The sequence below is a fragment of the Amycolatopsis sp. cmx-4-61 genome (genome assembly GCF_046548775.1).
Lineage (GTDB): Bacteria > Actinomycetota > Actinomycetes > Mycobacteriales > Pseudonocardiaceae > Amycolatopsis.
The window spans coordinates 392,482-505,064 of sequence record NZ_JAEBEI010000001.1; the positions used below are offsets into that span (position 1 = coordinate 392,482).

The 112,583-nt window shown below is 71.6% G+C and carries 106 protein-coding genes, 1 tRNA gene and 1 pseudogene (1 of these 108 running past the window's edge); 41 read left to right on the forward strand and 67 right to left on the reverse strand.

The window, feature by feature from the left end; all coding sequences use genetic code 11:
* The 4 genes in view from ACLJOU_RS01970 to ACLJOU_RS01985 are tightly spaced (at most 11 nt apart) and all read right to left on the reverse strand, a layout consistent with a single transcriptional unit that may run on beyond the window.
* Positions 1–163: the beginning of an AMP-binding protein gene (locus ACLJOU_RS01970; RefSeq protein ID WP_410562432.1), read on the reverse strand. Its footprint begins 1,232 nt before the window's first position; only the first 163 of its 1,395 coding nucleotides appear in the window; it begins with the start codon at positions 161–163; the stop codon falls past the left edge of the window.
* Positions 160–894: a glucose 1-dehydrogenase gene (locus ACLJOU_RS01975; protein ID WP_410562434.1), complete on the reverse strand. Its 735-nt coding sequence runs from the start codon at positions 892–894 to the stop codon at positions 160–162. The genes ACLJOU_RS01970 and ACLJOU_RS01975 overlap by 4 nt, the downstream gene beginning before the upstream one ends.
* The gene (locus ACLJOU_RS01980) at positions 887–1,132 is read right to left on the reverse strand and encodes an acyl carrier protein (protein ID WP_410562436.1); all 246 of its coding nucleotides are present in this window, start codon (positions 1,130–1,132) and stop codon (positions 887–889) included. The genes ACLJOU_RS01975 and ACLJOU_RS01980 overlap by 8 nt, the downstream gene beginning before the upstream one ends.
* 11 nt (positions 1,133–1,143) lie before the next feature.
* A complete protein-coding gene (locus ACLJOU_RS01985; protein WP_410562439.1) occupies positions 1,144–1,863 on the reverse strand; it encodes a UDP-N-acetylglucosamine acyltransferase in 720 nt (239 codons plus the stop codon).
* A gap of 149 nt (positions 1,864–2,012) precedes the next feature.
* Between ACLJOU_RS01985 and ACLJOU_RS01990 the strand changes: the two genes are divergently transcribed.
* Together ACLJOU_RS01990 and ACLJOU_RS01995 are read left to right on the forward strand one after the other, a co-directional pair.
* On the forward strand, positions 2,013–3,119 hold the full coding sequence (locus ACLJOU_RS01990) for a DegT/DnrJ/EryC1/StrS family aminotransferase (protein WP_410562441.1): 1,107 nt from the start codon (positions 2,013–2,015) through the stop codon (positions 3,117–3,119).
* Entirely contained in the window at positions 3,116–4,072 is a 957-nt protein-coding gene (locus ACLJOU_RS01995) for a Gfo/Idh/MocA family protein (RefSeq protein ID WP_410562443.1), read from the forward strand. Before ACLJOU_RS01990 ends, ACLJOU_RS01995 begins: the two co-directional genes overlap by 4 nt.
* Positions 4,073–4,082: 10 nt before the next feature.
* Here the strand turns inward: ACLJOU_RS01995 and ACLJOU_RS02000 are convergent, their stop codons facing one another.
* The 7 genes from ACLJOU_RS02000 to ACLJOU_RS02030 form a co-directional block, all read right to left on the reverse strand.
* On the reverse strand, positions 4,083–5,423 hold the full coding sequence (locus ACLJOU_RS02000) for a M20/M25/M40 family metallo-hydrolase (protein ID WP_410564665.1): 1,341 nt from the start codon (positions 5,421–5,423) through the stop codon (positions 4,083–4,085).
* A gap of 85 nt (positions 5,424–5,508) precedes the next feature.
* Positions 5,509–6,228, reverse strand: coding sequence for a hypothetical protein (locus tag ACLJOU_RS02005; protein ID WP_410562444.1), 720 nt, complete (start codon positions 6,226–6,228; stop codon positions 5,509–5,511).
* The gene (locus ACLJOU_RS02010) at positions 6,225–6,725 is read right to left on the reverse strand and encodes a SigE family RNA polymerase sigma factor (protein WP_410562447.1); all 501 of its coding nucleotides are present in this window, start codon (positions 6,723–6,725) and stop codon (positions 6,225–6,227) included. The genes ACLJOU_RS02005 and ACLJOU_RS02010 overlap by 4 nt, the downstream gene beginning before the upstream one ends.
* A 259-nt stretch (positions 6,726–6,984) precedes the next feature.
* Positions 6,985–7,611: an acyltransferase gene (locus tag ACLJOU_RS02015; protein WP_410562450.1), complete on the reverse strand. Its 627-nt coding sequence runs from the start codon at positions 7,609–7,611 to the stop codon at positions 6,985–6,987.
* Positions 7,598–8,794 (reverse strand): glycosyltransferase family 4 protein, encoded by a 1,197-nt coding sequence (locus ACLJOU_RS02020; protein ID WP_410562451.1) that lies wholly within the window; start codon positions 8,792–8,794, stop codon positions 7,598–7,600. Before ACLJOU_RS02020 ends, ACLJOU_RS02015 begins: the two co-directional genes overlap by 14 nt.
* Before the next feature lie 70 nt (positions 8,795–8,864).
* Positions 8,865–9,794: an NAD-dependent epimerase/dehydratase family protein gene (locus tag ACLJOU_RS02025; RefSeq protein WP_410562454.1), complete on the reverse strand. Its 930-nt coding sequence runs from the start codon at positions 9,792–9,794 to the stop codon at positions 8,865–8,867.
* A 23-nt stretch (positions 9,795–9,817) separates the two neighbouring features.
* Complete coding sequence (locus ACLJOU_RS02030) at positions 9,818–10,990, reverse strand: DegT/DnrJ/EryC1/StrS family aminotransferase (protein WP_410562456.1); 1,173 nt, start codon at positions 10,988–10,990, stop codon at positions 9,818–9,820.
* A 128-nt stretch (positions 10,991–11,118) separates the two neighbouring features.
* On the opposite strand from ACLJOU_RS02030, the gene ACLJOU_RS02035 reads away from it, so the two are divergent.
* Complete coding sequence (locus ACLJOU_RS02035; RefSeq protein ID WP_410562459.1) at positions 11,119–14,226, forward strand: BTAD domain-containing putative transcriptional regulator; 3,108 nt, start codon at positions 11,119–11,121, stop codon at positions 14,224–14,226.
* A 117-nt stretch (positions 14,227–14,343) separates the two neighbouring features.
* A complete protein-coding gene (gene lhgO / locus ACLJOU_RS02040) occupies positions 14,344–15,531 on the forward strand; it encodes an L-2-hydroxyglutarate oxidase (RefSeq protein ID WP_410562461.1) in 1,188 nt (395 codons plus the stop codon).
* Here the strand turns inward: lhgO and ACLJOU_RS02045 are convergent.
* Positions 15,528–16,529: a DUF3558 family protein gene (locus tag ACLJOU_RS02045; RefSeq protein ID WP_410562464.1), complete on the reverse strand. Its 1,002-nt coding sequence runs from the start codon at positions 16,527–16,529 to the stop codon at positions 15,528–15,530. The two genes, lhgO and ACLJOU_RS02045, sit on opposite strands and share 4 nt — an antisense overlap.
* 67 nt (positions 16,530–16,596) lie before the next feature.
* Positions 16,597–17,856 (reverse strand): serine--tRNA ligase, encoded by a 1,260-nt coding sequence (gene serS, locus ACLJOU_RS02050; RefSeq protein ID WP_410562467.1) that lies wholly within the window; start codon positions 17,854–17,856, stop codon positions 16,597–16,599.
* Between the two features lie 119 nt (positions 17,857–17,975).
* On the opposite strand from serS, the gene ACLJOU_RS02055 reads away from it, so the two are divergent.
* Positions 17,976–19,268 carry an aspartate aminotransferase family protein gene (locus ACLJOU_RS02055; protein ID WP_410562469.1) on the forward strand — a complete coding sequence of 431 codons (1,293 nt, stop codon included), beginning with the start codon at positions 17,976–17,978 and terminating at the stop codon, positions 19,266–19,268.
* Positions 19,269–19,290: 22 nt separating this feature from the next.
* Here ACLJOU_RS02055 and ACLJOU_RS02060 read toward each other — a convergent pair whose 3' ends face one another.
* Complete coding sequence (locus ACLJOU_RS02060) at positions 19,291–20,214, reverse strand: NADP-dependent oxidoreductase (RefSeq protein WP_410562472.1); 924 nt, start codon at positions 20,212–20,214, stop codon at positions 19,291–19,293.
* An 89-nt stretch (positions 20,215–20,303) separates the two neighbouring features.
* Here ACLJOU_RS02060 and ACLJOU_RS02065 point away from each other — a divergent pair, with 89 nt between their 5' ends.
* On the forward strand, positions 20,304–20,873 hold the full coding sequence (locus tag ACLJOU_RS02065; RefSeq protein WP_410562474.1) for a TetR/AcrR family transcriptional regulator: 570 nt from the start codon (positions 20,304–20,306) through the stop codon (positions 20,871–20,873).
* A 9-nt stretch (positions 20,874–20,882) separates the two neighbouring features.
* On the opposite strand, the gene ACLJOU_RS02070 is transcribed toward ACLJOU_RS02065, so the two are convergent.
* From ACLJOU_RS02070 to ACLJOU_RS02085, 4 genes are read right to left on the reverse strand one after another with little or no spacing between them, the layout of a single operon-like run.
* Entirely contained in the window at positions 20,883–21,788 is a 906-nt protein-coding gene (locus ACLJOU_RS02070; RefSeq protein ID WP_410562477.1) for a haloalkane dehalogenase, read from the reverse strand.
* A 9-nt stretch (positions 21,789–21,797) separates the two neighbouring features.
* Positions 21,798–22,250 (reverse strand): DUF350 domain-containing protein, encoded by a 453-nt coding sequence (locus ACLJOU_RS02075; RefSeq protein WP_410562480.1) that lies wholly within the window; start codon positions 22,248–22,250, stop codon positions 21,798–21,800.
* A gap of 44 nt (positions 22,251–22,294) precedes the next feature.
* The gene (locus tag ACLJOU_RS02080) at positions 22,295–23,461 is read right to left on the reverse strand and encodes a glutathionylspermidine synthase family protein (protein WP_410562481.1); all 1,167 of its coding nucleotides are present in this window, start codon (positions 23,459–23,461) and stop codon (positions 22,295–22,297) included.
* Positions 23,462–24,064 (reverse strand): hypothetical protein, encoded by a 603-nt coding sequence (locus tag ACLJOU_RS02085; protein ID WP_410562484.1) that lies wholly within the window; start codon positions 24,062–24,064, stop codon positions 23,462–23,464.
* Between the two features lie 95 nt (positions 24,065–24,159).
* Between ACLJOU_RS02085 and ACLJOU_RS02090 the strand changes: the two genes are divergently transcribed.
* The 4 genes from ACLJOU_RS02090 (at position 24,160) to ACLJOU_RS02105 (ending at position 27,567) form a co-directional block, all read left to right on the forward strand.
* Entirely contained in the window at positions 24,160–25,260 is a 1,101-nt protein-coding gene (locus ACLJOU_RS02090; protein WP_410562486.1) for a septum formation family protein, read from the forward strand.
* A complete protein-coding gene (locus ACLJOU_RS02095) occupies positions 25,260–25,610 on the forward strand; it encodes a metallopeptidase family protein (protein ID WP_410562489.1) in 351 nt (116 codons plus the stop codon). The genes ACLJOU_RS02090 and ACLJOU_RS02095 overlap by 1 nt, the downstream gene beginning before the upstream one ends.
* A gap of 172 nt (positions 25,611–25,782) precedes the next feature.
* Positions 25,783–27,048 carry an MFS transporter gene (locus ACLJOU_RS02100; RefSeq protein WP_410562490.1) on the forward strand — a complete coding sequence of 422 codons (1,266 nt, stop codon included), beginning with the start codon at positions 25,783–25,785 and terminating at the stop codon, positions 27,046–27,048.
* A 39-nt stretch (positions 27,049–27,087) separates the two neighbouring features.
* On the forward strand, positions 27,088–27,567 hold the full coding sequence (locus ACLJOU_RS02105; RefSeq protein ID WP_410562493.1) for a hypothetical protein: 480 nt from the start codon (positions 27,088–27,090) through the stop codon (positions 27,565–27,567).
* Positions 27,568–27,615: 48 nt separating this feature from the next.
* Here ACLJOU_RS02105 and ACLJOU_RS02110 read toward each other — a convergent pair whose 3' ends face one another.
* The 3 genes from ACLJOU_RS02110 to pheA form a co-directional block, all read right to left on the reverse strand.
* Positions 27,616–28,254 carry a DUF4232 domain-containing protein gene (locus tag ACLJOU_RS02110; RefSeq protein ID WP_410564667.1) on the reverse strand — a complete coding sequence of 213 codons (639 nt, stop codon included), beginning with the start codon at positions 28,252–28,254 and terminating at the stop codon, positions 27,616–27,618.
* A 117-nt stretch (positions 28,255–28,371) separates the two neighbouring features.
* Complete coding sequence (locus ACLJOU_RS02115) at positions 28,372–28,989, reverse strand: histidine phosphatase family protein (RefSeq protein WP_410562495.1); 618 nt, start codon at positions 28,987–28,989, stop codon at positions 28,372–28,374.
* Entirely contained in the window at positions 28,986–29,894 is a 909-nt protein-coding gene (pheA, locus tag ACLJOU_RS02120; RefSeq protein ID WP_410562497.1) for a prephenate dehydratase, read from the reverse strand. Before pheA ends, ACLJOU_RS02115 begins: the two co-directional genes overlap by 4 nt.
* Positions 29,895–29,992: 98 nt before the next feature.
* Here pheA and ACLJOU_RS02125 point away from each other — a divergent pair, with 98 nt between their 5' ends.
* The 3 genes from ACLJOU_RS02125 to ACLJOU_RS02135 all read left to right on the forward strand — a co-directional run bounded on the left by ACLJOU_RS02125 (position 29,993) and on the right by ACLJOU_RS02135 (position 32,148).
* Positions 29,993–30,613 (forward strand): macro domain-containing protein, encoded by a 621-nt coding sequence (locus ACLJOU_RS02125; protein ID WP_410562500.1) that lies wholly within the window; start codon positions 29,993–29,995, stop codon positions 30,611–30,613.
* A gap of 177 nt (positions 30,614–30,790) precedes the next feature.
* Positions 30,791–31,723: a type I pantothenate kinase gene (gene coaA / locus ACLJOU_RS02130; protein WP_364276133.1), complete on the forward strand. Its 933-nt coding sequence runs from the start codon at positions 30,791–30,793 to the stop codon at positions 31,721–31,723.
* A gap of 269 nt (positions 31,724–31,992) precedes the next feature.
* Positions 31,993–32,148: a hypothetical protein gene (locus ACLJOU_RS02135; RefSeq protein ID WP_206784075.1), complete on the forward strand. Its 156-nt coding sequence runs from the start codon at positions 31,993–31,995 to the stop codon at positions 32,146–32,148.
* A 3-nt stretch (positions 32,149–32,151) separates the two neighbouring features.
* Here the strand turns inward: ACLJOU_RS02135 and ACLJOU_RS02140 are convergent, their stop codons facing one another.
* The 3 genes from ACLJOU_RS02140 to ACLJOU_RS02150 form a co-directional block, all read right to left on the reverse strand.
* A complete protein-coding gene (locus ACLJOU_RS02140) occupies positions 32,152–33,660 on the reverse strand; it encodes a hypothetical protein (RefSeq protein WP_410562503.1) in 1,509 nt (502 codons plus the stop codon).
* Positions 33,661–33,824: 164 nt separating this feature from the next.
* Positions 33,825–35,150, reverse strand: a complete 1,326-nt coding sequence (locus ACLJOU_RS02145) for a DUF6880 family protein (protein ID WP_410562504.1) — start codon at positions 35,148–35,150, stop codon at positions 33,825–33,827.
* 88 nt (positions 35,151–35,238) lie between these two features.
* A complete protein-coding gene (locus tag ACLJOU_RS02150) occupies positions 35,239–36,159 on the reverse strand; it encodes a histidine kinase (protein ID WP_410562506.1) in 921 nt (306 codons plus the stop codon).
* Between the two features lie 134 nt (positions 36,160–36,293).
* Between ACLJOU_RS02150 and ACLJOU_RS02155 the strand changes: the two genes are divergently transcribed.
* Positions 36,294–36,611: a nucleotide pyrophosphohydrolase gene (locus ACLJOU_RS02155; RefSeq protein ID WP_410562508.1), complete on the forward strand. Its 318-nt coding sequence runs from the start codon at positions 36,294–36,296 to the stop codon at positions 36,609–36,611.
* On the opposite strand, the gene ACLJOU_RS02160 is transcribed toward ACLJOU_RS02155, so the two are convergent.
* Positions 36,608–36,943: a DUF3024 domain-containing protein gene (locus ACLJOU_RS02160; protein ID WP_410562509.1), complete on the reverse strand. Its 336-nt coding sequence runs from the start codon at positions 36,941–36,943 to the stop codon at positions 36,608–36,610. The two genes, ACLJOU_RS02155 and ACLJOU_RS02160, sit on opposite strands and share 4 nt — an antisense overlap.
* Positions 36,944–36,965: 22 nt before the next feature.
* A complete protein-coding gene (locus tag ACLJOU_RS02165; protein WP_410562511.1) occupies positions 36,966–37,517 on the reverse strand; it encodes an AAA family ATPase in 552 nt (183 codons plus the stop codon).
* On the opposite strand from ACLJOU_RS02165, the gene ACLJOU_RS02170 reads away from it, so the two are divergent.
* From ACLJOU_RS02170 to ACLJOU_RS02185, 4 genes are read left to right on the forward strand one after another with little or no spacing between them, the layout of a single operon-like run.
* The gene (locus ACLJOU_RS02170) at positions 37,495–39,549 is read left to right on the forward strand and encodes a DNA/RNA helicase domain-containing protein (protein WP_410562513.1); all 2,055 of its coding nucleotides are present in this window, start codon (positions 37,495–37,497) and stop codon (positions 39,547–39,549) included. The two genes, ACLJOU_RS02165 and ACLJOU_RS02170, sit on opposite strands and share 23 nt — an antisense overlap.
* 40 nt (positions 39,550–39,589) lie before the next feature.
* A complete protein-coding gene (locus tag ACLJOU_RS02175) occupies positions 39,590–41,698 on the forward strand; it encodes an McrB family protein (RefSeq protein ID WP_410562514.1) in 2,109 nt (702 codons plus the stop codon).
* Positions 41,676–42,887 carry an McrC family protein gene (locus ACLJOU_RS02180; RefSeq protein WP_410562516.1) on the forward strand — a complete coding sequence of 404 codons (1,212 nt, stop codon included), beginning with the start codon at positions 41,676–41,678 and terminating at the stop codon, positions 42,885–42,887. The genes ACLJOU_RS02175 and ACLJOU_RS02180 overlap by 23 nt, the downstream gene beginning before the upstream one ends.
* Positions 42,888–42,925: 38 nt before the next feature.
* A complete protein-coding gene (locus ACLJOU_RS02185; protein WP_410562517.1) occupies positions 42,926–45,205 on the forward strand; it encodes a helicase-associated domain-containing protein in 2,280 nt (759 codons plus the stop codon).
* Here ACLJOU_RS02185 and ACLJOU_RS02190 read toward each other — a convergent pair.
* A complete protein-coding gene (locus tag ACLJOU_RS02190) occupies positions 45,175–45,825 on the reverse strand; it encodes a class F sortase (RefSeq protein WP_410562520.1) in 651 nt (216 codons plus the stop codon). The genes ACLJOU_RS02185 and ACLJOU_RS02190 overlap by 31 nt on opposite strands.
* Complete coding sequence (locus ACLJOU_RS02195; RefSeq protein WP_410562521.1) at positions 45,822–46,307, reverse strand: excalibur calcium-binding domain-containing protein; 486 nt, start codon at positions 46,305–46,307, stop codon at positions 45,822–45,824. The genes ACLJOU_RS02190 and ACLJOU_RS02195 overlap by 4 nt, the downstream gene beginning before the upstream one ends.
* Positions 46,308–46,591: 284 nt before the next feature.
* Here ACLJOU_RS02195 and ACLJOU_RS02200 point away from each other — a divergent pair, with 284 nt between their 5' ends.
* A complete protein-coding gene (locus ACLJOU_RS02200) occupies positions 46,592–47,218 on the forward strand; it encodes a response regulator (RefSeq protein ID WP_410562524.1) in 627 nt (208 codons plus the stop codon).
* Positions 47,219–47,426: 208 nt separating this feature from the next.
* Here the strand turns inward: ACLJOU_RS02200 and ACLJOU_RS02205 are convergent, their stop codons facing one another.
* From ACLJOU_RS02205 to ACLJOU_RS02230, 6 genes and pseudogenes are all read right to left on the reverse strand, one after another.
* Positions 47,427–48,533 (reverse strand): histidine kinase, encoded by a 1,107-nt coding sequence (locus ACLJOU_RS02205; protein ID WP_410564668.1) that lies wholly within the window; start codon positions 48,531–48,533, stop codon positions 47,427–47,429.
* A gap of 573 nt (positions 48,534–49,106) precedes the next feature.
* Positions 49,107–49,304 (reverse strand): annotated as a pseudogene (locus tag ACLJOU_RS02210) (sensor histidine kinase); the annotation flags it as partial.
* Positions 49,305–49,363: 59 nt separating this feature from the next.
* Positions 49,364–52,582 (reverse strand): thiol reductant ABC exporter subunit CydD, encoded by a 3,219-nt coding sequence (gene cydD / locus ACLJOU_RS02215; RefSeq protein ID WP_410562526.1) that lies wholly within the window; start codon positions 52,580–52,582, stop codon positions 49,364–49,366.
* Positions 52,579–53,586, reverse strand: coding sequence for a cytochrome d ubiquinol oxidase subunit II (cydB, locus tag ACLJOU_RS02220; RefSeq protein ID WP_410562527.1), 1,008 nt, complete (start codon positions 53,584–53,586; stop codon positions 52,579–52,581). Before cydB ends, cydD begins: the two co-directional genes overlap by 4 nt.
* A gap of 228 nt (positions 53,587–53,814) precedes the next feature.
* A complete protein-coding gene (locus ACLJOU_RS02225; RefSeq protein WP_410562530.1) occupies positions 53,815–55,284 on the reverse strand; it encodes a cytochrome ubiquinol oxidase subunit I in 1,470 nt (489 codons plus the stop codon).
* Positions 55,285–55,356: 72 nt separating this feature from the next.
* The gene (locus ACLJOU_RS02230; protein WP_410562533.1) at positions 55,357–56,316 is read right to left on the reverse strand and encodes a S41 family peptidase; all 960 of its coding nucleotides are present in this window, start codon (positions 56,314–56,316) and stop codon (positions 55,357–55,359) included.
* Positions 56,317–56,502: 186 nt separating this feature from the next.
* On the opposite strand from ACLJOU_RS02230, the gene ACLJOU_RS02235 reads away from it, so the two are divergent.
* Together ACLJOU_RS02235 and ACLJOU_RS02240 are read left to right on the forward strand one after the other, a co-directional pair.
* Positions 56,503–57,090, forward strand: a complete 588-nt coding sequence (locus ACLJOU_RS02235; protein WP_410564669.1) for a TMEM165/GDT1 family protein — start codon at positions 56,503–56,505, stop codon at positions 57,088–57,090.
* A 56-nt stretch (positions 57,091–57,146) separates the two neighbouring features.
* Entirely contained in the window at positions 57,147–57,809 is a 663-nt protein-coding gene (locus ACLJOU_RS02240; RefSeq protein WP_410562535.1) for a DUF998 domain-containing protein, read from the forward strand.
* Here ACLJOU_RS02240 and ACLJOU_RS02245 read toward each other — a convergent pair.
* Together ACLJOU_RS02245 and ACLJOU_RS02250 are read right to left on the reverse strand one after the other, a co-directional pair.
* Positions 57,793–58,434: an IclR family transcriptional regulator gene (locus ACLJOU_RS02245; protein ID WP_410562537.1), complete on the reverse strand. Its 642-nt coding sequence runs from the start codon at positions 58,432–58,434 to the stop codon at positions 57,793–57,795. The two genes, ACLJOU_RS02240 and ACLJOU_RS02245, sit on opposite strands and share 17 nt — an antisense overlap.
* Entirely contained in the window at positions 58,431–59,285 is an 855-nt protein-coding gene (locus ACLJOU_RS02250) for a hypothetical protein (RefSeq protein WP_410564671.1), read from the reverse strand. Before ACLJOU_RS02250 ends, ACLJOU_RS02245 begins: the two co-directional genes overlap by 4 nt.
* A gap of 85 nt (positions 59,286–59,370) precedes the next feature.
* On the opposite strand from ACLJOU_RS02250, the gene ACLJOU_RS02255 reads away from it, so the two are divergent.
* The 3 genes from ACLJOU_RS02255 (at position 59,371) to ACLJOU_RS02265 (ending at position 63,168) form a co-directional block, all read left to right on the forward strand.
* A complete protein-coding gene (locus tag ACLJOU_RS02255; RefSeq protein WP_410562539.1) occupies positions 59,371–60,543 on the forward strand; it encodes a homogentisate 1,2-dioxygenase in 1,173 nt (390 codons plus the stop codon).
* 79 nt (positions 60,544–60,622) lie between these two features.
* Positions 60,623–62,431, forward strand: a complete 1,809-nt coding sequence (locus tag ACLJOU_RS02260) for a substrate-binding and VWA domain-containing protein (protein ID WP_410562542.1) — start codon at positions 60,623–60,625, stop codon at positions 62,429–62,431.
* Positions 62,431–63,168, forward strand: coding sequence for a hypothetical protein (locus ACLJOU_RS02265; protein WP_410562544.1), 738 nt, complete (start codon positions 62,431–62,433; stop codon positions 63,166–63,168). Before ACLJOU_RS02260 ends, ACLJOU_RS02265 begins: the two co-directional genes overlap by 1 nt.
* Here ACLJOU_RS02265 and ACLJOU_RS02270 read toward each other — a convergent pair.
* Positions 63,165–64,061 (reverse strand): LysR family transcriptional regulator, encoded by an 897-nt coding sequence (locus ACLJOU_RS02270; RefSeq protein ID WP_410562546.1) that lies wholly within the window; start codon positions 64,059–64,061, stop codon positions 63,165–63,167. The genes ACLJOU_RS02265 and ACLJOU_RS02270 overlap by 4 nt on opposite strands.
* Positions 64,062–64,154: 93 nt before the next feature.
* Between ACLJOU_RS02270 and ACLJOU_RS02275 the strand changes: the two genes are divergently transcribed.
* Positions 64,155–65,393: an MFS transporter gene (locus ACLJOU_RS02275; protein ID WP_410562547.1), complete on the forward strand. Its 1,239-nt coding sequence runs from the start codon at positions 64,155–64,157 to the stop codon at positions 65,391–65,393.
* Here ACLJOU_RS02275 and ACLJOU_RS02280 read toward each other — a convergent pair.
* Positions 65,360–66,385, reverse strand: a complete 1,026-nt coding sequence (locus ACLJOU_RS02280; RefSeq protein ID WP_410562550.1) for a hypothetical protein — start codon at positions 66,383–66,385, stop codon at positions 65,360–65,362. The genes ACLJOU_RS02275 and ACLJOU_RS02280 overlap by 34 nt on opposite strands.
* A 151-nt stretch (positions 66,386–66,536) precedes the next feature.
* On the opposite strand from ACLJOU_RS02280, the gene ACLJOU_RS02285 reads away from it, so the two are divergent.
* A complete protein-coding gene (locus ACLJOU_RS02285) occupies positions 66,537–67,331 on the forward strand; it encodes a DUF2470 domain-containing protein (protein ID WP_410562552.1) in 795 nt (264 codons plus the stop codon).
* On the opposite strand, the gene ACLJOU_RS02290 is transcribed toward ACLJOU_RS02285, so the two are convergent.
* On the reverse strand, positions 67,323–67,784 hold the full coding sequence (locus ACLJOU_RS02290) for a PPOX class F420-dependent oxidoreductase (RefSeq protein ID WP_410562554.1): 462 nt from the start codon (positions 67,782–67,784) through the stop codon (positions 67,323–67,325). The genes ACLJOU_RS02285 and ACLJOU_RS02290 overlap by 9 nt on opposite strands.
* A gap of 22 nt (positions 67,785–67,806) precedes the next feature.
* Here ACLJOU_RS02290 and ACLJOU_RS02295 point away from each other — a divergent pair, with 22 nt between their 5' ends.
* The 3 genes from ACLJOU_RS02295 (at position 67,807) to ACLJOU_RS02305 (ending at position 70,607) form a co-directional block, all read left to right on the forward strand.
* Entirely contained in the window at positions 67,807–68,619 is an 813-nt protein-coding gene (locus ACLJOU_RS02295; protein ID WP_410562555.1) for a CPBP family intramembrane glutamic endopeptidase, read from the forward strand.
* 96 nt (positions 68,620–68,715) lie between these two features.
* The gene (locus ACLJOU_RS02300) at positions 68,716–69,906 is read left to right on the forward strand and encodes an arginine deiminase (RefSeq protein ID WP_410564673.1); all 1,191 of its coding nucleotides are present in this window, start codon (positions 68,716–68,718) and stop codon (positions 69,904–69,906) included.
* A 146-nt stretch (positions 69,907–70,052) separates the two neighbouring features.
* Entirely contained in the window at positions 70,053–70,607 is a 555-nt protein-coding gene (locus ACLJOU_RS02305; RefSeq protein WP_410562557.1) for a ferritin, read from the forward strand.
* Between the two features lie 72 nt (positions 70,608–70,679).
* Here ACLJOU_RS02305 and ACLJOU_RS02310 read toward each other — a convergent pair whose 3' ends face one another.
* From ACLJOU_RS02310 to ACLJOU_RS02325, 4 genes are all read right to left on the reverse strand, one after another.
* A complete protein-coding gene (locus ACLJOU_RS02310) occupies positions 70,680–71,507 on the reverse strand; it encodes a hypothetical protein (RefSeq protein WP_410562560.1) in 828 nt (275 codons plus the stop codon).
* Positions 71,504–72,016, reverse strand: a complete 513-nt coding sequence (locus ACLJOU_RS02315) for a SigE family RNA polymerase sigma factor (protein WP_410562562.1) — start codon at positions 72,014–72,016, stop codon at positions 71,504–71,506. The genes ACLJOU_RS02310 and ACLJOU_RS02315 overlap by 4 nt, the downstream gene beginning before the upstream one ends.
* 210 nt (positions 72,017–72,226) lie before the next feature.
* On the reverse strand, positions 72,227–72,580 hold the full coding sequence (locus ACLJOU_RS02320) for a DUF952 domain-containing protein (RefSeq protein ID WP_410562565.1): 354 nt from the start codon (positions 72,578–72,580) through the stop codon (positions 72,227–72,229).
* A gap of 130 nt (positions 72,581–72,710) precedes the next feature.
* The gene (locus tag ACLJOU_RS02325) at positions 72,711–73,592 is read right to left on the reverse strand and encodes a DUF5926 family protein (protein WP_410562567.1); all 882 of its coding nucleotides are present in this window, start codon (positions 73,590–73,592) and stop codon (positions 72,711–72,713) included.
* A gap of 53 nt (positions 73,593–73,645) precedes the next feature.
* Between ACLJOU_RS02325 and ACLJOU_RS02330 the strand changes: the two genes are divergently transcribed.
* Positions 73,646–74,812 (forward strand): cytochrome P450, encoded by a 1,167-nt coding sequence (locus ACLJOU_RS02330; protein ID WP_410562569.1) that lies wholly within the window; start codon positions 73,646–73,648, stop codon positions 74,810–74,812.
* A gap of 257 nt (positions 74,813–75,069) precedes the next feature.
* Here the strand turns inward: ACLJOU_RS02330 and mca are convergent, their stop codons facing one another.
* Positions 75,070–75,912, reverse strand: a complete 843-nt coding sequence (gene mca, locus ACLJOU_RS02335) for a mycothiol conjugate amidase Mca (RefSeq protein WP_410562570.1) — start codon at positions 75,910–75,912, stop codon at positions 75,070–75,072.
* A complete protein-coding gene (locus ACLJOU_RS02340) occupies positions 75,909–77,255 on the reverse strand; it encodes a DHA2 family efflux MFS transporter permease subunit (protein ID WP_410562573.1) in 1,347 nt (448 codons plus the stop codon). Before ACLJOU_RS02340 ends, mca begins: the two co-directional genes overlap by 4 nt.
* Before the next feature lie 99 nt (positions 77,256–77,354).
* Between ACLJOU_RS02340 and ACLJOU_RS02345 the strand changes: the two genes are divergently transcribed.
* Positions 77,355–77,951 (forward strand): TetR/AcrR family transcriptional regulator, encoded by a 597-nt coding sequence (locus tag ACLJOU_RS02345; RefSeq protein WP_410562576.1) that lies wholly within the window; start codon positions 77,355–77,357, stop codon positions 77,949–77,951.
* Here ACLJOU_RS02345 and ACLJOU_RS02350 read toward each other — a convergent pair.
* From ACLJOU_RS02350 to ACLJOU_RS02400, 11 genes are all read right to left on the reverse strand, one after another.
* Positions 77,948–78,985, reverse strand: a complete 1,038-nt coding sequence (locus ACLJOU_RS02350; RefSeq protein WP_410562577.1) for a DUF4328 domain-containing protein — start codon at positions 78,983–78,985, stop codon at positions 77,948–77,950. The genes ACLJOU_RS02345 and ACLJOU_RS02350 overlap by 4 nt on opposite strands.
* 2 nt (positions 78,986–78,987) lie before the next feature.
* Complete coding sequence (locus ACLJOU_RS02355; RefSeq protein ID WP_410562579.1) at positions 78,988–79,347, reverse strand: rhodanese-like domain-containing protein; 360 nt, start codon at positions 79,345–79,347, stop codon at positions 78,988–78,990.
* Positions 79,348–79,388: 41 nt separating this feature from the next.
* Positions 79,389–81,179, reverse strand: a complete 1,791-nt coding sequence (locus tag ACLJOU_RS02360) for a cation acetate symporter (RefSeq protein WP_410562582.1) — start codon at positions 81,177–81,179, stop codon at positions 79,389–79,391.
* Positions 81,180–81,301: 122 nt separating this feature from the next.
* On the reverse strand, positions 81,302–81,829 hold the full coding sequence (locus ACLJOU_RS02365; protein ID WP_410562583.1) for a hypothetical protein: 528 nt from the start codon (positions 81,827–81,829) through the stop codon (positions 81,302–81,304).
* 13 nt (positions 81,830–81,842) lie between these two features.
* On the reverse strand, positions 81,843–82,676 hold the full coding sequence (locus ACLJOU_RS02370; protein WP_410562585.1) for a LytR/AlgR family response regulator transcription factor: 834 nt from the start codon (positions 82,674–82,676) through the stop codon (positions 81,843–81,845).
* An 83-nt stretch (positions 82,677–82,759) separates the two neighbouring features.
* The gene (locus ACLJOU_RS02375) at positions 82,760–84,157 is read right to left on the reverse strand and encodes a glycoside hydrolase family 16 protein (RefSeq protein WP_410562588.1); all 1,398 of its coding nucleotides are present in this window, start codon (positions 84,155–84,157) and stop codon (positions 82,760–82,762) included.
* Positions 84,158–84,314: 157 nt separating this feature from the next.
* Positions 84,315–85,160, reverse strand: coding sequence for a S49 family peptidase (locus ACLJOU_RS02380; protein ID WP_410562589.1), 846 nt, complete (start codon positions 85,158–85,160; stop codon positions 84,315–84,317).
* Positions 85,161–85,179: 19 nt separating this feature from the next.
* Positions 85,180–86,496: a histidine kinase gene (locus tag ACLJOU_RS02385; protein WP_410562591.1), complete on the reverse strand. Its 1,317-nt coding sequence runs from the start codon at positions 86,494–86,496 to the stop codon at positions 85,180–85,182.
* A 99-nt stretch (positions 86,497–86,595) separates the two neighbouring features.
* Entirely contained in the window at positions 86,596–87,456 is an 861-nt protein-coding gene (locus ACLJOU_RS02390) for an Fpg/Nei family DNA glycosylase (RefSeq protein ID WP_410562593.1), read from the reverse strand.
* Between the two features lie 12 nt (positions 87,457–87,468).
* A complete protein-coding gene (locus ACLJOU_RS02395) occupies positions 87,469–87,909 on the reverse strand; it encodes a DUF983 domain-containing protein (protein WP_308671751.1) in 441 nt (146 codons plus the stop codon).
* Positions 87,910–88,022: 113 nt separating this feature from the next.
* Complete coding sequence (locus tag ACLJOU_RS02400; RefSeq protein WP_410562594.1) at positions 88,023–89,696, reverse strand: zf-HC2 domain-containing protein; 1,674 nt, start codon at positions 89,694–89,696, stop codon at positions 88,023–88,025.
* 186 nt (positions 89,697–89,882) lie between these two features.
* Between ACLJOU_RS02400 and ACLJOU_RS02405 the strand changes: the two genes are divergently transcribed.
* Positions 89,883–89,955, forward strand: a tRNA-Gly gene (locus tag ACLJOU_RS02405).
* Between the two features lie 165 nt (positions 89,956–90,120).
* Here the strand turns inward: ACLJOU_RS02405 and ACLJOU_RS02410 are convergent.
* Positions 90,121–90,522: an immunity 7 family protein gene (locus ACLJOU_RS02410; RefSeq protein WP_410562597.1), complete on the reverse strand. Its 402-nt coding sequence runs from the start codon at positions 90,520–90,522 to the stop codon at positions 90,121–90,123.
* 33 nt (positions 90,523–90,555) lie between these two features.
* A complete protein-coding gene (locus tag ACLJOU_RS02415; RefSeq protein WP_410562599.1) occupies positions 90,556–91,095 on the reverse strand; it encodes a DUF2716 domain-containing protein in 540 nt (179 codons plus the stop codon).
* A 133-nt stretch (positions 91,096–91,228) separates the two neighbouring features.
* On the opposite strand from ACLJOU_RS02415, the gene ACLJOU_RS02420 reads away from it, so the two are divergent.
* The gene (locus tag ACLJOU_RS02420; RefSeq protein WP_410562600.1) at positions 91,229–91,912 is read left to right on the forward strand and encodes an alpha/beta hydrolase; all 684 of its coding nucleotides are present in this window, start codon (positions 91,229–91,231) and stop codon (positions 91,910–91,912) included.
* Here ACLJOU_RS02420 and ACLJOU_RS02425 read toward each other — a convergent pair.
* Positions 91,890–92,495, reverse strand: a complete 606-nt coding sequence (locus ACLJOU_RS02425) for a hypothetical protein (protein WP_354909183.1) — start codon at positions 92,493–92,495, stop codon at positions 91,890–91,892. The genes ACLJOU_RS02420 and ACLJOU_RS02425 overlap by 23 nt on opposite strands.
* A gap of 234 nt (positions 92,496–92,729) precedes the next feature.
* On the opposite strand from ACLJOU_RS02425, the gene ACLJOU_RS02430 reads away from it, so the two are divergent.
* On the forward strand, positions 92,730–93,890 hold the full coding sequence (locus ACLJOU_RS02430) for a hypothetical protein (RefSeq protein WP_410562602.1): 1,161 nt from the start codon (positions 92,730–92,732) through the stop codon (positions 93,888–93,890).
* Here ACLJOU_RS02430 and ACLJOU_RS02435 read toward each other — a convergent pair whose 3' ends face one another.
* Positions 93,891–97,067, reverse strand: a complete 3,177-nt coding sequence (locus ACLJOU_RS02435) for a glycosyltransferase (RefSeq protein WP_410562604.1) — start codon at positions 97,065–97,067, stop codon at positions 93,891–93,893. It lies immediately after the preceding gene.
* Positions 97,068–97,110: 43 nt separating this feature from the next.
* Positions 97,111–98,523, reverse strand: coding sequence for an SAM-dependent methyltransferase (locus tag ACLJOU_RS02440; protein WP_410562607.1), 1,413 nt, complete (start codon positions 98,521–98,523; stop codon positions 97,111–97,113).
* Between the two features lie 61 nt (positions 98,524–98,584).
* Here ACLJOU_RS02440 and ACLJOU_RS02445 point away from each other — a divergent pair, with 61 nt between their 5' ends.
* From ACLJOU_RS02445 to ACLJOU_RS02455, 3 genes are all read left to right on the forward strand, one after another.
* Positions 98,585–99,895, forward strand: coding sequence for an alginate O-acetyltransferase AlgX-related protein (locus ACLJOU_RS02445; RefSeq protein ID WP_410562609.1), 1,311 nt, complete (start codon positions 98,585–98,587; stop codon positions 99,893–99,895).
* A gap of 159 nt (positions 99,896–100,054) precedes the next feature.
* Complete coding sequence (locus ACLJOU_RS02450) at positions 100,055–101,272, forward strand: DUF1707 domain-containing protein (protein ID WP_410562611.1); 1,218 nt, start codon at positions 100,055–100,057, stop codon at positions 101,270–101,272.
* 1 nt (position 101,273) lies between these two features.
* Entirely contained in the window at positions 101,274–102,311 is a 1,038-nt protein-coding gene (locus ACLJOU_RS02455) for a class I SAM-dependent methyltransferase (protein ID WP_410562614.1), read from the forward strand.
* Positions 102,312–102,473: 162 nt separating this feature from the next.
* On the opposite strand, the gene ACLJOU_RS02460 is transcribed toward ACLJOU_RS02455, so the two are convergent.
* From ACLJOU_RS02460 to ACLJOU_RS02470, 3 genes are all read right to left on the reverse strand, one after another.
* Positions 102,474–103,142 carry a response regulator gene (locus ACLJOU_RS02460; protein WP_410562617.1) on the reverse strand — a complete coding sequence of 223 codons (669 nt, stop codon included), beginning with the start codon at positions 103,140–103,142 and terminating at the stop codon, positions 102,474–102,476.
* The gene (locus ACLJOU_RS02465; RefSeq protein WP_410562619.1) at positions 103,139–104,245 is read right to left on the reverse strand and encodes a sensor histidine kinase; all 1,107 of its coding nucleotides are present in this window, start codon (positions 104,243–104,245) and stop codon (positions 103,139–103,141) included. Before ACLJOU_RS02465 ends, ACLJOU_RS02460 begins: the two co-directional genes overlap by 4 nt.
* Positions 104,246–104,312: 67 nt before the next feature.
* Complete coding sequence (locus ACLJOU_RS02470) at positions 104,313–105,146, reverse strand: helix-turn-helix transcriptional regulator (protein ID WP_410562621.1); 834 nt, start codon at positions 105,144–105,146, stop codon at positions 104,313–104,315.
* 102 nt (positions 105,147–105,248) lie between these two features.
* Here ACLJOU_RS02470 and ACLJOU_RS02475 point away from each other — a divergent pair, with 102 nt between their 5' ends.
* The 4 genes from ACLJOU_RS02475 to ACLJOU_RS02490 all read left to right on the forward strand — a co-directional run bounded on the left by ACLJOU_RS02475 (position 105,249) and on the right by ACLJOU_RS02490 (position 108,958).
* Positions 105,249–106,673: an MFS transporter gene (locus ACLJOU_RS02475; protein WP_410562624.1), complete on the forward strand. Its 1,425-nt coding sequence runs from the start codon at positions 105,249–105,251 to the stop codon at positions 106,671–106,673.
* Between the two features lie 52 nt (positions 106,674–106,725).
* Positions 106,726–107,250, forward strand: coding sequence for an RNA polymerase sigma factor (locus ACLJOU_RS02480; protein ID WP_410562625.1), 525 nt, complete (start codon positions 106,726–106,728; stop codon positions 107,248–107,250).
* The gene (locus ACLJOU_RS02485; protein WP_410562627.1) at positions 107,243–108,133 is read left to right on the forward strand and encodes a VOC family protein; all 891 of its coding nucleotides are present in this window, start codon (positions 107,243–107,245) and stop codon (positions 108,131–108,133) included. The genes ACLJOU_RS02480 and ACLJOU_RS02485 overlap by 8 nt, the downstream gene beginning before the upstream one ends.
* A gap of 429 nt (positions 108,134–108,562) precedes the next feature.
* Positions 108,563–108,958 (forward strand): hypothetical protein, encoded by a 396-nt coding sequence (locus ACLJOU_RS02490; RefSeq protein ID WP_410562629.1) that lies wholly within the window; start codon positions 108,563–108,565, stop codon positions 108,956–108,958.
* Here ACLJOU_RS02490 and ACLJOU_RS02495 read toward each other — a convergent pair.
* The 3 genes from ACLJOU_RS02495 to ACLJOU_RS02505 form a co-directional block, all read right to left on the reverse strand.
* Entirely contained in the window at positions 108,955–110,721 is a 1,767-nt protein-coding gene (locus ACLJOU_RS02495) for a gamma-glutamyltransferase family protein (protein WP_410562631.1), read from the reverse strand. The genes ACLJOU_RS02490 and ACLJOU_RS02495 overlap by 4 nt on opposite strands.
* 27 nt (positions 110,722–110,748) lie before the next feature.
* A complete protein-coding gene (locus tag ACLJOU_RS02500) occupies positions 110,749–111,141 on the reverse strand; it encodes a VOC family protein (protein WP_410562633.1) in 393 nt (130 codons plus the stop codon).
* Positions 111,142–111,260: 119 nt separating this feature from the next.
* Positions 111,261–112,565 carry a UDP-glucose dehydrogenase family protein gene (locus ACLJOU_RS02505; RefSeq protein WP_410562635.1) on the reverse strand — a complete coding sequence of 435 codons (1,305 nt, stop codon included), beginning with the start codon at positions 112,563–112,565 and terminating at the stop codon, positions 111,261–111,263.
* Between the last annotated feature and the right edge of the window lie 18 nt (positions 112,566–112,583).

Sequence of the window (112,583 nt, forward strand, 5' to 3'; positions counted from 1 at the left end):
GCACGCTCGGCAGGTCGACCGCCATCCGCGCGAACACGACGCCGACCGGCAGCGCGGCCAGCTCGTCCATCCGCTTGCCGACCCCGGCCGACAGTTCCGCGCCCGCCAGCGTGCGGCCCCCGGCCACATCGACCAGCCGGGCTCCCGCACCCAACAGCGTCACAGCACCAAGCCTCCGTCGATCCCCAGCACCTGGCCGGTGATGAACGACGCTTCGTCGCTCACCAGGAACCGGATCGCGTTCGCCACTTCTTCGGGCCGGCCGAGCCGCCCGAGCGGCGTCTTGCCGGCGTTTTCGGCCTTCGCGTCCTCGCTCAGGCCCGCGGTGAGGTCGGTCTCGATCACGCCGGGCGCGACCGCGTTGACGCGGATGCCGGACCGGCCGAGCTCCTTCGCCGCCGACTTCGCGATGTTCGCCACCGCGGCCTTCGACGCCGCGTATACGGTCTGACCAGCGCTTCCGTACTCGCCGACGATCGAGGCGAGCACCACGATCGCCCCGGTTTTCTTCCGCATCATCGCCCGGGCCGCGGCCTGGACGGTGTGCAGCGTGCCGGCGACGTTCGTGCTCAGCGTCGTGTCGACGAGGTCTTCCCTGATCATCCCGAGGAGCGCGTCCTCCATGATCCCGGCGTTCGCGACCACGATGTCCAGCCTGCCGTGCTCCTTGGCGACCCCCCTGACCAGCGAGGACACCGCTTTGGCGTCGGTGACGTCGAGGGCGAGCCCGGAGGCGCCCACGGAGGCGGCGGCCTCCTTGGCGCGGGCCTCGTCGCGGCCGGTGAGCACCACCGTCGCGCCCGCCTCGGCGAGCGCGCGGGCGGTGGCCAGGCCGATCCCCCGCGTCCCGCCGGTGACGAGCGCGATGCGACCGGACAGGGCCTGATCAGTCATTCTTCGACTGGAGCTCGGTGACCATGTCCACGGCGACCTTGAAGCTCGACATGTCGATGACCTGGTCGGTGTCGAACTCGACGTCGAACTCGTCCTCGATGGCCGCGACCAGCGCCATGTGACCGACCGAGTCCCACGCCTCGATGTCGCGGTACTTCAGGTTCTCGACGTCCACGGAAGCGTCCAGGTCGAGCGCCTCGACGAAGACCTCGCGCAGCTTGGGGGCGACATCCGCCATGATCATGACTCCTAGTGCTCTTCGCGCGGGCGGGCGTCCCACGCCTTTACCAAGGTAGAGAGGTCACCCGGCAGCGTGACGTCCGGGAGACCTTCCTTGCCCTTCAGCCACGGCCCGAGGGCCTCGATCGTCTCCTCGTCGAGACCGCGGCGGGACAGCCCCACCACGTTGACGCCGGTCACGCGGGCCGGGTTGCCGACGGCGATGGTGAACGCGCCGATCTCGCGCCGCACCGCCGAGCCCATCCCGATCATCGCGCCGGGGCCGATCACGACCTTCTGGTGCAGGATCGCGCCCATGCCGAGGTTCGCGCCGTCCCAGATGTGGCAGTGGCCACCCGTGACGGCGTTGGAGGCGATGGTCACGCCGTCGCCGACCAGGCAGTCGTGCGCGATGTGGGAGTTGCGGAGGTAGTAGCCGTCGCTGCCGACGGTCGTTGTCCGCCAGGTCCCTTGGTGGACACTCACGTACTCGCGGATCCGGTTGCGGCTGCCGATGACGACCCCGTGGCCATCGTGATCGGGGTCACCGGTCGGCGACTCCGCCCAGGCCGCGGGGTGCGGACGGCCGCGGTCCTCGCCGGGCGTGCCGATCGTCACGTGCGGGCCGATCCAGTTGCCGTCGCCGATGCGGGTGGGCCCGGCGATCACCGCGAACGGCCCGATGACGTTGTCCTCGCCGAGCTCGACGCCTTCGCCGATGACGGCGGTCGGGTGGATGCGGTTGGCCACGGGTGGTCGTCCGTTCGTCGGCGGCTGGGTACTGGGCGTGCTGCCGCGCCCGGTAACGTGTGGCCCGCGTTGCTGCAGGGCGGCCGGGCGCAGAACCGGCGGCTCACTGTACCGGACGCGCCGAAATCGCCTGCCGAGAGAGACTGCCCATGATCCCCATCACTGTGGTCGACGTCCGCGACGCGGAGGACCTCGTCGTCGAGGTGCTGCGCTCCGGCGCCATCGCACAGGGACCGATGGTCAAGCGCTTCGAAGACGCCTTCGCGGCGGTCTCCGGGACGAAGCACGCGATCGCGGTCAACAACGGGACCACCGCGCTGGTCGCCGCCCTCCAGGTGCTCGACCTGCAGCCGGGTGACGAGGTCATCACCTCGCCGTTCACCTTCGTGGCGACGCTGAACGCGATCCTCGAGGCCGGCGCGACCGTCCGCTTCGCCGACATCCGGCGCGACGACTTCGCGATCGACCCCGACGCCGTGGCCAAGGCCGTGACGGACCGCACGAAGGTGCTCATGCCGGTGCACCTCTACGGCCAGACCGCGGACATGGGCAAGCTCGCCCCGCTGGCCGCCGAGCGCGGCCTGCAGGTGATCGAGGACTCGGCGCAGGCCGTCGGGGCCTCGTTCGAAGGCAAGCCGGCCGGTTCCTTCGGCATCGGCTGCTTCTCGCTGTACGCGACGAAGAACATCACCACCGCCGAGGGCGGGGTCATCACCACGGACGACGACGCGCTGGCCGACAAGCTGCGCGTGCTGCGCAACCAGGGCATGCGCGCCCGGTACCAGTACGAGGTCGCCGGCCACAACTACCGGATGACCGACCTGCACGCCGCCGTCGGCATCCCGCAGCTGGCGAAGCTCGACCAGCTGACCGCCGCGCGCCAGGCGAACGCGAAGCGCCTGTCCGAGGGCCTCGCCGGCACGCCGGGCCTCGAGGTGCCGAAGGTGCTGCCGGGCCGCGAGCACGTGTGGCACCAGTACACGGTCCTGGTCGGCCCGCACGCGTTCCTTTCGCGTGACGAACTCGCCGCGGCGCTCACCGAGCGCGGCATCGGCAACGGCATCTACTACCCCAAGATCGTCTTCGACTACGACTGCTACGCCGGGCACGACCTGATCCCGGGCGCGCGCGTCGAGGACTTCCCGGTCGCGAAGTCGGTCGCCGAGCAGGCGCTGTCGCTGCCGGTGCACCCGCACCTGACCGAGTCCGACCTGGACACCATCATCGAAACCGTTCGCGAGGTACTGGGCGCATGACGCATCGGATCGCTCTTGTCGGTACCGGGAACATGGGTTCCCTCCACGCCCGCGTGCTCGCCGGCAACGAGCGCGTCGACCTGGTCCGCGTGATCGATCCGCGCGAGGAAGCGGGCAAGACCGTCGCCGACCGGTACGAAACGCAGTGGACGCCGGAGATCGGCGAGCTGTCCGATGTGGACGCCGTGGTGCTCGCGTCGGCCACCGAGGTGCACTACGACCTGGCGCAGGAGATCTTCCGCCAGGGCAAGCCGATGCTGGTCGAGAAGCCGGTCTGCAACAGCTTCGAGAAGTCCCAGGAAATCGTCGCGCTGTCGGCGAAGAACGACATCCCGCTGATGTGCGGGCTGCTGGAGCGCTACAACCCGGCGGTCATGACCGCGCGGGCGCTGGTGCAGGAGCCGATCCACCTGATGGCCCGCCGCCACGGCCCGTACGCGCCGCGGATCAAGACCGGCGTCGCGTGGGACCTGCTGGTGCACGACGTCGACCTGGCGATCCAGTTCTTCGGCGGGGCGACGCCCTCGCGCGTGACGTCCGGCGCGGGCTACTTCCACCCGCAGTCGGTCGAGGGCGCCGAGGACACCATCGAGACGGTGCTGTCGTTCCCGACCGGCCTGGCCACGGTCTCGGCGTCCCGGCTGGGGCAGCGGAAGGTCCGGTCGCTGATGGTGTCGGAGCTCGACCGGCTGATCGAGATCGACCTGCTGCGCCGCGACGTCACGATCTACCGGCACGTCTCGCACGACTCGGTCACCCCGGACGGCCTCGGCTACCGGCAGCAGACGGTCATCGAGATCCCGGAGCTCGTCACGGCCCGCGAGCCGCTCGCCACCCAGCTGGACCGCTTCTGCGACCTGCTCGAGGGCAAGATCGACGCCGCCACCGAGCGCGACCTCATCCTGCCCTCGCACCACGTCGTCGAGCAGGTCCTGACGCAGGCCACTGCTTAGCTCACACCGCTTAGCTCACCGGCACCGGGAACGCGGCCGGGCTCCGGCGACCGCCGGGGCCCACCGCGCGGACGCCGAAGAAGACGTTGTCCTTGGACAGGTCGATCTTCGCCGTCAGCGCGGGGCCGACGTCGATGGCGTGCGTCCAGTCCGGGGCCGTCGTCTCGCGCCAGACGACCTCGTAGCTCGTCGCGCCCGGGGTGGCGGTCCAGAGCAGCTCGGAGTCGTTGGTCAGCGCCGCCGTGCGGATTTTGACGCCCTTCGGGGTGCCCGGTGCGGTGGCGAGCGACCACAGCGCGGCGCCGTTCACCCGGGCGACCCGCGCGATGAACGGGAAGTCGCAGAACTCCGGCAGGTCGCCGTACCGGACGCCGTTTTCGACGCGGACGTCCTGGTGCTGGTGCGCGAAGTCCTCGTTCGGCTCGGTGAACCGCGCCGCCGGGTAACCCTGCTCCAGGAAGCCGATGTGGTCGCCGCCGCGCAGGTAGCGGTCGCGGCGGTAGATCACGCGGACCGTCATGCCGGTGGCGTCGTTCTCCGCCACGGACTTGACGAACCGCGCCAGCTGCCGGGGCGGTGAGTCGTTCTCGCCGCCGATGCTGCGGCGCAGGTTCGCCTCGGCCGGCGTTTCCGCGGTCGGGACGCCCTCGGCGAAGAGGCGGATCGTGCGCGGATCGCGCGTGCCGTCGTCCGCGCGGCTCGAGCCGACGATGTCGTCGGTGAACATCGCCTGGACGTCGGTGCCGGCCGCCTTGAACTGCTGCGCCATGAACCGCGAGCCGTACAGGCCCTGCTCTTCGCCCGCGACGGCCGCGAAGACGATCGTGGCGGCCGGCTGCCGCGTCGACAGCACCCGGGCCAGCTCCAGGGCCACCGCGACGCCCGAAGCGTCGTCGTCGGCCCCCGGCGCGTCCCCGGTGAAGTCCATGACGTCGCTGCGGCGCGAGTCGTAGTGCCCCGAAACGACGTACACCCGGCCGGGATCGGTGGACCCGTGCAGCGTCGCGACGACGTTGGTGATCGTCGTCGGCACCGGGATCCGGTCGGCGGGCGGCTGGACGTACGACTGCAGCGCGACGCTCAGCCGTCCCCCGGAAGCCGCGGCGACCTGCTGAAACTGGGCGAAGAGCCAGTCACGGGCCGCGCCGATGCCGCGGGCCGGGTCGTCTTGGGCGGACAGCGTGTGCCGGGTGCCGAACGCGGCCAGCCGCCGCACGGTCGCTTCGATCCGCCGTTCGTCGACCTGGCGGAGCAGGGCGCGCAGCTCCGCGTCGGGATGCTGCGGGCGGACGGGGAACCCGGGCCCGCGGTCGCCGAGTTCGGTGGCACCGGCCGGAACGGCGGCCACCATGCCGAGCGCGGCCGATGCGGTGAGGAACGCTCGTCGAGAGGTCACGTTTCCCGTCTTACGCCCGGGCCGGGTGGGCGGGTACCGCCTACTTGGTGAGCCGCCTGCCGTCGGCGTCGTAGGCGATCAGCGGCGTCAGGACGGCGGAGTCCGGGACGGCGGCGGGGTCGAACCAGAAGAACACGACGTTCGGGTCCGCGGTCCACTTCGCCAGCCTGGCTTCGACGGTGACGCCGTGGACGGTCGTGGTGATCCTGGCCGCCGGGCCGGCGAAGTAGCCGAAGACCGGGATGAGCTGGTCGCGGATGACCTCGCCGCCGTCGGTGGCGTGGAAGCCGAACGACCGGTCCGAGCCGCGGAACTCGTTCGCCATCAGCAGGGACTGGAGCGAAGTCGCGGACCGCAAGCCGGCCACCAGGCCGAAGCGGACGCCCGGCAGCTCCGGCGCGTCGACGGCCCGCGCGTAGAAGACCAGCTCACCGGCCGCGGTGCGGATGCCGGTGCCGACGACGTCCCCGACCGGCTGGTCCTGGTCCACGGCGGGCGCCGGAGACGGCGTCGTGGCCACGGCAGGCGCCGGGGACGGCGGCTGCGCGACCGGCGCGGGCGCGGGTTGCCGCAGCTGGATGGCGAACACGACGACGAACACGACGGCGGCCGCGGCGGCGACCCCGGCCGAGCCGGTCAGCAGGCGGCGCCGGCGCCGCAGGCGCGCGCCGTCGGCCATGATCTTGGCCAGGTCGGGCTCGGCGAAGGGCTCCTCGGGCGGCTGCCGGAGGGCGGCGCGGAGGTCGTCGAGCTCGTTCACCGCCCGCTCCTCCCGATCACCGTGTCCGCCTCGACCCGCAGTTTGGCCAGCGCCCGTGAGTTCGTGCTCTTCACGGTACCCACGGAAACGCCGAGCTCACGGGCCACGTCGGCCTCCGGCAGGTCGAAGAAGTGCCGGAGCACGACGACCGCGCGTTCCCGGTCGGTGAGCGTCTTCAGCACCGCGGTGAGCCACGCCCGCTGGGTGACGGCCGTGCCGACGTCGAGGCGGTCGTGCTGCTCGGGGATGGTCTCGGTGGCGTGTTCGCGGATCGGCCGCCGCCAGCCGTCGATGACGTGGTTCACCAGGACGGTCCGGGCGTAGCCGTAGGCGTCCTTGTGCCGCACCCGCGACCAGGCGGCGTAGGTGCGGGTGAAGGCGGTCTGGGCGGCGTCCTCGGCCTGGTGGCGGTCCCCGGTGAGCAGGAACGCGGCGTGGGTGAGCCGGGCCGAGGACGCGCGCACGAACTCCGCGAACTCCTCGTCGCCCCGCGCCATGGGTCACCTCGTTCCGTCGTTCCCTGCGACGGCCGAAGCGGCGGAAGGTTGCTTCGCGCGGCACGGTGGTCCAGCTATCGAAACGTTGCGTAACCGATATCTCGCGCTGGGTCACTGAGTACTAGATTGGCCTGCGTACGGAACGTGCGGCTCCGTGCGGAGGACTTCACCGCCGGGAGGCCCGGGCGGTTTTCACGACGGCGGCACCGGCGTCCGGCGCCGGTGCCGCCGTCATCCAAAGCAGCTGCCGTCGAGCGGCTCACTCCGGGAAATCACCCGAGGGCGCGCCCCAGCCGGCCGCGTCTCCGCCGCGTTCCTCCGCGATCGCCCGCCGCCGGGCGTTTTCCGCCCGCACCCGCTCCACTTCGGACTGGATGTACTCCTCGTCGTACCGCTGGAACACCCGGGCCGGGTTGCCCGCCACCAGGGTCCGCGGCGGGACGTCCTTCGCCACCACCGAGTTGGGCTGGACCGTCGCGAAGTCGCCGATCGTCACGCCCGCCATGATCACCACCAGGCCGCCGATGAAACAGCCCTTGCCGATCTTCACCGGCTTGCGCTCGATCAGGTCGCTGCCCGAGTGGTTCTGCAGCGTCATGTTCGCCAGCCAGCTCGAGTGCGTGAAGATCAGCGTGTTCAGGCCGATGCTGGTGTGCTCGCCGATCTCCAGGCCACCGCTCGCGTCCAGGGCCGCGCCCTCGCCGATCCAGCAGTGGTCGCCCATCCTGAGGTTTTCCGGGCTGATGATCTTCACGCGCTCGCGCACGCGGCACGTCGAGGGCAGCCCGTAGAACGCCGCACGCTCGGCGTCGTTCATGTACTGCGAGACGAGCTCGGTCAGGATCTGCGGGCGCAGCCGGTGGCTGCGCTCGTCATCGAAGAACATCGGCTTCCGACACCAGCTTCTCGAACGTGCGAAGGTGCTCTTCCGCCACGACGTCCAGGCCGAAGTTCGACCGCACCAGCTCGCTCTCCCGCTGCGCGATCAGCGCCCGCTTCCGCGGGTCGTCGAGCAGCTCGATCACCGTGCGCGCCACGGCATCGGCGTCGTCCGGCCGCACGAGCAGCACGTTCTCGCCGTTGCGCAGCTCGATGCCCGGGTAGTTGTCCTCGGTGACCGACGCGATCGTCGCCGTGCCGGACAGCATCGCCTCCAGGGACGCCGTCCCGCAGCCGCCGTTGAGGTCGTGCGTGACGATGTCCGCCGCCGCGAAGTACGCCGGGACGTCTTCCTTCGGCACCGCGCCCGTGACGACCAGCGCGTCCGACACCCCGAGCTCGGCGGCCCGCTTGAGGAACGCGTCGTGGTACACGCGGCCGACGACGACCACGCGCACGCCGGGGTGCTTGTCCAAAATGGACGGCAGGGCCTCGATCAGCGGCAGCCGGTTCCGCAGCGGGATGACGTGGCCGAGTGACACGATCAGCGGCGTGTCCCCGATCCCGTGCTCCGCGCGGACGTCCTTCGTCACCGGCTTCGCGAAGTGACCGGTGTCGACGGCGATCGGGAAGTACTCCGAGTTCGCGTCGCTCGTGCCGTAGCGGTCGACGCAGTAGTCGACGCCGAGCTTGTCGAGGATGACGTACCGCGGCTTCAGGTAGGCCAGGATCGGCCGCACGAGCACCGCGTCGAGCAGGCGGAACACCCCGCCGTACAGCTTGTTGTCGCTGATCAGCAGCGTGTGGATGGTCAGCAGGGCCGGGACGCCGTGGCGCCGCGCCCAGATCCCGGCCAGCCACGACAGGTCGAAGAACTGGCCGTGCAGGTGGATCGCGTCCGGCCGGAACTCGTCCAGCAGCTTCCACAGCCGCCGCCAGTTGCCCGGACGCAGCGACGCGAAGCTCATGTCGAAGTCGATCGACAGGCCGATCTGCGGCATCTTCACCGCGGGGAGGCGCACGACGCGGTAGCCGTCGCGCTCCTCCTCGGCCGGGGCCTCCCCGTACGCGGCCGTGACCGCCAGGACTTCGTGCCCGGCCGCGGCGAACTGCCCCGCCAGCGACGCCGCCATGTGCGCGCTCCCGCCCACCCGCGGCGGGAAGAAGTTGTTCACCACCGCGATGCGCATCGCACGTCCTTGGGCAGGACCCGCGACGGAGTTCATGCCGACTCCGCTGAGAAGAGCACGTCGGCGGTACTCACTCGGTTTCCTTGACCAGATCCCGCATGCCGTCCTCGACGGTGATCCGCGGCTCCCAGCCCAGCACGTCCCGCGCGCGGCTGATGTCGGCCGCCCGGCGCGAAACCAGCACGTCACGCTCGTTGAACAGCGGCTCGACGTCGACGCCGACCGCCTCGATGAGGATCTTGGCCAGTGCGGCGATCGAGGTGTCGATGCCGGTGCCGATGTTGATCGGCAGGTTCGCCTTCTCCGATTCCAGCGCCGCGACGACGGCGTGGGCGAGGTCGGTGACGTGCACGAAGTCCATCGACTGGTCGCCGCGGCCGTCGATGATCGGCGGCTGGCCGGCGCGCAGGCGCTGGATGAAGTGGTTGATCACCGACGTGTAGTAGGCCTCGATCTTCTGGCCAGGGCCGTACACGTTGAAGAACCGCAGCGCGTTCCAGGAGAGGCCCTTCTGCCGCTCGTAGAACCCGAGCAGGTCCTCGCCGGCGCGCTTGGAGATGCAGTACGGCGTGAGCGGGCGCAGCTCGTCGTCCTCGTGCATCGGCAGCCGCTTCGGGTCGCCGTAGACCGACGCCGTCGAGGCGAACACCAGCCGCTCGACCCCCTCGTCGGCGGCCGCGGCGAAGACGTTGTGGTTGCCGATCATGTTGATGTCGATCGACTCGTGCGGGTCGGCGATCGACTTGTTGATCGACACCGTCGCGAAGTGGATGACGTGCGTGCAGCCGCGCATCGCCTCGCGCACCGCGCCGCCGTACCGGACGTCCTTCTCGACCAGCTCGACCTTGCCGGTCGCGACGAACTCGTTGACGCGGGCCCGGTCGCCGCGGGTCATGTTGTCGAAGATCCGGACCGTGTAGCCACCCTCGAGCAGCAGCGGGATCACGTGCGCGGCGATGAAGCCACCGCCCCCGGTGAAGAGCACCTTCTTGTCGGACACCAATTTCTCCTCGGTCGGCGGCTTCAGGACAGGGACTGCACGGCTTCGCGCACGACCTCGGCGACGCGGGTGACTTCGGCGTCGGTGAGGTTGGCGTGCATCGGGATGGCGAGCTGACGCGCGAACGCGTCGGCGGAGACGGGCAGCGGGGCCTGAGGCCCGTAGATCGGCTGCAGGTGCGAGGCGTAGGTGCCGAAGTTGCACTGGACGCCCTGCGAGCGGATCCGCAGGGCCAGGATGTCGCGGCTGACCTCGGGCGCGACCGTGAGCAGGTAGGCCTGCCACGGGTGCTCGCGGTCGGGCAGCTCCACCGGCACGGTCAGCGCATTGACGTCGGCGAAAGCCTCGTGGTAGCGCTTCGCGACCGAGCGGCGGGCGGCGAGGAGGTCCGGGAGCCGGTCGAGCTGGACGTTCATGATCGCGGCCTGGACGTCCGAGAGCCGGAAGTTGTAGCCGAGCTCGTGGAACTCCGGGATGGGCAGCGTGTCCGAGCCTTCGCGGCTGATCGCCGGCTCGATGCCGTAGGTGTGGAGCTTGCGGGCGTGCGCGATGAGGTCTTCGCGGTCGGAGACGAGCGCGCCGCCCTCGCCCGCGGTGATGCCCTTGCGGCCGTGGAAGGAAAAGGCGGCCAGGTCGGCGAGGCTGCCGGCCGGACGCGTCTTGTACGTCGCGCCCGCGGCGCAGGCGGCGTCCTCGAAGAGCCAGAGGCCGTGCCGGTCGGCGATCGCGCGGTATTCGTCGAAGTCACCGGGCTGGCCGGCGACGTCGACGGCGAGGATGCCGACGGTCTTCGGCGTGATCAGGGCTTCGACGTGCGCCGGGTCGGCGCTGAAGACGTCCGGGCGGATGTCGGCGAACACGGGCTTCGCGCCCGCCTGCACGACGGCGTGGCCGGTCGCGGGGAACGTGTAGTCGCCGACGATCACCTCGTCGCCCGGCCGCACGCCGAGGACCTTGAGCCCCAGGAAGAGCGCCGAGCCGCAGTTCGCGGTCGTCAGCGCGTGCGCCGTGCCGGTGACCTGGGCGAACCGCTCCTCGAAGCGGCGGCACGCCGGCCCGGCGCCGGCCAGCCAGCCGGAGCGGAACACCTCGGCGACGGCAGCGAGCTCTTCGGCACCGACGGTCGGCTGACCGAGGGCGATTCCGCCGACGGACTCCTTCCCGCGGAGGCGGCGTTCAGCACTGTCTGACGACATACCTCTCCCGTTGCGTGGGGACCCGGCGAAGTGTATAGACGCGCGCTCAGGTGATTCACAGGCCCACGCCGAACTCCCGTGTGGAGTGACGTCCGCCGCAGGTCGGGGGACGTCCTACGCTGGGTTCCATGCGATTCGGGGTGCTGGGGGCCGTCGCCGCGTGGCGCCCGGACGGCAGGCAGGTGGCGGTGGGCGGCCCGCGGTCGCGGACGCTGCTGGCGCTGCTCGCGCTCGAGGCCGGCCGGTTCGTCCCGGCCGAGCGGCTGATCGACGGCATGTACGGCGAGCACCCGCCCGACGGCGCCGCGAACGCCCTCCAGTCGCAGGTGTCGCGGCTGCGGACGGCGCTGAAGGACCTCGCGCCGGTCGAGTTCACCGCGGCCGGGTACCGGCTGGCCGTCGCTCCGGACGAAGTGGACGTCCACCGCTTCGAACGTCTCACCCGCGAAGGCCGCGCGCTGCTGAAGAACGGCGAGCACGGCCGGGCCGCGGACGTGCTGGGCGAGGCACTCGCGTTGTGGCGCGGGCCCGCGTTCACCGACCTGGTGGACGCGCCCTTCGCCGCCGCGCAGGCGACGCGGCTCGAGGAACGGCGCGCGGACGCGGTGGACGACCACGTCGAGGCGCGGCTGGCGCTCGGGCAGGCCGAAGACGTCCTCGCCGGCCTGCGGGAGACCGTCGCCGGGCAGCCGCTGCGGGAACGGCCGCGGGCGCAGCTGGTCCGGGCGCTGGCCGCCGCCGGCCGCCCGGCCGACGCGCTCGCCGTCTTCGAGGACGCCCGCCGCACGCTGGCCGACGAACTGGGCGCCGACCCCGGCCCCGTACTCGCCGAAGCCCACCTCGCGGTGCTTCGCGGCGAAACCGAGAAGCCGGTCCTCCCGGCGTTGCCCGCGCAGCTGACCAGCTTCGTCGGCCGCGACGACGAATTGCGGCAGCTGACGGAGCTGCTGGCGCGCGCCCGGCTCGTGACGCTGACCGGCCCCGGCGGCACCGGCAAGACCCGGCTGGCCGTCGAGGTCGCCGCGGCCCAGCCCGGGCCGGTGGCGTTCGTGGAGCTCGCCCCGCACGGCGGCGCCGACGTCGCCGGTGCGGTGCTGGCCGCGCTCGGCCTGCGCGAGAGCTCGCGCGGCGGCCCGCAGGACCCCGTGGAGCGGCTGGTTCCGGCGCTGCGCGACCGCCCGGTGCTGCTCGTGCTCGACAACTGCGAGCACGTCGTCGACGTGGCGGCCCGGCTGGCCGCGCGCCTGCTCGCCGCGTGCCCGGGGCTGCGGGTGCTGGCCACCAGCCGCGAGCCGCTCGGCATCACCGGCGAGCAGCTGGCCCCGGTGCCGCGGCTGGCCGTCCCGCCGCCCGGGACGTCCGCTGCGCAGGCCCGGGAGTTCGCGGCCGTCCGGCTGTTCGCCGACCGCGCGGCCGCGAGCGATCCCGCGTTCGCGCTCGGAGAAGCGACGATCGGCGACGTCCAGCACATCTGCGCCGCCCTCGACGGCCTGCCGCTGGCCCTGGAGCTGGCCGCGGCCCGCGTCCGGACCCTCGACCTCGGCGAAATCGCGGCCCGGCTCGACGACCGGTTCCGGCTGCTGGCCCGCGGCAGCCGGACGGCCGAGGCCCGGCACCGCTCGCTGCGCGGCGTCGTCGAGTGGAGCTGGGACCTGCTGACCGGCGAGGAGAAAGAACTCGCGCGGCGCCTGACGGTGTTTTCCGGCGGTGCCACCGCCGCGGCCGCCGCCGAGGTCTGCGGCGCGGACCCCGACCTGCTGCCGGAACTGGCCGACAAGTCACTGGCCGAAGCCGTCGGCGGCCGGTTCCGGATGCTGGAGACGATCCGCGCGTTCGGCGCCGAGAAGCTCGCCGAAGCGGGCGAGGCGGAGACCTGTCACCGGGCGCACGCCGAGTACTTCCTGCGGTTCGCCGCCGAAGCGGACCCGATGCTGCGGACCGCGGACCAGCTGGCGTGGCTGGCGCGGATCGACGCCGACTACGACAACATCCTGGCCGCGCTGCGCTGGTCCACCGAGCACGACGTCGTGCTGGCCCTGCGGCTGGTGCCGCTGCTGGCGATGTACTGGTGGATGCGCGGGCGGCGGTTCGAGGGCGCCGGGTTGTCGCTGGCCGTCGTTTCGCGGTGCCCGCCCGAGGTGCGCGAGGAGTACGTCGAGGAGTTCCTGGTGTGCCTGCTCGGCGCGCTGGCCGGGCCGCCGCACGAGTCGCTGGAGCAGTACCGGCCGCTGGTCCGGCGGTACGCGACGGCGGACTGGACGCCCCGCAACCCGATGCTGGTGATGCTGCTGGGGGTAGTGGTCGGTCCGCCGGGTGACGACGCCGAGCTGCTCGGCCGCGGCAAGAGCCTGCTGGCGGCCGGCGACGCGTGGGGCTGGGCGCTGCTGCCGCTGGGCCTGGGCCTGCGCGCGATGTTGTCGGGCGACCTGGCCGGTGCCGAGGAAGGGCTCCGCGAAGGTGCGGCGCAGTTCCGCGCCCTGGGCGAGCGGTGGGGTCTGTCGATGGCGCTCGACCACCTGTCCCAGCTGCTGACCTGGCGGGGCGAGTACGCGGCCGCGTTGCCGCTGATGGACGAGGCGCTCGGCCTGATGCACGAGATCGGCGCGACCGACGACGTGGCCGACCTGATCGGCCGCCGCGCGTGGGCCCACCTGCTCTCGGGCGACCACGCCCGGGCCCGCGCGGACTACGACCTGGCCGCGGCCACCGCCCGCCGCTCCGGCATGCCGGAATCCCGCGCGGCGGCGTACGTCGGCTCGGCGAACCTGGCCCGCCTGTCCGGTGACCTGGCCACGGCCCGGGAGCTGTGCGAGCGCGCGCTGGCGGAGTGCGCGGGTGGTTCGTTCGCGGCGGAGTCGGTGCGCGCGGCGACGTTGATCTCGCTCGGCTGGCTGGCGTCGGCGGAAAACCGGACCGCGGAGGCGGCCGGGCTGCACCGGTCCGCGCTGCTGCTCGGACGGCAGTGGCACGCGGGCGACGTGGTGGCGTCCGCCCTGGAGGGCTTGGCCGGCGTGGCCCGGCCGGCGCAGGCGGCGGTGCTGCTGGGCGCGGCCGCGGCGGTCCGGGGCACGGCGATCAGCGGCGATCCGGACGTCACGGCCGTCCGGGGGCGGCTGGTGGAGTCGCTCGGGGTCGACGGGTTCGAGCGGGGCTACCGGACGGGACTCGGGATGAGTGCGCAGAAGGCCCTGGAACACTCGATCGAGGGAGAGGTGTCGCCGAGTTCGGACACGTAGGCCGGGACCGAGCGCCGGAACGGGCGCCGTTGGCCGAGCTCACGGGCCTGTTCGCGGCGATTCCCGCAGTTCAGCCCCCGCACCGCCGGCTTGCCCGCTCGCGTAGCCTGATCGACCGTGCGCAACGTCGTAGTCGTCGGGGGCGGGATCGTCGGTCTGGCCGTGGCCTGGGAGCTGACCAGGCGCGGGCTGGACGTCACCGTCCTGGAGAAAGAGTCCCGGTGGGCGGCACACCAGACGGGGCACAACTCGAACGTCGTCCACGCCGGCCTCTACTACAAGCCCGGCTCCTTCAAGGCGCGGATGTCCGTCGCCGGCAATCGGTCGATCGTGGACTTCGCGCGGCAGTACGGCGTGCCCGTCGAGGTGTGCGGGAAGCTCGTCGTCGCCACCCACGAGAGTGAACTCCCCGCGCTGAACGCCCTCGCCGAACGCGCCGAGGCCAACGGCGTCCCGGCCAAGCAGATCTCGCCCGCCGAAGCGCGCGAGTTCGAGCCCGAGGTCGCCTGCGTCGCCGCCCTGCGCGTCGAATCCACCGGGATCATCGACTTCCCGGCCGTCTGCCACACGCTCGTCCGGCTGCTCGACGAAGCCGGCGTCGACCTCCGGCTCGGCTCCCCGGTGCGAGCCATCCGGACCGGGAACGACGGCGGGGTCGAGGTCGCCACCGGCGACGACGTCGTCCAGGCCGACGCGCTCGTGAACTGCGCCGGCCTCCACTCCGACCGCGTCGCCCGGCTGGCCGGCCTGACGCCGTCGGCGAAGATCGTGCCGTTCCGCGGTGAGTACTACGAGCTCAAGCCGGAGCGGCGGCACCTGGTCAAGGGCCTGATCTACCCCGTGCCGGACCCGACGCTGCCGTTCCTCGGCGTGCACCTCACGCGCATGCTCGACGGCAGCGTGCACGCCGGCCCGAACGCCGTGCTCGCGCTGCGCCGCGAGGGCTACCGCTGGCGCGACTTCTCGGCGAAGGACGTCGCCGAGGTCGCCACCTTCCCCGGCGCCTGGCGGCTCGCGAAGAAGTACGCCTTCCCGACCGGCCTCGACGAGGTCCGCCGCTCGTTCTCGAAGAAGCGGTTCGCCGCAAGCCTCGCGCGGCTCGTCCCGGCCGTCACCGAGGACGACATCGTCCGCCACGGTTCGGGGGTGCGCGCCCAGGCGATGCGCCGCGACGGCTCACTCGTCGACGACTTCCTCATCGAGACCGCGCGCGACCAGGTGCACGTCCTGAACGCGCCGTCACCGGCCGCGACGAGCGCGCTGGAGATCGCGCGCCACATCGCCGACCAGGTCGCGAAGGACTAGCCCGGCAGGTTCGCCGTCACCAGCGGCAGGCCCTGCTTGACGACGTCGCAGGTCTTCGTGTCGTCGCCGATGAACCCGCTGACCACCTGCACCGACGACGTGTCGGTGATCGCCAGCGTTGCGCCGCAGGTCACCCGCAGCCCGCCCATGTTCGGGAACAGCCCCCACTTCCGGCCGCCGACGTCGATCGTTTCGGTCGGGTTGACGCCCTTCGCGCCCGGCCATTCGCCGACCGGCGTGCTGGGGCCGAACCAGACCTCGAAGGCCTTCTGGCCACCGTCGCCGTCGGTGTCGTCCCAGAGGCAGTACGACGCGTTCGGCACCGTCGACGAGGTGTCCTTCTCGCCGGTCGGCGAGATGTTCTTCAGCTGCGCCACCTGCTCCGGCTTCAGCATCGCGCACGGGTCCGCCGACAGCAGCGGGCCGCCCGGCTCGGGCTTGGCCGACGTCGTCGGCGTGACCGGCGGGGCGTCCTGGCCGCCCGGCAGGTGCGCCGCGACCTGCGGGATCACGACCTTCGCCAGTTCACACGACTTCTCGAGCTTGCCCGCCGAGACGCTGACGTAGGCGAACGACTTGGCGCCGAGCAGGGCGTAGAACGTGCAGTCGTCGGGCAGGATCGAGGCGTACTGCGTCCAGGTGAGGCCGCCGACCTCCTGCGGCCCGGACTTCTTGAGGGCTCCGGAGATGTACTCGTTGAAGTCCATGTCCGACGCGATGCCGACGTTCAGGACGGCCGAGGGCTCGATGTCGTCCTTGGTGTTCCAGAGGCACATCGGCGGCTGGAGCCGCTCCTTGTTCTCCTTCACCGAACGGCCCGGCGCCCGGTAGCCGAGGGCGTCGACCTGGGCCTGGTCGAGCAGCGTGCAGGCGTCGACGGCCGTGGCGACCGGGCCCTGGCCGGGCACCGGCGACGCCGAGCCGCCGACGGTCGCCGTGCAGCCGGTCACCACGGTCACGGCCGCCAAAGCCGCCGCTGCCTGCCACTTCATGCGCATCGAGTGCCTCCCGTTCGGCCCGGACACTACTGGGACGAACGGAGCAGCACCGCGGATCCGCCCGATTTCAGCGGGGTGTCAGGACTTCCTTGCCGCCGACGAACGGCCGCAGCGCCTCGGGCACGCGGACCGAGCCGTCCTCCTGCTGGTGGTTCTCGACGATCGCGACGATCCAGCGGGTGGTGGCCAGGGTGCCGTTCAGCGTCGCGGCGATCTGCGGCTTGCCGTTCTCGTCGCGGTAGCGGACCGACAGGCGGCGGGCCTGGAACGTCGTGCAGTTGGACGTCGAGGTCAGCTCGCGGTAGGTCTCCTGGGTCGGGATCCAGGCCTCGCAGTCGAACTTGCGGTGCGCGGACGTGCCGAGGTCGCCGGTCGCGGTGTCGATCACCCGGTAGGGCACCTCGATCTTCGCGAGCATCTGCTCTTCCCAGCCGAGCAGCCGCTCGTGCTCCGCCTCGGCGTCGGCCGGCTTGGCGTAGACGAACATCTCGACCTTGTCGAACTGGTGGACGCGGATGATGCCGCGCGTGTCCTTGCCGTAGGAGCCGGCCTCGCGGCGGTAGCAGGACGACCAGCCCGCGTAGCGCTTGGCGTCGGTCAGGTCGAGGATCTCGTCGGAGTGGAAGCCGGCCAGCGGCACCTCCGACGTGCCGACGAGGTACAGGTCGTCGTCCTCGAGGTGGTAGATCTCGCTCGAGTGCTGGCCGAGGAAGCCGGTGCCGGCCATGATCTCCGGGCGGACCAGCGACGGCGTGATCATCGGCGTGAAGCCGTTCTCGAGGGCCTGGGCGATGGCCATGTTGAGCAGGCCGAGCTGCAGCTGCGCGCCGACGCCGGTGAGGAAGTAGAAGCGCGAGCCCGACACCTTGGCGCCGCGTTCCATGTCGACGCCGCCGAGCCCTTCGAGCAGCTCGAGGTGGTCCTTCGGGGTGAAGCCGAACTTCGTCGGCTCGCCGACGTGCTTGAGCACGGCGAAGTCGTCTTCGCCGCCGACCGGCGCGCTCGGGTGGACCAGGTTCGGCACGGTCCGGAAGAGCTGGTCGAACTCCTCCGACGCCGTGTTCTGCTCCACCTCGGCCGCCTTGACCTGCGCGGCGAGGTCCTTGGCCGTGGCCAGCAGCCGCTGCTTCTCCTCCGGCGGCGCCTTCGGGATCTGCTTGCCCAGTACCTTCTGCTCGTTGCGCAGCTTGTCGGCGGCCGCGATCGAAGACCGGCGCCGGGAGTCGAGGGAGAGCAGCTTGTCGACCACTCCCTCGTCTTCGCCACGGGCGCGCTGCGACGCGCGCACGGCTTCCGGGTCATCGCGCAGAGTCCTGGGGTCAATCACGGGTCAGAGGGTAGTCCGTACAGACTGTGCGGCCCTACTGGGTTATCCCGACAGTCTGATCGTTGAAGCGCTGTTCACGGCGTCCTCATACTCCAGGGAAACCCTGAGGAGGCGCCCCGATGACCGACGAGCTGCTCGCCCGGCACCGCGCTGTCATGCCGTCCTGGATGTCGCTGCTCTACGAGGAGCCGATCGAGATCGTGCACGCGCACGACCGGCGGATGACCGATGCCCAAGGGCGGACGTACCTCGACTTCTTCGCGGGGGTGCTGACCAACTCGATGGGCTACGACGTCGCCGAGATCGGCGACGCGGTCCGCAAGCAGCTCGACACGGGCATCCTGCACACCTCGACGCTGTACCTGATCCGGTCCCAGGTCGAGCTGGCCGAGCGGATCGCGAAGCTGTCGAACATCCCGGACGCCAAGGTGTTCTTCACCAACTCCGGCAGCGAAGCCAACGACACGGCGCTGATGCTGGCGACGCAGTACCGCCGCAGCAACCAGGTGCTGGCCATGCGCAACAGCTACCACGGGCGGTCGTTCGGGACCGTGGCGATCACCGGCAACCGCGGCTGGTCGGCGTCGGCGCTGAGCCCGGTCAAGGTCAGCTACGTCCACGGCGGCTACCGGTACCGCAGCCCGTTCCGCGACCTGTCCGACGCCGCGTACATCGACGCGTGCGTCGCGGACCTGGTGGACGTGCTGGACACGGCGACGGCCGGTGACGTGGCGTGCCTGATCGCGGAGCCGATCCAGGGGGTGGGCGGGTTCAGCCTGCCGCCCGACGGGCTGTTCCGGGCGATGAAGGAGGTGCTGGACGCCTACGGGGTCCTGTTCGTCTCGGACGAGGTCCAGACCGGCTGGGGCCGCACGGGCGAGCACTTCTGGGGCATCGAGGCGCACGGCGTGACGCCGGACATGATGACGTTCGCGAAGGGGCTGGGTAACGGCCTGGCGGTCGGGGGCGTGGTGGCCCGCGGGGACGTCCTGGACTGCTTCCAGGCGCAGTCGTTCTCGACGTTCGGCGGCAACCCGGTCTCGATGGCCGGGGCGACGGCGGTGCTGGACTACATCGCCGACCACGACCTGCAGGCCAACTGCGCGGCCCGAGGCGCGCAGCTGCTGTCCGGTCTGCGGGCGGCCGCGTCACCGCTGGTGGCGGAGGTACGCGGCAAGGGCCTGATGATCGGGGTGGAGCTGGTCAAGCCGGGCACGACGGAACCGAACGTCCCGGCGGCGGCGCGGATGCTCGAGGAGACGAAGAAGCGCGGGCTCCTGATCGGCAAGGGCGGGCTGCACGGGAACGTGCTGCGGCTCGGGCCGCCGATGACGCTGACGGCGGACGAAGCCCAGGAAGGCCTGGACATCCTCGTGGACTCGCTCGCGGCCACGCACGCGGCGCTGACCTGAGCGAGCCCACGACTGCGTCGGTCTAGAGGTCGATGACGATCTTGCCGTGCACGTGCCGGCCGGCCTGGCGCTCGGCCGCGCTCCGGATCTGCTCGACCGGGTAGCTCGCCGCGATCGGCACCCGGAGCCGGCCCGCCGCGACCAGGCGCGCGAGCTCGTCCAGTGCCCCGGCCGGTGCGTTCGCGCCGTTGGCCGCCGCCACGCCGTCGACCTGTGCGGCGATGGTGCAGATGCGGCCGTCCGGGACACCGAGTTCCCGGGCGGTCTGCACCGTCTCCGTCCCGTGCAGGTCGAGAGCGGCGGTGACACCGCCGGGCGCCAGAGCCCGGACCCGGTCGGTCAGGCCGTCGCCGTAGCCGACCGGCTCGGCGCCGAGTTCGCGCAGGAACCCGGCCGAGTCCGCCGACCCCGTCCCGATCACCCGCGCTCCCGCGATCCGGGCCAGCTGGACGGCGAACACCCCGACCCCGCCCGCCGCGCCGCCGACCAGCACGGTGTCGCCCGGGCCGGGGTCGAGCACGGCGAGGGCGGCGGTCGCCGTGCGGCCGGCGATCGCGAGGGTGGCGGCGGTGCGGTCGTCGACGCCGTCGGGGGTGCGGTGGACCTCGTTCGCCGCGATCTCCCCGGCCGCGTCGACCACCACGAACCCGGCGACCGCGCGGGACAGGGCGCCGCCGAACACCCGGTCGCCCGGAGCGAACCCGGTCACCCCCGCTCCGACCTCGTCGACCACTCCGGCGTAGTCGGTCCCGAACCCGGACGGGAGGCTCAGGCCGAACCGGGCGGCGGTGTCCGCGTCGGCGGTCATGATCCAGTCCATCGGATTCAGGCCGGCCGCGGTGACCCGCACCCGCACCTGTCCCGGCCCTGCCTCCGGCACGGGGATCTCCCGGACGGTCAGGACCTCCGGGCCGCCGAACGAATCGAGCTGGACCGCCCTGCTCATGCCTGTCTCCTCGCCTTGGGGGAACGCAGAGAAACGGACTATGCTCCGTTTCCAACGACGACCGTAGCACAACCGGAGCGTGATCCGTTTTGACTGACGTGGAGGGCCGCACGCCGCGGGCGGACGCGGCCCGCAACCGCGAGCAGCTGCTCGCGGTGGCGACTCGCGTGTTCGTGGCGGCGGACGGCGAGCCCTCGATGCGGGCGATCGCCCGCGAGGCCGGGGTCGGCATCGCCACGCTCTACCGGCACTTCCCGACCCGCGAGGCGCTCGTGGACGCGGTCTACCGGGACCAGGTCGGGCGGCTGACGACCGGTGCCCGCGAGCTGCTCGACCGGCTGCCCCCGGCGGCGGCGATGCGGCACTGGACGGACTTGTTCGGGGACTGGATCGCGACCAAGAACGGCATGCTCGACACCCTGCTCGCGATGATCGAGTCGGGCGAGATCGCCCACGCGGAGACGCGGACCGAGCTGCTGGCGGCCATCACCGCGATCCTCGACGCCGGGGCCGCGGCGGGCGACCTCCGCTCCGACGTCACCGCCGAAGACATCGCCGCCTCCCTCATCGGGATCTTCACCGTGGCTCCCCCGCCCGAGCAGGCGGCCAAGGCCGGCCGTCTGCTGAACCTCCTGATGGACGGGCTCCGGCCGACCTGAGCCGGCTGCTCAGCCCCGGACGAACCGCACCACGTGCCCGGCCAGTTCCTCGCCCGCGTCCTCCTGCAGGAAGTGCCCTGCTCCCGTGATGACCGGGTGGTCCAGCCCCTGCGCGCCGCGCATCGCGCGGCGCAGGACCGGGGCCATCCCGCCCGTGATCGGGTCGCCGTCGGAGAACGCCACCAGGAACGGGAGGTCCAGCTCGGTCAGCGTCTTCCACGCCGCCCGGTTGGCCGCGGACGCCGGGTCGTCCGGCCGGTAGGGCACCAGCGACGGCATCGCCCGCGGCCCGGCCTTGTACGTCTCGTCCGGGAACGGCGCGTCGTACGCCGCCCGGACCGCGTCCGGCAGGGGAGAACGGCAGCCCGACTGCACGAACCGGCCGACGTCGAGCACCGGGGCCTTCTCCACGGCCGAGCGGAAGGCGTGCCACTGCGGCGGCATGTCGACGTCGCCGGTGGGCAGGCCGGTGTTGGCCGCGACCACCCGCGCGAACCGCGAGGGGTTCTCCGCCACCAGGCGCAGCCCGATCAGGCCACCCCAGTCCTGGCCGACCAGCGTCACTTCGCGCAGGTCCAGAGCGTCGAACGCGAACCCGCGCAGCCACTCCACGTGCCGGGCGTAGCTGTGGTCGGCCACGTCGGCCGGCTTGTCGGACCGCCCGAACCCGACCAGGTCCGGGGCGATCGCGCGCAGGCCCGCCGACGCCAGCACCGGCAGCATCGTGCGGTACAGGAACGACCAGCTCGGCTCGCCGTGCAGCAGGAGCACCACCGGCCCGTCCGCCGGACCCGCCTCGACGTACCCGATTCTGACGGGGCCGCCGTCCGGGTCCGCCAGCTCGGCGTACCGCGGTTCGTAGGGGAAGTCGGGCAGGTCGGTGAACCGGTCGTCCGGTGTCCTCAGCAGGCGCACGACCCCACGTTAGGAGATGCCGACCGCCACCACGAGCCCCAGGCCGATGTGCGCTGCCGCCACCACGATGCTCACCGGAGCGAACTTCTCGCTCTCGATCGTGGAGGCCACGTCGATGCGGGTCGCCCACTCCAGGAGCCGGATCCCGATCACCTGGACGGCGATCCCGAGCAGGCCGTAGACCAGCGACGTGATCAGGCCCTCGGTCAGGTCGCTCGCCGAGTTGAAGATCGCCACGACGACGATGAACGACATCGCGAGCAGCCCGGACGCCGTCACGATCACCGCGTTGGGCAGGCCCTGCGTCACCAGCTTCGACAGCTTGCCCGGCGTGGTCCAGTCGATCGCCCAGAAGCCGGCGAACATCAGCAGCAGGCCGATGACGCCGTAAAGGAGGATCGCGCCGATCCCCCGCACGAGGTCGGAGCCGAACGTGTCGGACAGCGCAAGGGTCGAGGTCACGAGTTTCTCCCAGGTGGAAAGAGCTGATCAGCGACGGTGTTCTATCACGCTTCGGGGATGCGATGTGGGACGAAAGCGGCACCGTCGTCGGTGACCAGCCCGCCGGTCTCGCGGATGCCCAGGCCCGCCGAGCTGTCGCCGACGATCCACGCGCCCAGCGCCGGCCGGTAGCCGTCGAAGTCGGGCAGCGGGTCGAACGCCTGGTAGACGAACCCTTCCGCGCCGTAGACGCCGTCGGTCTGGGTCTCGTAGCCGGTCGCGACGATCTGGACGTTCGCGCCCTCGCGGCCCAGCTTCGGCTTGCGGACGTACTCGGTGAGGATGCCGGGGTCGTCGGCGAACGCGGGCAGCAGGTTCGGGTGGCCCGGGTAGTTCTCCCACAGGATCGCCAGCAGCGTCTTGTTGGAGAGGATCATCTTCCACAGCGGCTCGATCCACAGCGTCCGCGGCAGCGACTCGACGGCGTGGCGGCCGAACTCCTCGTCGACCACCCACTCCCACGGGTACAGCTTCAGCACGGTCGCCATCTGCGCCTCTTCGAGGTCGACGAACCGCTTGAGCACCGGGTCCCAGCCGATCTCCTCGATCGCCAGGCCCACCGTGTCGAGCCCGGCCTCGGCCGCGGTCTCCTGCAGGTACGCCGTCGTGACGTTGTCCTCGCCGGACGGGTCGGCCGCCGACCAGGTGAAGTGCAGTTCGTTGGACGGCAGCTTGTCCCGCAGCAGGGACCACCGCTCGACCAGCTTCTCGTGGATCGAGTTCCACTGGTCGTCGTCCGGGAAGACGTCGGTCTTCCAGTGCCACTGCAGCAGCGACGCCTCCAGCAGCGTGGTCGGCGTGTCCGCGTTGTACTCCAGCAGCTTCGCCGGGGACTTGCCGTCGTAGCGCAGGTCGAACCGGCCGTAGACGTGCGGGTCCTGCCGCTTCCACGACTCGGCGATGTGCGGCCAGACCCACTCCGGGATGCCGAAGCGCCGGTAGCCCTCGGTCGTCACGACGTTGTCGACGGCCTCCAGGCACATCGAGTGCAGCAGTTCGACGTCCGCTTCGAGCGAGAGGACCTCGTCCATGTCGAAGACGTAGTGCACCGACTCGTCCCAGTAGGGCCGCATCCGCCCGCTGGCGTCGCGGGCCGGCGTGCCGTAGACGAGCCCCTGCTCTTCGACGATCCGCTGCCAGTCGCGCCGCGGCTCACGCCGGTCCCGGTACACCTACGATCCCCCGCTCTTGCCGCTGCCGCCGGTGCTGCCGCTCTTCCCGCTGATGCCGAAGCCACCGCGCTGGACGGACTTGCCGGACTTCGTGTTGACGCTGGTCCGCGCGGACGGCGGGTCGTACGAGCCGCCGCTGACCCGCTGCCCGATGACCCCGGTACCGCCGTAGTTGTAGCGGTAGCTGTTGTAGCCGCCGCCCGGGATCGGCAGGAACAGGAAGCCACCGCTGTGGTAGCCGCCGTGGCTGCTGACGTACGTGTCGTCGCAGTAGTCGTCGTTCTGGACGACGCCGTTCGAGTCGGTGCAGACCGCCGTGACCGTGCCCTCCGGCTTGGCGACCGTGTAGAAGGTCGCGACCAGGCCGACGAGCCCGACCGTGACGCCGCTGCCGATCAGGATCTTGCGCCGGGTCGCCGCCTTCGCGTCGGCCTGGCGGGCGAGTTCTTCGTCCCGTTCCTCCTGCGCGAGCGCCTGCCGACGCGCGCGCTGCTCGGCGAGCGAAGGTTCCTTGGGACGGGTGTTCGAGTCCTGGAATCTCATGGAACCGCGCTTCGGCGGCTCGGGGGGCGGCTGGTCCCCCGTGTTGCTGTCCTGCGTCATGTGCGCTCCGTAATCCCGGCCACCACGAAACCGTGACCCACCCTAACCACCCTAGGTCGCGCACGTCGCGCGCGGCGCGGGCATCATGGACTGCGATGTCTCCCAGCGCCGATCGGTTCCCCACCGCCACGCAGACGCTGCGCACCCGCGTCGTGATGGGCGGGATCTTCGCGGGCGCGCTCATCGCGCTCGCGCTCAGCGTCGTCTTCTCGTGGAGCGACGGCATCACCGGCGGCGCGGGCGGCGGGGCCGGCAAGCTGTCCGCGGCGGCCGAGGAGGCGTTCCACTCCCCGCCCGGCAGCTGTCTGACCTGGGACAACCCGGACGCGAGCGACGCGCGCAAGATCGCCTGCACGCAGCCGCACCTGTTCGAGGTGACCACGCTGGTGGACATCGGCGCCCAGTACCCGGCGGGCGCGCCCGTCCCGTCGCTGGACCAGTGGCAGCAGATCGCGCAGCAGAAGTGCACCGCGGACGTGAAGCCCTACCTCGGGCACAAGCTCGACCCGTACGGCAAGCTCACGACGAACCTGCTCCGCCCGACGCAGTCGCAGTGGGAGGACGGCGACCGCCAGCTGCGGTGCGGCCTGCAGTGGGCCGGCCCCGGCGGCAAGCTGCTGCCGACGACCGGGCCGGCCAAGGACCAGGACCAGTCGCTGATCTTCGAGCCGGGCACCTGCCTGGCCCTGCTCGGCAAGGGCGTCGGCGATCCGATCGACTGCGCGAAGCCGCACTCCTACGAGATCATCGCCACCCTCGACCTCAAGAAGCAGTTCAAGGAGGGCTACCCCGCCCAGGACAACCAGAAGGCCTGGCTGGACACGGAGTGCACCAAGGCGGCGGCCGACTACACCGGCGGCGCCGACCTCGACGCGAAGAAGCTGATCCTGACCTGGGACCTGCGGGAGCAGGAGAGCTGGGACGCCGGTTCGACCAAGGTCAACTGCAAGGTGGCCTCGGCGCGGCCCGACAAGAGCGGCCTGCAGGCGGTGACCGGCAGCATCAAGGCCGGGCCGGCGGGCCCGGACGGCGGCCAGCCTCAGGACGGCGGCCCGCCGTCGGACGGAGGCGGCGGCCCGGCCACGGCGAACTCCGCCCCGCCGTCGAACTCCGCAGCGCCGTCGGGTTCCGCAGGGCCGTCGAACTCAGCAGGGCCGTCGAGTTCCGCAGGGCCGTCGACGAAGCAGAGCGGCTGATGCCCGTCGAGATGAGCCGCGATCGGTTCGAAGAGCTGGTCTCCGAGGCCCTGGACGAGGTGCCGCCCGAGTTCGCGCGCGCCATGGACAACGTCGTCGTGCTCGTCGAGGAGTTCAACGACGAGGCGCCGGACATCCTCGGGCTCTACCACGGGATCGCGCTGACCGAGCGGACGTCGTCCTACGGCGGGGTGCTGCCCGACCGGATCTCGATCTACCGGCAGCCGATCCTGGCCATGTGCGAGGACGAGGACGAGGTCGTCGAGGAGGTCCTCATCACCGTCGTGCACGAGCTCGGGCACCACTTCGGCATCGACGACGCCCGGCTGCACGAACTCGGCTGGGGCTGACCCCGCGCGGATTCCCCCGTCACTCCGCCGGGTTCCACCGGTTTCCGCACTTGCGACCGGAAACTGTCACGGGTTTCACCAGTGGTGACAACGTGACCACGCGCAGCCATCACCGCCGGTTATCCTCGTACGCAGTCGTGGGGTGACTTCGATTTCGTGCGGGGGAGGCACCGTGAACGAAGCCCGGAGCGACAGGGGCGGCCGAAGACTCAGGTGGCTGCTGACGTCGAGCGCGGCGTCCCACCTGGGGGACGGCATCGGCAAGGTGGCCCTGCCCCTGCTGGCCACGACGCTGACCCGCGATCCCGTGCTCATCGCCGGGTTGTCCGCCACCCAGTTCCTGCCCTGGCTGCTGTTCGCCGCGGTCGCCGGCGCGCTGGTCGACCGGATCGACCGGCGGCGCGCGATGATCGTGGCGAACACCGCCCGTGCCACCGCCGTCGGCGCCTTGGCCGTGCTCGTCGCCGCCGGCGGCATGACGATCTGGCTGGTCTACCTGGTCGCGCTGATCATCGGAACGGCCGAGACGATCGCGGACAGCGCGGCGAACGCGTTGATCCCGGCGGTCGTCGGCGACGGTTCGCTCGACGCGGCCAACAGCAAGCTGCAGGCCTGCGAGATCGTCGGCCAGACGTTCCTCGGTGGCCCGGTCGGCAGCCTGACCTTCGCCCTCTTCGCCGCCTTCCCCTTCATCCTGAACTCCGCCGGCTTCGCGATCGCGGCCGCGGTGCTGCTCGGGCTGGCCGGCACCTACCGCGGCAAGGCCGAGACCCCGGTCGAGCCGGCGAAGCTCCGCACGGAGCTCGCCGACGGCCTGCGCTGGCTGCGCGGGCACCCGCTGCTGCTGCGGCTGGTGGTCGTGGCCGGGTTGCTGAGCCTGGTCAGCGAGCTCGCGCAGGCGCAGCTGGTGCTGTACGCGCTCGAGGACCTCCACCTCTCCGACGCGACCTTCGGCCTGTTCGCGTTCGTCGGCGGGATCGGCGGGCTGCTCGGCGCGGGCGTCGCCCCGCGGCTGGTGCGGGCGACCGGCCGGCTTCCGGTGGTCGTGGGCGGGATCGTCGGCTGCGGCCTCGGCTTCGGCGGGATGGGCCTGGTGCGCTCGCCGGTCGCGGGCGCGGCGCTGTTCGGCCTGTTCGCGGCCGCGGTCGTGGCGGTGAACGTCGTGCTCGCGACGGCCCGGCACACGCTCGTGCCCGGCGAACTGCTCGGGCGGGTGCTCGGGGTGTGGCGCACGGTCGTCTGGGGCGCGATCCCGCTCGGCGCGCTGCTGGGTGGCGTGCTGACCGAGCGGCTCGGCTCGGCCGCGCGGACGTTCGCCGTGTCGGGCGTGGCGATGCTGGTGATCGCCGCGTTCGCGTTCGGCGCGCTGCGGCGGTCCGCTCTCGGTGACGAATCGGACTCAGCCGCGGCGCTGACGCACCACGACCCGGGATTGTGAGCTGAAATAGCTCCTCACCCAGGTGGTGAGGAGGCAGCCATGCGCACCGTGGACCCGGGGACCGGCACCGACGCCGATCCCGACTTCGACGAGCCTCCGGCGGAGTCCGGGGCCGAGTCCGCGCCCCCGCCGTCCCGCCGGTTGCCGGTGCTGTGCGCGGTGGCCGGGTTCGTGCTGGGCGCGAGCGTGCTCGGGCTCTTGTGGGCACTGTCCGGCGTACACGCCGGCGCGCTCGAAGACGCCGTCGCGGCGTGCCAGGCGCTCGACCGCGTGGGCGAGCTGCCGGACACGAGCCGCGACGCGCAGCCGGCGCTGACGCCCGGGCTCAGCCCCGAACGCCTGCACCGGATGGTGGCGGCGCGCGAGCTGTCCGCGGCCGCCGCGCAGGTGAACGCGAACTACCAGCCGCTCGCCGACCACATCGACGGCGTCAGCCGGATGGTGCTCAGCCTGCACTTCAGCGACATCTCCGGGCAGCGGCACCTGACCGAGGCCAAAGAGATCTGCGGCCGGATCTGAACAGCCGGGCGAAGCCCGGCCGTCGAGGGCGGTGGGGCGGGGCCCGGGCTAGGCCGAGTGGACGGTCTTCACCGAGAGCTGGTTGCCGGGGATCTTCGTGCCGGCGCAGCCGGTGCCTTCTTCGGGCACGAAGTTCGACGCCGTCTCCTGCGGCAGGTAGATGCGCAGGCCCTTGACCGGCGTCGGCTGGCAGGTGCCCGGGTCGAAGTTGCGCACGTTGACGAACTGGATGTCGGCGGCCGCGGTCTGGCCGGGGTTCAGCTTGACGGCGCTACCCTTGGTGCCCTCGCGGAAGGCGTCCTTGCCGACCTGGTGCCCGTCCGCGCCGGCCACGTAGGACACGCCGGGGAAGCCCTGGATGGTGCACGGCTTCGAGCTGGCGTTCTTGATGAGCAGCGGGCGGAACGTCGAGCCGGCGCCCGAGTCGCCCTGGCCGAGCGAGAGCTTCACGTCCCCGGCCTTGCAGAGCCCGTTGTCGGCGGGCTGGGCGGCCGGTGGCGCGGCGGGCGTCGTCGAGGCGGGGCTCGACGTGGCGGTGGTGACCGTGGTCGTGGTCGGCGTCTCCGAGCTGGACGGCGTCGAACTGCTCGCCGCGTTCGTGGTGCCGCCGCCCCCGCAGGCGGAGAGCGCGAGGACGCCCGCCGAAGCCGCGACGACCGGGAACAACCGTGAAAGCTTCATGTCAATCGCCTCCCTGGTGTGGTGCTACTGGGTAGACGTACCGGGTCGCGGCCGGGTTGGCTGCTCTCGTAAATTCCCCACAGACCGTGTTCTAAACGTGACAGGATCACACTTTAGTGACGCTCAGAGCGGGGTGTCGACCCAGGTCAGGCAGCGCCACTCGCCGTCCGGCCGGGCCGCCAGCTCCACCAGGCCCGTGTTCGGGATCAGCGCCGCGTTGGCCACGTCCGCGTGGACGTTCGGCGCCAGCCACTCGGCGGCCAGCCGGATCGCGCCGCCGTGGCTGACCAGGGCGACCACGCCGTCGGGATCGGCCTGCTCGTGCTTGGCGCGCAGCCGGCCGACGGCGTCGAGCATCCGCGTGCGCACGCTCGTGCCGCTTTCGCCGCCGGGCAGCGACGGCGCCAGCTCGCCGAGGGTCCACCGCCGGACCGTCTCCATGTAGGTGCGGATCGACGCGTGGTCGGTCGCCCCTTCCAGATCACCGGCGACGACCTCGTGGACGCCGTCGACGACCTGCACGTCCAGCGAGAACTGCGCGGCCAGCGGTGCCGCCGTCTGCTGCGCGCGGGTCGCCTGGGACGCGTAGACCGCGACGATCGGCTCGCCCGCCAGCCGGATCGCGAGGTCGTCGGCCTGCGTGCGGCCCAGGTCCGTCAACGGCGGCCCGGGCAGGGCGGTGTCCAGCGCACCGCGGACGTTCCCTTCGGTCTGCCCGTGGCGGATGAGCAGCAGCCTCACGCGGAGTCCCCCTTGCGGACCGCGTCGGCCCACACGGCGGCGTCGACGAAGTCGTCGTTGCCGAACCCCGGCTCGATCGTGGTGCGCGTCCCGTCGGCCCGCGGGTGCGAACCGAGGAACCGCAGGTTGCGGCAGCGCCGGCGCAACGCCGTCAGCGCGTCGAGAACCCGCGGCTCGGCGACGTGGCCCTCGAAGTCGATGAAGAAGCGGTACTCGCCGAAGTTGCTGCGCGTCGGGCGGGCGTCGAGCCGGGTCAGGTTGATGCCGCGGCCGGCCAGCTCGGTGAGCAACTCGGCGAGCGTGCCGGTGCGGTTGGTGGCCGCGGCGACCACGGACGTCCGGTCCGCGCCCGTCGGCTCCGGCAGCTCGCCCGGCGGGCGGACCAGCAGGAACCGCGTCGCCGCGTCGGTGACGTCGGCGACCTCGGTCGCCAGCACCTCGAGGTCGTAGTGCTCGACGGCGACCGGCGCGCAGACCGCCGCGTCGAAGTCACCCTCCAGCACGCCGACCGCGGCGGCCGACGTCGACGACGACGCCACCGCGTGCGCGCCCGGCAGGTTCACCTCGAGCCACTCGCGGACCTGCGCCAGCGCGTGCGGGTGGCTGGCGACGGTCCGGATCTCCGCGGTGCCGGGCCGGGTGAGCACGCTGAAGTGGATCGGCAGGATGGTCTCGGCGACGGCGACCAGCGGGCTCGCCTCGCTGAACGCGTCGAGCGTGGCGGGCACCACGCCCTCGACGGAGTTCTCGATGGGGACGCACGCCGCGTCCGCTTCGCCGGTCCGGACGGCGGTCATCGCCAGCCGCACGGTCTCGACCGGGATCAGTTCTTCGCCGGCGGCGAGCACCCGCGCGGCCTGTTCGGTGAAGGTCCCTCGGGGGCCGAAGTATGCGATCCGTGACACAGCACCCAGGCTACGGGCTCGAACCGTGGCGACATTCACTCGGACAGCCGGTACGGGAACCGGTTACGCCGGGTGGCATTTTTTGCGATGCTGAAGGCGTGACCGCCGAATCGGGCACGCACACCGGACGTGAGGGCGCTTCGCCGCCGGTCGCCCCTCGCGCACCGGAGCTGGTGCTGTGCGCCGTCGATGAACCACTCGCCGAGGCCTGGACCGCCGCTGCCCGGAAGCTGGCCGGCCGGGTCCGGGTGCACCGCGGGTCGGTGCTCGACGTCGTCGCCCAGGCCGTGGTCAGCCCGGCCAACTCCTACGGCTGGATGCGCGGCGGCATCGACGCCGTCTACGCACAGGCGTTCCCGGGCGTGGAGCAGAGCGTCCGCAGCGCTGTCCTGGCCTTCCACGGCGGGGAGCTGCCGATCGGCGACGCCGTCGTGGTGCCGACCGGCGAAGCCCAGCCGGCGTGGCTGATCAGCGCGCCGACCATGCGCGAACCCGGCGAGCGGCTGCCCGCCGACACCGTCCACCCCTACCTCGCCGCCCGCGCGGTCTTCCTGACCTGGCGTGACGGCCGGCTCGACGACGGCCCGGTGCGCGGGTTCGTCGACACGATCGCGATGCCGGGGCTCGGCACCGGCGTCGGCGGCCTCGCCCCAGAGACCTGCGCCCGGCAGGTCGCCGCGGCCTGGGCCGAAGTCTTCGGAGATCGTGACGCTGGGTGAACAACCCCGGATCGGGGGTGGACTAAGTCACAGCGCTTTAACCGGCCGTAAGCCCTACCGTTGATCGAGCAGGTAAAACGTCCGCAGTGACATCCGGGGCTTCGCCCCGGGCCGGGGGCTCCGCCACCCGGACCCCCGCGGGACAGTCAGTGCAGGCGACGGCCGGAGGAGTGTGCGATGACCCGGGTCCGCGAACTCAGCCCGTATGTCGAGCTGCACCGGGAACAATGGAAAGAACTGCGGAGTTCGACGCCGTTGCCGCTGACCGCGGCCGAGCTGCTGCGGCTGCGCGGCCTCGGCGAGCAGGTCGACCTGGCCGAGGTGGCCGACGTCTACCTGCCGCTGTCCCGCCTGATCAACCTGCAGGTCGCCGCGCGCCAGCGGCTCTACGAAGCGACCACGACGTTCCTCGGTGACGACTCCCGCGGCACGAAGGTCCCGTTCGTCATCGGCATCGCCGGGAGCGTGGCGGTCGGCAAGTCGACCACCGCCCGCATCCTGCGCACGCTGCTCGCCCGCTGGCCGGACCACCCGCGCGTCGACCTCGTCACCACGGACGGCTTCCTGTACCCGCGCGCCGAGCTGATGCGGCGCGGGATCATGCACCGCAAGGGCTTCCCGGAGAGCTACGACCGGCGCGCGCTGCTGCGGTTCGTCACCGAGGTGAAGTCGGGCGCCGAGCGCGTCGCCGCGCCGGTGTACTCGCACCTGGCCTACGACATCCTGCCCGGCCAGGAGCAGGTGGTGCAGCAGCCGGACATCCTCATCGTCGAGGGCCTGAACGTGCTCCAGCCGGGGCCGCGGCTGATGGTGTCCGACCTGTTCGACTTCTCGATCTACGTCGACGCGCACACCGACGACATCCAGCGCTGGTACATCGAGCGGTTCCTGGAGCTGCGGCACACGGCGTTCGCGGACCCGGCGTCGCACTTCCACCACTTCGCCGGCCTGCCCGACGACGAGGCCCGCGCCGAAGCCCGGCACCTGTGGCACTCGATCAACGAGCCGAACCTGATGGAGAACATCAAGCCGACCCGGCCGCGGGCGACGCTGGTGCTGCGCAAGGACTGCGACCACGCGATCAACCGCGTCCGCCTGCGCAAGCTCTGAGCCGCTAGATCCCATTGGCCCGGGTGGTGGAGCCCCCGGCCCCGGATGTCACAGTCACGCGAGCCGTCACCCACATGCCGCGTATTCGCACGCTGCGCGAGTGCGCGGCCACGATTCGTCGCGATCTCGCGACTCTCCGCGCCGGAATCCGGCCGATCGGCCGAGGCGGCCCGTTCAGCCGTAACCGGTTGGCCGATACCGGGCGTCCGCTGTGAAAGCGACCCTGAAGGAGTCACGAAAACGGCTCTGAGCTGGGGAGGAGGCCCACGATGTTCGCGATGATCCTCACGTGGGTCGGTGCGGTACTCGGTCTGGCCTTGCTGATCGCGATGGCCGCCGGGACGTTCGTCGTCGACTTCGACGACCGGCTTCAGGAGCGCCGCCGCAAGGCAAAGCCCGCCGAACCGGCAGGCCCCCTCCCTTAGGCCTCAGAGCCCGGCCAGCGCCTCGAGGTAGGCGTCGGCGTCGTATTCGAGGTTTTCCGCGTCCAGCAGGCTGTTTTCCAGGGCGTCGATCAGCTGCTCGAAAATCTCGTCGCGGTCGAGTTCGCCCTCCTGCAGGCGTTCGACGGCCGGCCAGACCTCGGCGGGCTCGTTGTCCCAGAGCTGGTCGACGATCGTCGCGCGCAGGATCAGCCGCTGCTCCTCTTCGTCCTCGTCGGCCTCGGCGATGACGAGCGCCCGGCGCTGGTCGGGGTCGGTGGGGTCGAGGTCGACCTCTTCTTCGTCGATCTCCGTGGTCGTCGACGGCACGGCGAACATCCGGCGTTCCAGCGCGTCGGCCAGCTCGGTCGGCGACAGGTCGCCGGTGTCGGCGAAGTAGCGCTCCAGGGGCGAGTCGTCATCGTCGGCGTACTCGCTCAGGTAGTCCTGGACGGCCTCGTCGAGGGCGGCGATCGCCGTCTCGGTCAGGTGCGCCCGCTCGCCGGCCCACTGCACCCACGCCAGCACGACCGGCTCGACGGCGTCCTCGTAGTCGGCGTCGAGCTCGTACTCCTCGCCCAGCAGGCCCTCGAGGAACCGCGCGATCTTCTCCGGCCCGACGCGCAGGGGGTTCCCCGGGTCGGTGCGCAGGCCGTGTTCCAGCAGCAGGCTGCCGAGCGCGCGGGCGGCGTCGGCGTCTTCGCCGCTCGCCGCGACGAACTGCTCGACGACGGCGGCGCGTTCGGCGTCGGACCACTCGGCGACCTCGGGCACCAGCGCGGGCTCCGGCAGCGCGTGGCACCAGGTGAGCGCGACGGCGTGGAAGCGGGCGTAGTCCTCGCTGACGTCGGCGTCGTCGAGGTGGTCGGTGGCGGCCAGGCCGTCGGCGATCAGGCGGTGGGCCTCGGCCGGGTCGACGGCTGCGAAGACGACCAGCTCCGGGTCGGCGTCGGACTGCTCCCGCATCTCGGCCACGACGTCGGCGGGCTGGTCGATCACGACGAGGTCCCGCACCCGGCCGCCCTCGGTGAAGTCGAGCAGCGCCAGCAGGCCGTACGCCTGGTCACCGTGGGAGAAGACGCAGAGCAGCGACGACTCGTCGCCGAAGACGTCCCCGGTGCGCCAGCACTCGCCGGCGGTGACCCGGCCCAGCCCGGCGGCCCAGGCGGGCGCGGGGATGCCGCGGCCGAGGACGACCTGCAGGCCGGCCTCGGCGGCCTTGCGCTCGACGTCGGTTTCGGCGACCACCTTCAGCGCGGCCAGCAACGCGGCGGCGCCCGGGGTGATCTTGCGCTGGGCGAAGGCGATGAGCTCCAGGCCGAGCGGCTCTTCGCCGTCCTCGACGGGCAGGTCGTGGAACTGCCCGAGCACCTCGGAGGCGAGCAGTTCGACGTCGACCGGCGCGGGGTCGGCGCCCAGCGCCGAGAAGTCGTTCAGGATCTCCTTGAACAGGCCGGTCACGCTGTGGGTGACGGGCTGCGGTGCCTTCTTGCGGGCGCGACTGACCGGGCTCATGGCCTCATGCTTCCACTTCACCGCGAACGGGTCGCGGTGGCCCTGGCGCGGGTCCCGCCGCTCGCTCGACGGGGAGGCGCCGAGCCGGACGGCGGAACTGGGCCACCGCGACGCCTGGCGCGCTCACGATGTCCCGGTGCACGTGTATCACCGGTTCTCCGGGGTCAACGAGGGGTACGCGGGGAGGTTACGGCTTTCGGCAAGGCGATCCGGGCGGCTCGGATTTCCGTGATCAGCCGGGTTTTCCGCCGGTGGTTTTCCACCAGAGCGGCCAGGTAAGCGGTGAATTCGTCCGGCGTTCCGGCGCGCTTGTGCAAGGTGCGCAACAGCTTCAGCCGGCGGGCCGCTTCCTGGTAGGCCGCGGGGTCCTTGCGCTCGATGAGTTCGTCGACGTGTTCGCGGAAGACCGGGATCGTCTCGGCCGGGTGCTCGGCCGCCCGCTGTTCGGCCAGCTCCAGCTTGAGCTCCGCGGACGCGCCGAACCGCACGCAGGCCCGCCAGGCTTCGTCCGGACGGCCGTCGTCGAGCAGGACGCGGGCCAGCTCGTCGGCCTGCCCGATCCCCTCGGCGGCACGCTCGCGCAGGCAAGCGAGCGCTTCCCGGCGCTGGACGGTCCACTTCCCGGCCTTCGTCGCGGCCTCGCGAAGGGCGGCGTACGTCTCGCGATCCGGTCGCGCGTCGAACTCCTTCCGACGGCGAGCGGTGTCGCTTTCCGGCTCCGGTGCCGGCGGCTGCTTGTCGTGGGTCAGCGCGCGGGCGGCGTGCGCGATGGCCTCGCTGTGCCGCCCGGCGGCCCGCAGCACCCGGACGATCTTGAGGCTGACGTCCACGCGCGGCGGCTTGGCCGACAGGATCGCCACCAGCTCGTCGACGTCGCCGAGCACCTCGGCCAGCTGTTCGCGCAGCCGTTCGGCCACGTCACGGCGGTGGCCAGGGCCGTTCGCCGCGAGCACGTCGTCCACCGTGGCCTTGATCCGCTCGAGCCCGGGCTCGCCCAGCGCCGTCGCGAAGTCGGCGAGGTCGATCGTCGGGCGGCCGGGGCCGTCGAACTCGACCTCGAGGATCCAGTCGGCCAGCTTCTCCGGGTCCGGCGGCCGCGCGGCGCACGCGCGGGCGTACAGCTCCACGGCCCGGTCCAGCCGCTCGGCGAGGTCGCCGGCGTGATCGCCGGACTGCTCCAGCACCTCGCTGATGTCGTCGACCGTGCGCCGGGCCAGCGGGGCCAGGTCGGCGCGGCTGCCGGCGTCGAGCATCCGCTGCAGCGTGTCGAGGACCGCGCCGATCTTCGCGGTGTACTCGACGTTGCCGTCGGTCACCGCGGTGTCGAGCAGGCGGTGCGCCTCGCTCACGTCACCGGATTGGGTGGCTGCGCGCAGTTCGAGTGAATGCCGCAGCTCGGGGTCGCGCTCGGCTTGGGCGTGCAGCAGGTCCGCCAGCGTCTCCGCGCCCAAGGTGCGCAGGTAGGGGCGAAGATCCGAGTGGGGACTCACGCGCACCAGTCTGCCCGACGCCCACGCGCACGCGTGTGGGCCAACCGCGTGCTCTTTTCGGAGTAATCAGTGACTGTTCGTGACGTCGTCAGCGACGCCGCAGGTCGTCGAACACGGCTTTCAGCGGCCACGGGTCCGGCAGCCCCGGCCTTCGTGACTGTGCGTGGCGGGGCCGTGGGATGGCCGCGCGGCCGGTCGGCACCATGATCGGGACCACCGGTACCGGAACCCGGGCGACCAGCCGCCGGACGACGACCATCAGCAGCCCGGCGAACAGCAGGAGCGCGGTCCCCGCCGCGAGGGCCCCGGCGAGGGTGCGGCGGCCGTCGTCGAGTGTCAACTGCACGGCGTACTGGCTCTGCTGGGTGTACAGCAGGCCGAGCTGGGCGGACACGGCATAGGCGGCGCTGCGCCACGTGGCTTCGGGGAACGGAAGCGCTTCGGCGGCGGTGAAGGCGTTCTCGGCGGCGGCGAGCCTGCTCCATTCGGCGCTGCGGGTGAGTGACTCGTACGCCATCCGGCCACTCTCGGTGAGCTGCGGGACGACCCGGGCCAGCTCGCCCCGGTAGGAGGCGACGGCGGAGGTGAACGACCCCCGGGTCACGTCGTCCAGCCCGGCCAGAGCGAGGGAATCGGCACGATCCATGCCTTCGGCCACGGAAAGCAGCTCGACGGCGGTCGTCTGCTGGTAGGCGGACTCGGCGTCCGGGGCGTGGCGCGCGTAGTCGCGCAGGGCGGCAACGGCGGATTCGATCCGCTGGGTGAAAGTCGCGTACGCGGCACTCCGCTGCTCAGGCGCGGCCATCGCCGCGCTCCGCTCGGCCTGCAACGCGACCACCGTGCGGGCCGTCCGGTCCGCGGCGGCCGCCGTCTCCACGGCCACGTCCCGCGTCCGAACCGCTTGGTGCATCAGGAGAACCGCGATCACGACAGCCACGGCGACGAGCGCGCCGCCGGGGATGAACGCGATGCCCAGCATGCGGCCGCGGACGGATCGCAGGTACTTCAAGACGTTCCTTTCCCAGCCTTGGTCCCCGCAAGCATCCCGACGAAGTTCAACCTATTGAGTGAGAGATTCACCGGTCAACGCCAGTCCGCCATACGGCCGTTAGCGCACTGTGACCACCCGGCACAATCGCGCCCGTGACCTTCGACGACGTGACCCAGCGCCTGCGCGACTTCGCCGCGGCCCGCGCCTGGGAGCCGTACCACACCCCGAAGAACCTCGTGATGGCGCTTTCCGGCGAGGTCGGCGAGCTGACCTCGCTGTTCCAGTGGCTGACCCCGGAGGAATCGGACGCGTGGCGCGCGGACCCGGCGCTGGAAGAGAACGTGCTGGACGAGATCGCCGACGTCACGCTCTACCTGCTGCAGCTGGCCGACCGGCTCGGCGTCGACCTGGCCGCGGCGGCGCACGCGAAGATCGACCGGAACGAGGTCCGCTTCCCGCCGCCGGCCTAGCCCCAGAACACCCCGCCGGGGTTGCGGTCGATCTCGGCGAGCAGCGCGGGCGGCGTGCTGGCGACCGGCGCGTCCGGGTAGCTCAGCCACTTGCCGTTCCGGTCGGCCCACCACACCGTCCAGATGCCGAACTCGTCGAACCGCAGCTGCGCGATCTTCTGCTCCGACCAGTCGGGCCCGGCCTGCGGCGACCACGGCGCCCGGCGTTCGACGATGGTCACCGCCCGCCCCCGGGTCCGGCACTCGACCCGGATCCGGTCCTGGAGGTGCTCGGGGACGCGCTGCGCGCACCACCGTTCGATCTGCCGCAGCGCGAGCTCCGGAATTGCCATGACCCCAGTGAACCGGACCGCCTCAGCCGGCGCGCAGGTGGGCGAGCACGGCGTCGTAGGTGGCTTCGGGCGAGCTCCCGTCGGTCCGCACGACGACGCAGCCGGGCCGCTGCGGCAGGTAGGCGGCGAGCTGGTCGTGGATCCGCCCGACCATGGCGGTACCCCCACGTGCCTGCACGACGTCGTCGACGCCCTTGGTCGCAGAGTCCCGGTTCGCGGCCCGCTCGGCGAACCGCCCACAGGCGACGGATTTGCCGGCGGTGAGCAGGATTTCCCGGTAGCCGGCCCCGCACCGGGCGGCGACGGCCTCGAACGGCTCGACGTCGACGACCCGGGTCGCGAGCTGCGGCATGACGACGTCGTGCCCGGTCCGCAGGTGCGTCTCGGCCATGGCGACGGCGAGCAGCTGCGCGGCCCGGAAGGTCTCGAAGAAGGTGTCCCGCCACCCCCCGATCAGGCAGACGACCCGATCGGTGTCGAGGTTCAGCACACCGGCATGCCGTTCGGCGTAGACCTGCGCGATCGTCGACTTCCCGATCCCGGACGGCCCGTTGAGGTGGATCAGTCGGGGCACCGCACCGAGGGTATCGAAGTTCCGCGTCCGGAACACGTCCACCGGAACCGGTGACGGATCCTCTAATATCGACGCCGAATGCGGCCCGACGGACACCGAAGGAACACTTCGTCGCTGTCCCCACCCGCGCATGAGGTCACGCGTGCACAAGTGGGGGAAAATGCCGCTCATCCGACGCACCGCCCAGGAACTGCTGACCGACGCCAGGACGGGCAGGCTTCAGCGGTCCTTTGCGGAAGGTTCGGACACCGAAGACGGTGGTCGGGAACCGGAACCCGGCAGGTGGTCGCACGGACTTCCGGACCTCTTGTCGAGTCTCGTCGACGCCGATCTGGGCACGCTCGACGTCATCGTCGAACCACGACTGGGCAAGAGCCCGAAGCACGTCGACCTGGTGCTCTGCGGCCACAACCCGCACACCGAAGAACCCAGCTACATGCTCGTCAAACTGGCCTCGCCCAGCAACGTGGCGCAGGAGACCGACGATCTGATCCGCGTCGGGGACGCCTTGATCCTCCACCCCGCGGCCCAGGTCCGGCAGTACTGCGAGTACCTGCTCACTTCCGCACCCAAGCTGGCCGAAAATCCGCGAAGCGTGCACGGTTTCGCCTACGTGGAGAGTGCGGACAGTGCCGCCTGGATCGATCGTTACGACCATTCCGACCTGGTCGCCGTGTTTTCTCCGGAACGCCGGACGGACCTGCAGTACCACCTGCGTTCCCTTTTCAAGGCGGGCGACGACCGGGCCAAGACCCGACAAGCCGGCGACGAGTTCCTGGGCCTTCAGCACAATGCCGGCTTTCTGATCGACGTCGAAACGAAGACGATCAACCAGAGCCTCGTCCTCTTGGACGAACAGGAAGTGGCTTACCAGGAGGTTCTCCGAGCCGTCGACCAGGCCCGGGCCGACGGAACGCACAAGGCCGTGGTCGTCCTCGGCGGGCCGGGCTCAGGGAAGAGCGCGATCGCCCTCAAGCTGAAAAAGGACCTGGCCGGCCGCGGGTACCAGGTGGAACACGCCACCGGCTCGCGCTCGTTCACGAACACGCTCCGCAAGGTCAGCGGCTCGCGGTCGGGCGGCAAGATGGGCGGGTTCAGGTACTTCAACGACTACATGACCACGCCGGCACGAGAGCTCGACGCGCTCATCTGCGACGAGGCACACCGCATCCGCGAGACGAGCGTCAAGCGGTACACCCCCAAACACGTGCGCGAGCGAGCCGGCCGCCAGATCGACGAGCTGATCAACGCAGCCAAGGTCCCCGTCTTCCTGCTGGACGAGCGGCAGACAGTGCGTCCGGGGGAAATGGGTTCTCGACGTGAGATCGAAGCCGCCGCGACGGCCAACGGCTACGAGTGCGAAGTGCTCCGCCTGGACAGCCAGTTCCGATGCGGTGGTTCGCCCAGGTTCGACACGTGGGTCGCTCGGCTCCTCGGGCTCCACAACCTCGGTCCGGTGGCTTGGAGCAAACTCGCGACGCCGAAGGACCGGAACCTGGTGGTGGCCACCGCCTCTTCGGCCGAGTCGCTCGAGAACTGGCTGCTCCGGCAGCGGAACGAGAACGGCGGTACCGCGCGCCTCTCGGCGGGCTTCTGCTGGCCTTGGAGCAAGGAACCGATCCGCACGGCGGAGGGGCTCGAACTCGCCAAGGACGTCACCATCGGCAGCTGGGAACGTCCGTGGAACGCGCGGCCGGAGAAAGCAGTACCCGGTGTCCCCCCATCACACTTCTGGGCGACGGATCCCCGCGGATTCGGCCAGGTCGGCTGTGTCTACACGGCTCAGGGCTTCGAATACGACTGGTCCGGAGTCATCTTCGGGCCCGACTACGTGCGCCGGGGCGACGACTGGGTGGCCGACGCGAAGAGCTCCCACGACGACGAGGTCAAGCGGGCGAAGGACAACCCTCTTTACTTCAAGACACTCATCGCTCACACGTACAAGGTGCTGCTGACCCGTGGCATGCGCGGAACCTGCGTCTACTCGACCGATCCGGAGACGCAGGAGTTCCTCGAAGCAATGACGGCTTAGAACCGACGGCCCCATCCCACTACCGCCGACTGGAGCTTCCTTGGCCGACACCGTGCGCGTCGCCCCCTTGCTTCGAACGAGCCTCGAAGTCCTCCGAGACGCCGACGGGCCGCTGAAGCCGGACCAGGTGTACAAGCATGTCGAGGAGCGGCTCGGAGATCACCTTTCGCCGTACGAGCTGACGACGGACAAGGAAGGACGGGTCCGCTGGCGGGCCCAGCTCGGCTACCACACCGGCGATGCGGCGACGATCGGCTGGATGAGCAAGGTCGGCGGCTGGTCTCTGACCGACGCCGGCGAAATCGCGCTGGAGACGCATTCCGACGATGAACTGCTCGCGGAGTTGAAGGCGCGCCTCGGCGAACTGCGCAAGCAGCGCAACGAAGCGGTCGCCCGGCTCAGCGGCTCGGAGCGAGCCATCATCCAGCTCGTCGGTGAAGTCAAGCCTGGTTTCTGGAGCTCCTACCAGGACCTCTCCGAGGCCAGCGGGCAGTCTCCCGAGCACATCGGGCAATTCCTCGCCCGCACCGGGCCGGCGGGGACACACCGCATTCTGGAGGTGGACGGTTCGTTGCCGCCGGACGGACTGCTGCCTGTCCGGTACCGGGGCATGGACGTCCGCAAGCGCCTGGAGTCCGAAGGCGTGGAATTCGACGTGTTCGGACACGCCTCTCCCGGGTCCCGGCTCTCGGCCGAGGTGCTGCTGGAAGAGCTCGCCGACGACCTGCTCGCCGAGCCGGTGCCCCTGCGCCGGGCCTGGCTGATCCAAGGAACGTCGGCGGACGAACGCGAGCTCGTCGGCGGCTGGCTGAACGAAGGTTTCGTGTCGCTGCCGTCCAGTCTGCGCCCGCTCGCGCTGCCCGTTTCGACGGAGCGGCTGCGGAAGGCGGTGGAACAGGACTACCAGCACCTTTCCTACAACGCCCAGAAGCAGCGCTTCACCGAGTTCAACGACTTCCTCAACCGGATCCAGATCGGCGACTACCTCCTGACCCGGGACGAACAGGAGCACGTCTACTTCGGGCGCGTCGACGGCCCAGCCGGTTTCCTCTCCGGGAACACCCGGTCCAACCTGCGCCGGTTCGCACGGTGGTTCCGGCTCGAGAGCTCGCCCACTGTGGACGAGTTGCCGCAGGAGCTCCGCGCGAAGCTCAGCAGCCAGTCAGCCATCGTCGAGCTGACCGACAACCTCGGAACCGTCGAGCGAGTGCTCCGGAACCTCGGCGTCACGATCGAAGACCCCGCCGTCGAGCCCCAGCGTGAGCTGGCCTTCCCGGCCATCACCGAAGAAGCGGCCACCCGGCTCTTGGTGGAGCAGGACTGGCTGCAGACTCAGGCCGACCTGCTCTGGGAATACAAGCAGCTGATCTTCCACGGGCCGCCGGGCACCGGGAAGACCTTCCTCGCCCAGAGACTCGCTCACCTGCTGGCCGACCTCACCGCGGTCAAGCTGGTCCAGTTCCACCCTTCTTACACCTACGAAGACTTCTTCGAGGGGTTCCGTCCGGTGCAAGGTGAAGACGGGAGGGTCGACTTCGGCCTGCACGGCGGCCCGTTCCGGAACCTCGTGGACGCGGCGCGCAAGAACCCGTCCGAGCCGCACATCCTGATCATCGACGAGATCAACCGGGCGAACCTGGCCAAGGTCTTCGGTGAGCTGTATTTCCTGCTCGAGTACCGGGACGAGGCGATCAGCCTGCTGTACTCGAACCGGACCGACTTCACGCTGCCGCCCAACATCTTCGTCATCGGCACGATGAACACGACCGACCGGTCGATCGCGCAGGTGGACGCGGCTATCCGGCGGCGGTTCGTCTTCACCGAACTGCACCCTTCGCTGCCTCCGACCGCCGGTCTGCTGGAGCGCTGGCTGGACAGGTTCCAGGATGCCGAGTTCAACCGCGACGCACCCCGTGTCCTGAACGCGCTGAACCGAAGGATCCGCCAGCGCGACCTCGCCGTCGGACCGTCGTTCCTCATGCGGGAAAGCATTTACCGCCGGCCGGACGGTCTCGACCGAGCGTGGCAGGCGTCGATCCTCCCGCTGCTCGCCGAGCACCACTACGGAAGCGGAACCACCTTGGACGCTTTCCGGCTGGGAGCGATCCGCGCGAGCCTGTCGAGCGATGCCGCCGATCAAGCTGAGTGAGACGGGCGCGGGCGAGCCGGTCGCGCTCGACGAAGAACAGGCGACGCTGCTCGAGGCTTCCGGCTTGGTCGTACTGACCCGGCGGCGGGAAAGCGGCTGGTGGACGGTCGCCGGCAAGCGAGGCAGGGTCGGCGCCTTCCGCCTCGGCGATCTCGAATTCTGGGTCATGCCGAAGATGAAGATCTCTCGGTTGTTGTTCTTGGCGGGCTATGCCCGGAACCCGGCCGGCTGGCGCGACGAACTGATCGCCACCACGACCGACGAAGGGGTGGTGCCGGCGGTCGCCCAGACATTGTGGCGGCAAGCCGAGGAAGCGCTACGGCTCGGCCTCCTGCACGGCTACCGGCAGCGAGATGAATCGGCGACCGCCCTCCGCGGCCGGATCAGGCTTGCCGACCAGCTGCGGAGACGCTTCGACCAGCCGTTGCCGATGGAAATCCAGTACGACGACTTCACCCCGGACATTGCCGAAAACCGGATCCTCCTGGCCGCGATCGAGCACATGCTCACCGTTCCCGGAGTCGACCGGGAGTCCGCGGCAAGACTGCACGCCCTTCGGGGGAGGTTCGAAGGCGTCCAGTTCCGGCGTTCCCTCGCGCAGCCACCGAAGTGGACCCCCAGCCGCCTCAACGAGCGGTACCACACCGTGCTGGAACTGGCCGAAGTGATCCTGCAGACGCGTTCTCCCGAACATTCACCCGGTGCGCTCGGGGTCAACGGATTCATGTTCAACCTGGAGACCATCTTCGAGGACTTCGTGACCACTTCGATCGCGACAGCACTCGGCTCGCGGGTCGAGGGGTGGCCGAGCGCCCCCTACTACTCCCACCTCGACAAGGGCAACGAAGTCACGATCAAGCTGGACATGGTGTGGAACCATCGAGACCGCCCCGTCGCCGCGGTCGACGCCAAGTACAAGGGGAAGCGGAACAACGACAACCTCTTCCAGATGCTGGCCTACTGCACTGCGCTCGGCCTTCGCCAAGGGCATCTCGTTTACGCCAGGGGAACTGCACCGCTCAGGACGTACCAAGTCAAGCAGGGCGGTGTCGAACTCTTCGTCCACGCGATCGATCTGACCGCACCCCGAGGGGCGCTGCTGGACTCGATCGATCGCATCGCCGATCAGATCGCAGGTCACTTGCCCGCCGCGCACGGTCGACGGACCGGCCCCACGCCGCCGGGGTAACCTGAGATCGACCCGTAGCCGACCCTCGGAGACCAGCCGTGACGACCGCCGATGAACTGCTCGGCAGGCTCGCCGGCCTGGATCGAGAGGCGCTCGCGCAGGTGCTGGCCCACCGGCCGGACGTGCTCGAAGACCCGTGGCCGCGGCGGCTGGACGTCGTCGCGGCCCGGCTCGCGGCCGCCGAGTCGATCGACGCCGCGCTGCTTCGCCTGCCCACGCCGGTGGTTCAGGTCCTGCGTGCTGTCCAGCTGTGTTACGCGCTGGGGCGGCGGCCGGCGCCCGTCGGGGAGGTCACGCGGCTGCTCGGGACGGACACCGGGACCGTCGAGTCCACTGTGGATGATCTGAGCGAACGCGCGCTGGCGTGGCGTGACCCCGACGGCATCGTCCTGCCGGACCTGCTGCGCCGCAACAGCTTCGGCCCCGAGGGGCTCGGCCGGCCCGTCGCGGACCTGCTCGGGGAGCTCGGTACCAGCCGGTTGGCGAAGCTGTCGCGCGCGCTCGGCTTGCCCGACACCGTCGGAAAACCGGAGCTCCTGATCGGGCTCGTCCGCTTCTTCCGAGACGGCGAGGGCGTCCGCCGGTTGTTCGCCACCGCGCCCGAGGAGACGCGGACCCTGCTGCTGGACATGGCCGGCGGCGTTCCCGAGGTCGACGGCGTGGCCCCGGCCGGCTGGGCGTTCGACCACGGTTTCCTGTTCGGGACCTACTTCGGCACGGTGGCCATGCCGATCGAGGTGTCGCTCGCGCTGCGCGGGCCGGACCACCAGCTGCCGTTCACACCGGAGGAACCCGAGTTCGCCGTCACCCACACCGGGGCCGAGGCGGCCGAAGCGACGTCGTCGGCCGCCGCGCTGCGGTTGCTCGACCGCGTGTCGGCGATCCTCGACCTGGCCGCCGCGGAGCCGTTGCCGCTGCTCAAGGACGGCACGATCGGGACCCGGCTGGTCAAGAAGCTGGCGAAGGACACCGGCGGCACGCCGGCGGAGATCGAGCTGGCCATCGACCTCGCCGCGCAGGCCGGGCTGCTGCTGGCCGACGAGCCACCGCCGCCGCGCCGCGGCCAGAAGGCACCTCCGCCCACGCTGGCGCCGACCCCGGACCTCGCCCGGCCCGAGCCGGCGTTGCTGTACCGCCTGCTAGTGACAACTTGGTGGGACCCGGTGCCCCCGGAGTTCGAGACCGACGTCGAAGCGCTCGTGCGGCGGCTGGTCGTGCGGCTGCTCGCGCGGCTCGATCCCGGCGACGCCATCGGCGACGTGGCCGCGCTGACCCGGCTCGCCGAGTGGCACGCGCCGTTGCTGCCGACCGACGACTTCGCCGGGCACGTGCAGGACGCGCTCAGCGAAGGCGAGCTGCTCGGCGTCGTCGCGCACGGCGCGGTGACCGCGGCCGGGCGCGCCCTGCTCACGCCGGACGAGCTGGTCGACGTCACCGATGAGCTGGTCTCGCGGGCGCGCACGACGGCGTTGTTCGGCACCGATCTGACGGCGATCGTGCCCGGCTCGCCCGACGCCCGGCTGGCCGCGCTGCTCGACCGCGTCGCCGACCGCGAAGCCCAGGGCACCGCGACCAGTTGGCGGTTCTCCCCCGCGTCCGTGCGACGGGCGTTCGACCAGGGCGCGCAGGCCGCCGAACTGCTCGGCGAACTGCGCACCATCGCGGCGGGGGACCTGCCGCAACCGCTGGTGTACCTGGTCAACGACGTCGCGCGGCGGCACGGCGAGGCGCAGGTGATCGAGGTGGCGAGCGTCGTCGTCGGCGAACCGGCCGTGCTGGCCGAGCTCGCCGCCCACCGCAAGCTCGCCAAGCTCGGCCTGCGCTCGGTGGCGCCGACCGTGCTGACGTCCACTGTGGACGCTTCAGGCACGCTGGATGCGTTGCGCGACGCGGGTTACGCGCCGACCCGCCACGCCGCGGACGGCAGCATCGTGCTGCCCGCCCGCGACCAGGCGGAACCGACGATGGCCGTCCGCGATCCCGAACCCGGCGAACGGCCACCCGACCCGACCGAGCACGCCGAGCGGCTGCTGGCCGCCCCGGCGAGCGGGCCGGCGATGGCGCGCGGCCGGCTCGCGCGGGCGATGAGCGACCGCTACGCGGGACGCCTGACGCCGAAGCAGCAACAACTCTGCTGGCAGCTGGAAGCCGGGCTCCCGGCCGACGTCGACTACCGCGGCGAGCACCTCGTCATCGCCTACCCCGAGCTCGACGGCGACGTCCTGGACGTCTGGTCGCTCGAGGAGCGCACCTACCGGCGCCTGGACCTGTCGGGGATCGAGCTGGCTCAGGCCTCGACGGCGGTCAGCTTCGCGTAGGCCACGACGTTGTCGAGGTAGTTGCCGCTCGCCCGGTCGAACGCCCCGCCGCAGGTGATGAGCCGCAGCTCGGGGTCCGGTGTGTCGCCGTACACCTCGTCGGTCGGGAACGCGGCCTTCGCGTAGCGGTCGACGCGGTAGACGGTGAAGACCGCGATGCGGCCGTCCGCGCGGCCGACCATGGCCTGCGCACCGGGGCGCAGGTCCTTCAAGCGGGAGAAGGCGCCGGGCACGTGCTTGTAGTCGACGTGCGCGGCCAGCACCGCCGGGCCGGTCTCCCCGGGCGACGGCGCACCGGTGAACCAGCCGACCGTCGTGGCGTCGCCCGGGACCTCCAGCGCGCCGTCCGGCGTCAGCCCGAGATCCTTGATCGCGCCGGCTCGCACGCCGATCGCCGGGATGGTCAGCGACGCCGGTTTCGCCGCGGGGAGACCGTCGGCGGTCGGTGCCGTGGTGCGCGCGATGCTCGCGGTGCCCGGCGGGTCCGCGGAGGCCGGGCCCGGCGGGGCGATCTCCTCCGGCGCCTTCGGCGCCAGGACGAGGACGAGGGCCACGGCCAGCACCACGCCGAGGGCCGCGGCGACCGCCGTGACCGCGGGCCACAGGCGCGGGTGTCTCAACTCGGGCGCCGGCGCAGGTAGAGCACCATGCCGCCGGACACCGTCGCGGCGAGCAGCGTGCCGCTGAGCACGAGGAAGCCGGGGGCTTCGTCGGCCGGCTCACCGCCGCCGGTGGCGACGCCGCCGACCGGCTTGACCTTCACCTGGCTGCCGGTCTTCTTGGCCGGCTTCGCCGTGTCAGTCGTCTTCGGCGCGGTGTGCGTGGGCTTTTTCGCCGTCGTCGTGGTTGAGGTCGTGGTGGTGGTGCTCGGCTGCTGCGGCCGGTGCCGTAGCGATTCGCAGGCGATGCCGTTCTTGTCGCGGTCCAGGTGGTAGGGGTCGCCCGGTGTCGCGTCGAGGACCGCCTGCGCTTCCTCCTGGTACTGGAAGTCCGTGCAGTCTTTGTCGCCCGCGGACTGCGCGGACGCGAAGGGGACGGGGCCGAGAAGGGCGAACCCGGCGACGGCGGCAGCCGCCGTCAGGGCACGGCGAAACAGGGACAACGGAATTTCCTTCCGAACGGAATCGGGGCGAATGTGTGGTTACTATCGCCACCCGGCCGACGCCGTTACGGACTTTTCCGGAATTCCGGAAATGGCAGCGATCCACGAAGCGGCGCCGGTCCCGTGATTCTTTCGCGTTCTCGTCTTGACCTGCTCATTTGCGGGCGAAGAATACGTACCGGCCGGAATGTTACGGGGCAGCGGTCACCTCTTCGAGGTAATTCACGTGTGACGGTGCCGACCGGCCGCCACCACGGCGTCCGCGCACCCCGTAACCTCGGGGTATGCCGATCCAGGTACTGCTCGTCGACGACCACGAGGTGGTCCGCCGCGGGCTCCGCGACCTCCTCGGCGACGAGCCCGACATCGAGGTCGTCGCCGAGGCGAGCAGCGTCGAAGAGGCCCTGGCGGTGGCGATGCACGTCGAGCCGGAAGTTGCGGTGGTCGACGTCCGCCTCGGCGACGGCGACGGGATCACGCTCTGCCGTGAGCTGCGGTCGAAGCCGAACCCGCCGGCGTGCCTGATGCTGACGGCGTTCGACGACGAAGAGGCCATGGTCGGCGCGATCATGGCCGGTGCGGCGGGCTACCTGCTGAAGCAGGTGCGCGGGCAGGACGTGGTGAACGCGGTCCGCGAGGTGGCGGCCGGGCGGTCGCTGCTGGACCCGGTGAGCACCGCGCGCGTGCTCGACAAGATGCGGCACCCGCCGACGGACGAACTCGCGACGCTCACCGAGCGCGAGCGCGACGTGCTCGAGCTGATCGGCCAGGGCCTGTCCAACCGCGAGATCGCCGAGCGGTTGTTCCTGGCGGAGAAGACGGTCAAGAACTACGTCACGTCGGTGCTGGCGAAGCTCGGGATGCAACGCCGCACGCAGGCGGCTGCCTGGATCGCGCGGCGCGAGAAGTAGCCGTCCGCAGCCACTGAGTCCGCAATCCGCCGTTCGCTGCGACCTTTTCTGGACCTGGTCACGGTCCGCCATCTCGATCAGCCCTTTTTCCGGCCGAGATTCACTCGAAAGTGAGTCGAATATATGTTCGACGAGCCGGTAAGATCATTGCCGAGGGCGTGGAAGGGAGGCTGGATGACCCGAGAAGGATGAGTCGCAGGAGTACGGATCAGTCGAGCGGCAGGTCGAACGCGACGAGGGTGCCGAGGCTGGGTGAGGAGTTCAGGAAGAACTTCCCGCCCGCGGCGTCCGCGCGTTCGGCGAGGTGGCGCAGACCGCGGGTGGCGACACCCTGGGGAACGCCGGAACCGTTGTCGCGCACGCGGAGTTTGACGCCGCGGGAGTCCCGGGTCAGGGTCACCCGGGTTTCGCTGGCGCCGGAGTGGCGGACCACATTGGACAGTGCCTCGCGCAGGGCGGCTCGGATGTGGTCAGCGCGTTCCGCGGGGATGTCGGCGAATTCGCCGGACAGCTCGAGGGTCGGCGGGTAGCCCAGCAGCTCGCCGGCGATGCGGACCTCGCCGCGCGCGGACTCGGCGAGGTCGGTGGGCGTACCGGTGTCGTGGCGCGGCTCCGGCGACCGCAGCGCGCGCACGGTACCGCGGATTTCCTCGATGGTCTGGTCGAGCTGGTCGATGGCGTCGGACAGCCGCGCCCCGTCGGCCTGGGCAAACCGCTTGCGCATGTTGCGCCGCACGCGGTCCAGCTGCATGCCGGCGCCGTAGAGCCGCTGGACGATGACGTCGTGCAGCTCCCGGGCAATGCGCTCCCGCTCTTCGTAGAGCGCGACCCGGTGCCGAGCATTGGCGCCTTCGGCGAGCGCAAGGACAACACCGGCCTGCGCAGCGAAGGCGACGAGCATCTCGACGGTCCCGGCGGAGAAGGGCTCCCGCCCCCGCTTCCGGTAGACGGTGAGCGACCCGAGAACCCGTCCCCCGGACCCGAAGGGCGCGGCGGCGAAGGGCCCATAGCCGTGCAGTTCGGCGGGCACGTATGGAGCGGTCCGCGGATCGACGGTGAAGTCCGCACTGGAGACGGGCTCGCCACCGCGCGCCACCTGCCCGGCGGCGGAGTCGGCGGGCAAGGCAAGCCCGCGCAGCGAGTCCGCAGAAGCCGCGCTCCCGGTCCCGCCGGGGCGCCCGCCGCCCGGCAGCGCGGAAGCGGTCGCGCCTGGGCCGCCGGAGCGTTCGGTGCCCGGCAGCGCGGCAGACGCGGTCGCGCCTCGGCCGCCGGAGCGTTCGGTGCCGCCCGCGCGCGCAGCGCGAGCGGTCGCGATCGCTCCGCCGGAGCCTTCGGCGACCGGGCGGCCGGAACTGTCGGCGACCGACCTGCCGACGCGATCGGCGCCGTCCGACGCCAGGCCCGAGGCGCTCGGCTCCCCAAGCGAGGCCACCGGCCCACTGCCGCGCCCGGTGCTCTCCGAGCCATCGGCAAGTCCACTGGCGCTCGAACCGCCTAGCGAAGCGGCCGAGCCGCCCGCGCGCGCAGCGCGAGCGGTCGCGCTCGCATCGGCGGCCAGGCTGCCGGAGCTGCCGGCGCGCTCGGTACCGCCCGACGCATGGCCCGAGACGCTCGGCTCCCCAAGCGAAGCCACTGGCCCACCGGCGCGCTCGGTGCTCTCCGAGCCATCGGCAAGCCCACTCGCGCTCGAACCGCCCAGCGAAGCGGCCGGGTCGCCCGCGCGCGCAGCGCGAGCGGGCGCGCTCGCGTCGCCGGAGCCGTCGGCGACCGGACCGCCGACGCGCCCGGTGCCGTCCGATGCCTGGCCCAACCCACTCGCGCTCAGACCGCCGGAGCCCGGGGCGTCGGCCGGGGTGCGGGCGGGTCCGTCGTGGACCGACGGGTGAGCCGTTGCGTAGTGGGCGGCCTCGACCACCACCCGGCCGTCCTCCGTGCTCACCATGGCCAGGCCCAGGTCCGCGTCGGCCAGCTCGGCCGCTCGGGCTACGACCGTGTCCAGCACCGCCCCCGGGTCGTCGCCGGACAGGGCGGTGCTCGTGATCTCGGTGGCGGCGGACAGTGCCCGCGCGGCTAGCGTCGGATCCATGAGTTCCGTCATTATCGCGCGGCGCGCCGGCGGCGCGGCAAGGACACAGCGGGAATCGATCATGTGACCGGTACCCGGGTGACGACCCGGCCGTCGCGGACCTCGAGGACCACGTCCGCTCCGTCCGCTTCGTCCGCCCGGTGCGTCACGTGCACTACCGTCCGGCCCGCCAGCGCCTCCCGCAGGTGCGTGCGCACGGCCTCGGCCGTCACCTCGTCCAGGTGCGCCGTGGGCTCGTCCAGCAGCACCAGACCCGCCGACGGCGCCCCGAGCAGCGCCCGCGCCAAGGCCACCCGCTGCGCCTGGCCGCCGGACAGTCCGGTGCCGCCACTGCCGAGCACCGTCTCCGGTGGCACGTCGGTCAGCGCCGCCGCGCGCAATGCCGCGTCCAGCTCCTCTTCGGTCGCCGACGGGCGGGCCAGGCGCAGGTTCTCGGCGACCGTCGTCGCGGCGAGCATGGGCTCTTGCGGGGCCCACGCCACCCCCTCCGGCACCGCCACTACGCCACGGCGAGGCGCGAGGAACCCCAGCAGCGCCGCAATGAGCGTCGACTTCCCCGCCCCGCTCGGTCCCACCACCGCGGCATACGTGCCCGGGGCGAGGTCGACGTCGACGCCGTGCAGCACCACCGGTCCGCCCGGCCAGCCGAGGTCCGCGCCCCGCAGCGAGACACCGGCCACCGAAGCCGGAGACGATGGCGGTTCGGGCACGTCGGCGAGACGGCGACGGGCGCGCTGCAGCGTGTCCCAGTGCTGCGCCACCGGCGGGAGCAGCGCCAGGACCTCCGCCAGCACGAGCGGCACCAGCGCCAGCAGCGGCGCCAGGACCGGGTCGAGCCGGCCGCCCGCGACGGCCTGCGCGGCGAACGCCGTGCTGACGACTGCCGCCGCTCCGCAGACCAGCGTGACCAGCGCTTCCGCCGCGCCCGCGCCGAACGCCTGCCGACGCGCCTGCGTCACCAGCCGGGTGTCGGCGTCCGCGAGGGCGCGGCGGTGGCTGCCCGCCGTGCCGAAGGCGAGCAGCTCGGCCGCCGCTTCGAACACCGTCAAGACCTGCGTAGCGACTTCGCGACGGCCGTCCGCCAGCGCCGACGTCGCCCGGCGCTCGGCGCTCAGTGCCACCCACGGCGCGCCCAGCCCGAGCGCCACCGCCGCGGCCAGTGTCAGCCCGGCCGCGGGCAGCACCCACGTCTGCACGGCGATCGCTCCGGCCGCGACCAGCGCCACCACCAGCGGCGGCGACACCACGCGCGGCAGGAGGTCGCGCACCGTGTCGACGTCGCCGACCAGCCGGCGTTGTCCCTCGCCCGCACGCAGGCCTCGCGCCGGTCCGAGCCGGACCAGCGAATTCCACAGCCGCACGCGGACGCGGCCGGCGATGCGGAACGCGGCGTCGTGGGTGACCAGTCGTTCGACGTACCGGAGCCCGGCCCGGCCGAGCCCGAACGCGCGGACGCCGACGACCGCGACCGTCAAAGTCAGGATCGGCGGCTGCTGGGAGGCCTTGGCGATGAGCCAGCCTGACGTCGCTGTCAGCGCCACCCCGGCCAGCAACGCCAGCGCGCCCAGCGCGGCGCCGCCGAAGAGCCGTCCGTCGAGGAGCGCGCGCCACCCCAGCGGCGTGCCGGATTCGTCCACTGTGGACGTCTCCGCAGCCACCGCGCCTTCGGTCGGCAGGTCGACCGCCGCGGTGCGCTCGTGGGCCGCGATGATGGCGGCCGCGCCGTTGTCGACGGCGTGCTGCACGGCGTCGAGCACGAGCCGCGCGCTGGCCTCGTCGAGGTGCGCCGTCGGCTCGTCGAGCAGCAGCAGCCAGGCCCCGCGATGCACTCGCACGAGGGCCCGGGCGACGGCGACGCGCTGACGCTGTCCGAGCGACAACCGGGAAACCGGCCGGTCCGCGAGCTCGGCCAGGCCGAGTTCGGCGAGGACCGCGTCCGAACCGGCTTCCTCGCGGACCGTGCCGCCGGTGAACACCGGCGACTGCGGCACCCACGCGACCTGTTCGCGCCAGCGCGCGAGGTCGGCGTCGGCGAGGTCCGTGGAGCCGATCGTGATGGAGCCGTCGTGCGCCGGGACGAAGCCGAGCAGGGCCGAGAGCGTCGTCGACTTGCCGCCGCCGCTCGGAGCGCGGAGCCAGACCGTCTCGCCGGGCCGGACGGCGAACGACTCGCCGTCCGGCGCGAACCCGCCGCGGCGCGCCACCCGGAGCGAGGACACGCGCAGTTCGCCCGGCGCCGGGACCGCGGTCCCCTCGGGACGGACCGGAAGGGCCAGCAGGTCGGCGACGCGCCGGACCGCTTCGACGCCGTCCTCGCTGGCGTGGAACGCGGCGCCGACCGCGCGCAGCGGCTGGTAGCACTCCGGCGCGAGGATCAGCACGCCGAGCCCGATGGCGAGCGGCAGGTTCCCGGCGGCGAGCCGGACGCCGATCACGACGGCGACGAGCGCCACCGACAGCGTCGCGACCAGTTCGAGCACGAACGCCGAGGAAAAGGCGACTTTCAACGTCTTGAGGGTCGCGCGGCGGTGGCGTTCGGACAGCCGCCGGACGGTCTCGGCCTGCGCCGCGGCACGCCGGAACGCGGTCAGCACGGGGAGTACGCGCACGAGTTCCAGTAGCCGTCCGGACATCCGGTGCGTCGCGTCGGTCGCGCCGGCGACGCGGTCGGCGGTGTACTTGCCGACGAGGATGGCGAACACCGGCAGCAGCGGCACGGTCAGCGCGATGATCACGCCGGACGGCCAGTCTGCGAAGAGGATCGCCGCGCCGGCGCCGAGAGGCACCACGGCCGCCGTCACCAGGGCGGGGAGGTACTCGCGGAAGTAGGCGTCGAGCGCGTCGAGGCCGCGGGTGGTGAGCGCGGTCAGCTCGCCGTGGCCGCGCTGGGCGATCCACTCGGGGCCCAGGCGCAGCGCGTGGTCGACGGCTTTGGCGCGCAGTTCGCGCTGGGCGGTGGCGGCGGCGCGGGCGGAGACCGTGCGCACCGCCCAGCCGGTGAGCGCGCGCGTCGCGACGAGTGCGAGCAGCGCGGCCAGCTGGGCGGTGCGTCCCCCGGAACCTGCTCCGACGATCGCCGCGAGGACGTCGGCGAGCAGGAACGCCTGTGCCACCAGCGCGGCGGCGTTGAGGAAGGACAGGAAACCCACCAGGGCCAGCGCCCGGCGCACGGCCGGCACGAGGGCCGGCAGCGCGCCGAGCGGGCCCTTTCCCGGCCGCGCCGAGTCCACTGTGGACTCCGAGGCGAGAAGGGGAGCGCGTCCGGGAAGTTCGGTCATGGCGCGTGGACCGCCGGGATGTGCTGGGTGCCGATGCGCCTGCGGAACACCCAGTACGTCCAGCCCTGGTAGACCAGCACGGCGGGGGCGCCGAAGACGGCGACCCAGGTCATCACGGTCAGGGTGTACGGGCTCGACGCGGCGCCTTCGATGGTCAGGGTGTTGGCGGCGTCGAGGGTCGAGGGCAGGACGTTCGGGAAGAGCGAGCCGAACATCGTGACGGCGGCCCCGGCGATGACGACGCCGAGCGCGGCGAACGCCTGCCCGTCGCGATCGGCACGCAGCCGCAGCCAGGCGACGACCGCGGCGGCGACGCTGACGCCGAACGCGAGCAGCGTCCACAACGTGCCGGCGCGCCACTGGACGACCGAGAGGAACGCGACCATCGGCACCATGGCGACCGGCAGGAGCTTGATCGCCAGGTTCTTCGCGCGTTCCCGCAGGTCACCGCTGGTTTTGAGGGTGAGGAACGCGGCGCCGTGGGTGATGGAGAAGGCGGCGATCGCGGCCGCGCCGAGCAGGGTGTCCCAGCGGACGGCGGCGAACGCGGACCCGACGCGGTTGCCGTCGGCGTCCAGCGGCAGGCCGAGGACGGTGGTGGCGAGGATGAGCCCGACGCCGAGCGGCGGGATCCAGGAGCCGATCGTGATGACGCGGTCCCAGTTGCGCCGCCAGCGCTCGGAGTCGACCTTGCCGCGGTACTCGAAGGCGACGCCGCGGCCGATGAGGGCGAGCAGCACGAGCAGGAGCGGCAGGTAGGCGGCCGAGAACAGCCCCGCGTACCAGGCGGGGAAGGCGGCGAACATGGCCCCGCCGGCGACGATGAGCCAGACCTCGTTGCCGTCCCAGACGGGCCCGATGGTGTTGACCATGACGCGCCGCTCGGTGTTGTCCTTGGCGAGGACCGGCAGCAGCATGCCGACGCCGAAGTCGAAGCCTTCGAGGACGAGGTAGCCGAGCCAGAAGAAGGCGATGACGGCGAACCAGGCGATTTCGAGGGTCATCGGGCACCTACCACACCGGGCCGACGACGGCCGCCGTCCGCGGGCCGATCGCGGTGAGTTATCCACAACGGGTCGAGTTGTCCACAGATTTGCTGTGGGTAACCCGTGCGTGTCACCGAGCCGATACGCTGGGTTCGGGGACGCCCCCCGGGAAGGGCGGGGGCTGCTTTTGGGGCGGGAGGGGCTGCTGCACAGCCGCTGAGCTGGGGTTTTGGCATTCGTCGGCCCTCAGTATGCGAAGGCGAGTGTGTCGTCGCCGGTTTTGTCGGGTTGCTGTTTCGGGGGCATCACCGCGTCGACGCCTCCGCGGATGTACTTGCGCATCAGGTACACCTCCACCACTCCGAGGGCCGCGTACACCGTCGTCAGCGCGATCAGGGAGGTCCAGACCTCGGCCGTCGTCACGTGGGAGACCGCTTGGGCGGTGAACATCCACACGCCGTCCACGCCCGTCGGGTTGGGCGCCACCACGAACGGCTGACGGCCCATCTCGGTGAAGATCCAGCCCGCGCTGTTGCCCAGGAACGGTGTCGCGACGCCGCCGAGGACCAGCCAGGGGAACCAGCGGCTGCCCGGGAGGCGGCCCCGGCGGGTCAGCCACAGGGCCAGGACGCCGATGCCGGCCGAGATCGCGCCGAAGCCGATCATCATGCGGAAGCCCCAGTACGTCACCGGCAGGTTCGGGACGTAGTCGATCGGCTTGCCGGCCAGCGAACCGAGCGCCGGGTCGTCCGGGTAGTTCGTGCCGTACTTGGCCTGGTACTCCGTCACCAGGTTCTCCACGCCCTTGACTTCGGTCTTGAAGTCGTTGTGCGCCAGGAACGACAGCAGCGCGGGCACGTTGAACGTCTTGACGTCTTCGCAGTTCGCGCCCGAGACGTCGCCGATCGCGATGATCGAGAAGCTCGCCGGCTCTTCGGTGTGGCACAGCGCTTCCGCCGACGCCATCTTCATCGGCTGCTGCTCGAACATCAGCTTGCCCTGCGTGTCACCGGTGATCGCCAGGACGGCGAACGCCGCCACGCCGACCCAGCCGCCCAGGCGCAGCGAGGAGCGCCACACGTCCTCGTGGTCCCCGCGCCGCCACAGGTGCCAGCCGGCGACGCCCACCAGGAACGCCGCCGCCACCGAGAACGCGCCGGCCAGGGTGTGCGGGATCGCGGCCAGCGCCGTGTTGTTCGTCAGCACCGCCCAGATCGAGTTCATGGTCGGCTTGCCGTTCTCGAACGTCACCCCGACCGGGTGCTGCATCCACGAGTTCGCGGCCAGGATGAAGTACGCCGAAGCCATCGTGGCCAGCGAAAACGCCCACGCGCACGCCAGGTGCACCTTTTTCGGCAGCCGGTCCCAGCCGAAGATCCACAGGCCGAGGAACGTCGACTCGACGAAGAACGCGACGAGCCCCTCCATCGCCAGCGGCGCTCCGAAGACGTCGCCGACGAAGCGGGAGTACGCGCTCCAGTTCATCCCGAACTGGAACTCCTGCACGATCCCGGTCACCACGCCCATGGCGAAGTTGACCAGCAGCAGCTTGCCCCAGAACTTGGTCATCTTCAGGTGCCGCAGCTCCCCGGTGCGGACCCAGCGGGTCTGCATCGCCGCGACCAGGATCGACAGCCCGATGGTCAGCGGGACCATCAGGAAGTGGTAGACGGTGGTGATGCCGAACTGCCACCGCGCTAGCTCAAGGACCTCCACGTGGTCCAGCCTGCTCGCGGGGCCACTCGCGCAGCCAGATCAACTGGTCCCGTCCGTGCCGGGACCAACGTCCTACCGCTGGTCGAGCGCCTGCCGGGCCTCTTCGGCGACGCCGCGCCGCGCTCCGGCGGAGCCCAGCGAGCGAACGTGCTCCAACGCCAGCGCGTACACCGTGTCGAACGCCTCCTCCGCGGCGACCGGGATGTCCGGCCGGACGCCGACGCCCTCCCAGTTCTCCCCCGTCGCCGGGTCGTACGAGCGGGCGATCGGGACGGTCACGTCCAGGTAGGTGTCCACTTTGTACCGGTCGCAGGGGTGCGCGCCGCCGCGCGTCACTTCGCCGACGGTCTTCGCGCGGCCCTGCCGCTGCAGTGAGAACGCGAGGTCTTCGCCACCGGAGAACGTCACCGGGCCGGTGAGCACCCAGATCGGCTTGGTGCCGCCGAACTTCGGCCCCGGGACGTACGGCAGCGTCCACATCTGGGTGACGCGATCGCCTTCGCGCTCGTAGAAGTCGAGGTAGTGGGTCCGCTCGTCGACGAGGTAGCTCTGCAGGAACGCGCTGGTCTCCGGGTCGCCGCCGCGGTTGCGCCGGACGTCGATCAGCAGCGCGTCGGCCGGCGCGACCAGCGTCATCGCTGCCGAGACGGCCGGGGCCGCGAGGTCGAGCGGGTAGAGCATGGTCGTGTCGAGGTAGCCGACGTTGCCCGGCAGCCGCCGCACCGCCGCGATCCCGAAGTTCTCCAGCTCGGCGGCGCGCCGGAAGCCCTCGGTCGCGTGCTCCGCGTCACCGTCCACGGCAACCGGCTCGGGGTGGTGGCGCAGCCGCAGGTGCTTGTCGCCGTTCACGGACTGGAGATCCGCTGTGACGGTCGCCGCGAATTCCGCGTCACCGAGGTCCGCGTAGATGCCTTCGTCGAGACGCGCGCGAAGCACCTCCGCGAGCTTCGCAGCGACGTCCGGGAAGACGTAGTGCGCTTCCAGCCGGCGGATGACCTCTTCGACCTGCGCGGCACGCGCCTGTGACCCCATGTCGTGAACCTACCGCAGGCCACAACCCAAAATTCGGCATGCCGAAGAAATTTGTGCGACATCCCGCGATACCAAATTCGTGACCGCCGATCCGGCAATTTCGCGGAAGCCATCAGCTTGCGGCTTTCCCGACCGCCCCTTTATCGTTGCAGTGAAAGGGGCGAAAGAATACTCATGACTGCCGCTATGGTGGCGCTGATCAGCGCGTTCGGCCTGGTCCTCGCCGTGGAACTGCCGGACAAGACGCTCGTCGCGACCCTGGTGCTGACCACCCGTTTCCGCGGCTGGCCGGTTTTCGCCGGGGTCTGCGCCGCGTTCGCCGTGCAATGCGTCATAGCGGTCGCGTTCGGCAGCGTGTTGACGCTGTTGCCGGACGTGGTGCTTTCGCTGGTCGTCGCCGCCATGTTCGGCCTCGGCGCTTTCATGCTCCTTCGCGAGGGCTTCAGCGAAGCCGATGAAGCAGGCGACGACGCGTCGCGCGTCGGCCCGGCTCCGCAAACCTTCGCCCGCTCCGCGATGACGTCCTTCGGCGTACTCTTCGCCGCCGAGTGGGGCGACGCCTCCCAGCTCGCCACGGCGAGCCTCGCCGCCCGGATCGGCAACCCCGTCGCCGTCGGTGTCGGCGCCTTCGCCGCGCTCGTCGTGGTCGCCGGGCTCGCCGTGTTCATCGGCGCGAAGATCCGCAGCCGCATCAAGCCGAAGCTGATCCAGCGCTGCGCCGGGTTCGCGTTCGCCGGGTTCGCGGTGTTCGCCCTGGTGCAGCTGGCCTTCTGACCGATCCTTCACAGCTTCGCCCGGTAACCTTTCGGGAACGAAAGGGGGAGCACCGGGTGAACACGCCGAAGACGCACGCGGTCTCGCCGCTGCACGGCCGGATCGCGCTCGGCGGCATCGGCCTCGCCGTGGCCATCTCGATCGACCTGCACCTGCGGCTGTCCGGCCAGGTCAGCCCGGTCTGGCAGACCCTGTCGGAGTACGTCTACGGCAAGCTCGGCGCGTCCTCGGCCGCTCCCCTGTTCAGCGTGATGTGCCTGGCCCTGTCGCTCGGCTCGGTGGCGCTGCTCGCCGGGATCGCCAAGGCCCGCCGCCCGGGCACCACGGCCGTCTGCGTGCTGCTCGGCGTCTGGTCGGCCGGCCTGCTCGTGTGCGGCCTGGTCCCCGTCGCCCCGGACGGCCAGGCGCGTTCGCTCGCCGGGCAGGTCCACAACATCGCCGCGCTCACGGCGTTCGTCGCGCTGCCCGCCGCCGCGTTCGTGCTGACGAAGCAGGGCCGCGAGCGCTGCCCCTGGGAGCCGCGCCGGACGACGATCCGGCGGCTGGCCACGGCGAGCTTCGCCAGCGTCGGCGTGGTTCTCGGCGGGTTCGTCGTGACGCTCGTCCTCGGCCCGGCCCAGCAGGACGTCACCCTCGGCCTGTTCGAGCGCCTGCTGTTCACCGTCGACGTCGCCCTGCTGCTGACGATGGTGCGGCCGCTGCTCAGCCGTCCGTCTTGAGGATGTCGGCCAGCCGGGTGGCGGCCGCGACGACCTGGGGCCCCACTTCGGCCGCCTTCAGCGGCTCCATCGACACGACACCGACGCTCGCCCGCAGCCCCGGAACCCCGCGGACGGGCGCCGCGACCCCGGACGCGCCCGCCTCGAGCTCGCCCGTCGACGTCACCCAGCCGTTCCCGCCCGGGCGCAGCGTCATCGCCTTGCCGGCCGCGCCGGCGGTCAGCGGATGCCTGCTCCCGACGCGGTAGGCGACGTGGAAGTTCGTCCACGACGGCTCGACGACGGCCACCGCAAGCGCTTGCGTCCCCTGCGCGACCGAAAGGTGCGCGGTCGCGCCCACCTTTTCGGCCAGCTCGCGCAGCACCGGGCCGGCCGCGTCCCGCAGCTGCGGCAGCACCTGGCCGGCCAGCCGGAGCAGCCCGACGCCGAGCCGGACCTTCGTGCCGTCGCGCCAGACGAGCCCGCGCTCGGACAGCGGCACGAGCAGCCGGTACACGGCCGCGCGGCTGGCCCCGATGGCCACCGCCAGCTCGGAGATGGTCGCCGCGTCGCCGCCGGCGTCGGCCACTGCCTGCAGCAGCGCCAAGCCCCGGTCGAGCGTCAGCGACCCCTCCCGGCTGGTCACAGCAAGCCGAGTTCGCCCAGGTCGGCGACCGGCTCTTCGAACGACGCTGCCGCGTAAGACGCGAAGAGCGCCCGCACGGCCTTCGCGGCCGGCTCGGACAGCGCACGGGCTTCGTCGGCCAGCGCCTGCGCGTCGGTCGACTCCAGGGCCCCCCGGACGTCGCCGCCCGCCAGGCTGCGTGCCGAGGCGACCAGCAGGTTCAGGAAGCCGTGGTGCACGAACCCGGTGTCCGGGTCGGTGTGCCGGACCGCGCGGTGCAGGCTGTTCGTCGCCTTGAACGACGCCCCGGTCGACCCGCTGACGACGGCCAGGAAGTCCGCCACCTCGTCGACGCTGGGGAAGTTCTCGCCCGCCTGCCCGCCGCAGCGGATCTTCGGCCAGCTGCCGTGTTCGATCACCTTCCGGACGCCGTCGAGCCAGCCGACGCCGCGCCGCGGCTCGACCACCCGGATGACGTCCTCGGGCACGAACTCCGAGACGCGCTCGAGCCAGACCTCGTCGACGTCCGACGGCGCCGGCATCTCGACCATCCGCAGCGCGAGCAGCTCACTGCGCGACTCGACGATCGAGATGGCCTTCGGGACACCGCCCAGGCCCGTGTCGATGATCAGCGAAAGCGGCAGCGGCTGCTTCGGCTTGATCTTGATCAGCTCGGTGATGAGCTCGGGCAGCCGCGACGCCTGGCAGAGGAAAACCCCCAGTACACCGGCGTGTTCGGACTCCCGGCTGGCGAAGTGCGCACGCAGCGCTTCGGGCATGGCCGCACCGACCGGAGGGAACAGCGCCGAGTCGTCGACGAGCCTCGCGAACAGGGGAGGAATTCCACGGGGGCCGGGGGGCGTGAGTTCCACAGCGCTTGACACGACTGACACGCTAGTAGCGTACGACATGAGGACAAAATCGTTCGCACAACGGACACGTCAGAAGGGGACGTCGATGCCTTACTACCGGCGAGTAGGCGAGCTCCCGCACAAGCGGCACACCGCGTTCCGGAAGCCGGACGGCGGCCTGTACGCCGAAGAGCTGATGGGCGTCGAGGGCTTCTCCGCCGACTCCGCGCTGCTCTACCACCGCGGTCTGCCGACGGCGATCGTCGACGCCGTCGCGGTCGAGGAGGACCGCGGGTCGCTCACCCCGAACCACCCGCTCAAGCCGCGCGCGTTCAAGACACAGGACCTCAAGTTCGGCGGCGAGGCCGACGCGGTGACCGACCGCCGCCGGCTGTTCGGCAACAACGACGTCACCATCGGGTTCGTCACGGCGACCGCACCGAGCCCGCTGTACCGCAACGCGGCCGGCGACGAGCTGTTCTACGTCCACGGCGGCTCCGCGACCTTCGAGACCGTCTACGGCCGCCTGGAGGTCGGCGACGGCGACTACGTCGTGATCCCGACGTCGTGCACCTACCGGGTCGTCCCCCACGGCGAGGTCAACCTCTTCACCCTCGAGGCGCGCGGGCACATCGGGCCGCCGAAGCGCTACCTGTCGGCGAAGGGCCAGTTCCTGGAGCACTCGCCGTACTGCGAGCGCGACATCCGCGGACCGGCCGAGCCGCTGCTGGAAGACGGCGAGGACGTCGAGGTGCTCGTCCGGCACCGCGCCGGGCTCACGCGCTACACCTACGCGACGCACCCCTTCGACGTCGTCGGCTGGGACGGCTGCCTCTACCCGTGGGTGTTCAACATCGACGACTTCGAGCCGATCACCGGCCGCGTGCACCAGCCGCCGCCCGTGCACCAGACGTTCGAGGGCCCGAACTTCGTCGTCTGCTCCTTCTGCCCGCGGAAGGTCGACTACCACGAGGACGCGATCCCGGTGCCGTACAACCACGCGAACGTCGACTCCGACGAGCTGATGTTCTACGTGCGCGGCAACTACGAGGCCCGCAAGGGCTCGGGGATCGGCATCGGCTCGCTCTCGCTGCACCCGTCCGGCTTCACGCACGGCCCGCAGCCGGGCGCGGCGGAGGCGTCGATCGGCGCGGAGTTCTTCGACGAGACCGCCGTCATGGTCGACACGTTCGCGCCGCTGGAGCTCGGCGAAGCCGCCGACGCGTCCGAAGACCCCGGCTACGCCTGGACGTGGTCGCGCCGCGGCCCTAAGTCATAGTCAAGTTTCGGAAATACCGTCCCCTCCTCGTTCCGGCGCCCGGATAATGAAAATCCGGGTGGCGGAACGGGGAGGCACGATGATCAATTCCCAACCAGCGCGGCGCAGGAGAAAAATCCTCCCGTTCGTGGCCGCGATCGTGGTCGCCGCCGGCCTGATCATCGGCATCCGGTACTGGACCAGCAGCTCGGGCGACGACGCCGACGCCCCGAAGTGCTCGGGCTCCGACGCGGTCGCGCTGAACGTGGCTTCTTCACCGGAAAAGGCCGGGATCGTCCAAGAAGCCGCGAAGGCCTACTCCGGACGGACGGTCGCCGGGCACTGCGTCGACGTCGTCGTGCGGTCGAAGTCCTCCGGCGTCGCGATGCAGGCGCTGGCGAACGGCTGGAACGAAGCCACCGACGGGCCGCGCCCGGACGTCTGGACGCCGGCCGCGAGCGGCTGGGTCAACCTGCTGCGCGTCAACGCCAAGGGCGACACGGCCTCGATCGCGCCGGACGGTGACCCGCCGTCGATCGCGAACTCGCCGCTGGTCGTCGCGATGCCGAAGCCGATGGCCGAGGCGCTCGGCTGGCCCGGCAAGGCGATCGGCTGGAAAGACCTCGCGGCGCTGGCCACCGACCCGGCGGGCTGGGCGAAGTACGGCCATCCCGAGTGGGGGAAGTTCCGGCTCGGCAAGACGAACCCGAACATCTCGACGTCCGGCCTGAACGCCACCATCGGCGCCTACTACGCGGCCACCGGCACGTCGTCGGACCTGACCGCGGCCGCGCTCGAGAAGCCGGACGCGAAGCAGTTCGTCACGCACATCGAGCAGGCGATCGTGCACTACGGCGACACCACGCTCACCTTCCTGACCAACCTGCAGAAGGCCGACGACAAGGGCGCGGCGCTGTCGTACATCTCGGCGGTCACCGTCGAGGAGAACTCGCTGATCGGCTACAACCAGGGCAACCCGACGAACGACCCCGCCAAGGTCGGGCAGCACGGGCCGCCGAAGGTGCCGCTGGTGGCGATCTACCCGGGTGACGGGACGCTGAACTCCGACCACCCGTTCGTCACGCTGAACTGGGCGGACGCCACGCGCAAGCAGATCGCCGCGGACTTCCTGGGCTACCTGCGCCAGGGCGAGACGCAGGCGAAGTTCGCCGCGCTCGGCTTCCGGTCCTTCGAGGGCAAGCCGGGCCCGCAGGCCACGACGGCCAACGGCGTCCAGCCGGACGCGAAGATCACGTTCCTGCGGCCGCCGTCGCCCACGGTGCTGTCGAAACTGCTGACCTCCTGGACCGACCTGCGCAAGAAGGCGAACGTGCTGCTCGTCGTGGACGTCTCGGGTTCGATGGGCGACGAGGTGAAGGGCACCGGCAAGAGCAAGATCGACCTGGCCAAGCAGGCCGCGATCGACTCGCTCGGCCAGTTCGTGCCCCGCGACCAGGTCGGGCTCTGGCAGTTCTCGACCCACCTCGACGGCGACAAGGACTACCAGGAGCTGCTCCCGGTCCAGACGCTCGGCAACAGCGGCAAGGAGACGCTGGCCATGCGGCTGAGCGGGCTGACGCCCCAGTCCGGCACGGGGCTGTACGACTCGTCGCTGGCGGCGTACCAGTACCTGAACGCCCACCTCGACCCGACGGCGATCAACGCGGTCGTGGTGCTCACCGACGGCCGCAACGAGGACTCCGGCGGCGTCGACATCGAGCACCTGCTGCCGCAGCTGCGCCCCGAGGGCAACGCGGAGTCGGTCCGCCTGTTCACCATCGCCTACGGCACGGACGCCGACCAGGACGTGCTGAAGCAGATCGCCGAAGCGACCGCGGGTTCGGAGTACGATTCGTCCAAACCGGACTCGATCAACCAGGTGTTCACCTCCGTGATTTCCAACTTCTGATGAAGTTCGCCCGTGAGCTCGCCGAACCGTGGGGCGTGCTGCTCGCCGCCACGTCGGCCGGGGTGGCGTGGGCCGTGCAGCTGCCGGTCGTCGCCGCCGTCGGGGTCGGGGTGGCGGTGCTCGCCGCGCGGGCGGGCGTGGCCGTGGCCACCCGCGAAAAGGAGCCGGCGCCGCGCCAAGCCCGCGTGCTCGACGTGACGCCGGGATCGGCGGAGGACAACTGGCTGCGACGCGCGTCGGCGGCGGCGGACGGATTCGCCTCACTGAGCGGCTCGCTGGCTTCCGGCCCGCTCGCCGAGCGCGTCGCGGACATGGAGCCGGTGGTCCGGGAGACGCTGTCGACGCTGCACCGCCTGGCCGGCCGGGCGTCGGCGACGGGCCAGGCCCTGGCCCGGGTCGACCTCGCCGCCGTCGCGCGCGAACGGAGCCGGCTGGAAGCCGAGCTCCGCACGGCTCGGCCGGAGGTCCGCGGCGACCTCGAGCAGGCGCTGACCGCGGTCCAGGCCCAGGCGGACGTGCACGCGCGGTTGTCCGGAGCCCGCGACAAGCTGCTGGCCCAGCTGCAGTCCGGCGCACTGGGCCTGGACAGCCTGGTGGCCCGGGTGGCCGAGCTGACGGCGGCGACCACGGACGTCACCGTGGACACGGGTGCGGTGCGCGAGCTGAGCGACCAGCTGGAGGGGATTCGGCAGGGGGTCCTGGAGACCGAGCAGGCGACGCGGAAGTCGCTGGGCTAGCCGGCCCAGCCCGGCCGCCAGGCGCCGGTGGGGCGCTCGGTCTTCGTCAGGTGCCGCCGAAGGGCCGTGAGCCCGGGGTGGGCGTTGCCCCGGCGCCACACCAGTGAATGCGGGTACACCGGCTCGGGCGCTTCGATCGGCACGCGCCGCAAGCCGTGCTCGGGCGGCCACAACACCCGGCTGCCGGCGCCGACCAGAGTCGCCACCGTCCCCGACTCCGCGATCGTGTCCAGCACCACCTCGATGCCGAAATTCGGTCCGCCGGCGTCGATCCACAGATCGAACGCGGCCGCGAACTCGGCGTAGTACGCGCCCCACTCGGTGCCGGGGACCACCCCCGGCAGCCGGATCCGGTGCCCGGCCAGCTCGGCCGGAGTCACCGAAGGTGCCTCGGCCAGCGGGTGCGCGGGACCGCACAACAGCTGGATCGGCTCGTCGAGCACCCACTGCGCGTCGAGGCCATCGGGCAGCGAGACGACCGCGCGGAACGACGCGTCGATCGAGCCCTCCCGGAGGGCGTCGGCCGCGGTGTCGAAGAGCGTCGCGACTTCCAGCGCGATCTCGGGGTGTGCCTCGTGGAACCCGCGCAGCAACGTGGCCGGGCAGAGCCGCCGTCCGATGACGTCGACCCGGAGCGGCCCGCCGCGCACCGACGCGAGCGCGCGCCGCTCGGCCGTCAGCAGTTCGCGGGCGTGGGGCAGGAAGGCCTCGCCCTCCCCGGTGAGCACGGCTCCGCGGGCGGTGCGCCTGAACAGCCGGACACCCACGGTCTTCTCGAGCGCGGCAATACGCTTCGAGACCGCCTGCTGCGTGATCGACAGGTCGGTGGCGGCGTCCTGGAACCGGCCCGCCTCCACAACGGCGAGGAAGGTGCGCACGGCGTCGAGATCCACAGCGACCGACTCTAGATTCACAACGCGGCGTTGTGGCTCGCCGCCGCGTCGGTTGTTTGCCGCGGGGCGCCCTTCCCGGCTTTGATCTCCTGCGTGGTGCGCGGGCGGTCGCTGGGGCCGCGGTTCAGGTGGCTCTGGTCGGCCTACGCCGTGAGTGCGTTCGGGACCTGGCTCGGCTTCGGGGCCTTTCCCATGCTCGCCATCCTCGTCCTGCACGCCGGGCCCGCGGCCGTCTCGGCGCTCGCCGCCGTCGGGCCGGCCGTCGGGGCGCTCGTGGCCGTTCCGCTGGGCCCGTGGGTCGACCGCCGCCGGAAGCAGCCGGTGATGGTGGCCATGGACCTGGTGCGGTTCGGTGCGCTGGTCAGCGTGCCGACCGCCTACGGGCTCGGCGTCCTGAGCTTCGTGCAGCTCCTGGCCGTCTCGGTGGTCGTCGCCGCGGCGGACATCACCTTCACTTCAGCCAGCGGCGCCTTCCTCAAGGGACTCGTCCCGCCGGAAGACCTGCTCCTCGCCAACGGCCGCTTCGAGGCCACCAACTGGACCGCCACCGCGCTCGGGCCGCCGCTCGGTGGGGCGGCGTTCGCGCTGCTCGGGCCGGTGACCTCGGTGGTCGCCAACGCCGTCAGCTTCCTGCTCTCCGCGCTGGGGATCCGGGCGATCCGCGGGGACGAGGCACGCCCGCGCAACGCCACCCGGCTGCGCCTGCGCGATCTCGCCGACGGGTGGCGCTTCCTGCTGGCGCACCCGGGACTGCGGCCGCTGCTGTTCAACGCCATGGTGTTCAACGGCCTGGTCATGGGCACCGAGCCGCTGCTCGCCGTGCTGATGCTCAACCAGCTCGGGCTCACGCCGTGGCAGTACGGCCTCGCGTTCGCCGTCCCGTGCCTCGGCGGCCTCGCCGGCTCGCGGCTGACCCCGCGGCTCGTCCAGCGGTTCGGCCGCCACCGCGTCCTGGTCACTGCGGGTGCGGTCCGGGCGTGCTGGCTGTTCGCGCTGGCGTTCATCCCGGCCGGCACCGCCGGGCTGCTCTACGTCATGGTCGTCGAGCTCGGCCTGATCGTCAGCTGCAGCGTCTTCAACCCCGTCCTCGCGACCTACCGGCTGGAGCAGCTCCCGGCGGACCGGATCGCGCGGACGCTCTCGGCGTGGTCGGTCAGCACCAAGGCGGCGATCGCCACCCTGACCGCCGTCTGGGGCGTGCTGGCCGGCGTCATCGGCCCGCGGTGGGCGATCGGCGTCGCCGGGGTTCTCGTGCTGGTGACGCCGCTACTGCTGCCCCGTCGTGATCGGACGCCCACTCAGCCGAGCCAGACCGTGCCCAGCACCGGGTAGCCCGGCACGCCCGCTGTCGCTCCGCCGGGACGGGGGACGCCCGCGATCCACAGCCGTCCGGTGGCGGCGACGTTCGCCGCCATCGAGGGGTCCGCCGTGGGCATGCGGAAGCCGATCACCGTTCCGTCCGCGAGCATCGTCAAGCCGCTCAACCGGGCGCCGCGGGGTCCCATGCGGACCGGGCCGTCCAGCACCGCGCGCAGCTCCGTCCAGTGGTCCGCCGGGAGAGGGCGGCCGTAGGCGACCGAACGGGCCGCCGCCACCAGCGCGGTCAGCGAGGCCGCGCCCGCGAACGTCCAGGTGATCCAGCCCGTGGCCGGGAAGTCGAGCCGGACCCAGCCCGCGAACGCGGCCAGGAGCAGCAGGAACGCGGCCAGCGCGCGGTGGTCGCGGGCGATGCGGCGCCGGTGCGCCGTCAGCACCGGGTCGAGCCGCGGCGAATACGCTCCGGCCGCCGGTGGCACGGCCACCGCGGCCGCCGGTGGCACCGGGAAGATCCTGGCGCGGCGGACCCGCATCACCCCGGGGAACCCGACGAACACCTTCGGGCCCCGGCCGAGCAGCCACACCCGCCGGTGCGTGGCCAGCAGCAGCCGGTAGGGCTCGTCGAGCCGGACGCGCAGCCACCGGCCGTCGGGCAGCCGGACCCCGACCGACCGCCCGGCGGCGACCAGACCGTCGGGGGCGATGTCCACCTGCCGGAAAGCTTCCCGTTTCAGCCGTGCCTCCGGCACGCGGACGTAAGCGCGGTACCGCCACCACGCCTCGACCGAGCCCACCAGCGCGAGGATGCCGACCGGCAGCACCACCCCGGCACCGGTGAAGAACTGGGCGACCCCCAACGCCAGCAGTAACCAGGACAGCAGCCGCTGGTTGGCGGCGTTGCGCCCGAGGCGGTCGAGGTATTCGCCGAAGATCGGCAGGGCCCCGGACGGCATGGCGGGGTCGAGTTCGAAAGCGCGGACGCGCTCGGGGACCGGGACGATCGGCACGCGGAACCCCCAGGGGGTCGGGTTGTCATCCGCTTTTCGCCAAAGTGGGCACCGGCGTTACCGGATGCGCCGTTCAGCGGAACGAACGTGACCGCCACGACTACCCAGACCGTCGAGTTCAGGTTAGGCTCACCTAAGTAGGAGGTGAGCCGTGACCGAGGCCCCCACATCCGTCCGCCGCCCGCCGGCGCCGAACCCCGCCGAGCGCGCCAAGACGATCGCGACCCGCAACGGCCCCGCGTCGTTGCTGCCCACCTGCGATCGGGCCGACCTCGACGGCGAGCGTGTCGTGCCGGTGCTGCACCACGTGCACCACAGCGGCAGCGTCAGCGTGCTGCTGCCGGACGACCACCCGATGGTCCGCGCGGCGCAGCAGACCCAGCGCGGCGAGCTGGCCGTGATGGTCGAGCTCGCCGACCGAGCCCCGGTGGACCTGCGCGAACCGATCCGCGGCCTGCTGTGGATCACCGGCTGGCTGCGGCCGCTCTCACCGGTTTCGGCCCGCGCGCGGGCGGTGGCGATCGCCGAGACACGGCCGGACGAACGGCTCCTCGACGTCGGCCACGGCGTCACGCTGCTGCGGCTCACCCCGGCGTCGCTCGTGCTCGCCGATGCCGAAGGCACGCACTCGCTGCGCCCGCACACGTTCAGCGCGGCGCCGCCCGACCCGTTCCACGACTACGAGGCCCGCTGGCTGCGGCACCTGGAGAGCGACCACTCCGACGTCGTCGAGCAGCTCGCGAAGCACCTGCCGGCGGAGCTGCGCGGCGGCCGGATCCGGCCGCTCGGCCTCGACCGGTTCGGGCTGCGGCTGCGCGTCGAGTCCGGCACCGGCGACCACGACGTGCGGCTGGCGTTCTCGAAGTCCGTCGACAACCCGGCGCAGCTCGCGTCGGAGCTGCGCCGGCTCGTCGGCTGCCCGTTCCTGCGCGGGCGGTCAGGCTAGTTCGGCGGGGAAGCCGCCCTTCGCGATCGGGCCCCAGCTCTCGATCGTGACGCGGATGATGCTCTTGCCCTGCTTCACCATGGCCTCGCGGTATTCGGCCCAGTCCGGGTGTTCGCCCGAAATGGCGCGGAAGTACTCGACGAGCGGCTCGATCGACTCCGGGATGTCCAGCACCTCGGCGGTGCCGTTCAGCTGCACCCACTGGTCGTTCCACTCGTCGGACAGGATGCAGGCGGAGACCTTCGGGTTGCGCTTGACGTTCACGACCTTCGCGCGCTTCGGGTAGGTCGAGATGACCAGCCTGCCCTCGGCGTCGACGCCGCAGGTGACCGGCGAGAGCTGCGGCCCGCCGTCGGCCTTCGTGGTCAGCAGGATGGCGCGGTGACGGGTCGACAGGAACTCGACCAGCGCGGCGCGGTCGACGGTTTCGTTGGTGGCGATGCTCCTCGGCATACCCCGAAGGTAGCGTGCGTCCATGACGTTCACCGCGCGATCCTGGCTGGCCCCGGCCCGGCCGGACTTCCCCGGGACGGTCGAAGACCCGGCCGAGCGCCGCGCGATCAAGCTGGAGCTGCTGATCGTCTTCGGGATCACGCTGGGCCTGTCCGGGGTGCGCAGCCTGCTGTCCCTTGTGGACTCGCTGCTGCAGCCGGTGCCGCTGGCCCAGCAGCAGACCCAGCTGAACGTGCCGCAGGCCGCCGCCAGCCTGATCGACCTGCTCAAGCAGCTGCTGTCGGCCGCGCAGCTGGTCGGCTGGGGCGCGCTCGGGCTGTACCTGCTGTGGCGCGCGGGCATCAAGGTCGCACAGCTCGGCCTGGACCGCCGGGCGCCGGGCCGGGACGCGCTGCTGACCGTCGCGCTCGCCGCGCTGATCGGGCTCCCGGGCCTGGCGCTCTACTTCGTCTCCTACCACCTCGGGTTCAGCCTGGCGGTGCAACCGTCCACTTTGGGCGACACGTGGTGGCGGCCGATCTCGCTGACGCTCTCGGCGTTCGGCAACGCTTTCGCCGAGGAAGTCCTGGTCATCGGCTACCTGCTGACGCGGCTGCGGCAGCTCGGCGTCCGGGAGAACAACGCCGTGTTCGGCGCCGCCGTGCTGCGCGGGTCGTACCACCTCTACCAGGGGTTCGGCGGGTTCGTCGGGAACCTGATCATGGGGCTGGTGTTCGGGCGGCTGTGGCAGAAGACCAACCGGCTGTGGCCGCTGGTCGCCGCGCACACGCTGTTCGACTTCGTGTCGTTCGTCGGGTATGCCCTGCTGAAGGGGCACGTTTCCTGGCTGCCGTAGAAAACACAGCGGCGCGAAGCGCCTTCCTTTGAGGGCGGCGGCGGGGGCATGGATGGATAGGATCGGGGGGTGATCGACGAAACGGCACCTCCCCGGGTGGACAGCGAAGTCGGACCCCTGCGCGCGGTGCTGCTGCACCGGCCCGGCAACGAGCTCAAAAGGCTGACGCCCCGCAACAACGACCAGCTCCTGTTCGACTCGATCCCGTGGGTCGACCGGGCCCAGGACGAGCACGACGCGTTCGCCGAAGTGCTGCGCGGCCGAGGCGTCGACGTCCTGCTGCTGGCCGACGCGCTCCGCACGGCCCTGGAGGACGACCGCGCCCACGCGGCCGGCGTGCACGCGGCGGTCGACGACCGGCGGCTCGGCGGTGACCTGGCCGACTCGCTGCGGTCGCACCTGTCGGGCGTCGACGCGGCCGGCCTCGCCGAGGTGCTGATGGCCGGCATGACGTTCGAGGAGCTGCCGTCGGCCGAAGGCGCGTCGCTGGTGCGGATGATGAACCACCCGCACGACTTCGCCGTCGATCCGCTGCCGAACCTGCTGTTCACCCGCGATTCGTCGGTGTGGATCGCCGACCGGGTGGCGGTTTCGTCGCTGACCATGCCCGCGCGCCGCCGCGAGACCGCGGTGCTCGACCTGATCTACGCCTACCACCCGCAGTTCCGCCACGCCGCTCGCGCGTACGGCGCCCACTCGGCGCCGATCGAAGGCGGCGACGTGATGCTGCTGGCGCCGGGCGTGCTCGCCATCGGCGTCGGCGAGCGGACGACGGCGGCGGGCGCGGAGTCGCTGGCCCGCTCGGTGTTCGCCGACGGCATCGCGCACACCGTGCTGGCGGTGCCGATCGAGCAGTCCCGGGCGACCATGCACCTGGACACCGTGTGCACCATGGTCGACGCCGACGCGGTGGTGATGTACCCGCTGGCCCGCGACCTGCTGACGGCGTTCACGCTACGCCCGACCGGCGACGGCGGGGTGAAGGTCGCCGGCCCGGCGCCGTTCCTGACGGCCGCGGCCGAAGCGATGGAGATCGACCGCCTGCGCGTCATCGACACCGGCCTCGACCCCGTGACGGCCGAACGCGAGCAGTGGGACGACGGCAACAACACCCTCGCCCTGGCACCCGGCGTGGTCGTCGGCTACGAGCGGAACGTCGAGACGAACGAGCGGCTGGAGGCGGCCGGCATCGAGGTGCTGCCGATCGCGGGCTCCGAACTGGGCTCCGGCCGGGGTGGGCCGCGGTGCATGTCCTGCCCGGTCCGCCGGGACCCGCTGCAGAAATGAAAGCAAGCCTTCCCTAAATTGGTTCGACGATTTAGGGAAGGCTTACTTAAATAAGGTTCGTCTTCTTTAGGAATGGTAACCCTAATAGGGCCCGGATCACCAGGCCCCGGTGGCCTTTCCCGGAAACTTGATCTATTCTGATCTGCATGGCCCTCACCAAGAAGAAAGAGCCGCGCTCGAAGTTCTTCGAACTGCTGCAGGCGCAGATCCATAACGAGTTCAACGCGTCCCAGCAGTACATCGCGCTCGCGGTGTGGTTCGACGCCGAGGACCTGCCGCAGCTCGCGAAGCACTTCTACAAGCAGTCCGTCGAGGAGCGCAACCACGCGATGGCGCTCGTGCAGTACATGCTCGACCGCGACCACCACGTCGAAATCCCCGGCACCGGGGAGGTGCGCAACGACTTCTCCGGCGTCACCGAGCTCATCGAGCTCGCGCTCGAGCAGGAGAAGGAGGTCGCTGCCGACATCTCCGCGATGGTGAAGGCGGCGCGCGCCGAAGAGGACTACATCAGCGAGCAGTTCACGCAGTGGTTCCTCAAGGAGCAGGTCGAAGAGATCTCGCAGATGAACACGCTGCTGAACGTCGTCAAGCGCGCGAACGGCAACCTGTTCGAGGTCGAGAACCACCTGTACCGCGAGTCCGTCGGCGACGGCGGCACCGACTCGCAGATGCCGCCCGTGGCCGGCGGCAAGCTCTGACGCTCCTCCGTGGTTCGAGAAACCCGGGCCCTCCCCCTGTGGACGGCCCGGGTTTCCGCATGCGGCCGGCGCTCAGCCGGCGCAGTCCTGGGTGACGCTCAGCAGGCTCGTCTGCACGACTCCGGCGTCACCGAGCAGGAACCGGTAGCGGGTGGCGGCCCCGGCCGGGGCGAAGACGCTGCCGTCCTCTTCCTTGGCCGCGGTGTAGACGGCGAAGATCTGGTCCTTTGTGGACCCGGCGCCGATGCCTTCGGCGGTGTGCGCGGCCACGTCCGGGGTGACGGCGACGACCCCGGCGGCCTTGGAGATGACGACGCTCGCGGGCGCGGGGACCCCGCTGCCCTGTGCCTTGTAGACGGTGCAGCTCGCGGCGGCCTGGGCGTCGCTGAGCGTCACGGTCTGCGCGGCCACGTCGGCCTCGGTCATCCCGAGCTTGAGGCGGCCGAAACCGTCGGCCGCGAGCAGCGGCCCGCTGGTCACCGCGGCGAGCCTCGACGGCGACGGCGTGGGCGACGGCCGCCGCGGCGGTGGCGGCGTTGACACTCCCGGCGGCGCGGAAGCCTGGATGCTCTGCGTGCCGGTCGGCCCCGGGGTCGATGGCTCCGGCGGCCGGCCGGGCGTGAGGTTTTCGGGCGGTTTGACGCTGATCCCGGTCCCGTCGGCGGACATCACCGCGGTGCCGTCCTCGCCGTGGACCCGGATCACGGTGAGCCCACCGGCGACGGCGACCACGGCGGCCGCGACCCCGGCCACGGCCTGCACGGTGTGGCGACGACGGCGACGCCGTCGCGCACCGGCGACGATGACCGTGCCGGCGTCCGGCGGCGGAGGCAGGTCCAGCCGCTCGTCGGCGAACAGCGCGCGCAGGCGCTGCTCCAGTTCGTCCTCGGAGATGTTCAACCCGCACCACTCCCTTCGCCTTCGCCGTCGGCCGACTTCAGCTTGCTCCGCAGCGACGTGATGGCCTTGCTGGCCTGGCTCTTCACCGTGCCCTGGGTGATACCGAGGACGCCGGCGATCTCCGCTTCCGAGAGACCTTCGTAGTAACGCAGGACCATCACGGCCCGTTGTCTCGGCGGCAGCGTTCGTAACGCACGCCACAGCGGCTCGTGCTCGAACGGGTCGGCCGGCACGTGCGGCCTGGTGTCCGGCAGGTCCGCGACGAGGTTCTCGCGGCGCGTCCGGCGCCAGCGGCTCACGTGCGCGTTCGCCATCGACCGGCGGACGTAGGCCAGCGGATCGCCCGTCTTCTCGTGGACGTACGACCAGCGCGAACCGATCTTCTCCAGCACGGTCTGCACCAGGTCCGCCGCGTCGTGCGGATTGCCGGTGAGCGCGTGGCCGTACCGCAGCAGGCCCGGCAGGGTGACCTGCACGAAATCGCCGAAGTCGACGAAGTCGCCAGGCAAAGTCGCGGCCCTCCCTCGGCCTGCGCTGGTCACCCACGTTTCTCCCCCGGTGAAGACGGGTGCCGCAGCGGTCACCGTATCGCCTCCCATCGGGGTCGGGTAGCCGGAAGCCGGCTCGCTTTCCTCCCCAACACGCATCACAGCCCCCTCAGGTTGCCCGCGTCCCCGGCCGAATTCGCGATCGCTCGGCCGGGTGATGGTCTGCCCACGTCAGCGGCGGGCGAGCGCGTCGGGCAGCCGGAAACCGCCGCCCTCGGACTCACGGAATTCGTGCACGCCGACGACCGCGGCGTGCGGGATCGGGCCGTAGACGTGCGGGAACCAGAGCCCGTCCGGGTGCGGCGGCACGCCTTCCTCCCAGCGGACCGGCGCTTCGACCTTCGCCGGGTCGATTTCCAGCAGCACCAGATCGGTGCGGCCCCGGTACCGGATGTTGGCCGGCAGGTGCACCGCGCCGAAGTCGGAACAGTGGATGAACCCGATTTCCGCCAGCGAAGGCGCGCGGAACTCGCCGCCTTCACGCACTTCGGCCCAGTCGGCCGCCCCGCAGATGTGAAGTATCACGCCGAGAATGGTCCCACCGGCGCGATCCGGCGGCGGTGTCTCGTGCGCCACATAATGCCTGGTTGAACGCTCATCGAGCGCGTGAAAGACCACCGATGCGTACCGGTGGTCCGGCGCCGGGCGCCCTGGGTCAGCGCAAGGTGAGCTGACGGCCGATGAGGCCGTCCCGCGCCCGCCGCTCGGCGGCGTTCAGCGGCTCGTCGTCGAGCGACTTCAACGCCGTCTCGAGCCGGGCACCGAGGGCGTCCTTCGCCTCCGCCCACTCGCGGGCGTGGGCCTCGGGGTCGAGGTCCCAGACCGGGACGAGCAGGCCGTGCGCCCGGAACGAGCCCGCGTAACGCGAGCCTTCGCCGAGGGCGAGCTCCCCGGCCGCGGACAGCCGGGCCAGGGCCTGGAGCAGCAGGTTCTCCGGCTCCGGCCGGACCCACCGCAGGTGGGCCTTCTCGCCGGCGAGCACCCAGTAGGCGCCGGAGCCGAGCCGTTCGGTGGGCATGATGGCGGCGTTCGCCCGCTCGAGCGACACCGCGACGTCCCCGGTCGCGTCCGCGTCTTCGGGCAGCCACCAGCCGAAGTCCTTGTGCAGCGTGACGTCGAGTTCGGCGTCCGGCGACAGCAGGTCCTGCAGGCGCGCGTGCTCGTCGGCGGACGGCGGGGTGGTGGTGTCCGGCACCCCGAGGACGTCGCCCTCCTTGGCGTCCAGCAGCCACTTCAGCGACCGGCCGAGGTCACGGCTGATGTCGGACGAGCGGGTCTGCACCTGCAGGCCGAGGTAGCGCCGGCCGTCCGAGCGGACGAACGCGGCCGCCGCCATGGGCAGCACGGTCCCGAGGGTGACGTCCCCGCCGTCGGCGAGGGTGAGCTGGGCCGTCGCGGACGGCACGAACTCGCGCAGCGCGATCAGCTCGGGCTCCGCCGCCAGCCCTTCGAACGGCTGGCCGACGAAGACGTCGCGCACCTTCGGCTTGCGGTCCGACGCCTGCTTGGGACCCTTCTTGCGCGCGCCCTTGCCCACTGCTGCCTCCTCTGGCTCGGCTTCAGACGCTATCGAAGGGTTAGTCTCGCGACGTGTTCGACCCCCGCGATCCCGCGTTCCTGGCAGACCCGTACCCGGCGTTCGCCGCCCTGCGCGCGGAAGGCGAAGTCCATTTCCACGACGGCCTCGGCATCGCCATCGCGGTGTCGCACGCCGCGTCGTCGGCGGTGCTGCGCCACCGCGGCCTGGGCCGGATCTGGCAGGACGCCCAGCCGCTCGAGCGGTTCGCCTCGTTCAACCTCCTGCACCGCAACTCGCTCCTGGAGAACGAGCCGCCGGCGCACACGAGGCTCAGGCGCCTGATCGCGGGCGCCTTCGGCCGCGGCCACGTACAACGGCTGCGCCCGATGGTGGCCACGCTCGCCGCCCGGATGGTCGACGACCTGGCGGCCGCCATCGCCGCCGACGGCAGCGCCGACCTCCTCGAGCACCTCGCCCAGCCGCTGCCGGTCGCGGTGATCGCCGAGCTCCTGGGCGTCCCGGGCACCGACGGGCCGCGCATGGTCGAGCTGTCCAACGCGATCGTGAAGATGTACGAGTACGGCCTCCCGGAGGAGGGACGCGACGCCGCCGAGCGGGCGTCCGCCGAGTTCGTCTCGTACGTCCGCTCGGTCGCTTCGGCCCGCGCGGAAGCACCGGGCGAGGACATCATCAGCGACTTGTTGCGCAGCGAGCTGACACCGGACGAGCTGGTCGCGACGGCGGTGTTGTTGCTGATGGCCGGCCACGAGGCGACGGTCAACGTGCTCGGCAACGGCATCACGGCCCTGCTCACGCACCGGGACCAGTGGGAGCGCCTGCTGGCCTCACCTGCCCTTCTGGATTCGTGTGTCGAGGAGCTGATCCGCTTCGACGCGCCACTGCAGCTGTTCGAGCGAACGGCGACCGAGGACGTGTCGATCTGCGGACATGTCGTCCGCCGTGGCGAGAAGATCGGCGCACTGCTGGGCGCCGCGGCCCGCGACCCGAAGGTGTTCGACGCGCCGGACCGCCTGGACATCGGCCGGACGCCGAACGCCCACCTCGGGTTCGGCCTGGGAATTCACTACTGCGTGGGTGCTCCTCTCGCTCGGGTGGAGATCGCCGCCGCGTTGAGTGCGCTGACGGAGAAGCTGCCGGGCTTGCGGTTGGTGGGGACTCCGCCGCGGCGGCCGGAGTTCGTCATCCGCGGGTTGCGGGAGCTCCGGGTCACCGGGTGAGTGGGTTTCGGCCGGATGTCGGGTGACTCCGGCCGGGCCTCACGTGATTCCGGCCCGAACTCGCGGGATCCGCGGCGGAACTCGCGTGACTCGGGTCCGGACTCGCATGCGGGGAAAGCGGAACTCGCGTGATCCCAGCCGGATCTCGCGTGAGTGAAGGCGGATCTCGCGTGGTTGGGAGGGCATCTCGCGTGATTGGGGAGTCATCTCGCGTGATTGGAGAGACATCATGCGTGATTGGAGGGTCGACACGGGGTTCATGGGGTTACTCCGGTGAAGAGGTCGTCCTCGAGGGTGGGGGCGGGGGTGGGGTGGGCCAGGTGGTAGTCCTCGTGGGGCCAGGCCTGGCGCTCGATTTCTCGTGAGTGGGCGAAAAACGGGTGGGTCGGGTCTACTTGCGTGGCGTGGGCCAGGAGGGCTTCGTCGCGGGTTGAAAAGTGGGCCTCGCAGCGGATGCGGGTGGTGATCGGGAGCTTGTCGGGCGGGAGCTCGGTCAGGACTTCGGCCATTGCCGACTCCAGGCCGGCGGCCAGGGTGGCCTCGTGGATGGCCTCGAACCACGCGCGACTCAGGGTGGCTTGGTAGTACAGCTTCTGGGGCTGCCACGGCTGGCCCGTGCCGGGGTAGCGAGCCGGGTCGGCGGCGGCCGTGAACGCCTCGACCGTCACCTCGTGGGTGCGGATGTGGTCCGGGTGGGGGTAGCCGCCGGTTTCGTCGTACGTGATCACCACGTGGGGGCGGAACTCGCGGATCAGGGCCACCAGCGGCGCCGCCGCCTCCGTCAGGGGCAGGGCCGCGAAGCTGCCCTCGGGCAACGGCTCGCCGGGTCCAGGCAAGCCCGAGTCGACCAGCCCCAGAAAGCGGTGGCGGACGCCCAGGACGGCGGCGGCCGCCGCCATCTCGCGGCGGCGGATCGCCGGGAGGTCGGCGCGGGTCTCGGGCGTGTCCAGGGCCGGGTTCAGGATGTCGCCGCGTTCGCCGCCGGTGCAGGTGGCGACCAGGACCTCGACGCCTTCGGCCGCGTAGCGCGCCAAGGTGGCCGCGCCCTTGCTGGACTCGTCGTCCGGGTGGGCGTGGACGCTCAACAGGCGGAAAGTCACCGGGTGCTCCTCGGGGGGAAGAAAAGGGCGGGGACCAAGGTCAGCGCCGACAGCGCCAGTGCCCACGTGAACGTGGTGCCGAACGCCGCGGGCGCCGACGCGGCCGTCAGCTCACGGTGGAGGACCGCGGCCAGCAGGGCGGTGCCCAGCGAGCCGCCGATGCGGTTGACCACGTTGAACGCGCTCGCCGCCCGGGGGATGCGGGACCGCTCGAGCGAGCCGTACAGCGTCGTCATGCCCGGAGCCGTCGCCGCGCCCAAGCCGACGCCGCGGATCAGGAGGGACAGTGTCAGCAGGGCAGCGCCGGGCGCCGAGCCGAGCTGGGTGAACGCGATCGTGCCCAGCAGGGACAGCGCGATCCCGGTCAGCAGCATCCGGCGCGGCCCGAAGCGGGCCAAGAGCGGGCCGCTCGCCAGCAGGACCGCCGCCGAGCCGAGGGCCTGCGGGGCCAGCAGCAACCCGGCCCGCAACGCGCTCGCCTGCTCCACCTGCTGGTAGTACAGGGGAAGCAGCAGCATCGAGCTGTACAGCGACGCTCCCAGCAGGAACGTGCTCGCGCTCCCGACCGCGAACCCCTTGTTGCGGAACAACTTCAGGTCGAGGACCGGCGAAGCCGCTCGGGAGGCGTGGACGCCGTACGCCACCAGCAGTGCCGCCCCGGCCACCCAGGCGACGGTCACGCCCTCGGCCAAGCCGTAGACGACCGCGCCGAGCCCGGGCGAAAGCAGGGCGAGGCCCCGGACGTCCAGCGGAGCGTGCGGGCCGTCCGGTGGAGCAACCGGGAGGAGCCGGCGCGCGCAGAGGAACGTCGCCACGCCCAGCGGGACGATCCCGAAGAACATCCAACGCCACCCGAGGTCCGCCACCAGCGCACCGCCGAGCATCGGGCCCAGCACCGGCGCCACCGTCGCCGGCAGGGTGATGATCCCGATCATCCGGCCCAGGGCCGGCCCCGCCGCCTGTGCGAACACCGCCTGCCCGACCGGCTGCATCAGCCCGCCGCCCAGCCCGTGCAGCACCCGGAACGCCACCAGGGCCGGCGCGGACCAGGCGAAGCCGCACAGCAGCGTGCCCGCGGTGAAGATCGCCACCGCGGTCAGCCAGACCGCCCGGCCGCCGAACCGGTCGGTCAGCCAGCCCGACAGCGGGATCGCCACCGAGGCCGCCAGCAGGTACGCGCTCGCCACCCACTGCACCGTGGTCAGCGGACTGCGCAGGTCACGCGCGATCGAATCGATCCCGACGGTCACGATCGTCGCGTCGAGGATCGACAGCACCGCACCCATGATCAACACACCGCCGAGCCGCCACAACGCCGTATCGGGACGGATGGCCGTCGTCATGCACTCACCCCCCAAGGTGATTAGGTCGAACCTCAGATTAGGTCCGACCAAGTAAATGGGTCAAGCACAATCTTGGGTTCGACCCAGTAGAGTGAGCGCATGAGCGAGGGACTTCGTGCCCAGAAGAAGCACGAGACCAGGAGGACCATCTCCGACGTCGCCACGCGGCTGTTCATCCGGAACGGCTTCGAGGACGTGACGATCGCGGACATCGCCGCCGAGGCGCGGGTCGCCAAGATGACCGTGACGAACCACTTCCCGCGCAAGGAAGACCTGGTCTTCGACATCCGCGCCGACTTCGCTTCCTGGCCCGCCGCCCTGATCCGCGACAGCGCCTTCCACGACACGCGCGAGCTCTACTTCGAAGCGCTGGGCGCCGAACACGCGCTGGCCGGCTTCTCCGGCCCCGGTTTCGTGCGGATGATCAAGGAGAGCCCGGTCCTGACCAACGCGCTGCACGAGATGCACCGCGAGCGCGAGGCGGCGCTCACCGACCTCCTCGTCCGGCGCCACCCCGCGGACGAGCTCGGTCCGACGCTCGCCGCCGCGCACCTCACCACGGTCCTGCGCGTGCTCTTCCAGGAGGTCTTCGACCGGACGCTCGAGGTCGAGGACAAGAAGACGGTCGTCGACGCGGTCTGGCCCCTCGCCGAACAGGCCTTCGACCAGCTCGAACCGGCTTTCGGCCGCTACTAACGCGCGGCGCCGGCCGGCCGCGAAGTCCGCAGTTCCGGCTCGGGCGCACCCTGGACCTTCAGCACGCGCATCTCGCGCACGGCCCGGGCGTCCGACGGCGCCAGCAAGGCGGAGAACCGCCGCACCACCAGGGCCGTCACCACCGCCAGCGCGGCGGCGGAAAGGTCGGTCAGCGCGACCAGGACGACGCTGTCGGCCATCGACTGCACGTCGTCGCGGAAGCGCCAGGCGATCGAAACGCCCAGCAGCACCCAGTTCAGCAGCCAGGCGCCCCACCACACGAGGACCTGCCGCGACGGCTTCGGCCGGACGTCACGCGGGCGGCCCAGCACCGCGTGCTCCAGCTCGCCGACGACCGACAGCGCCAGCGGCAGGTTCGCCACCGGCACGAGGACGCCGACCAGCACCTGCCACACCGGCCGCGGCGGGTCGTCGCCCGACACGTCCGCCGCCGCTTGGCGCGCGACCAGCAGCCACCAGAGCGACAGCGCGGCGGGCAGCAGCGCGAGGATCGAGGCGAGCAGGCCCGCGGCGAGCACGAAGCCGTCGGAAAACGCCACGACCGAGCGGGACAGCGCGGAGTCGCGGCCCTGGACGAGCAGCACGTACCGCCAGATCTCCGCGCTCGCCGCGGCCAGGGCGAGCACCGCGAAGGCGAAGAGGACGACGACCACGCTCCGGCTCAGCACCGGTACCCGGTCGATCGGGCGGATCTCGTCGGACGCCGTGCCGGGCACCGACGTCGGGCGCCGCCAGACCAGGTTCGGGAACCCCCACCGCGGCGGCACGGGGTACGAGGGCGGGCCGAGGTACGGCTCCGGCGCCACGACACGGCGGCGCGGCCACGCGCCGGGCGGCGGGGTCGCCACCCAGCGCAGCCTCGGCCGGTGCACCGGGCGGCGGTGGTACGGGTACGGCTCCGGCTGGCCGGCCAGCGTCCGGCCCTGCAGCTGCTGCGCTGTCGGAGGCGGGGCCTGGCGCGGCCAGTACCCGGGCGGGTACGGCTGCCCGGCAGGAGGCTGACCCGGGTGCAACGCTAGATCACTTCGGGTTCGATGCCGGGGTGCTCGCCGACCATCGGGCGGCCTTCCCGCTGCCACGCGCCCATGCCGCCGGCCACGTTCACCGCGTCCCAGCCGCTCTGGTTCAGCCACGCCGCCGCCCGCGCGGACCGGCCGCCGCTGCGGCAGATCACGTGGATCGGCTGGTCGTCGGGCAGATCGGCCAGTTCACCCACGCGGGCGGGCAGCTCCCCCATCGGGATGTGCACCGCGCCGGGCGCGTGCCCGGCGGCCCACTCGTCGTCTTCGCGGACATCGAGCAGCACAAGGCCGTCCGTGGGCAGGTCGCGGACCTCGGCGGTCGGCAGTTCAGCAGGGCTCACCACGATCCCCATGCTGCCATGGGAAGGCGTTGCCCGCGCGTGAGGTCAGCGCATCACTTGCGGTGCCGTCCGCGCCCGGCGACGCGGGTCTTCTCTTCGGCTTGGCCGAACCGCGCGACGGCCCTGTCCCGCATGAAGCCGAGCGGATCCGGCGCGTGCAGCCGCAGCATGATGTCGTGGACGTGCTCCGGGCGCCCGTACCCGGTCACGCGGCTGACCAGGTACGTCGTCACGAAGGCCGCCGGGACCGTGATCAGCGCCGGCTGGTTGACGAACCAGGGTGCCCAGCCGCCGGTGTAGCCGCTCACGACGTTGACCGCCAGCGCGGCCAGCACCAGCCCACCGCCGACGAACATCCCGGCCAGCGCGCCCGGCCAGGACAGCTTGCGCCACCAGATGCCCAGCACCAGCAGCGGGCTGAACGTCGACGCCGCGAGCGCGAACGTCAGCCCGATCGACAGCGAGATGTCCTCCGGCCGCAGCGCGACCGCCAGCGCGATCGGGAACAGCGCGACCAGCGCGGCCGCGATCCGGAAGTCCCGCACCCGGCCGGGCAGCAGGTCGGTCGACACCACCCCGGCGACGCTCACCAGCAGCCCGGACGTGCTGGACAGGAACGCGGAGAACGCACCGGCCGCGGTGACCGCGCCGAGGATCTGGCCGCCGACGCCCGGCAGGATCGCCGAGGGCAGCTGCAGGATCGCCGCGTCCGCCTTGCCGGTCACCAGCAGCTCGGGGACGTACATCCGCGAGAGCGCGCCCAGCAGGGTCGGGAACAGGTAGAACAGCCCCAGCAGCAGCAGGACGTGCACGGTCGTGCGGCGGGCGGCCTTGCCGTCCGGGTTGGTGTAGAAGCGGACCAGCACGTGCGGCAGGCCCATGGTGCCGAGGAACGTCGCGAACATCAGCGAGTACGTCTGGAGCAGGTCGGTGAGGCTGCCCGACCCCGGGTGCAGCCAGTCCGCGTTGCCGGCGACCGAATCGCTGACCACCGGGACCGGCGTGCCGGCCATGAACTTCAGCTTCGTGCCTTCGGAGACCGTGTGCGGCGCCAGCGGGGTCCAGTGGGTCGGGCCGGCCGCCGGGCCGTTGTCGGTGCGGCCGTAGGCGTAGAAGTAGGTGTCCGAGGTGACGTGCAGCGTCACGTCGGTCTGCACGTCGACCGTGGTGTCGTGGACGAACACCGGCGGGGCGGGCGAGCCCAGCGGCCGGAACCCGTCGGGACCGCCGCCGGTGAAGAAGACCATGCAGAGCACGAACGCGGGCACCGAGATCGCGAACAGCTTGACCCAGTACTGGAAGGCCTGGACCACGGTGATCGCGCGCATCCCGCCGGAGATCACGTTGACGGTGACCACGATCATCACCGCGATCGCCCCCACCCAGGCCGGCACGGGCAGGACCGTCGCCAGGGTCAGGCCGGCGCCCTGCAGCTGCGGGGCCATGTACAGGATCCCGATGAAGACGACGAACGCCGTGGAGAACCGGCGCAGCCCCTGGGAGCCGAGCCGCATTTCGACGAAGTCGGGCAGCGTGTAGGCCCCGGACCGGCGCAGCGGCGCCGCCACGAACAGCATCAGCGCGAGGTACCCCGCGGTGAACCCGATCGGGAACCACAACGCGTCGGCGCCGTCCTTGAGCACGATCCCGGCGATGCCGAGGAACGACGCCGCGGACAGGTACTCGCCGGAGATCGCGGCGGCGTTGCGGCGGGACCGCACCGTGCGCCGCGCGACCAGGAAATCGTGCGTGCTCGTCGCCGACCGCGAGGAGCGGAGACCGAGGTAGGGCGTCACCACGGCGACCAGCACGATGCCGGTCAAGGCCCACGGGTTCAACTGCACGGGAGGAATCCTCGCACGAGAGGGGCTTATTCTGGTCAGGCCGCTGCCGCCCGCACACAGACCGGTGATCAAGGTGGACGCCGTGCAGCGGCCGACGGCTGAATAAGCCTCAGTGTGCGAAACTAGTTTTCGATCATGTCCACGAACGCGCGTTCGTTGCGTTCGGCCAGCCGGTTGTACCAGATCCCGACGCCGAAGAGGAACGGGAACGGCAGCACGCCGAGGATGAGCCAGGCCACCGGGATGCCCAGCAGGCTGGCCCGCGAGAACCCGGGCACGAGGTAGAAGAGCGCGGGCAGCGCGCCGAAGACGCCGACGACGAGCAGCGAGAGCAGCAACGCCGTCCGCAGCTGCACCTTCACCAGGTGGTCGCGGACGAGCAGTTTCCCCCAGCTGGTCTGCTCCTCCAGCTCGACGCGGGCGCGCAGGGTGCCGGCGCCGCGGCGCGGGTCGGCGAGGATCACCCGTTCCCGCTTGGGTTTCGCGTGGTGTTCCGGCTTCGGCGGCTCGTTCTCCGGCGCCGGCGGCAGGGGTTCGACGACGGCCCGGTCGGCCGGCTGCGGCAGGGGCCGCTGCCGGCCGCGCCTGCCGAGGGTCGGATCCGGTTCGCGGACGCCGTTCGCGCGGCGCTCGTAGAAGTCGTCGGTCATGGCCGGGCCCGGCTCAGCCGTTCCGGCCCGAACCGACCAGCCGGTCCTTCAGCGCGCGGGTGTGCCGCCGGCTCACCGGCAGGACCTTCTCCTCGTTGCCGATGACGACCTGGTAGCCGCCCTGCCCCATGCGCAGCTCGGTGATCAGCGGCAGGGCGACCAGGAACGACCGGTGGATCCGGACGAACCCGGCCTTCTCCCACCGCTCTTCCAGCTGGGCGAGCGGGATGCGGACCAGGTGGCTGCCTTCGGTGGTGAACAGCCGCGCGTAGTCGCCCTGCGCCTCGACCCAGCGGACCGAGGAGCGCGGGATGAGCTTGGTGGTGCCGGCCAGCTCGACGGGGATGACCTCGTCGTCGTTCTTGACCGGCTCACCACCCAGTGCGCCGGGTGGGGGCGCCGCGGCGGCGGCCAGCTTCTCCATCACGCGCGTGATGGCGCGGTCGAGGCGGTCCTGCTGGTAGGGCTTCAGCACGTAGTCGAGGGCGCCGAGGTCGAAGGCGTTGACGGCTTCTTCGGCGTGCCCGGTGACGAACACCAGCGCGGGCGAAGGCCGCAGCGCGGCGAACACGCGCGACATCTCCATCCCGGACAGGCCCGGCATGTCGATGTCCGCGAAGACGGCGTCGACGATCGGCAGGCCGCGGTCCTTGCGCTCGCGCAGCCGCGGGTCGTCGGTGGACAGCAACCGCAGCGCCTCGGAGGCGTCGATCGCCGGGAACACCTTCGCCACGTGCGGGCTGTTGCGCAGGCAGTGGACGAGTTCGTCAAGACCGTTCGGCTCGTCGTCCACGGCCAGGACCACGAGTTTCCGGGTGTCATCGTGAGCACTCACAGTGAAACGCATCCTGCCCATTGCCGAGTGCAATGTCCAGCCCCCGTCCGCATCGAGTGCGGGACCCCGCGGCCGGAACCGCGGGGTCCCCCGTCTCAGTGCACGAAAGTGAACCAGTTGAGGTTCACGAAATCCGCGGGCTGGCCGCTCGTGAACGTGAGGTACACGTTGTGCACGCCGGTGACCGCGCCGATGTTCGCCGGGACGGTCCGCCAGCTCTGCCAGCCGCCCGTGTTGCCGACGGCGAAGCTGCCGATCGGCGCGTTGGACCGGCTGTCGAGCCGCACCTCGATGAGCCCGCTGACGCCGGCCGCCGCCCCGGACGCGACGCGGGCCTGGAAGTTCGTGGCCGCCGAGCTGCCGAAGTCGACTCCTCCGTAGAGCGCCCAGTCGCCGTTGGCCAGCGCCCCGATGTCCTGACCGCCACCGGTGTCGGACGTGGCCTCGGTGAACACACCCGACTGCTGGCTGAACGACTCGGCCTGGATGGTGCTGTACGCGCTGGTCCCGCCGCCGGGAGTTGTCGTGGTGGGCGGGGTCGTGGTGGGCGGGGTCGTGCCGCCTCCACCGCCGCGGGTGGTGACCGTGACGTAGTCGACGACCATCGGACGTCCCGGCACGATCCCCGGCCCCGGCGTGGTCGTGCCTGAGTTGTTGTTCGGGAACGCGCCGCCGATGGCGAGGTTCAGCAGCACGAAGTAGCCCTGGTGGGTGGTCATGTTCGCCCACGTCGTCGCGTCGAGCTGGTTCTGGCTCACCGAGTGGAACTGCTGCCCGTCGACGAACCAGCGGAGGACCTGCGGGCTGGTGCTCGCGTCCCATTCGAAGCGGTAGGTGTGGAAGGCCGACTGGCAGGTGCTGCCCGGGCACGCCCGGTTGTTCGGCAGGCCGGTGGTCTCGTTGCACGGGCCGCCCGGGTTGACGCCGCAGTGCAGGACGCCCCAGACGGAGTTCATCCCGTTGACGTTCTCCATGATGTCGAACTCGCCGATGGCGGGCCAGTTCCAGTAGTTGCCGCGGTAGGGGCCGCCCAGCGCCCAGAACGCGGGCCAGTAGCCGAGCGCGGCGGCGCCGGTGACGTTCGGCATCTGGATCCGGCTCTCGATCCGCATGACCCCGCCGGCCGGCGGCTTGAAGTCGGCGCGCTGGGTTTCGACCCGCGCCGACGTCCAGTTGCCGGCACTGTCGCGCAACGGCGTGATGCGGAGGTTGCCGCTGCCGTCCTGGGCGAGGTTGCTGGTGCTCGACGTGTAGTTCTGGATCTCGCCGGTGCCCCAGTTGGCCGGGCCGCCCGGGTAGCTGTGGCCGGTGTCGATGATCCAGTTCGCGCTCGACGGCAGGGAGCCGGCGCTGCCGGTGAAGTCGTCGGCGAACACCGTCGTCCAGCCGGCGTCGGGCGGCGGGATGGACGCCGCGGCGGGCAGGGTCAGCGGGACGGCGATGAGCGCGGCGCCGAGCACCGCGCCGAGGGCGAGTCTGCGGGAGTGGGGCATCGGGGACGACCTCCTTGTCGACCGGATTTGTTGCCGTTCACAACAAAGCCCGTCGACAAGGAGACCTGACGCTCTGCCGCGTTTCCAGGGGCGTTACCCGAGAAGAGTGATAGAGGTCACAAAGTCTGCCCGGAAGTACTCGAACCGGACATCGGCGTCAGAGCCCGAAGCGGGACCAGGCCGCCTTCTGCGTCACCGCGTCCAGCACCGCCGACGCCGCCGCCGGCGCGCCGATGCCGAGGCGGGCGAGCAGGGGCTTCTTCGGCTCGGCCACCGAGATGTCCGCGTCCGGGTAGCGCTCGGTGATGACCTGGCGGAGGCTGCCCAGGCCGTCGGCCAGGCCGAGCTCGACCGCCTTCGCGCCGAGCCAGACGTCGCCGGTGAACAGGTCCTCCGAGTCCGTCAGCCGGTCGCCGCGGCGCTCCTTCACCCAGTTCACGAACAGCTCGTGGAGCTGGGCGTGCATCTTCTTCAGCCACTCGACGTCTTCGGGCTTCTCCGGCGAGAACGGGTCCAGCCGCGACTTGTTCGCGCCCGCCGTGTGCAGCCGCCGCTCGATGCCGAAGCGCTCCAGGAGGCCGGTGAACCCGAAGCCGCCGCTGATGACGCCGATCGAGCCGACCATCGACGTCCGGTGCGCGTAGATTTCGTCGGCCGCGCAGGCCAGCCAGTAGCCGCCCGAGGCGGCGACGTCCTCGCAGAACGCCAGCACCGGCACGCCCTTCTCGTCGGCCAGCTGCCGGATCCGCTCGGCGACCAGGCCCGACTGCGTCGGCGCGCCACCCGGGGAGTTGATCAGCAGCGCGACCGCCTTCAGCCGCTCGTGCCCGAACGCCCTGGTCAGCGCCGATTCGACGGCGGCCAGGTTGATCGCGCCCCTGGCCAGCGGCGACGGCGACGGCGTGATCACGCCGTGCAGCTTCACCACGGCCACGACGTCCTTGCGCTCGACCCGGTCGGCGAGCACCGGGATCCGCGAAGCCAGTTTGTCCGTAACGCTCATAAAACCAGGCTAGCCGGATTCAGCCCGTGGGGAGGATGCCGGAGCGCGTGCCGTTGACGCCGTTGACCTCGGCGCCGTTCAGCTGGGCGGGACCGCCCTGCGCCGGGACGTCGGCCTCGGCGTCGGAGCTGTAGTCCGGCATGTTCGGCCGGACACCCGGGACGAACTTCGGCACCCGCAGCGTCACCTTCATGCCCGCGCCGGGCGCCGTCTCGACCATCACCGCGTAGTCGCTGCCGAAGACCTGCTGCATGCGCTGGTTGATGTTGCCCAGCCCGACGTGCGCGCCGGTGCGGTGGGCGCTCTTGAGGTCGTTGAGCCGCCGCGGGTCCATCCCGATGCCGTCGTCCTCGACGCTGATCAGCGCCTCGGTGCCGTAGTCCTGCGCGATCACCGTGACGCAGCCGCCGCTGGGCTTGCTGGCCAGTCCGTGCTTGACGGCGTTCTCCACCAGCGGCTGGATGATCAGGAACGGCACGACGACACTGAGCACCTCGGGCGCGATCTTCATCCGCACCTCGAGCCGGCCACCGAAGCGGGCGTTCTCGATGGTCAGGTAGCGGTCGATGTTGCGCAGCTCCTCGGCGAGCGAAGTGAACATGCCCGACGTCCGGAACGAGTAACGCGTGAAGTCGGCGAAGTCCTGAAGCAGCTCTCGCGCCTCTTCGGGGTCCGTGCGGATCAGCGCCGAAATCGTGTTGAGCGCGTTGTAGACGAAGTGCGGCGAGATCTGCGCGCGCAACGCCTTGATCTCGGCCTGCTGGAGCTGGTGCTTGGACTCGTCGAGCCGGGCGAGCTCGAACTGGGTGCAGACGAACTGGGCGACGGCGTCGGCCATCTGCACCAGCCGGCCGCGGGTGCGGCCGACGACGATCAGCGCCGCCTCCGTCTCGCCCTCCACCAGCAGCGGCACGATGACCGCGGTCTTCATCCGGCAGGTGCCCCGGTGGTTGCACGGCATCCGGTCGTGCGCCACGACCTCGCGGCGGTGCTTGCGGATCGCCGCGCCGATCGCCTCGACCAGGTCGACGTAGTGCTCGTTCGCCTCGCCGTCCCAGGACAGCAGCGTGCCTTCGCTGTCGGTGATGCCGACGGCGACGCAGTCGAGCATCTGCAGCAGCTGCGTGGTGATCTTGTCGGCGGCGTCCTCGTCCAGGCCCGAGCGGAGGTTCGGGGCGGCCTTCGACATCCGGTGGACCGCCTGGAGCATGGCGTCCTCGACCACGCTGGCCGGTTTGCGCAGCTTCACGACCAGCACGACCACCAGGACGAGGAGCAGCACCACCAGAACCCACGGAAGGATCTGCGCAAGCGGGAACCCGGACACGGCGTCCATGCTCTGCGCTCGACCGACCGGGTGCAAGGCCTGATCCCACTTTCTGTCCGACTGCGCTGACCGAGAGTCGGGAAGACCCTACCGAGCGTCCGGAAGGGGCTACTTCAGCAGCCGCGACATGCGGCGATCGGCGAGGGGCTTGCCGCCGGTCTGGCACGTCGGGCAGTACTGGAACGACTTGTCGGCGAAGGATATTTCGCGGATCGTGTCGCCGCAGACGGGACACGGCAGCCCGGTGCGCGCGTGGACCCGCAGACCCGACCGCTTCTCGCCCTTGAGCCGGGCCGCCTTCTGCCCCACCGACCGCTCGACGGCGTCCGACTCGATCTCGTGGATCGCCTCGGCGAGGGTCTCCAGCGCGCCCTCGTCGAGCTTGCCGATCGTGGCGTACGGCGAGAGCTTCGCGCGGTGCATGATCTCGTCGGAGTAGGCGTTGCCGATCCCGGCGAGCAGCGACTGGTCGGTCAGCGCCCACTTCAGCCGGGTGTTCTTGCCGGCGAACAGCGCCCCAAGCTGGGCGGCGTCCACGGCGAGCGCGTCCGGCCCCAGCCGCGCCACGCTCGCGATCTCCTGCGGGTCCTTGACGATCCACACCGCCAGGCCCTTCTTCGTGCCCGCTTCGGTGAGGTCGAAGCCCGGCCCGGTGGCGGACTCGAGGTGCACCCGCAGCGAGATCGGGCCCTTTCCCGGCTTCAGCGGCGCCGCCGCGAGGCCGTCGGACCAGCGCAGCCAGCCCGCGCGGGCCAGGTGGACGACCAGGTGCAGGTCACCGGCGACGACGTCGAGGTGCTTGCCGTGCCGGGTCGCGCCGGTGATCTCGCGGCCGTGCAGCTCGTTCCACGGCGGTGTCGCCGTCTTCAGGACGCTCAGCGATGCGACATCGATACGGAAGATCGTCCGGCCCACGGCGTTCTCACGCAGGTGGTGAGCCAGTGCTTCGACCTCGGGTAGCTCGGGCATGACACCAGTGTCCTACTCGACCGGGTGAAGCGGCCCGTCGAAGTCCGGCAGCGAGTGCCGCTGGATGGTCTTGGAGATCTTCTTGACCTCGCCCTGCACGGTGAACATGCCGCGGATGGTGCCGACCCAGCGCTCGGACGGCCGGTCGCCGGTCACGTCGCCCTCGGTCTCCGCGACCACGGTCCACGGACGGCGCAGGATCCACCGCAGCGGGAAGAACAGCACCACGAGCAGCAGCGCCAGCAGCACCCAGGCGGGGACGTTGACCTGGTCGGGCGTCCACACGATGAGGATCACGGCCAGCAGCGTCGTGACCACGATCATCGCGATCCCGGGCCCGTAGCTGCCCGCGACGTCGTGCTCGAAGTCGTCGGCCGTCGCCGGAGCGCGCCATTCCATCTGGGCACGGACCACCCAGTCGCGGCCGTCTTCGCCGCGCACCAGCCGGTTCATTCAGCAGCCTCCCAGGGCGCCCGCAGGGTGAGCAGCTCAACGGTACCGTGCCCGGCCGCACCTGCGCGAGGGCGGAACCGGACATCTCGCCCGCCGGACTCGATCACCGCTGATCAAGAACCCGGAGGTGCGGCCGGGGCCGGATCCGCCGGTTCGCCCGACCCGGTGACGGCCGGGGCGCTGTCCGCGCCCGGCTTCCCCGAAGTCGGCGTCACGGTCTGCGCCGGCGCCGGCGTTTCCGTCGTCTTCGCGGTTTCGGGCGTGTCCGTCTTCGGCGTCTCGGTGGTCTTCGGCGTCTCGGTGGTCTTCGGCGTCTCGGTGGTCTTTGGCGTCTCGGTGGTCTTCGGCGGGTCCGTGACGCCGGTTTCGTCGTCCTTCGGCGCCGGCTTCCCCGGCTGATCCGACGACGGGACCGGCTTGCCGGGCCGGCCGGTCGGCGACAGCTCGGGCGCGTCGGCCTGCTCCGGCGCGGGCGCGTCGGCGGACTCGGTCGTGATCGTCATGTCGGGCCGCGACGTGTCCAGCCGCGGCGACGTCGCCGGGTGATCCGGCGCCATCAGGGTGGAGGAGGTGAGGTCATCCCGCGGGACCGGCTGGTCCTCGCCGCCGCCCACGGCCGCCACCGGGACGTCCGCGGCGACGGGCAGCGCCGGCACCTCGTTCGCGGCCACCGGCCCGGCACCACCCCGCGACCGGGCCGCCACCGCGACCCCGGTGCCGCGGCCGTTCAGCACGCCGACCCCGACCCGCGGCTCCGGCGGCGCCTGCGGCGGCGGCTGGTGGTGCGGCTCCGACGGCGGCACCACGACGAGCTCGGGCGCCCCGCCCGACAACCCGACGTCCCGCACCGGCCCGGAAGCGAACAACACCGGCCCGGCCGCGACCCCGACGGCACCCACGGCGGCGGTCGACGCCAGCGCGAGCCCGATCTTGACCTTCGACCCGACCAGCACGCCCTTGACCGTGGCACCGAGCCCGGCCAGCGCCCCGCCGCCGCCCAGCGACGCGGCGGCCGGCACCAGCAGCACCAGCACCCCGGCGTGCGCGCGCAGCGACGAACAGACGTCCCGCAGCTCGTCCTGCGTCGCCCGGCACGACGAGCAGCCGTGCAGGTGCGCCTTGATCCGCTCGGCCTCGGCGCCGGTGACGCTGCCCGCGGTGAACCCGCCCAGCTTCTCCACCACCGCCCGGCACGAATCCGGCCCGCGGTTCACCGACAGGTGGGCCTGCAGGTACGCCGCCCGCAGCCCCTGCCGGGCCCGGCGGGCCAGCGCCGCCGTCGCGTTCGCGCTCAACCCGAAGTGGGGAGCGACCATCGCGGGCTGCTCGCCCTCGACCTCGGTCTGCCACAACACCGTCCGCCACCGCTCCGGCAGGCTGGTGAACGCGGTCGTGATCAACGTGTGCTCGGCCGTGCGGGCGTGCGTGTCCGCCCCCGCCCCGGCGCGGAAGGTCAGCTCGTCGTCCGACACCGGGACGTCCCGGCGGGCACCGTGCCACTCCCACGACACGCGCCGGGCGACGGTCAGCAGGTAGGCGCGGATGTAGTCACGGGGACCGGCACCCCGGCGGAGAGCCTGCAGCACGCGGAAAAACGTCTCCGCGGTGATGTCGTCGGCCTCGGACCGGTCGGCGGCCAGGCTCTGCGCCAGCCGCCGGACCGCAGCGGCGTGCAGCTCGAACAGCTCGCCGAACGCGGCGTCCTCGCCGTTGCGCAGCCGTTGCAGCAGTGCCTGTTCGTCGGATTCCGAGGCCGCTGGTGGCGGCACCGTGCCCAGCTCGGTCATCCGGCCCGGCACCTCCTCCCCGAAGGTCTCCCCATTCGGTCGAATGGAGACACCATACGGAGGGAATCAGCCGTCGTCACCCCTTGTACGCCAGCTGTGACACCGAAGTACCGGTCCGGGGACAGGGGGACCCGGTCACCGGGCCCGCACGGGGAGGGTATAGAGTTCTCCCATCAGCAAGACAACGCGGATGTAGCGCAGCTGGTAGCGCATCACCTTGCCAAGGTGAGGGTCGCGGGTTCGAATCCCGTCATCCGCTCGGGGTTGAAGGGGCTGTGTCGGCAAAAAGCGCCGACACAGCCCCTTCGCCATTTCACCCGGGGGGCCGAGCCCCCCGGACCCCCCACGGTGCCTTTGTCAGACCTGGGTGGGTTTCCTGGGTTTGCTTTGCCTGAGTTGGCGCGTTCCCCGGCCTTCGGCCGGGTCAGAGCTCGTAGGTGTCGAGGATTGTGGGGGCCACCGGGGTCAGGTGGGGATCCTCGCGCTCGGTTACCTGGCCTCGGGCCATTCGGTAGACGCGGAAGTTGTTGTCGTTCTCCGGGTCCTGGTCGTCCCAGGTGTGCAGGAGGCCGTACGAACCCGGGGCCATCTCGCCCGCTCGGGTGAAGAGGTTCAGCAGTTCGGGGGCCAGGTGGCCGCCGTGCTTGTCGAACCCGCCGAAGTGGAGCATCGGGATGCCCGCGCTCCAGCGGAGGTCGACCAGGTCGAAGTCGCCGGCGTCCCGGATCGCGCGGTGGACGCGGTCGACCAGGCGCTCCAGGAGCGCCGCGTCGTCGTCGCCGCTCGCGGTCGCCTGGATGGTCACCCAGCCGTGATATTCGAACACCCGCAGAACGGTAGCAAGAGACCAGCCGCCGGCTCAGCGGGCCAGCGCGGACGGCTTCCCGTCACGGCGCAGCACGTTCGCCAGCACACCCTCGCCCAGCCGCTCGAACGCCGGCACCAGCTTTTCACCGAACACGCACAGCGTCCGCTCCCACGGGTGCCCGAGCGTGCCGTAGGAGAAGTCCGCCGCCAGGAACAGGTGGTAGTCCGCGCGCGGGAACACCGGCACCGGCCAGCGGGCGCCCTCGGACATCAGGTGCGGGCGGACCCGGTAGGACTGGTGCTGCCAGTGCAGCGCCCACATCCACTCGTCCGGGCCGCAGACCTCGCGGAACGCGGCCAGCGCGATCGCCGCGACCTGGTGCTCCTCCACCGCGTACGGGCCCAGGCGGAACTCCGCCGACGCGCGGTCCAGATCGCCGGGCGAGAGGTCCCACGTCCGCGACGGCACCGGCTCCCGGAACCCGGGCCACGCGTGCGCGTAGGTGCTCGGCCAGAACGCCAGCTTGTCGTACACCCAGTACCAGGCGGGCTCGTCGACGACACGGGAGACGGCTTCCCAGGCAGCATTCACTATGAGGACCTCAAGTCGGCCAGGCGCGGAAGAACACGCGAAAGCTTCGTGTTCACCCTCCGGTTTGTCCAGTCCTCGTCCGCCCGCCGCGAACTGTGTCACTCATCCGGGTGGGTTCTGCCAAGTTGTCACCATGCGGGTCCTCTTCGTCCACGGTGCCTTCGTCCGCGACGGCGCCTGGTGGTGGCAGCCGACGGCCGACGTACTCGCCCGGCACGGTCTGCGCAGCTCAGCGGCGGTGCTGCCCAGCTGCGAGGCCGAGCCGCGCGGCGATCTCCACGACGACGCCGCCGCCGTCCGCAGCCTGCTCGACAGCTCGGACGAACCCACCCTGCTCGTCGGTCACTCGTACGGCGGCATGGTGATCACCACAATGGGCGACCACCCCGCGGTCCACCGGCTCGTCTACGTGACGTCGTTCCTGCCGGACGTCGGCGAGGCACTCGCGGACTTCGGGCCGGGCGAGCCCGCGCCGTGGCACCTCAGCCACGGCGACGGCACCGCGAGCGTCCGGGAAGAGTTCGTCCGGCCGCTGTTCGCCCAGGACTTCGACGACGCCACCTACGCCGCGGCCGCCGGCCGCCTCACCGCCCAGAACGAGGCGGTGTTCGGCCAGCCGGCGACCCGGGCGGCGTGGCGGGACGTCCCCTCGACCTACCTCCTCTGCGGCGAAGACCGCGCGACGCTGCCCGGAACCCAGCGGGCCCAGGCGGCGCGCGCCACCGACGTCGTCGAACTGCCGGTGGCGCACCACCCCTTCGTCACCCGGCCGGACCTGGTGGCCGAGGTGCTGCTCAGGCCGCGTCCCACAGGGTGAGGAACGCCGACGCCTCGCTGCGGGCCCAGGGCCGCAGCCGGGCCCGGTCACGCGCCGAGAGCTGGTACTCCTTCGCCCGCCGGACGTCGATCACCAGCGCCTCCCCGCCGGGCAGGATGTCGGGCATCGCCTGCTCCAGCACCCACAGCGCGAGCTGCGCCGAGTCCTTCGCCAGCGGCTCCTCCTTGAAGTAGAGCCAGGTCGCGTAGCGGCGGCCGTCGCTCTTGCGCAGCCCCATCTGCGGGCTGACGCCGATCTCGAGCTCACCGATCCGGCACCGGCCGCGGCCGACGTCGACCAGCTTCGGCGACTTCCGGCCGAGGTACCGCAGCCAGCCGTCGGCGATCGCCGCGTAATGCGGTTTCGTCCGCTCGTCGGCGGCGTTGACGAGGGCGCGCAGCGCGACCTCGTCCTGGTTCGCCGCCCGGCCGGACCGCACCGCGTTGGCCGCCCGCCGGTAGTAGTTGAACGCCGCCCGCGCCGGATCTTCGTACTGACGGCGCTGCCGCCGGACGAACGATGACCGCGACGGCCCGGAACTCGCGCTGTAGCCCACGAACGTGGACAGGGTGATGTAGGCCATGGCCCTGCCTTCCTCCATCACGCCCCCCGCGGACGCGGGCGGCATCTCCCCTGGACAACGCCAATTTTAGAACATATGTACGACAGTTTTCGGGGTCCTGAAGGGTGACCCGGCGGAAGTCTCCCCAAATCGGCGGTCGTGCGCTAAGTTGCCGATCAACCTCAAACCGCAACCTCGCCGGTCGGCAGGACGTGCCAGACTGATGCCCCGAACGGTGGATGGGGGTCCCAAAGGATGAGCTGGCAGGAAGAGCTGCGCCGTCTCGACGCGGATCTTGCCGCGGGGCGCATCGGCGCCGCTGACCACCGCAAACAGCGGGACGAGCTGCTCGCCCAGGCGTCCGGTTCCACCGTGCCGTCACCGGTGCCTTCGCCGCTGCGCCGTCCGGGTGAAGGCTGGCGGAGCACGAACCCGGCGAACCACCCCGCGCCGGCCCAGCCGGCGCCGCCGCAGCGCATCGAGTCACCGCGGTACGGGTCGGCCCCGACCCCGCCACCCCCCGCGCCGCCGTGGCAGCGCACCGGACTGCCGAAGACGCTGTCCGCGGCCCACGTGCAGGCGATCCCCGACCACATGACGACCGCGCCGAGCCCCGCCGACATCGTCCCGACCCGCTACCTGCAGGTCGACGGCCCCGGCGAGCAGGAGTTCGGCCGCCGGTTCCCGCCGATCACGCCCCCGGGCGGCGAGTCCGCGCCGCGGCCGCGCGACGCCGAGCCGGAGGAGCCGGCGGGCAAGCACCGGTTCCTCTCCGGTGACGGCGACGAGCCCGGCACCTCCCGGCGGACGTGGCCGTTCATCGCCCTCGGCGTGCTGGTGGTGCTCGGGCTGATCATCGGCGGGACGATGTGGCTCGGGCGCGACGAACCGAAGTCCGACGCCCTGTCCACCCTCGTGCCCACGCTGCCGCAGCCGCCGGCCGCCGCCGCCCAGCCGCAGCTGGAGGACCAGGTGCCGCCGCTGCCCGGCATGCAGTACGCCGGCAGCTCGACGCTGTCGCTGGCCAAGGGCCTGGACCTGAACCTGTACCCGAAGGAAACCGCGCAGATCTTCTCGCAGCACGGCGTCACGCAGCTGGTCTACCGCGGTTCGTCCACCGGGGACATGGGCTACCTGGCCTTCGCGGTCCCGACCGACTCGCCCGAAGGCGCGAAGGCCGTCGTCGACTACCTGCGCGCGGCCGCGGGCTCCGGCGGCTTCGCCCCGCTGGCCGGCGACGACAAGGTCGTCACCGGCCGCAACGGCGACCGGCGGATGGACGGCACCTGGTACACCTCGGGCAAGGTCGCCATCGTGCTGTGGGTGTCCCAGCCGTTCGGGAAGGACCGCAACGAGCTGAAGGCCGGGCTGGACAACGCGCTTTCGGTGTTCCAGAAAGCGCTGCCGCCCAGCTGATCAGGCCGGCCGGTCGAGCAGCCCGGCCAGAGTTTGCCGGGCGACGTCGGCGCCGAAGAGGCGGTCCACCACGGACTTGCCCGCTTCGGACAGCCGCTGCCACAGCTTGTCGTCCTCGAGCAGCGTGACGATCTCCTCGGCGAGTTCGTCGGCCGAAGCGCCGACGAGGACGTCACGGCCGTGCGTGAGGTGCATGCCCTCGGTGGCCAGCGGCGTGGCGACGACGGGCACGCCGTAAGCGAGGCTCTCGCCCAGCTTCCCCTTCACGCCGGCGCCGAAGCGCAGCGGCGCGACGACGACCCGGGCCTCGCCGTACGCGCTGTCGAGGTTCGGCACCCAGCCGCGGACGACCACGCCTTCGCGGGCGAGGTCGAACACCTCCTGCGGCGGGTTGCTCCCGACGATCCGCGCCACGGCGTCCGGGCGGCGGCGCCGCACGAGCGGCATGATCTCGGTGGCCAGCCAGCGGGCCGCGTCCCGGTTGGGCAGGTGGTCGAAGCTGCCGACGAAGAGCACGTCCGCGCGGCCGTCCGGGACGGCGAGCGCGCCGTCGGCGTGGTGCACGTTGGACAGCACCTCGACGCGCGCCGACGGCACGAGCTCACGCAGCAGCGCACGCTCCACATCGGACACCGTGAAGGTGACGTCGGTGGCGCGGGTGAGGCCGAGTTCGGACTCCCGCAGCACTTCCGCCCGCCGCCGCAGCGTCAGCTCTTCCCGCGTGTCACCGAGCCGGGCGGCCAGGTCGGCCTGCCGGTTGAGCCGGACGAAGTGGAGGTCGACGGTGTCGTAGGCGATGACGCAGTCCGGCGCGTGCTCGCGCACCTGCTCCAGCAGCTGCCAGGCGACGTGCGGGCGCGAGAGGATCGCCAGGCGCAGGTCGGGTCCGGCGTCGCGGAGGAACTCCTGCTGCTCGCCGGGTCCGGTCACGACCGTGACGCCCGCCTGGTAGAGCGCGTGGGCGTACGGCTCGGGGAGCGCGTTGTTGAGCGGCATGAACACGACCCGGTGGCCGAGGCCGACGAGCAGTTCGAGGATGCGGAACATCCGCACCGAGCCGGAGTCCTTGTCCGGCATCGGCACCTGGTGGTCGGCGACGAGCACGGTGCCGCCGCGGTGGCCGTCCGCCGTCCGCTGGCGCCCGGCCCAGACCGCGCGCGGGCTCGCCTCCGGGAAGTGGTCGCGCAGCTGGACGCTCCACTTCTCGACGAAGACCCCGCGGTTGAGTTCCTGGTGCCGCTTCACCCCGGACGAAACGTCCGTGCCGTTGGTGATGCCCTCGTGGTGCACGACGACCGACGCGGGCTGGACCACCGTGCGGAACCCGGCCGCCCGCACGGCGAACGCCAGGTCGGTGTCCTCGTAGTAGGCGGGCGCGAAACGCTTGTCGAAGCCGCCGATCCGCTCGAAGAGGTCGCGCCGGACGAGCAGGGCCGCGCCCGAGCAGTAGTCGACGTCCCGCACGGACTGGAACCACGGCGTGTCCGCCGACTGCAGCCTGCCGTAGTTCCAGCCGGTGCCGTCGGCCCAGATGATCCCGCCGCACTCCTGCAGCCTGCCGTCCGGGTAGACCAGCTTCGACCCGACGAGACCGACGTCCGGCCGCGACTCCACCACGGCCACCAGCTCGTCCAGCCAGCCCGGCCGGACCTCGGTGTCGTTGTTGAGGAACATGACGTGCTCGCCGCGGGCGTGCTCGGCACCGAGGTTGCACGCGCCGACGAACCCGAGGTTCTTCGGGGCGCGGACCAGCCGCACCCCCGCGCAGCCGGCGACGCGGTCGGCCGAGTCGTCGCGCGAGGCGTCGTCGACGACGATCACCTCGAACGGCGTCGACGGCAGGTGCCGCTGGATCGAGTCGAGACAGCCGCGGGTGAACGGCCAGTTGCCGTAGACCGGGATGACGACGCTGACGATCGGCTGGTCGCTGGTGGTGACCGCGACCGGTCCCGGCACCGGCGGGGTGGCCGGCAGCGAGCCCGCCTGCCGCCCGAGCGCCGTCTCGTAGAGGTCGCGGCGGCGCGTGCCGCGCGGGGCGTACTTCTCGATCGAGCCGCGGTACTTGCCGATCACCCGCTGGGCGATGGCCGACGTCTCGGCGCGCAGCTTCGCGTTTTCCGCGGCGAGCCTGCCGATCGTCTCGTTGAGCCCGGCGTTGTTGCCCGCCAGCCACTCCAGCCGTTCGCTGTCGTAGCCGCTCTTGCGCTTGAGCAGGTGCAGCTCGTCGGACGCGCGCCGCCGCTCCTCGCGGGCGCGCTCGGCCTGCTCGATCGCCCCGTCGCGCTCGGCCGCGGCCCGGCGTTCGGCGGCGGTGACCTCGGCCAGCTCGGCGGTCAGCCGGCTCGCGGACGCCGCCGCGCGCTCGCGCTCGGCTTCGACGCCGGCCAGTTCGGCACGCAGCCGCCCGGTCTCGGCCGCGGCGCGGGCGACCAGCGTCAGCTTCGGGTCGACGAGCGCGGACGTCGAGGGCACCTCGACCGGCTCGGCCGACGCGACGGAAACGAAGTAGGTGTGCGGCGCGCCGGGCTCGACGACCCAGCCGTCACCCTCGGCGGGCTGCAGGGTCAGCACCTCGGCGTCCGCTCCGGCACCGCCGTCGTGGATCAGCGAGCCGACGGCGACGTTCTGGCGCAGCACGACGACGTGGGCGAAGCTGCGCGACAGCAGCGACCGGAACGCCGGGCCGGTGAGCTCGTGGACGTGGTACGGGTTCTCGTTGCCGTGGTCGTGGCTGTAGACCTCGGTGTCGGGCGTGCTGCACAGGAACACCCCGCCCGGGGCGAGCCGGTTGCGGACCAGCTCCATCAGCCGGTCCTGCTCCTCGACGTGCTCGATCGCCTCGAAGCACGTGATGACGTCGAACTCTTCGCCGTCGAGCGCCGACGGGTCGGTGATCGACCCGACCTCGAAGCGCAGCTCCGGGTAGGCGCGCCGGGCGTGTTCGACGGTCACCGGGTCGAGCTCGAGGCCGACCACCCGGGTGGCCGAGCGGGCCATCAGCGCACTGCCGTAGCCCTCGCCGCTGGCCAGGTCGAGCACGCGCTTGCCGCCAGCGAACCGGGCCGCGAACGCGTAGCGGTGGTAGTGCTCGTAGATCACCTGGAGGTCGTCGGTCCACGGCACGCACCGCTCGCCGGTCCACTCGATCAGGCGCTCGCCGCTCGTCCCCTTGCCCATGGCGGGCAGATTAGCCGCCCGACCAGGGCCGCCGGGGCCGACCTCACCTTTCCAGCAGCCGCAGCCCGACCAGGATGTAGGACAGCGTCCGCCGATCGGCGCCGGAACCGGCGGTGATCGACCAGTCGGCGTCGAGCGAGAACCGGACCTGCCGGTGCGCCGCGATCCGCACCGGCACGACCTGCTCGACGAGCCCGGGCCCGACGTCGGCCTTCGCGACCGGTTCCCCGTCGACCGCGATCGTCACGCTGCCGTGGTCGGCGGAGTCGTCCGGCAGGTAGGTGCGCAGCTCGACGGACTCGACCGCGGCCGTGGTCAGCAGCGGGAACTCGGCGGACGGGCCGGCCCAGTCGTCGTGCTCGACGCCGTTCATCCGGCCGGTCACGACGCCGGCCCCGCCCACCAGCCGTTCCCCGGGGTTCCCGCCGGGCCGGAACGAGACGCGCCCGGCGGGGTCGACGACCCGCGTGTCGCGCACCGACCGCTCCGGCGTCCGCGAACCGTGCACCCGCAGCGGCCGCTGCACCGGGTGGAACAGCGCCGTGAGGTGCGTCGGGCTGACGATCCCGAGGTCGATCAGCGTGTCGTCGAGGTCGCCGAGGTGGTCGAGCAGCCGCACGTCGGCGGGGTCGGTTAGGTCGAGGTTGGGCCCGTAGATCCGGTCGACGAACGGGTCGATGACGTTGGCGTACGGCAGGAACAGGCTGGGGTGCAGGTACTCGAGCAGGACCGGCAGGACGTCCTGGGCGCGGATGCCCTCGAAGCCGTCGGCCGCGCAGTCGATGTCGACGAACCGTTCGTCGATCGCGCCGGTCAGCGCGTTGCGGCGCAGCCGCGCCGGCAGCGTCGCCCAGATCCGGTCGACGACCTCCAGCGCCTCGGGCCAGCGGCGGTGGCCGTTGCGGCCGATCATGTCGTGCACGACGAGCACGCCGTCGGGGTCGAGCCCGTCGCGGATCTGGCCGTAGAGGTGTTCGAGGTCGAGGACGTGGTGCAGGGCCTGGAACCCGACGACGACGTCGTGCGCGGCGTCCGCGCGCCAGGTGTTGAAGTCCGCGGTGATCAGCTCGACCCGGTCGGCGACCCCCTGCTCGCGGGCGGACGCCTCGGCGCGGGCCTGCATGTCGGGATTGAGCTCCAGGAGCCGGAGCCGCACGTTGTGCTGCCCCGATTCCGCCAGCGTCCGCAGCCAGCCGAGCTCCTGGTCGCCGTTGCCGCTGCCCAGCGAAAGCACGACGACGTCCCGGTCGAGCCGCTGCGCGCGGGCGCCGATCTCGCCGGTGATCAGCTCGCCGATGCCGGGGACGCCGAGGGCCTGGAGCTTGGGCAGCATGTGCCGCGCGGACCAGTGGTGCGCGGACTCCGGCAGGTTGCCGTGCACCTCGACCTGACCGGCGAAGGTCTCGCGTTCCCTGGCCAGCCGCTGCTCGTAGCCGGGTCCTCGCCCACCGCTCATCGCACGTTCCCGCTTCCCCGGATCCGGCCGGTCCGGCCCCGCCCGGCGCTAGGATACGGCCGTGCCCTCCCGCCTCCGTCCGCAGTCGCCTGCCGACGCGAAGCTGCCGCAGACGCCCGAGTCCTGGCTCCCGAAGGAGCACAACCTCTACCGGCCCCGGCACAGCAGCCGCCAGCGCACCGCGCTGACCTGCGCGATCGTCTTCTTCCTCGCGCCGGTCCTGCTGTGGGTCGCGGGGGTGCAGCCGACCGCGTTCGAGAACCGGCCGCTGCGGCCGTTCCCGAGCCTCGGCGACGGCTGGAACTTCTTCCCGGAACTCACCGGCTGGGCCACCGACCACCTTCCGCTGCGCCAGGCCGGTGTCCAGGCCGCGGACCAGATCGGCACCGGCGTCTTCGGCGACCCGCCGGGGTCCGGCCAGGGCACCAACCACGGCACGGTCGGCGTCGACCAGGGCCAGTCCGGCACCGGTGACGTCCCCGGGTACGTCTACCCGCAGGTCATCCCGGGCAAGGACGGCTGGCTCTACCTCGGCGAGGACGTCAACGCGAAGTGCCGTCCGGTGATGGACCTCGACCACGTCGTCTCCGCGCTCCGGCGGCTGCGTGCGGCGGTCGAGAGCTCCGGCCGGAAGTTCGTGCTGGTCTTCGCGCCGGACAAGTACACCCAGGAGCCGTCGCACCTGCCCGACGACTACGTCGGCAAAACCTGCGCCCAGGCCAGGACCACCGGCTTCTGGAGCCGGGTGCCGCGCGAGACGGGCGGGCTCGACCTGCGGCCCGCGCTCGCCGACGCCCAGCAGCGGCTGGGCCGGCCGCTCTACGACCCGAACGACACGCACTGGTCGTACGACGGCGGCCTGGTCATGACGTACGCGCTCGGCCAGGCGATCGCGCCCGGCAGCACGGTGAACTGGCGCGCGGCGCCGAACGGCGTCCGGCCGTGGCCCGCCGACCTGGCCCGGCTGCTCGGCCGCTCCGAACAGCGCAGCCTGCCCACCTACAGCCTGTCCACCGACGGCGGCCAGGACCGCGCGCGCTACATCGCGAGCGACTTCCGGTCGCCGCTGCGCCTGACGCAGCCCGACGGGGCCCGGCCGGCCGGCTCGCTCCGGCCGAACATCGGGATCGTGGCCGACTCCTTCACCCAGTTCGCCACGCCGTTCTTGGCCGCGACCTGCCAGGACGTCACCATCGTGCACAGCGACACCGTCGGGCAGAGCAACGTGGACCAGCTCGCCGAGCTGTTCGCCGACCGGGACGTGGTGACGTTCGAGTTCGTCGAACGCAGCGTCACCGGCGGCTCGTCGGCGCTGCTGCGGGACCAGACGATCGACGAGCTGGCGAAGGCGCTGGCAAGGCACCCGCGCTGACCTCGACGGCCGGACCCGGCTCACATCGGTGACGACGGGGTGGTGGCCGCCGGCGGGTGAGCCCACCCGTGCACAATGACTGCGTGCGGCCCGGGGTCTTCGGCCGCGCGGCAGCACGTTCGCATGGTTCGGGGACGACTACCCGAAGGGGGTACCAGGGTGACCTGGCAGGAAGATCTGCGCAGGCTGGACGAGGAGCTCGCGGCCGGCAGCCTGACGGCGGACGAGTACCGGACCCGGCGCGATCGCGTGCTGAGCATGGCCGTCACGAACGCCGACGGTCCCCAGCAGGCCCCTGCGCAGCCGTCGTCCTCCTCCGCCGCGGAGACGCAGATCATCCCGCCGGTGGCCCCGCCGGGGAAGCAGCCGGACCCGAGCGCCTCGGCAGAGGCCACGCAGATCGTCTCTTCGGCCGAAGCGGGTGGCGAGCGCACCCAGGTGGTGCAGCCGTGGCAGCAGCAGCCGAACTCCCCTTCGGGCGGGTTCCCGCAGCCGATGCCGCAGTACCAGCAGCCCTACAGCCAGCAGTCGCCCGCGGGCGGGTTCCCCGCGCCGCAGCACCCGCAGCAGAACCCGTGGGGCCCGGCCCAGCCGGACGCCGCCCCGCCGTGGGGCGGCTCGGACTTCCCGCCGGTGAACCCCGCGAACAACGCCGAGTGGATCAGCCAGGGCCCGGAGACGTTCCAGACCCAGCCGTCGTCCGGCAAGGGCAAGAAGATCGCCTTCGCCGCGCTCGGGCTGGTCGTGCTGGCGGGTCTCGGGTTCGGTGTCTGGGCGCTGTTCATCAAGGACAACGGCACCACCCCGGTCGCCCAGCAGAGCACCAGCCAGCAGCCCCCGCCGGTGCCGACGAGCAAGCCGCTGCCGGAACCGCCCGCCGCCAAGGCCGAGCCGAGCGACAACTCCTCGGCGCTGGCCACCCCCCTCGGCAAGACCCGGGCGGGCGGGGGCACGTTCGACATCGCCAAGCTGGAGGCGGCGAAGTTCCTGCCGGCCACCGTCGTCGAGCGGCTCAAGACGGGCGGCATGACGGAAGGCCTGCTCAAGACCTCGACCGACGGCGACGTCACGCTGGGCCTGTACGCCCTCGAGATGCCGAACCCGCAGGCCGCCACGCCGGTCGCGCAGGAGTACGCGAACGCCCAGCAGGAAGGCGGCCTGACCGCCGCGCGCGACCTGTCGCTGCACGGCGTGCCGGTGTTCGCCACGCCCGACGGCGGCCAGCAGTACGTCTACCGCGCGGTGTACGTGCTGTACAGCCGCGTGATCATCGTCGACGCCTACGGCCCGGACAAGGACAAGGCGCTCGAGTCGTTCAAGACGCTGCTCAACGCGCAGGTGCAGAAGTCGCCGCCCACCGAGCGGACGAACAGCTGACATGACGCTGGAGAAGCGGCTCCGCCGGATCGTCAAGCGGTACGCGGTGGCCCGGAAGTCCTACGACGACCTCGCCATCCGGGCGGACCAGCTGTCGTCGCGGTACGACCAACTGTCCGCGCGCTACGAGAGCCTGATGAACCACCACGACGAGCTGCAGGCGCGGCACGCCGAGGTCCTCCAGGAGAAGCAGGCCTTCGAGGAGCAGTACCGCACCTGGGTGCCGCCGGGGCACTTCTACTCGCCGTTCGCGTCCAAGGAGGAGATCGGCGCCCGTGCGGCGTCGATGTTCGACATCGACGCCCGGCCCGCGGCCATCGACCTGCGGGAAGCCGAGCAGGTCGAGCTGTTCGGCGCCCTCGCCGACCTCGCCGGCGAGCTGCCCTTCACCGCCGAGCAAAGCGAGAAGCACCGCTACTTCTACGAGAACACCGCGTACTCGTGGTCGGACGCGATCATCCTGCACACGATGCTGCGGCACCTGCGCCCGAAGCGGATGATCGAGGTCGGTTCGGGTTACTCGACGGCGATGACGCTCGACACCGCCGACGGCTGGCTTCCGGAGCTGGAGCTGACCTGCGTCGAGCCGTACCCGGAGCTGCTGCAGAGCCTGTTCCGGCCCGGGGACGAGGACCGCGTCCGGGTGCTCGGCCAGGCGGTGCAGGACGTCCCGCTGGAGACGTTCGCCCAGCTGCAGGCCGGTGACGTGCTGTTCATCGACTCGACCCACGTGGTCAAGGCGGGTTCCGACGTCAACTACCTGTTCTTCGAGGTCCTCCCGCGGCTGAACGACGGCGTCTGGGTGCACGTCCACGACGTCTTCTTCCCGTTCGAGTACCCGATGGACTGGCTGGTGGAAGGCCGGGCGTGGCAGGAGGACTACCTGCTCCGCGCGTTCCTGATGTACAACCGGCGGTTCGAGATCCGCTGGTACCAGCAGTTCATGTGGGCCCACCACCGCGACCTGCTGGAAGGCCGCGTCCCCGAGCTGGCGGGCAACTCCGGCGGCAACATCTGGCTGCAGAAGGTCGCGGAATAGCCCGGAAGGGTGACTTCCGCCGTGTCGGTGAACGTCGTCCCCCTGCCGAACGCCCTCTGAACAGAGCATCGGCCGGGAGAGGAGGCGCCGTGATCTGGATCGGCCTGGTCGGCGTGCTCGCCGTCGTGTTCCTGGTGCGCGCGGTCCGCGTGGTGCGCCGGGTCAGGCGGGGCGACGCGGTGTGACGAACCCGGACTCGTAGGCCAGCACCACCAGCTGGGCGCGGTCGCGGGCGCCGATCTTGGTCATGATCCGGCTGACGTGGGTGCGGGCCGTCGCCGTCGAGATCACCAGGTGGGCGGCGATTTCGTCGTTCGACATGCCGCCCGCGACCAGCGCGAGCACCTCCCGCTCGCGGTCGGTGATCTCGCGAACCGCACTCGTGTCGATGCGCCGGTTCTCCGGGCGCCCGACGAACTCCTGGATCAGCCGGCGGGTGACCGTCGGCGCCAGCAGGGCTTCGCCGTCCGCGACGACCCGCAGCGCGCGCAGCAGCTCGACCGGCTCGGTGTCCTTCAGCAGGAACCCGCTGGCGCCCGCGCGCAGGGCTTCGTAAACGTACTCGTCGACGTCGAACGTGGTCAGCACCAGCACCTTCGTCCCGGCCAGGTCGGGGTCGGCGGTGATCCGGCGGGTCGCCTCGAGGCCGTCGACCCCGGGCATCCGGATGTCCATCACGACGATGTCGGGCCGGTGGTCGCGGGCGAGCGTGACGGCCTGTTCGCCGTCCCCCGCCTCGCCGACGACGTCGAAGCCGTCTTCGGTCTCCAGGAGCACCCGGAACCCGGCGCGGACCAGGACCTGGTCGTCGGCCAGCAGGACGCGGATCATGCTTCCCCCTCGATGGGCAGTTCGACGCTCACTTCGAACCCGCCGTCGACCGGCCCGGCGGTGCACCGGCCGCCGAGCGCCGTGGCGCGTTCGGCCATGCCCCGCAGGCCGTGCCCCGGCGCCGGCCGGGCGGTGCCGCGGCCGTCGTCGCGGACCGTCATGGTGAACGTCCCGGGCCGGCGGTCCCACCGCACGTCGACGCGGTCCGGCCGGTCGGCGTGCCGGACGACGTTGGTCAGCGATTCCTGCAGGATCCGGTAGGCGGCGGCGTCGACCGGGGCCGGGAGGACGCCGGGTTCGCCGTGGACCTCGACCGTCAGCCCGGCGTCCCGGGCGTGGTCCAGGAGTTCGCGGGCCTGGGCGAGGCTCGGCGCGGGCGCCTTGTCCTGCCCGGACCGCAGCACGGCCAGGGTCGCGCGCAGGTCGTTGAGCGCGGACGCGCTGGCCGCCTTGATGTTGAGCAGCGCCTCTTTCGCCTGCTCGGGCCGCCGGTCGGCGACGTGCGCGGCGACCCCGGCCTGGACGTTGATCATCGCGAGGCTGTGCGCGACGACGTCGTGCACCTCGCGGGCGATGCGCAGCCGTTCCTGTTCGGCGAGCCGGTGGCGGTGCTCGTCGGCCTGGCCGCGGCGGGCGGCGAGCGCGTCCAGCTGGTACCGGACGGCGGTGCCGATCCCGATCACCGCGATCAGCCAGACGACGAGGAACCCGGCGCCGGACTCGAGCGCGAACGACGCGGTGGCGACGATGTGCGCCAGGTACAGGACGGCGAGCGCGACGGCCCCGGTGATGCCGGCGGTGAGCGGCCCGCGCTGCCGGGTGAGCAGGAACAACGCGATCGTCGGCACGACGATGATCGGGCCGCCGGGCAGCCCGGAGGCGTAGTAGCCGAACGCGGACGCCGTCGTGACGAGGAAGATCGTCAGCGGGAAGCGGTGGACGGCCAGCAGCGTCAGGCCGGTGGCGGCCAGCCACGCGCCCGCGAGCGGCGTCATCGGGGTGGCGCCGGGCTGCCAGCGCGACGCACCGCTGGTCGCCCCGAGCACGAACCCGGTGACGACGACGGTGCGCACCACGCGCCCCACCCACGGCGGCCATCCCATGCCGCGAAAACTACCGGTCGCGGCCGGGCGGCGCGTCCGTCTCCGGGCGCACGGCCGGCGTACGTCGTCAGTCGAACACGAGCGGCAGCTTCGCCGCCGTCTCCTCGTCGGCCGGGGTGTAGGTCGACATGGTGATCTCCGACCGGCGGCCGTAGTAGACGTAGGTGAAGTTGAACTGCAGCAGTCCGACGTCCGGGTGCCGGTACCGCTTGGTCCGGATCGGCTCCGAGTTGACGTCGTGGTGCGGCCAGAGCTCGGCGAACAGCGGCGACTCCGCCTTCAGGCGCTTGACCAGCTGCTTCCACGCCGGCTCGGCGACGTGGTCGGCCATCGCGGCCCGGAAGGAGGCGATCACGCGCGGGATGTTCGCCTCCCAGTCGAGCATCCGCGTGCGCCACTCCGGGTTGAGCAGGCACTGGACCAGGGTGTTGCGGTCACCGAACGGGATCGCGTCGACGTCCCCCATCAGCCAGTTGTAGCCGCGGTTGTAGCCGAGCAGGTCGCAGCGGGCGTTACGGATGGCGACCGGGTACGGCTCGAGCTTCTTCAGCATGAGCTCCATCGCCGGCGTGATGACCTGGCAGTCCTTCTCGTGCTCCGGCTCGGGCGCCCCGGCCAGGCGGAAGAGGTGGACGTGCTCGTGCGGGTCGAGCCGGAGGGTGCGGGCGATCGCCTGCAGCACCTGTTCGGACGCGTTGATGTCGCGGCCCTGCTCGAGCCAGGTGTACCAGGTGACCCCGACGCCGGCGAGCTGCGCGACCTCTTCCCGGCGCAGCCCCGGCGTCCGGCGGCGGCCGGCGATCGGCAGGCCGACCTGCTCGGGCGTGATCCGCTCCCGGCGGCTGCGCAGGAACCTCGCCAGCTCCTGGCGGCGAAGTCCGGATTCGACGGCGGTGGTCATGGTGCCAGGATGGCACGCTCCGGAACCTGGTACCAGGTAGTGGGCAATACCCGAATAAACAGCAACTGGTACCAGGTTCCACGCGGGTTGATCGTGGTACTCATGAGCACGACATCCCTTGCGCCGAGCACCACCGGCGCCCCCGCCCGGCCGGGACTGACCCCCGCCGGCCTGGTCACGGTGCTGCTGGGGGCGGCACTGCCGATCATCGACTTCTTCATCGTCAACGTCGCTCTCCCAACGATCGACGCCGACCTGCACGCGTCCACCGCCACCCTGGAACTGGTGGTGGCGGCGTACGGCATCGCGTACGCGGTACTGCTGGTGGTCGGCGGCCGTCTCGGCGACTCGTTCGGCAGGCGGCGGCTGTTCGTCGCGGGCCTCTGGCTGTTCACGCTGACGTCCCTCGCCTGCGGCATCGCCCCGACCGCGGGCACGCTGGTGGTGGCCCGCGCCGCGCAGGGGGCGGCGTCCGCGCTGCTGCTGCCGCAGGTGCTCTCGATCATCCAGGCGGCGACGTCGGGCGAGGAGCGGTCCCGCGCACTGGGCCTGTTCGGCGCGACGGGCGGCATTTCGACGGTGGTCGGCCAGCTCCTCGGCGGCGGCCTGGTGGCGGCGGACCTGTGGGGCACGAGCTGGCGGCCGATCTTCCTGGTGAACGTCCCGATCGGCCTGGTGGTGCTGGTCATGGCCCGCCGCCTGCCGGAGAGCCGCGCGCACAACCCGCTGGGCGTCGACCGGCTCGGGACGGCGTTGCTGGCCGTGACGCTGCTGTCGTTGCTGGTCCCGCTGATGGAGGGCCGGGCGCTGGGCTGGCCGGTGTGGTCGATCGCCTTGCTGGTCGTGTCCCCGTTTTCCGCGGCCGCCTTCGTCCACGTCGAACGGCGTTTGGAGCGGCGGGGCGGAACGCCGTTGCTGCCGCCGTCGGTGATGCGGCTGCCCAGCGTGCGCCGCGGGCTAGTGGTGGCGGTGCCGTTCTTCGGCGCGTTCGGCTCGTTCATGTTCGTGTTCGCGATGACGTTGCAGGAGGGCCTGCACTTCGGCCCGCTCGGCGCGGGTGGCGCGCTGACCCCGCTGGCCGTCGCGTACTTCACGGTGTCGATGCTGAGCAGCCGCCTGGTGGCCCGCTACGGCCAGAAGGTCGTCCCGGTGGGCGGCGCGATCACGGCGGTGGGCATGGTGGCGCTGCTGTGCACGACGCTGTCGGCGTGGCCGCACGTGACGATCCTTGACCTGGCGCCGTCGATGGTGGCCATCGGCGTGGGCAACGCGCTGGCGATGACGACGTTGTTCCGGATCGTGCTCTCCCACGTGCCGACGGATCTGGCCGGCGTCGGCTCGGGGGTCATGACGACGAACCAGCAGACGTCGCTGGCGCTCGGCGTGGCGACGCTGGGCAGCCTGTACGCGGCACTGTCCGGCTCGGTGGGCTCGCGCAACGCGTTCGCGCTGGTCATCGGCGTGGTCGCGGTGCTGGCGGCGGTGGTCGCGATCACCGGGCGGCGGCTGCCGGACCCGCGGGGGTAGAAATCCGGGATTCACCCGTCGGAAAACCCGCGCGCCGGACGACGATGAGGGTGTGACGGAACCTCGGGTACGACCGGACCCGGCCTTCGCGCTGCTCGGGCTGTACGAGACGGCCCTGCCGGAGGTTTACGGGTACCTGCTGTCCCGGTGCGGCGACCGCACGCTCGCCGAGGAGCTGACGTCCGAGACGTTCCTCGGGGCGGTCGCCGCCTGTCGCAAGGAGTACGCGCCTGCCGTGAACACCGGGTGGCTGATCGGCGTCGCCCGGCACAAGCTCGCCGACCACTGGCGGCGCAAGGAGCGTGAGGAACGCGGGTTGCGGCTGGTCCACGACAGTGAGCCGGACGTCGAGGACCCGTGGGACGAGCAGCTCGACGCCCTGCGCGCGAGACAGGTGCTCGAGTCGCTCGGGCCCCACCACCAGGCGGCCCTGACCCTGCGGTACGTCGACGGCCTCGGCGTCCCCGAGGTCGCCGGCCACCTGGGCCGCAGCGTGCACGCCACGGAGGCGTTGCTCGTCCGGGCCCGCGCCGCGTTCCGCCGCGCTTACGAGGAGAAGGAGGGTCGCGATGCTTGAGCCGTTCGACGCGCTTCGCCGTCCCTCCGAGCGGGTCGCCCCCGACCCGGACTTCGCCGCCGAACTGCGCGACGACCTGCGTCGCCTGATCTTGAACGGAGCCGACATGACGACGACTTCCGAGGCGCCGGCGGCCACCGCCGAACTGCGCTCCCTCACGCCGTACCTCGTGGTGCCGGACGCCCGCGCCGCGCTCGACTTCTACGTCGAAGCCTTCGGCGCGGTCCGGCGGGCCGACCCGATCGTCATGGACGACGGGCGGGTGGGGCACGCCGAGGTGGCGATCGGCGACAGCGTGCTGATGCTGGCCGAGGAGTACCCCGAGCTCGGCCACGTGGTGGCGCCCGAAGGCGGCCCGCTGGTCCGGATCGAGGTACCCGACCCGCGCGCAACGGCCCAGCGGGCGGTGGAGCTGGGAGCGGAACTGCTGCGGCCGGTCGAGGACCGCGGCTACGGTCTCGCCGGCACGATCAAGGACCCGTTCGGCCAGAAGTGGCTGCTGGCCCAGGCAGCATCGGCGGCGGCGGGCCCGAAGCCGGCCCGGCACGGCGAAGCCATGTACTTCACGTTCCAGGTCCCGGACGACGAGCGCGCGAAGACGTTCTACGGCGCGGTACTGGGCTGGCAGTTCACGCCGGGTTCGGTACCGGACGCCTGGGGTTTCTCGGGCCCGGGCCTCCAGGGCGGCCTGTGGGGCGGCGACCGCCAGCCCGGCTGGAAGCTGATGTACGCGGTGGACGACCTCGACGCGGCCCTGGCCCGGGTACGCGAACAGGGCGGCCGGACGGGGGAAGTGGAGAACCACCCGTACGGAACGACCGCGGACTGCACGGACAACCAGGGCATCGAGTTCTGGCTGTGGGAGAAGCCGGAACGAGCGTGACTTGTCCGGACGGCATACGGCTACTTCCGTGACGGCGGTGGCCGCCTGATGTGACCGGCGCGCTGAAGCGTGACCGGCGGCCCCGCCCAGACCTCCCCCGCCCACCCCGATACGAAGCCGAAAACACGGACGGTGGTGCCGGGTCAAGGCACGCTTTCCCGCCTTGACCCGGTACCGCCGTCCGTAGTCACAATCAGGCTTCGGGGTGGGAGTTTGATCAGTGCCTTGTAGCGCGGCGGCACACGCCTCGGCCCCAAGGGCGGCCCCCACCCTCTCCGGGGGGCGTCCCCTGTTCCAGCGTATCGGGAGTGGGCTGCACAAAAGGGTGACGGCGCAAATCTGTGGACAGCCGGAGTGGTTGTGGACAACTCGGCGGCCGAGTGAGGAATCCCATCCGCTGCGCCTGCCGGATGGGCGCACACTCGAGGGATGGCCGGGCAATGGGTGCCGCGTGACCACGATGAGCTGACCGCCGGGTGGCGGTTGTGGCTCGAGCTCGGTTCGTCGGTTTGGCCCCGGCCGGGGTGGAACGGCAGTCCGGACGAAGCCGTGCGTGGGTTGTGTGAGTTGCTCGACTCCTGCGACCGGATTCTCACGGACTACCTGGCCTCGGGCGGGCCGGCCGACGCGGAGGTCGCCGGGCTGATCCGGTCGATGCACCTGGCCGCCAGCTGGATCCGGGAGCTGTGGTCCGGGGACACCACGCCGCTCGACGGGGAACGGCTTGCCCTGCTGCACGGGGATCTTGCCGGTTTTGCCGAGCACGCCCTCGGCGTGCGCACCTTGCTCGCCGAGGGCGGGGGCTGGGCCTCGCTGATGCGTTAACGGCCCGCCGCGTAGCCCTGCATTCCGCGGGCGTTGGCCGCCGCACGCAGGACACCGTCGGTGCGAGAGACCGCCGACAGGCGGCCCAATGCCCAGTCGCCCGCGTCCACCACCTGGTGGCCGCGGGCGCGGAGGGCGTCCACTGTGGACGACCCCAGGCGCGACTCCACCACCAGCTCCCGCGGGGTCCATGACCGCGGGTAGAACGAGCTCGGGAACGCCGTCGTGTGCCAGGCCGGCGCATCGATCGACTCCTGGAGGTTCAGGCCGCCGTAGGTGTGGGCCAGCCAGAAGCACAGCTGCCACTGGTCCTGCTGGTCGCCGCCCGGGGTGCCGAACGCCAACGTCGGGACGCCGTCGCGCAGGGCCAGGGACGGCGACAGCGTGATGCGCGGGCGCTTGCGCGGCGCGAGGGAGTTCGGCAGGCCCTGCTCCAGCCAGAACATCTGGCCGCGGGAATCCAGGCAGAAGCCCAGCGACGGGATCGTCGGGCTGGACTGCAGCCAGCCGCCAGACGGCGTCAGCGAGACCAGGTTGCCCGCCGCGTCGACGACGTCCAGGTGGACCGTGTCGCCGCGGGTCTGGCCCTGGGGACCGACCGTCGGCTCGCCCGTGGCGCCGCCGCCCGCTTCGATGCCCTGCAGCGAGTTCAGGATCGACGGGAGGCGCGCCGGGCCGCGGGCGTCGCCCGGACGCAGGTCCGGGGACGCCGTCTCGGTGATCAGGGCACGCCGGGCGTCGGTGTACGACGGCGAAAGCAGCACGTCCAGCGGCACGTCGGTGTCGCCGTACCAGGCTTCACGGTCCGCGAAGGCCAGCTTCGCCGCTTCGGTCGCCAGATGCACCGTGCGCTCCGACGGGACTCCCTCCACATAGGACAGCTCGTCGCGGAAGCCGTGCAGCAGCAACGCCTGCTGCAGCAGGGCCGGGCCCTGCGTCCAGCCGCCCATCTTGACCAGGCGCCAGTCGCCGACGTCGACGAACGCCGGGTCCTCGTACGACGCCGACCACGACGCCAGGTCCTCGCCCGTCAGCAGGCCCGCGTGGTCGCGGCCGGAGTCGTCGCGGAACGACCGGCGGCTGAACGACTCGATCGCCTCCGCGACGAACCCCCGTGACCAGGCCCGACGGCCCGCGTCGAGCTGCGCTTCGCGGCCCGGGACCGACTCCGCCTCCCGCAGCAGCCGCTCCCACGTGTCGGCCAGCGCCGGGTTGCGGTGCAGGCCGGACGCGGGCTTGCCGTCCGGCAGCCACAGCGCCGCCGACGTCGGCCAGTGCTCGGTGAACAACCGGGACACCGCGCTGATGGTGTCGCCGACCCGCGACACCAGTGGGACGCCGTTGCGCGCGTAGCCGATCGCGTACTTCAGCACCTCGCGAAGCGGCTTCGTGCCGTAGTCGCGCAGCAGCAGGAGCCAGGCGTCCCAAGCACCCGGGACGGTGGCCGGGAGCAGGCCGCTGCCCGGGATCAGATCCAGGCCCAGCGCCACGAAGTGCTCAGGCGTGGCCCCCGCGGGCGACGGGCCCTGTCCGGCCAGCGCCCGCGGGGTCGGGTCGTCCGCCGTCACGAAGAGGCCGGGTACCTGACCCGCCGGGCCGCACAGGTGCGGCTCGGCGACCTGCAGGACGAAGCCGGCCGCGACCGCCGCGTCGAACGCGTTGCCGCCGTCTTCCAGCACCGCCATCCCGGTGGCCGAAGCCAGCCAGTGCGTCGATGCCACCATCCCGAAGGTGCCGGTCAGCTCCGGCCTCGTCGTGAACATGCCTCGATAGTACGCAACGCTAACGAACTACCAAGCGTTCGGACGACGCCGTTCCGGCTCGTACGGCTGCGTGATGATTTCCAGCCCGTTGCCGCCGGGATCGAGGAAATAGACGCCACGGCCGCCGTGGTTGTGGTTGATTTCGCCGACCTGCTTCCCCAGCGGATCGGCGTGGTAGGTCACGCCCGTTCCGACGAGCCGCGCGAACACGGCGTCGAAGTCGTCCTCCGGGACCAGGAAGCAGTAGTGCTGCAGACGCAGGTCCTCTTCGGGGACGGTCGCGAAGTCCAGCCGGACGCCGTTGCGCGTCTCGACGGGGATGAACGGACCCCATTCCGCCCCGACTTCGAGGCCGAGCAGGTTCGCCAGGAATTCGGCGGATTCCCGGTTGTTCCGGGACGGGATGATCAAATGGTTCAACTCGACGGAAACTGACACGGTTGAAATGCCTCCACGGGCACTCCCGCCACCTCCATGCCTCACCCAGCCGGTGACCGACACGCGATGCCGTGCCGATCACCCTAGCGGGCCGGGCGCGGTCAGGAAACCTTGATCCGCGCCGCCGCCCGCGGCCGCCCGACGCCCTGCCAGGACAGCCCGGCGTCCACGATGACCCGCGGATCGAGCAGGTTGCGCGTGTCGACGACGTCGATGCCCTCCATGAGCTCGGCCATCGCCGCCCAGTCCAGGTGCTTGAACTCGGCCCATTCGGTCAGCACTACGACGGCGTCCGCGTCCTTCGCGACCTGGTAGGCGTCGTCGACGACGGTCATCCCGGCGATCTCGCCGTCGACGGCCGGGTCGTAGGCGATCAGCTCGGCCCCCAGCGCGCACAGCACCGACGAGACGGCGAGCGCGGGCGAGTCGCGCAGGTCGTTCGTGCCCGCCTTGAACGCCAGGCCCAGCACGCCGATCCGGGCGCCCGCCAGCGTACCGCCGACCGCGCCGGCGATCTTCGCGACGATCCGGTCGCGCTGGGCGAGGTTCTCGTCGATGGCCGAGGTCAGCATGGTGAAGTCGTAGTTCACCGACTCGGCCACCTTGACCAGCGCGCTGGTGTCCTTGGGCAGGCAGGAGCCGCCCCAGCCGGGACCGGGCCTGAGGAACGTCCGCCCGATGCGGCGGTCGTGGCCCATGCCTTCGGTGACGAGGTCGATGTCCGCGCCGAGCCGTTCGCACAGCTCGGCGATCGAGTTGACGTAGGACAGCTTCAGCGCGAGGTAGCAGTTCGCGGCGTACTTCACGAGCTCCGCGCTGGCCGCGTCGGCGACGACGACCGGGGCGTCCAGCTCGGCGTACAGCTCACCGACCCAGCGCGCGGCGGCGAGGTCGTCCGAGCCGACGACGATCCGGTCCGGGCCCAGGAAGTCCGCGACCGCGGTGCCTTCGCGGAGGAACTCGGGGTTCGACACGACCGGCACGTCGGCCCGGCCGACCAGCTCCTGGATCCGCTTCGACGTGCCGACCGGCACGGTCGACTTGGTGACCAGCGCACAGCCTCGGGGCAGGACGTCCCCGATCTCGGCTGTCACCGCCTCGACCGCACGCAGGTCGGCGGAGCCGCCGGCCCCCATCGGCGTCGGCACGCACAGGAACACCGCCTGCGCGTCGCGGACCGCGTCCCGCGCACCGACGACGAACTGCAGACGCCCGGCCGCGAGCCCGCGGTGCACCAGGTCGGCGAGGCCGGGTTCGAGGATGTCGACGCGGCCCGCGGCCAGCCGCGAGACCTTCGCGCGGTCGACGTCCACGCAGGTGACGAAATGCCCGAGACTGGCCAGGCAGGCCCCCGTGGTCAAGCCGACGTATCCGGTTCCAACCACCACGATCCGAGCTGGCGTCATGCTGCTGAAGGTGACAGC

Bases quoted from the DNA above. Each gene is read 5' to 3' on its own strand.
- ACLJOU_RS01975 (WP_410562434.1), bottom strand. From the start codon at position 894: ATGACTGATCAGGCCCTGTCCGGTCGCATCGCGCTCGTCACCGGCGGG.
- ACLJOU_RS01980 (WP_410562436.1), bottom strand. From the start codon at position 1,132: ATGGCGGATGTCGCCCCCAAGCTGCGCGAGGTCTTCGTCGAGGCGCTC.
- ACLJOU_RS01990 (WP_410562441.1), top strand. From the start codon at position 2,013: ATGATCCCCATCACTGTGGTCGACGTCCGCGACGCGGAGGACCTCGTC.
- ACLJOU_RS01995 (WP_410562443.1), top strand. From the start codon at position 3,116: ATGACGCATCGGATCGCTCTTGTCGGTACCGGGAACATGGGTTCCCTC.
- ACLJOU_RS02000 (WP_410564665.1), bottom strand. From the start codon at position 5,423: ATGGTGGCCGCCGTTCCGGCCGGTGCCACCGAACTCGGCGACCGCGGG.
- ACLJOU_RS02010 (WP_410562447.1), bottom strand. From the start codon at position 6,725: ATGGCGCGGGGCGACGAGGAGTTCGCGGAGTTCGTGCGCGCGTCCTCG.
- ACLJOU_RS02015 (WP_410562450.1), bottom strand. From the start codon at position 7,611: ATGTTCTTCGATGACGAGCGCAGCCACCGGCTGCGCCCGCAGATCCTG.
- ACLJOU_RS02020 (WP_410562451.1), bottom strand. From the start codon at position 8,794: ATGCGCATCGCGGTGGTGAACAACTTCTTCCCGCCGCGGGTGGGCGGG.
- ACLJOU_RS02030 (WP_410562456.1), bottom strand. From the start codon at position 10,990: ATGTCGTCAGACAGTGCTGAACGCCGCCTCCGCGGGAAGGAGTCCGTC.
- ACLJOU_RS02035 (WP_410562459.1), top strand. From the start codon at position 11,119: ATGCGATTCGGGGTGCTGGGGGCCGTCGCCGCGTGGCGCCCGGACGGC.
- ACLJOU_RS02045 (WP_410562464.1), bottom strand. From the start codon at position 16,529: ATGCGCATGAAGTGGCAGGCAGCGGCGGCTTTGGCGGCCGTGACCGTG.
- ACLJOU_RS02055 (WP_410562469.1), top strand. From the start codon at position 17,976: ATGACCGACGAGCTGCTCGCCCGGCACCGCGCTGTCATGCCGTCCTGG.
- ACLJOU_RS02060 (WP_410562472.1), bottom strand. From the start codon at position 20,214: ATGAGCAGGGCGGTCCAGCTCGATTCGTTCGGCGGCCCGGAGGTCCTG.
- ACLJOU_RS02085 (WP_410562484.1), bottom strand. From the start codon at position 24,064: ATGACGCAGGACAGCAACACGGGGGACCAGCCGCCCCCCGAGCCGCCG.
- ACLJOU_RS02090 (WP_410562486.1), top strand. From the start codon at position 24,160: ATGTCTCCCAGCGCCGATCGGTTCCCCACCGCCACGCAGACGCTGCGC.
- ACLJOU_RS02095 (WP_410562489.1), top strand. From the start codon at position 25,260: ATGCCCGTCGAGATGAGCCGCGATCGGTTCGAAGAGCTGGTCTCCGAG.
- ACLJOU_RS02105 (WP_410562493.1), top strand. From the start codon at position 27,088: ATGCGCACCGTGGACCCGGGGACCGGCACCGACGCCGATCCCGACTTC.
- coaA (WP_364276133.1), top strand. From the start codon at position 30,791: ATGACCCGGGTCCGCGAACTCAGCCCGTATGTCGAGCTGCACCGGGAA.
- ACLJOU_RS02135 (WP_206784075.1), top strand. From the start codon at position 31,993: ATGTTCGCGATGATCCTCACGTGGGTCGGTGCGGTACTCGGTCTGGCC.
- ACLJOU_RS02140 (WP_410562503.1), bottom strand. From the start codon at position 33,660: ATGAGCCCGGTCAGTCGCGCCCGCAAGAAGGCACCGCAGCCCGTCACC.
- ACLJOU_RS02160 (WP_410562509.1), bottom strand. From the start codon at position 36,943: ATGGCAATTCCGGAGCTCGCGCTGCGGCAGATCGAACGGTGGTGCGCG.
- ACLJOU_RS02180 (WP_410562516.1), top strand. From the start codon at position 41,676: ATGCCGCCGATCAAGCTGAGTGAGACGGGCGCGGGCGAGCCGGTCGCG.
- ACLJOU_RS02200 (WP_410562524.1), top strand. From the start codon at position 46,592: ATGCCGATCCAGGTACTGCTCGTCGACGACCACGAGGTGGTCCGCCGC.
- cydD (WP_410562526.1), bottom strand. From the start codon at position 52,582: ATGACCGAACTTCCCGGACGCGCTCCCCTTCTCGCCTCGGAGTCCACA.
- cydB (WP_410562527.1), bottom strand. From the start codon at position 53,586: ATGACCCTCGAAATCGCCTGGTTCGCCGTCATCGCCTTCTTCTGGCTC.
- ACLJOU_RS02230 (WP_410562533.1), bottom strand. From the start codon at position 56,316: ATGGGGTCACAGGCGCGTGCCGCGCAGGTCGAAGAGGTCATCCGCCGG.
- ACLJOU_RS02235 (WP_410564669.1), top strand. From the start codon at position 56,503: ATGGTGGCGCTGATCAGCGCGTTCGGCCTGGTCCTCGCCGTGGAACTG.
- ACLJOU_RS02255 (WP_410562539.1), top strand. From the start codon at position 59,371: ATGCCTTACTACCGGCGAGTAGGCGAGCTCCCGCACAAGCGGCACACC.
- ACLJOU_RS02260 (WP_410562542.1), top strand. From the start codon at position 60,623: ATGATCAATTCCCAACCAGCGCGGCGCAGGAGAAAAATCCTCCCGTTC.
- ACLJOU_RS02265 (WP_410562544.1), top strand. From the start codon at position 62,431: ATGAAGTTCGCCCGTGAGCTCGCCGAACCGTGGGGCGTGCTGCTCGCC.
- ACLJOU_RS02290 (WP_410562554.1), bottom strand. From the start codon at position 67,784: ATGCCGAGGAGCATCGCCACCAACGAAACCGTCGACCGCGCCGCGCTG.
- ACLJOU_RS02295 (WP_410562555.1), top strand. From the start codon at position 67,807: ATGACGTTCACCGCGCGATCCTGGCTGGCCCCGGCCCGGCCGGACTTC.
- ACLJOU_RS02305 (WP_410562557.1), top strand. From the start codon at position 70,053: ATGGCCCTCACCAAGAAGAAAGAGCCGCGCTCGAAGTTCTTCGAACTG.
- ACLJOU_RS02340 (WP_410562573.1), bottom strand. From the start codon at position 77,255: ATGACGACGGCCATCCGTCCCGATACGGCGTTGTGGCGGCTCGGCGGT.
- ACLJOU_RS02345 (WP_410562576.1), top strand. From the start codon at position 77,355: ATGAGCGAGGGACTTCGTGCCCAGAAGAAGCACGAGACCAGGAGGACC.
- ACLJOU_RS02355 (WP_410562579.1), bottom strand. From the start codon at position 79,347: ATGGGGATCGTGGTGAGCCCTGCTGAACTGCCGACCGCCGAGGTCCGC.
- ACLJOU_RS02365 (WP_410562583.1), bottom strand. From the start codon at position 81,829: ATGACCGACGACTTCTACGAGCGCCGCGCGAACGGCGTCCGCGAACCG.
- ACLJOU_RS02370 (WP_410562585.1), bottom strand. From the start codon at position 82,676: ATGCGTTTCACTGTGAGTGCTCACGATGACACCCGGAAACTCGTGGTC.
- ACLJOU_RS02375 (WP_410562588.1), bottom strand. From the start codon at position 84,157: ATGCCCCACTCCCGCAGACTCGCCCTCGGCGCGGTGCTCGGCGCCGCG.
- ACLJOU_RS02380 (WP_410562589.1), bottom strand. From the start codon at position 85,160: ATGAGCGTTACGGACAAACTGGCTTCGCGGATCCCGGTGCTCGCCGAC.
- ACLJOU_RS02385 (WP_410562591.1), bottom strand. From the start codon at position 86,496: ATGGACGCCGTGTCCGGGTTCCCGCTTGCGCAGATCCTTCCGTGGGTT.
- ACLJOU_RS02390 (WP_410562593.1), bottom strand. From the start codon at position 87,456: ATGCCCGAGCTACCCGAGGTCGAAGCACTGGCTCACCACCTGCGTGAG.
- ACLJOU_RS02395 (WP_308671751.1), bottom strand. From the start codon at position 87,909: ATGAACCGGCTGGTGCGCGGCGAAGACGGCCGCGACTGGGTGGTCCGT.
- ACLJOU_RS02400 (WP_410562594.1), bottom strand. From the start codon at position 89,696: ATGACCGAGCTGGGCACGGTGCCGCCACCAGCGGCCTCGGAATCCGAC.
- ACLJOU_RS02420 (WP_410562600.1), top strand. From the start codon at position 91,229: ATGCGGGTCCTCTTCGTCCACGGTGCCTTCGTCCGCGACGGCGCCTGG.
- ACLJOU_RS02425 (WP_354909183.1), bottom strand. From the start codon at position 92,495: ATGGCCTACATCACCCTGTCCACGTTCGTGGGCTACAGCGCGAGTTCC.
- ACLJOU_RS02430 (WP_410562602.1), top strand. From the start codon at position 92,730: ATGAGCTGGCAGGAAGAGCTGCGCCGTCTCGACGCGGATCTTGCCGCG.
- ACLJOU_RS02435 (WP_410562604.1), bottom strand. From the start codon at position 97,067: ATGGGCAAGGGGACGAGCGGCGAGCGCCTGATCGAGTGGACCGGCGAG.
- ACLJOU_RS02440 (WP_410562607.1), bottom strand. From the start codon at position 98,523: ATGAGCGGTGGGCGAGGACCCGGCTACGAGCAGCGGCTGGCCAGGGAA.
- ACLJOU_RS02455 (WP_410562614.1), top strand. From the start codon at position 101,274: ATGACGCTGGAGAAGCGGCTCCGCCGGATCGTCAAGCGGTACGCGGTG.
- ACLJOU_RS02460 (WP_410562617.1), bottom strand. From the start codon at position 103,142: ATGATCCGCGTCCTGCTGGCCGACGACCAGGTCCTGGTCCGCGCCGGG.
- ACLJOU_RS02465 (WP_410562619.1), bottom strand. From the start codon at position 104,245: ATGGGATGGCCGCCGTGGGTGGGGCGCGTGGTGCGCACCGTCGTCGTC.
- ACLJOU_RS02470 (WP_410562621.1), bottom strand. From the start codon at position 105,146: ATGACCACCGCCGTCGAATCCGGACTTCGCCGCCAGGAGCTGGCGAGG.
- ACLJOU_RS02475 (WP_410562624.1), top strand. From the start codon at position 105,249: ATGAGCACGACATCCCTTGCGCCGAGCACCACCGGCGCCCCCGCCCGG.
- ACLJOU_RS02485 (WP_410562627.1), top strand. From the start codon at position 107,243: ATGCTTGAGCCGTTCGACGCGCTTCGCCGTCCCTCCGAGCGGGTCGCC.
- ACLJOU_RS02490 (WP_410562629.1), top strand. From the start codon at position 108,563: ATGGCCGGGCAATGGGTGCCGCGTGACCACGATGAGCTGACCGCCGGG.
- ACLJOU_RS02495 (WP_410562631.1), bottom strand. From the start codon at position 110,721: ATGTTCACGACGAGGCCGGAGCTGACCGGCACCTTCGGGATGGTGGCA.
- ACLJOU_RS02505 (WP_410562635.1), bottom strand. From the start codon at position 112,565: ATGACGCCAGCTCGGATCGTGGTGGTTGGAACCGGATACGTCGGCTTG.